This window comes from Bradyrhizobium sp. T-12 (genome assembly GCF_058314695.1).
On sequence record NZ_CM177756.1, the window covers coordinates 3109286 to 3219838 of the forward strand.

The following is a 110553-nucleotide window of genomic DNA, read 5'->3' on the forward strand; positions in this document are numbered from 1 at the left end:
GACGGCTATGTCGGTTACATGGAGCCGTACGCAACCTCGCATCACGCGCTCGATGAAGACGGCGAATTCCAGCAGGAGGTGCGGAACGCGGCGCGCGCGCTGGGCAATGCCGTCCATTTGGCAAGGAGCGGGCGCCTGCAGGAGCCCGGCGCCGGTCTCCAGGACCCGAACCCGAAATGACCGGTGCGCCCTTTGATTGCCTGATCGTGGGCGGGGGCCCTGCCGGACTGATGGCCGCGATCTATCTGGCGCGCTTCCGCCGCAGCGTCTGTGTCGTGGACGCGGGCGCGAGCCGGGCCGCGCTGATCCCGCGCAGCCACAACGTTCCCGGCTTCGTCCACGGCCTCTCAGGCACCGAGCTGATCGAGCGGATGTCGGCGCAACTGGAGGAGCTCGCCGTCGCGCGCGTGCAGGCCGAGGTCACAGCGTTGCGGCGGCACGGGGACGGTTTTGAAGCGAGCTGGAACGGCGACGCGCATGCCGCTTCCACCGTCATCCTGGCCAGCGGCATCGTCGACACCCATCCGCCGTTCGCGGAGTGGCGCGGCGCGGTCGCGGACGGGGTGCTGCGCTATTGTCCCGTCTGCGACGCCTTCGAGGCGAGGGGCCGTCGCATTGGCGTCGTCGGCCCGTTGCACCGCGCCGCCAGCAAGGCGCTGTTCCTGCGCGGCTATTCGCGCGACGTGACGCTGCTGGTGCCCGGGCAGGGTGACCAGAAGGGCGCAATCTCGGAGCTGCGCGATACCGGTGTCGAACTCGTGTTCGCGCCCGATCTGCATTTGCGGCGGAGGGGCGACGGCATCGAGGCCGTGTTCGCCGACGGCCGGACGATGCCATTCGACATGGTCTATCCCGCGATGGGGGCCGAGGTGCGTTCGCAACTCGCGGTGTCGCTGGGGGCCGAGCACGACACCGAGGGCTATCTGAAAGTTGACGCGCACCAGCGCACGTCGGTCCACGGCCTCTACGGCATCGGCGATGTCGTTACCGATCTGCATCAGATCTCTGTCGCCTTCGGCCACGCCGCCGTTGCCGCGTGCAACATCCACCACAGCCTGCCACGGCGTCTGGCATGACGGAACGAAGGGCGCGGCTTGGCCTTGAGTGAGAGGAACGCGCGAAGGACCCAATCCCATGCTGGAAGAGAAACTGAAGGACGCGATCATCGGCGAGTTGCAACGGCAGGCCGCCAACCGGCCGCAAGCGTTGCAGATCGATGGCGCCAAGGATGCGCAAGGCTCGGACGAGCTGACCGTCAACGGCAAGATCGATCTCGGCGCGCTGGTCATGGTGATCGCGGGATCGGTGGCGGGCGGGCCTTAAGCTGGCTCTTCAGCCGTATTCCTCGCCGATGCCGTATTCCCGGTAGATCTCCAGCGGATCGAGGTCGGGAAACAGGCGGCACTTGGCCTGGGCGAGGTGTAGGCTCACCGCCGCCGGCTCCTTGCCGCTCGAGAGCATCTTGCGGATGTCGTCCATATGCGCGTTCGGCCGGTGCTTGGGTTCGAGCTGCTCCAGCGCGACCAGGGCGGTCGCGAGGGCCTCGGTCAGAACCCACTCGTCGTGGCCGGTGATTCCCTTCTTCGGCATCGGCAGACCCCGGATGTGGCGGCAGGGCGATAGTCTATCGCGACTTCCGCCAAACCGCCATTGAGCCGTTGCGGGAGGCCGCGCCCTTGCATTATGGCAGCGCGTGGCTAAAAGGCGGCAAGTTGTGGGGCCGTGGTATCTTTGTTGAAATAATGTTGGCGTAGACGGACGCCTGCAGGGGTCGGCTGGCAGTTCCGGTCTGGGCCCTTGATCCTGCATTGGGCAGCACGATCCCGGTTGCCTCCTTCAAGGCTTGAGCCAGCATGGTTTTTCTCAGCTTCGTCTACCGCTTTCTCACCAATTTCGCGTTCATGGCGATGGTGTACTTCAGCCTGAACTTCATGGAGAAATATCCGAACCGGGCGATCCTGGCGATCCTGGTGCTGGTCTATGCCGCCATGCGCGCCGTCTCGACGCTGCGCGCGTTCTACTTCTACCAGAAGATCGAGAAGCTCGAGGCTGAGACGCGGCGCCTTCAGGGCCCGATCAACGACGGCGCCGGCGGGACGAACGCACGCAAGCAGGTCGTCGCCGACGTCGCGCGGCTGCGGCGCGACGGCGAGCTCAAGTCCTATATGGACCTGTTCTTCCTGGCGCTGATCGTGCTGCTCTGCGTCGCCGCCATCATGCGGCAGTGAACTAGGCGCGCTTCTTCAGACTGGCGACGCGGGTCGGGCGCGGCGTACCGTTCTTGACCTGCGCGGCGTGCTTGGGCGCGACCGGTGCCGCATGCGCGGCGTGCCGGGCCTGGGGCTTGGCTGTCTTGCTGGCCGTCTTGCCCTTTGCGACCTTGCCTCCGGCCGGCCTCTCCGCCGCCATCGCCATCCGCGTCGCGGCACGCCGCGACAAGGTCGTCGACAGCAGCACCTCGACCGAGCCTTCCGGAATCGCAAACAGCGCGCGGCCGGGCACGGGCAGGGTGGATGCGAGATCCATCTGCCCTTTGGTCCGGCGCGGCAGCAGCGATCGATGCGCGGCTTCCGCATTGAGGTCGGCGAGCGAGGGCGCCGGGAGCGTCCGCGTCTCCGTGAACACGAAGTGCGGCACGGCCGGCCAGCGCGCGATCGGCACCGTCTCGGTCGGCGGATGCAGCAGCCATTCCACCGGCGTGGTCGGCGTTGCCGGCCGGTCGGCGGTGGCCGGCACCACATGCACGATGCGATAGCCGCGCGCCTTGAGGTCGCGGATGATTTTCGGCAGCGCCGCCACGGTGCGGGCCTGGATGTCGTGCAGCAGCAGAATGCCCTTGCCCTTGGCCTCCAGCCGCTGGATCGCGAGCTGGTAGACGCGGTCGGACGAGACATGGCGCCAGTCGTCGGCCGGGAAGTCGGCGCTCCAGACCTGGATGCCGCGTGAGATCAAGTAATTCTCGACACCCTCGGCGCGCATCAGGCCGGGAATGCGGAAGAACGGGGCGAGCTTGGACGGGTCCGTCATCGCGGCCGAGGTCCACTCGATGCCGCCGTTGATCTCGGGCTCGAACTTCTCGAGCGGCATCCGGTCGAAGGTCAGCGGATGGTTCATGCTGTGGGTGCCGACGGTGTGCCCCGCCGCCACCAGCTTGCGCACGCCTTCCGGGTTCGCCTTGGCTTGGCTGCCGATGATGAAGAAGGTCGCCTTGATGCACTCGTCGTCGAGCATCTTGAGGACCTGGTTGGAATATTTCGGCAGCGGTCCGTCGTCGAAGGTCAGAACGACTTCGTGGTCCTTCAGCGGCAGCGTCTCGCGGTACTGCATGGTGCCGATGCGCGGGTGCTCGCGCGGATCGACCACGAGGGTGCGGGAGGTTCCGAGCGCGTCGGGATGGCCCGGACAGTCGGCCGCGAGCGCCGCCGGCGATCCGACGGTGAACAACCCGAGGCAAAGGACGATCCACGATCGCGTCCGCAATACAACGCTACTTCCGATCATGAACCCGGTCTGCCCTCATATGCGATTGCCGCCATAGTAGGTCGGAGACATCAGGAAACGGTTCAGGCGCCAGAGGCCCTTTCCGCCACAAGATCCCCGTCCATTTGCAGGGCGTAGCATGAACAGAGTGTTAATAGGCCTCAAATCACCCCATTTTGCGTGGGCGTGACATTCCGGCATCAGCGCGCATCGGCATTCTTCTGCGGCGGGGCTGACGGTACGATGTGGACGATCCGGTAGCCGTTCTCGCGCAGATAGCGCAGGAAGGCCGGCATGATCGCGGCGGTGCGGGCCTTGGGGTCGTGGAAGAGGACGATGCCCTTGCCGCTCGCGGCGAGGCGCTCCGTGACGAGCTTCAATTCCTGCTCCGGCGTCATCTCGTTCCAGTCGCTGGCCCACAGATCGGCCCCGAGCACGACGATGCCGCGCGATTGCAGCAGGTCGAGCTGGGCCGGCGTGCCCTCGAAATAGGGAAAGCGGAAGAACGGCGTCGATGGCGTCGTCGTCGCGGCCCCGTGCAGCGCCGTCTCGACGGCGGCGATGCCGCGGTCGATCTCGCTCCTGGCCTTGTCGAACGGGATCCGCGCCATGAACGGATGCGAGTAGGTGTGATGGCCGATGGTGTGGCCCTCGCGCGCGATGCGCTTGACCATGTCAGGCTGCTGGGAGGCGTGCAGGCCGATCAGGAAGAAGGTCGCGCGCACGCATTCCTGCGCCAGCGCCGCCAGCACCTTCGACGTCGTCGGCGGGTTCGGTCCGTCGTCGAAGGTCAGCACGACCTCGCGATCGGCCAGCGGCAGCGTCTGCGGAAAGCTCTTCAGGCCGACGCGCGGATATGTCTTGGCATCGACGCTCAGCACGCGCGAGGTGCCGAGCGCATCCTTGCGCGGGCACTCGGCGGCCTCCGTCGCGGCGATGCCGGCGAGTGCTGCGAGGGTCGCTGCCACCGCCATCGAGGTCCACCTCAGTCGAAGCATCTTTGTCATTGCGCTCGGAGTTGCCTTGTGGGTATTGCCTGAACCGTCAGCCCAGATCACCCGTTCCAACCTGTCAAACGGCGAGGCGCGCCATGGATGAACATATGGACGTGGCCGCACCCGTTGCGGATTCGGTACTCGACCACGTGCCGATGCGCAATGAAGACGGCGACATCAGGCACGAATTCGTCGAGGAGATCGCGCGTGCGATCGAGGCCGGCGACAGCGCCTCGCTGCGTGCCTGCGTCGCCGAGCTGCACGAGGCCGATCTCGGCGATCTCATCGGCGCGCTGGAGCCCGACGACCGCGTCCGCCTGGTCGAGCTCACCGGGGCCGACTTCGACTTCTCCGCGCTGAACGAGGTCGACGAGGCCGTCCGCGAGGAGATCCTGGAGGAACTGCCGCCGGAGACGGTCGCCGAGGGTGTCCGCGAGCTCGAATCCGACGATGCGGTCGAGCTGCTGGAGACGCTCGACCAGGCCGAGCAGGAGGAGATCCTCGAGAAGCTGCCGCTGAAGGAGCGCGTCGCGCTCGAGCGCAGCCTGCTGTACCCGGAGAATTCCGCGGGCCGCCGCATGCAGACCGAGTTCATCGCGGTGCCCCAGGATTTCACCGTGGGCCAGGCGATCGACTACATGCGCGAGACGCCGGATCTGCCCGACCGCTTCTACGAGATCTATGTCGTCGACAAGGACCAGCACTGGCAGGGCGCAGTCCCCCTCGACGTGCTGCTGCGCGCGCGCCGGCCGATCGCGCTGACCGAGCTGACCGACGAGGACCGCCGCCGCGTCTCCGTCCTGGAGGACCAGGAGGAGGTGGCGCGCATGTTCGGCAAGTACAATCTCGTCGCAGCCCCCGTGCTCGACACCCAGGATCGCCTGGTCGGCGTCATCACCGTCGACGACGTCGTCGACGTCATCGAGGAGGAGGCGGACGAGGACCTCAAGGCGCTCGGCGGCGTCACCAGCGACGAAGAGCTGTCGGACACCTTCCTGACCATCGCGCGCGGCCGCTTCAACTGGCTGCTGGTCAATCTCGCCACCGCCTTCCTCGCATCCTCCGTGCTCGGCCTGTTCGAGGGCCAGCTCGAGAAGATGGTCGCGCTCGCCGTGCTGGCCCCGATCGTGGCGAGCCAGGGCGGCAACGCCGCGACCCAGACCATGACGGTGGCGGTGCGGGCGCTGGCAACGCGCGAGCTCGGCGCCTCCAACGCCTGGCGCGTGGTGATGCGCGAGGGCCTGGTCGGCCTGATCAATGGTCTCGCCTTCGCGGTCATCACGGGCATCGCGGCGGTCGCCTGGTTCAAGATCCCGGGCCTCGGCATCGTCATCGGGCTTGCGATGGTCTGCAACCTCATCGCCGGCGCGCTCGGCGGCATCCTGATCCCGATGGCGCTGGAGCGCGTCAGGGCCGATCCGGCGGTGGCGTCGGGAACGTTCGTCACCACCGTTACCGACGTCGTCGGCTTCTTCTCGTTCCTCGGCATCGCGACGCTCTGGTTCGGGCTGAGGTAGGGCGTGTCCCGGGCGCGCTGCGGCGCGTAGCGCTGCGCAGAACCGGGGCCCAGAAGGCGGCATACTCCGGCGAGATGAGCCCCGGTTCTGCAGTGCATCGCGAAGGCGCGCTGCGCCGCGTCCGGGGCACGAGACCCATGCACGACCTTTTAATCCGAACTTAAGCGACCTGCCGCATCATCGCCCGCGCTTGGGGGAATAAGCATGCGTGTGCGATTGAAGGCGGACGGACGGATCGTCGAAGTGCGGGACGGGCAGGAGTTTCCGGTCCAACCGTCTGCGGTCGAGCCTACGGCCAATGCCGCGCCCGCCGAGGCTTCCTCGCTCGCGGTGCGTGATTTGCGCCGCCGCGCCTGCCTGACCCAGATGGAGTTCGCCGCCAAGCTCGGCGTTCCCGTCGAGACGATCCGCAATTGGGAGCAGGGCAAACGTGCTCCACGGGGACCGGCCCGCGCGCTGCTCGCAGTGATCGCGCACGCCCCGGATACGGTGTTCCAGGCGCTCGCCAAGGCCTGACGGACCAACCGGCTTCGACGCGAACCTCCCGTTAGCATTGCGCCAAATAACCCGCCGAACTGTTGCGGCCTCCGTTGGCAGCGTCATGGGCGGGGTCCATAATGCCGCCTGATGAGGTTTGGGGCTGACGCAACGGAAGAGGAGTCCTCATGCTGTTCGTCGAGGCCAATGGCGCGAGAATTCCGGCGATCGGGCTCGGGACCTGGGAGCTGAGCGGAAGGCCTGCCGCGCGCGTGGTCGAGCAGGCGCTGCGGCTCGGCTATCGCCACATCGACACCGCCCAGGTCTACGACAATGAACGCGAGGTCGGCGATGGCTTGCGCGCCTCTGGCGTGCGGCGTGACGAAATCTTGCTCACCACCAAGGTCTGGACCAACCATTTCGCGCCCCACGATCTCGAGCGCTCGGTCAAGGAGAGCCTGGCGCGAATGCGGCTTCCGAGCGTCGACCTGCTGCTGCTGCACTGGCCCAATTCGCACGTGCCGCTGGCCGAGACGCTTGGCGCGCTGTCGCATGCCAAGACGATGGGCCTGACCCGCCACATCGGCGTCTCCAATTTCACGGTGGCGCTGATCGAGCAGGCGGTGGCGCTATCGCCGGAGCCGCTCGTCTGCAACCAGGTCGAGTACCATCCCTATCTCGACCAGGCGAAGGTGCGTGCGGCCTGCGACAAGCATGGCCTCGCCCTCGTCGCCTACAGCCCGATCGCCAAGGGGCGCATCAAGACCGACCAGACGCTGGCCGAGATCGGGCGCAGCCACCACAAGTCGCCGGCGCAGGTCTGCCTGCGCTGGCTGATGCAACAGAATGTCGCTGCGATCCCGCGCACCTCGCGCATCGAGCGCCTCTCTGAAAACATCGAGATCTTCGATTTCGAGCTGTCGGACGACGAGATGAGCCAGATCGCCGCGCTCGCCAATCCGAAGGGCCGCCTGACCGACTTCGGCTTCGCCCCGAAATGGGATTGAGGGGCGACCGCGGTATGCTAACAGCAGGGCGGCAATCCAAGATCGGGCAATGGAACTGCGGACAATCATACGGACGGACGTTGCAGCGTCGGCGATCGCGCATCTGACGCTGGTGGCGCTGATCATCGTGATCAGCGAAGTCCATCCGTTTCGCAGCCAGCCGCCCGAAACCGTCACGGTAGACATCGTCACGCCGGAGCAGGTGAAAGAGGAGGAGGCCAAAGCGGAGGAGAAGGTCAAGGAAGAGGTCAAGGAGAAGCCCCCGGAGCCGCTCCCCGATCTGAAGCTGCCGAAGCTGGATATCACCGACAAGGAAAAGGCGCCCGCGGCGTCGAAGCCTGCGGCCCAGCAGCCGGCCGCATCGCCATCGCCATCACCGTCGCCTGAACCGCAACGGCCCGCGCAGCAACAGCCCCAGCAGCAACAACCGCAGCAGCAGCCTTCGCCAAAGCCGCGCGAGGCCAACGCGCAGCCGCAACAACAGTCGCCTGCGCAACAGCAGCCGCCGCAGCAACCCCAGCCTCAACCGCCGCCGCAGCCCGAGGCGATGCCGCAGCAGCAAGCCGCACCGCCGCCGGCCTATCAGGCGCCGCAGCCCGACGTCACCGTCAAGTATGGCGTCATGCTGGGACTGCCGCCTGAAATGCCGCCGCCGCTGCCGAAAGACGCCCCCAAGGACGATGGCGGCGACGCCAAGGATTCGATCGCAGCCAAGCTGCCGGCCGAAATCGTCGCCGCGCTTCGCAGCCATTTGCGCAGCTGTGCGAAAATGCCGGCCGGACTTAGCTCGACTGACAACATTCACATCAAGCTGCGCACGGTGTTTGCGACCGACGGCACGCTGGCCCGCGAGCCGATCCTGCTCGAAGCCCCGCCGTCCGCGAAAGGCGTGGCCCTCGTGAAGTCCGCGATGAGCGCTCTGCAGAACTGCCAGCCCTACAAGATGCTGCCTGCCAATCTCTACGAGGAATGGAAGGTGCTGGACCTGCCGTTCAGCCCACGGGATCTCGGAGGGTAGCTCTCGTAGCCCGGATGCAGCCAACGGGTCGGCGCGAAGCGCCGCCCGATGACAGGCTCCGCGTAATCCGCGACGGTGCAAAATGCTGGGTGAGCGGCCCCGGATTTCGCTGCGCTCCATCCGGGCTACGCGACCGTGCCTGTGTTGGCCCTTGTCAATCCGTCTCGCTAAAAACATTCCACTTTACCGAAATTCGGTTTTGGCGTATGTGTCGGCCATCCCGGCTCATCCAGGAGGGGCGATCTCGAGGTCGTCTTGATCGCGAGCCGGGCTTGCGGTGGACGCGGCAGCGTCGGCACGAGAGGTGCGGGCAGGGCGGGTAGTCCCTGTGAGCCCGCGGCCGCGTGCAGACGAACGGCGCTGCTAGGCTTCGTCTCGACTGTAAGTTTCGCAGCTCCGTCGACGGGGTTGGAAATACTGCGGCGACATGGCGGGCCGTGCGTACGGCAAAACCGTGTGGTCCTGGCCGTCGTTGCTACGGTCAAGCCCGTTCGAAGATGCGCGCGAGCCCAACCGGGTGGACGGCATCATCAATTCGAAGGGCGAGGGAGGCCAAAGGAAAGTTCGGCTCCCGGGAGAGCGCGGCATAAGCCGTCCGACCATCGCGCAGGGAAGGCCGAGTGATCGGCACCACCTGTATGCTGCTGTGCGGTTTTCTGCGTGCGCGTGCAATTCGCGCAGCGGACCGCGGGTGCGATGTCAGCACCCGGCCTTCCCTGTGCCCTCTTGGATTTGAGGGTGCGAAGATGAAGCAAAGCTCGGGCGAAATCAGCCGCGAGGACGAGAAGCCATGTCCGCGATTCAAGCTGCCTGCCACAAGCTCGGTCTCGTAGGCGTGCAAAGCGAAGCGTGCCCACGACTTTGCGTATCGTCGTCGGACACGTGGGCAGGGCGCTTTGCGCCTTCGCCCACCTTACGGCACCGCGCCGCGTCGCACAGCCGCTCTCAATGACCGCGCCTGATCCCCTCATCACCGTCCGCCTCCGGCGCCATCGCGGCCCAGGCGCTGGAGGCGAATTGCCGTCGCCAGGTCACGACCACCACGGCGGCGGTGGTGACGAACAGCACCCAGGGGCTGACGAACCAGCCGAGATAGCCGAGCGCGAAGAAGAAAGCGCGCTGGCCGCGGTTGAAATGGCGGCCGGCGGATTCGAACAGGCGCGAGGTGCGGATGACGTGGGCTTCCGCCTCCGGCGTGTCGCGCCGCTCCGCCGGCGGCATGCCGCCGAACAGGATTGCGACATAATTGAACAGGCGATAGGCCCAGGCGAACTTGAAAAAGGCGTAGACGCAGATCAGCACGAGGCCGACGCATTTCAGCTCCCACATGGCCGGCGAGGTGCTGAGGTCGATCGGCAGCTTGCTCAGGATCGTGATGGCGTCGTTGGTGGCATGCAGCAGCGCCAGCGCGCCCCCAAGCGCGAACAGGCTGGTCGAGGCGAAGAAGGCGGTGCCGTTCTGCAACGAGGCCATGATCTGCATGTCGACCATGCGGGTGTCGCGGTCGAGCAGGCGGCGGACCCAGACCTCGCGGTAGCGGTTCATGCGCGCCGACAGGCTGTCCCGGCCGTAAGCCGAATGTTCCAGCGTCAGGGCATAGACCAGCCATTCGACGATGAAGAAGCCGACCGCGGTGACGTCGACCCAATGCCTGCTCATCTGTCTCTCCTCGGAAGCCGCCACGATTGCCACGCATGACAGGAGGCGGCAACGATTGATTGGCGGCAGGCGATGGCGTTAAAAGCGGCTCGCTTCAAAGCGTCTCGGGAAGGACTGATGGCATGGCTGCGCTGAAACTCGCGATCGGCAACAAGAACTACTCGTCATGGTCGATGCGGCCCTGGCTCGCGCTGCGCGCCAACGACATCCCGTTCGTGGAGACGCTGATTCCGCTCTACACCGACAATCCCGCGGACAAGGAGCAGATCCTGTCCTTCAGCCGCGCCGGCAAGGTGCCGGTGCTGGTCGACGGCGACGTCACGGTGTGGGATTCGCTCGCCATCATCGAATACATCGCAGAGCGCTATCCGGAAGTGAAGTTGTGGCCCGACGATGTCGCCGCGCGCGCCCATGCCCGGTCGGTGTGCGCCGAGATGCATTCCGGCTTCGTGGCGCTGCGCAGCGAATGCGGCATGAACCTGCATCGGCCGGTGCGTGCGATCGCATTGTCGGCCGACGCAAAAGCCAACGTCGCGCGCATCGAGGAGATCTGGCGCGAGTGCCGTGCGCGTTACGGCGCGAAAGGTCCGTTCCTGTTCGGCCGTTTCGGCGCGGCGGACGCGATGTACGCGCCGGTCGTGCATCGCCTGCGCACCTACGCGATCGACGTCGCGCCGGACACCAAGGCCTATATGGAGACGATGATGGCGCTGCCGGCGTTCCAGGAATGGACCCGCGAGGGGCTCGCCGAAACGCTTCTCATTGCCAAGTTCGAGGACGCCTGATCGCCGGGTCTGCCCGAGGCCGCTGGCCGCTTGCCGGCCGGCGGTGATCGTGGTCCGGAAATTGACCTGGCCCCTGGATTGCCCGGGCTGCGACACCGGCTGCGACACGCCGCCTGAACGCGCGGCCCGGCGGTATCATCGGCCCATCGGTTCCATCTCTATCACTCTGAAAAGACTGCCAAATATGGGCGTTTGCCATGCTGGCATGGCACTGGCCAAAACCACAACCCGCGTGCTATACAGCGCCTGGGTTTCCGGCCGGCCGTCGTAGTGGGACCATGGGCGAGGCAGGCGTTGTTTGAGTGATGGAGAGGGTGTTGAAGCACAAATTCCCGATTGGAACGCGCGTATTGTTCACGGCCAGCAACGTCGCGCGTCCTGCTGCCAGCGGCTCGTACGAGGTCATCCGTCTGCTGCCGACCGAAGGCGACGACTGTCAGTATCGGATCAAGAGCTCGACCGAAGCTTTCGAACGCGTCGCCAAGGAAAGCCAGCTCGCGCTGTCCTGAAGTCCGATCGCGTTCCCGAAGGCCGACGCGTTTCGCGCATTGGTGCCATCAGGGAATAGTGTTCTGCCGCCGTCAAAAGGCCCGCTTCACCTTCACAAGGTGGCCGGGGGCAATTGCCGACTCGCGGTACTCGCTTGACCATTCGCTCTCTGCTCGCGTGAGGGGACGTCGCGCATGAACTGGGCATGGGCCACTTCGCTCGACCAAATCTGGCGCTCGCCGGCCTTTCCGATGTGGATGACGCTGGCCGCGGCAGGATTCTTCGGATTGATCCTGCTGATCACGCTGCTGCGCGCCGACAGGTCGGTCGCCAATGGCGCGCTGACCGTCATTACGCTGCTCTCCATCGCGATCGCAGGTGCTGCCACCGTGCGCGTCTATGGACCGGCGGGGTCGGACGGGCCGATCGAGGCGCGCACACAAGGTGCGGTCGTCGCCAACCTGCCGGCGCTGTCCTGCCTTGACGATCTCGCCGGCGATGCCGTGGCCATCGGCTGCGAGAAGGCGCTGTTCGGCTCGCCGGACGCGGTGGCTGCGTCGGTGTCCTACACAGCAGTCCGGATCGACCGGCTGATGGCGCTCGGCGATGCCGCGACCGCCGAGAAGAGCCTGACGGCCGACATGAAAACGCTGCGCAAGTCTCTGGAGCGCGATCGCTACGGCCTCGTGGCGCAGGTACTGGTCGTGCGCGACGGCTGCACCCAGTTCGACTGTGCCGCGTTCCGTGCGCTGACCGACCAGCAGCAGGTCGCGGCCAACATGGATTCCCATCTCTACGACGCGCTGGTCGCGCGCCATGCGCCGACCTGGAACGCGCCCGCGACGGCGACGGCGACGGCGGCGCTGCCACCGACTGCGGCGCTCGCGGGTCTGCCGCCTTCGGCGCCGACGGGCAGGCCGACCAATGCGGAGTTCCCGAGCGCCAACTCGACGCCGCCGGTGAGCATCATGAATCCGGAGCCCACGGCGACGACGCGGCAGGCGGCGCCGGCCGCGAACGCAGCAGTAGCGCCGGCCGCTTCGCGCGCACCGGCCCCGACCTCGGCACAGGCCTCGGCTCCTGCTGCGAAGAAGCCGCCGGCCCCGAAGGCTGCGCGTGCCCCCGCAGCACCGGTTCCGCTCGCGCCCCCGCCGGCGACTGCGGCGGCTCCCGCGGCTGCGGATAACGAGTAGATCGGCATTCCAAATGCGGCGTTGCCCGGCTAATGCTTGGGCATGCCGCTACATCTGATCAAGCTCGCCGTCGGCTGCGACTCCGTCAAGGAATTGAAGGAGTGGATCGCCGAACGGATGCAGACCGCCAAGAAGAAGGGTCTGCCGCAACACCACATCCACATCACCCGCATGGTCCCCAAGCGCGACGCCGAGATCCTCGCGGGCGGGTCGCTTTATTGGGTGATCAAGGGCGAGATCGCCGCGCGGGAAAAGATCATCGGCATCGAGCCGTTCCGCGACAAGGACGGTATCGGGCGCTGCCGCATCGTGATGCAGCCGAAGGTGGTCTCGGTCTCGCCGCGGCCGATGCGCCCGTTCCAGGGCTGGCGCTATCTCACCGAAGATTCCGTGCCGCCCGACCTCGGCAAGTCCGCCGCCGGCTCGATCGCGGCGATGCCGGAGCCGATGCGGCGCGAATTGCGCGATCTGGGGCTGCTCTAAACCGCGATGTTGTCGATCAGTCGCGTCGTGCCGAGCTTGGCTGCGACCAGGATCCGCAGCGCGCCGTCCTTGCGCGAGGTGACGGGCGCCAGCGTCTCGGCATGGCGGACCTCGTAATAGTCGAGAGCAAAGCCCGCCGCCTTGATCGTCTCCGCGCCGCGCGCCATCGCCGGCGCGATGGCTTCGCCCGCCTTGATCCGTCCGGCGCTGTCTTTCATGGCGCGGTAGAGCACGGTGGCGGTCTGCCGCTCCTCGGGCGAGAGGTAGACGTTGCGTGAGGACATCGCGAGCCCGTCGCGCTCGCGCACGGTGCGCGAGCCGATCACCTTGACGCCGAGGTCGAGGTCGCGCGCCATCTGCGTCACCACCCGCAACTGCTGAAAGTCCTTTTCGCCGAAGATCGCGAAGTCCGGCCGGACTTGCGTGAACAGCTTGCCGACCACGGTGGCAACGCCGCCGAAGAAATGCGGGCGGAAGCGATCCTCGAGGCCCGCGAGCGCCGGCCCTTCCGGTACGATTCGGGTGGCGAAGCCTTCCGGATACATCGCCTTGACGTCCGGATGCCAGACTATGTCGACGTCCTCGGCCGCGAGCTTGGCGATGTCGGCCTTCCAGGTGCGCGGATAGGCACCAAAATCCTCGGTCGGGGCGAACTGGGTCGGGTTGACGAAGATCGACACCACGACGCGGCTGGCACGCCGCTTGGCGAGGCGGACGAGAGACACATGCCCGTCATGGAGGGCTCCCATGGTCGGGACCAGCGCGATCGTGGCCTTTCGCTTGCGAAGATTGTCGACGGCGCGGCGCAAGGTCGGGACCGTGCGGGCGATCAGGGGGCTTGATGACATCAGGACTCGGCGGCGTTGGGAATCGGCGCGACGTGATCTGCGCCCGGGGCGACTAACCTTAACAAGCAGCGATCATGGACGCCATGCATCCGGATGCGGCACAGCATCCCGCGCAAGACCGCACGCGACATCGCGACATTGTGGGCTGGATCACAGACGAAGATTGGCACTGCTATTCATGATGAAGCACGGCGCAGTACGATTTGTATGACCTGTCACGCATTTCACTTGACCGCAGACGCGGCCAACTCGAAGATATTCATCAGGGGTGTTGAGGATCGCCATGCTTGTGCAGGCTAGCCAAGGCCAATCCGGCTCGGCGCATGTGGTCGTGCTCGGCAACGAGAAGGGCGGCTCCGGCAAGTCGACCACCGCCCTGCACATCGCTGTTGCGCTCCTGAAGGCCGGCCAGCGCGTCGCCACCATCGACCTCGACTGCCGTCAGCAGAGCTTCACCCACTACATCAACAACCGTTCCGCCTGGGCCCGCCGCACCAAGCTCGACCTGGAACTGCCGGTGCATCGCTGCATCAAGCTCGGCGAGACCATGCAGATCGCCGAGAACGAGAATTCCGAGTTCCAGCAGTTCATGGAGGCGGTCTCGGCGGTCGAGAGCAGCTTCGACTTCATCGTCATCGATACGCCGGGCACCGACAGCTATTTGATGCGGCTAGCGCATTCGATGGCCGACACGCTGGTCACGCCGATCAACGACAGCTTCCTCGACTTCGACGTGCTCGGCACCGTCGATCCCGCGAGCTACGCGGTGACCGGCGAGAGCCATTACGCCGAGATGGTGCGCGACGTCCGCCGCAAGCGCCGCCAGCTCGATGGTTCGACCACCGACTGGATCGTGGTGCGCAACCGCCTTTCGATGCTCGGCTCCCGCAACAAGCAGCTGGTCGCCGAGGGGCTGAAGGATCTGTCGCTGCGGCTCGGCTTCCGCTACGTCGACGGCTTCGCCGAACGCGTCGTCTATCGCGAATTTTTCCCGCGCGGCCTGACCGCCCTCGACGAGATCGACGAGGCCACGCTCGGCATGCGGCCCAATCTCGGCCATCTCACCGCACGGGAAGAGGTGACGAGCCTGCTGCGCCAGCTCAAGCTGCCGCTCGACGAGCGCGGCCGCCGCCGTGCGGCAAATCGCGCCGAGTGGTTCAACCAGGTCGACAAGCCGCTCGAAGTCCACGACATCCTGGGCGCCTGAGACGGTATGGCGCTACTTCCGGTCGATCTGACCGGGCGGTTGCTCCGGGAACCCCGGCCGCGTTCGGCCGTTTTCATCCTGCGTTTACCGCGAAATTGAACCCGATCGAGACCGGTTGCGTCGGATGGTGACATGCATCCTGGCGTAGCCGTGGAAGAAGGGGATGCCCAGAAAACGTGTGCGGCGCACAACGAAAGGGCTGCCGGTTCACAATATTTGGCCTTCCTGTCACGCGCCTGTGACATATATTAGCGAATAGGCGACCAGGGGCCGGAGAGCCCCGGAAGAACACGATTTTCAACAGGGATTCAGGCCGCAAGAGCCTGAGGCTGAGGACGAAAATGAAGCGTGGAATTGCCGTTCTGGTTTCGGTCAGTGCCCTCTGCGGCATCGCCTATTTCACGGCGAGCAAGTGGGCGATCAAGCACGAGACCATCACCTTCTACGACGCCTCGCGCGACAATCGTCCCGTGCCCGTCCAGATCGCGGTGCGCCGCGACAAGGAAATGCAGGCCAATGCCGGCATGATCACGCTGCCGGTCGCAGTGATCAATCACGGCAACACCGTCAAGAACACCGAATACGGATTCCTCGCCAACATCTTCGCTGCGCGCGGCTACATGGTCGTGAGCCCGCAGCACGATCTGCCGACAGATCCTCCGATGGTCACCAAGCCCGGCGAGCTCTATGTCGGCCGGCTGCCGCAGATCCTGCGCGGCGTTGCCAACATCCATCTCGCCATGCAGGAGATGAAGAAGATTCAGCCCAATGCCGACTACGCCCAGGTGACGATGGTCGGCCACTCCATGGGCGGCGACATCACGATGTATTTCGCCAAGCAATATCCGGACGAGGTCAAGAAGGTCGTCACGCTGGACAATCTGCGCGTGCCCTTCGTCACCGCCGGCAAGTTCAAGATCCTGTCGTTCCGCTCTCAGGATCCGCAGTTCAAGACCGATGCGGGCGTTCTGCCGACCGACGAGGAATGCGAGAAGGCGGGCATCCAGGTCGTGAAGACCGAATTCCAGCATAACGACATGCGCGACACTGGCCCGGATGTTGCCAAGAGCTCGATCCAGAGCATGCTCGACAAATTCCTGAGCGCGACCGACAGCGAGATCCGGCCCGTCGACACGCAATCGTCGCCGCCCAACATCCTCGAGCCCGGCCCGGTCGCGTTGATGGCGCCTGCCAAGAGCTGAAGCGTTAAGAGCTGAAGCGTTAAGAGCTGAAGCGTTAAGAGCTGAAGCGTTAACGGCTGACGTCAATCATCCGCCACGTTTTCAAAGCCTCCGCTGGCCTCCGCCTGCGGGGGCTTTGCACATTGACCCGACCGCTCGCGCTGACCACATTAGCCGTCCACGCAGGGTCAAGGGATGTCGGGCGAACCCATCAAGCCGCATCGCGGCAATGTCGCGGCGCAATCGGGCGGTGCGGTGCCGCAGGCGGGAACGTCGACCGCGGAGGACATCGCCGCGTTCGTTGCCAAGGCGCGGGCGCTGTCACCCCACGCGCCGGGCGCGAAGGGGCGGCTGATCTTCGCATTGGATGCGACGATGAGCCGGCAGCCCACCTGGGACATGGCCTGCGCGCTTCAGGCCGACATGTTTCGCGAGACCGCGACACTCGGCAGTCTCGATATCCGGCTCGTCTACTATCGCGGCCTGAACGAGTGCCGCGCCACGGGATGGATATCAGACAGCACCAGGCTCGCGGCCTTGATGAGCAAGATCGACTGCCGTGGCGGCGATACCCAGATCGGCAAGGTGCTGACGGAGGCACGACGCGAAGCGGTCGCATCGGGCGTGCGCGCCGTCGTCTTCGTCGGCGATGCCATGGAGGAGAAGGTCGACGAGCTCTGTGTCAAGGCCGGCGAGCTCGGCATGCTCAAGGTGCCCGTGTTCGTGTTTCAGGAAGGTCATGACGCGGTCGCCGAGCAGGCCTTTCGCGAGATCGCCCGCCTGACCGGCGGTGCCTGGTGCCGGTTCGATCCGGGCGCGGCCGCGCAGTTGCGCGAGCTGCTGCAGGCAGCCGCGGCCTATGCTGCCGGCGGTCGCGAGGCCTTGTTGAGATTGGCGAAGACCGCAAGCGGCGCGGCCAAGCTGATCGGCCAGATGAAATAGCGCTCACCCCGTCCTGGCTCGCGGCCGGCGTACGCCATGCATTTTGCCGCGAGGCCGACTATATTCCCGAGATGACTCTGATCGCCGGCGCTGTCGCCGTTATCACGCTCTATCTGCTGCTCCAGACGTTCCGCGCCGCCAACCCGGCGGTGCTGGCGCGTGCCATCAGGTTCGGTGGCGGCGTCCTGGCGCTGGCGATCGCAGCCTTCACGGGCTTGCGCGGCGAGCTGGTGGTGGCGATCCCGCTCGGGTTTTTCGGTGCCGGGCTGCTGGGCTGGACGCCGCTGGCAAACGCCGGATTCGGCAATATCGGTGGGTTGTTCGGCGGCGGTGGCGCTGCGCGCGCGTCAGGGCAGGCCTCACGCGTGCGCTCGCAATTCCTGGATATGCGGCTCGACCACGATACCGGCCAGCTTGGTGGGCAGATCGTCGCCGGGCCTCACGCCGGGCGCGATCTCGGCGAGTTCGACCTCCCGGGCCTGCTGGCCATGGTCCCGACCTTCGACGCCGAGAGCGTCGCCTTACTTGAAAGCTATCTGGACCGCCGGTTTCCCGCTTGGCGTCAGAACGCGCAGGGCGATGCGGCAGGGGGGCAGCGCCGCCCGGCGGCGAGCGGCAAAATGACGGCGGAGGAGGCCTACCAGATCCTTGGCCTGCAGCCGGGAGCGGGGCGTGACGACATCAGCCGGGCGCACAAGTCCCTGATGAAGAAACTCCATCCCGACCAGGGGGGCTCGAACTATCTCGCTGCCCGGGTAAACGAGGCCAAGGATACTCTGCTTCGTACGCATAACGGCTAACTCCGGCACCACGCCACAAACGCCCGTACCGTGTGAGCTCCGCTTGCTCCGTTTGCCGTCGCCCCGATGCCCGCCATTTCGGCGTGGTCGATCCCTTGAGCAAAGTTTTAACCGTAAATTCTTGACGAGAGGTTGTCGCGGAACAGCCTTGTCGAGACTGTGCCCGCATCGACACATCGCCAAAACGAAAATGCCCACGCAAGGCGCGGGCATTTCGTCTGGAACGGGGGGAGGAGATCAGTTGCGGACGGTGATGCAGGAGATCTCGGCGCGCTTCAGGGTGCGGCAGACCGCTTCGGCCTGGTCGCGCTCGAGGCCGGCGAAGCGGGCGCGGTAGAGCTTGCGATTGTCCTTGGCGACGACCTCGGTGAACGGGTCGGCCTTGCTGAGCAGGCCGCGGGCCGAGCTGCGCGCGGCGTCGATGCGCTGCTGGGCTTCGTTCTCGCTCTCGAGCGCGCCGACCTGGACGATCCAGCCGCTGTGGGTGACGGCGGGCTTGGTGGTGGCGCTCATCTGGACCGGCATCGGATCGGCGGAGGCGAGCTTCGGAGCGGCAGGGGCAGGGGTATGGGCGGGCGCGGCGGCCGTTGCGGCCGGCAGCACGCCGAGGATCCCGTTGCCGGTACCGAAGCCGGCCGGCTGCCGCGGCAGCTCGGTGCGGGCCATGTCTGCTTTCGGCGCTTCGGGATGGCTGGCGATCTCGGGCTTGTTGATGAGATCGGCCCGGGCGACCACGGCGCCTGAGGTTTCCGCGACCTCGGAACGGGACGGAATGGCGTTGGTGACCGGCGGGGCGACCTGGACCGGGGCGGGCGCGGCGGAGGCGACCTTCACGGCGCCGGCCTTGACCTGAACCGTCTTGACCCGGACCGGCTTCATCGGCTCGGACGAGCCGGGGATGAGGGAGAGCGGCTGGCTCGAGATCACGCCATTGGTGAGCGGCGCGGGCTCGATCTTGGATTCCGTCGGCCGAACCTCGGGCTTGCTGGCTTCCGGCTTGTGCGGTGCGGGCGGCACCGCGGCCGTCGCGGCGGCAAGCGTCGACAGGCGGGCAGCGAGACGAGACGGGGCAGACTCGGGAGCGGGGGCCGCAGCCTGGACCGGCGCAGCGGGCCGGACCGGTGCAGCATCCGAGGCGTCAGCAACATCGGTCGCGGTGTCGGCAGCGTTGCGCTCGGTGACCGCGACGACGGTGTGAGTGGTCGCGCCCTTTTCGAGATTTTCCGCGAGCAGGTTGCGCATGATGGCATCGCGCGAGCCGCCGCTGCGGCCGCCGAGCACGACGCCGATCAGATGGCGGTTGCCGCGGCGCATCGAGGTGACGAGGTTGAAGCCGGAGGCGCGGGTGTAGCCGGTCTTGATGCCGTCCACGCCCTCGACGCTGCCGAGCAGGTGATTGTGATTGCGGATCGACTGTCCACGCCAGTTGAAGGTGGAGGTCGCGAAATACCGATAATAGCGCGGAAAGCGCTCCTGGATGGCGCGGCCGAGCGTGGCCTGGTCGCGCGCTGTCGTGACCTGCTCGTCGTTGGGAAGGCCGTTCGCGTTGCGGTACACCGTCCTAGACATGCCGAGCGCGCGCGCCTTGCGCGTCATCATCTGGGCAAAGTCGTCCTCGTCGCCGGCGATCGCTTCCGCGATCACCACTGCTGCGTCGTTCGCGGAGCGGGTGACGAGACCCTTGATCGCGTCCTCGACGCGGATGGTCTGGCCGGCCCGCAGGTTCAGCTTGGTCGGATCCTGGTCGGCGGCGTGCTGGGACACCGGCATCTCGGTGTCGAGCTTCATTTTGCCGGACTCGAGGCGCTCGAACAGCAGATAGAGCGTCATGATCTTGGTCAGCGAAGCGGGGTGGCGGATCCCGTCGGGGCTCGTTGCCTGCAGCACCGAGCCGGAATTGCCGTCGACGATGATGGACGCGAATTTCGGGCTCGAGCTCTCGGACACATCGCGCTGCACCCGATGGTGCGCGTAGTGGCGGCGGTGGCGCCGAGCCTCGGCGGCATCGGTGGTGAAGATGACCGCGGTCGTGACCGTAAGAAGCCCAAAAACGCCAACCCGCGCCAAGCGCGAGGAAGACAAGTTTTTACGAAGCATGGAACCCCGTCCCCGTTTCTCAACTGATCACCGGCTCGTGAGGCGAAATTGTGCCCAATGGACCCGGGATCATTACCTGCTCAGGCTGCCCCTCCGCTGGTGTTCGCCGCGGGGGACGTTCGGCCTGAGCCGCTATTCTGGCTAAGGTGATGTTCTCAAACGGCTTTTGACCGCTTGCGGAAGCTGAACACGTCCGGGAATCAAGGTAGGGGGCCGCGGTTTCCAAAAGCTTAAGAAACCCTTGCGGGAAACCCCGGGAATTTCCGCGATTTGCACTGGTTTTTGTGCGTCGCACAAAGATTCTTGACTTATTTGTGCATTGCACTAATAATGGGCACAGTCAGGGAGCCGGGGCTTCCGACCAAAGCCAGGGAAAAGGATTCCGAAATGTTCAAGGTTGAAGACTTTCAGAACTACGGGAAAGAGCACTTCGAGCAGTACGTCGCCTCCGCGACCTCGGTGCAGCACGGCCTTCAGGCGATCGCCAGTGCCTATGGCGACTATACGAAGAAGTCGTTCGAAGACACCAAGTCCTTCGTCGAGAAGCTTTCCGGCGTGAAGTCGCTGGACAAGGCCGTCGAAGCACAGACCGATTTCGCCCGTTCCGCCTACGAGACCTTCGTTGCGGAATCGCAGAAGATCGCCGGCCTCTACAGCGACCTCGCCAAGCAGGCGTTCAAGCCGGTCGAGACCATCGTGTCGAAGTTCACCCCGGCCGCCCAGTAAACGTTTTTCAGGACATCCTGGAATCGAAAAGCCCGGCTGATCCAGCCGGGCTTTTTTGTGCGCGCGCTCAACCGGTCGGGTCAGCGTGCCACGCGCAGCTTGGACAGTGAGGTGCCGATGTCCTTGAACACCGAGACGGTCTGGCTGGCCGAGGTGACCAGATAGAATTTGTCGGTGCTGCTGGCGCAATATTGCAGCACGCTCGAGGTCGGATCGCTGCCGGTGTTCACCTGCACCGTGTAGATCGTGATGTTGTTGGGCTGGGCCTTGGCATTGTCGCACAGCTTCTTCTGCCGTGCGTCGATCTGCGCGGCGTTGTTGTACCAGCGGTTCTGCGTGTTGAGACCGTCGGACAGCAGCACGATCGCGTCCTTGTAGGTGTCCTTGGCCGGCGCGTTCATGGGATCTCCGGTCGACAGCGTCATCCACCCCCAGGCCAGGCCAATGCCCTGGTTGGTGTTGCCCGTGGGCTTCATGGCGTCGATGCGGCTCTTGAGCGCGGACCAGTCGTAGCTCAACGGCATGATCGGCTGCAGGTAGGACCAGCTGCTCGTGTTGCAGTAGGAGTACTGCTCGGCCGGGAAGAGCGTCCCCACATTGCCGTTCGTCGGCGTGGTGTTCTTGGTGTCGTAGTCCTGATCGCGATCGGCCACGCAACCGGTCCAGGTGTTGTGGTTGGCCGGCGTCCACTTCCAATTGTTGCAGTTGTTGGAGTTGCCCGACGCGCAGCTCCAGCTGCCGTTGGCGGCATCCCAATCGCTGAAATCGATCCAGCTCTTGTTGTAGTTGCTGGCGCCGACGTTGACGTCCTTGGCGAAGGGAACGATCGAGATGTAGACGTCGCCGGTATTCTTGGCGAGCGCGCTGAGTTGATCGACCAGATTCTTCGCGGCCGTCTGCATCGCCTCCATCTTGCCGTCGTTGGCCATCGAGCCGGTGTTGTCGAGCACCAGGGCTACGCGCATGCGGACGTTGCCCCAGGCGCTGGTGGACGTGGTGCCGACGTCGAGCGTCGGAAAGCCGGCGATCTTCATGAAGGTGGTCGTGTAGGTGCCGGTTCCGCTGAGCTGGATCGTTGAGCCCATGCTGGTGCTCGCCGTATAGGTGGCGGCCACGCTGACCGAGGGTAGGGCGGACGTCGCGGTAAACAGCGCGTTGAAATAGGCTTGCGCCTTCGTGCTGAGCTGCGAGGTGGTGATGGTGCCGGACGACAGATCCTTGGAAAGCATCAAAGCGGCGGAGTCGAGGGCCGCCTGCATGGACGTGCGGGCCTGGACGGCGCGGCTATAGTCGATTGCGGCACCGATGAAGCTGAGCACCGGGACCAGCGCGATCGCGAAGATCATGGCGATATTGCCTTGCTCGGCCGCTGCGAAGCGGGCGAACTGTCGACCAATCAGGCTGACGAGCGGCGAGCGAAACATGACGAGCCCCGAAATCGGTGGTTTTGCCCGATTTGGCGCCACGCCATTGAAGACCTGGTAAATCGCACCGTAGAAGACCGGGGTATCCCGGGCGAAACGTCGCAATCGTGTTAAATGTCCTGGTTCCTGGTCAACATGTTCTAAGCAGGAGGGGCATAAATTTTTGTCAAATCGGTCCGGATTGATTAACCTTGGCAGGATCGCCCGGACCGGGAATCGGGACTGCCGTGGCCGGACTTCCAGCGCGCTTGCGGCGGGCCGGAGGCAGGCCCATATTGCTGGCGAACGATCCGGCTTGGACCGGATTTGTCGGGAGCGGCGATCCAACACGGCGGCGCGCCTGCGCCAGGCTCCGAAGGGCGGGGTCGCGCGGCGACCGCCATTCGCTTCCGTGGGGAATTTGAACGCCTGAGCCATGCCGCAATTGACTTCCAGACTCGACCCGTCCGCGCCAGCCGCTGCCTACGCTCCTCGCATGAGCAATGACGAGAACCGTTCGGGTAACCCCTCCGGTCCGAACACATCGGTCATCACCAAGGTCAAGCCCAAGACCAAGCGACCGAACCTCTACCGCGTGCTGATCCTGAACGACGACTACACGCCGATGGAGTTCGTCGTCCACGTGCTGGAGAAGTTCTTCAACAAGGACATCGAGGCGGCCACCAAGATCATGCTGCACGTCCATCATCACGGCATCGGGGAGTGCGGCGTGTTCACCTACGAGATCGCCGAGACCAAGGTGACGCAGGTGATGGATTTCGCCCGCAAGCACCAGCATCCGCTGCAATGCGTGATGGAAAAGAAGTAAACGCCGTTCGCGTTCTCGAGCGTGGTTCTGTTCGCGTGGTGTGTGTGCTGGCAGCACGTCTTGCTGCATGATCCGGTGAACATCGGCACCGGCGTCAATCCTGCCCAAATGGGTAGTTCTGCCCAAATCGGAACGGGTTTTGCATCGAAAATACCGTGGGCGTGTCGCCGCCGAGTCGCGGAACCGGTCTTTCGCCGCGGTCTTGTATAACTATATGTGACAAAGGTTGTTGTTGCCTGACCGGGCGATCACGACCATGATGATGGGGGCCATAGAGGACGCGAATGCCGACTTTTTCCCAAAGCCTTGAACAATCCCTGCATCGTGCGCTGGCGATCGCAAACGAGCGTCATCACCAATACGCGACGCTCGAGCATCTCTTGCTCTCCCTGATCGACGACTCCGATGCTGCCGCCGTCATGCGCGCCTGCAGCGTCGATCTCGACAAGCTCCGCACGAGCCTCGTCAATTACCTTGAGACCGAATTCGAGAACCTGGTGACCGATGGCGCCGACGACGCCAAGCCGACCGCCGGTTTCCAGCGCGTGATCCAGCGCGCGGTGATCCACGTGCAATCCTCCGGTCGTGAAGAGGTGACCGGCGCCAACGTGCTGATCGCGATCTTCGCAGAGCGCGAGAGCCACGCCGCGTATTTCCTGCAGGAGCAGGACATGACGCGCTATGACGCCGTCAACTACATCAGCCACGGCATCGCGAAGCGGCCGGGCGTCTCCGAGGCGCGCCCCGTTCGCGGCGTCGACGAGGAGACCGAGGCCAAGGGCAACGAGGACGCCAAGAAGAAGGGCGAGGCGCTCGAGACCTATTGCGTCAACCTCAACAAGAAGGCGCGCGACGGCAAGATCGATCCGGTGATCGGACGCAATTCCGAAATCAACCGTGCGATCCAGGTGCTGTGCCGCCGGCAGAAGAACAACCCGTTGTTCGTCGGTGAAGCCGGCGTCGGCAAGACCGCGATCGCGGAGGGCCTCGCCAAGCGCATCGTCGACAGCGAAGTGCCGGAAGTGCTGGCTGCCGCCACGGTGTTCTCGCTCGACATGGGCACGCTGCTCGCGGGCACGCGCTATCGCGGCGACTTCGAGGAGCGCCTGAAGCAGGTGCTGAAGGAGCTCGAGGCGCACCCCAACGCCATCCTGTTCATCGACGAAATCCACACCGTGATCGGTGCGGGTGCGACGTCGGGCGGGGCGATGGATGCCTCTAACCTGCTGAAGCCCGCGCTCGCCTCCGGCACCATCCGCTGCATGGGCTCGACCACCTACAAGGAATATCGCCAGCACTTCGAGAAGGACCGCGCGCTGGTGCGGCGCTTCCAGAAGATCGACATCAACGAGCCGACGGTCGAGGACGCCATCGCGATCCTCAAGGGTCTCAAGCCCTATTTCGAGGACTATCACCGGCTGAAGTACACCAACGAGGCGATTGAGGCCGCGGTGCAGCTCTCCTCGCGCTACATCCACGACCGCAAGCTGCCGGACAAGGCGATCGACGTGATCGACGAGTCGGGCGCGGCGCAGATGCTGCTGGCCGAGAACAAGCGCAAGAAGACCATCGGCATCAAGGAGATCGAGACCACGATCGCCTCGATGGCGCGGATCCCGCCGAAGAGCGTGTCGAAGGACGATGCCGAGGTGCTCAAGCATCTCGAGACGACGCTGAAGCGCACCGTGTTCGGCCAGGACAAGGCGATCGAGTCGCTCGCCGCCTCGATCAAGCTGGCGCGCGCCGGCCTGCGCGAGCCGGAGAAGCCGATCGGCTGCTATTTGTTCTCAGGTCCGACCGGCGTCGGCAAGACCGAGGTCGCCAAGCAGCTCGCGGCGTCGCTCGGCGTCGAGCTGTTGCGCTTCGACATGTCCGAGTACATGGAGCGGCACACCGTGTCGCGCCTGATCGGCGCGCCTCCCGGCTATGTCGGCTTCGACCAGGGCGGCCTGCTCACCGACGGCGTCGACCAGCATCCGCATTGCGTGGTGCTGCTCGACGAAATCGAGAAGGCGCATCCCGACCTGTACAACGTGCTGCTCCAGATCATGGATCACGGCCGGCTCACCGACCACAACGGCAAGCAGGTCAACTTCCGCAACGTGATCCTGATCATGACCACGAACGCGGGTGCGTCCGATCTGGCCAAGCAGGCGTTCGGCTTCACGCGCTCGAAGCGGGAAGGCGACGACCACGAGGCGATCAACCGGCAGTTCGCGCCGGAATTCCGCAATCGCCTCGATGCCATCGTCTCGTTCGGCCATCTCAGCGTCGAGGTGATCGGCACCGTCGTCGAGAAGTTCGTGCTTCAGCTCGAAGCGCAACTCGGCGACCGCGACGTCACCATCGAGCTGTCGGAGCCGGCCAAGGCCTGGCTGGTCCAGCACGGTTACGACGAGCAGATGGGCGCGCGTCCCATGGCCCGCGTGATCCAGGAGCACATCAAGAAGCCGCTGGCCGACGAGGTGCTGTTCGGCAAGCTGAAGGGCGGCGGTCACGTCCGCGTCGTTCTGGTCAAGGACGAGGCCGACGAGACCAAGGAAAAGATCGGCTTCGAATTCGTCGAGGGCCCGGTCACGCCGAAGCAGGAGAAGCTGCCCGGCACCCGCAAGCGCCCGCCCGGCAAGTCCAAGCCGGGTGGCCCCGGCGGCTCGAAGGGGCCGACCTCCAAGGGCCCGCTGGTCAAGGCTTGATCACGAGCAATATGAATCGAAAGGCCGGCTGCGAAGCCGGCCTTTTTGTTTCTAAGGCGGAGCGTAGGCTCAGGTCCCGGCCTCTGGCGCGGCCGCTGGCGGACGCGGCTTCTTCGGCGCGGCTGGTCGCGCGCTACGGGGAGGGGCCGACGGCTGCATCGTCACGATGACCGGATTGGGCTTGTGATCGGTGGCTGCCCCGGTCGCGGCATCGACGCCCATGCCGATGAAACCACCGGCGAGGAGATTGCCGGCGAAGCCGGCGGCGCCCGTGCCCGACACCTCTTTGGTGAGCTGCACCGTCTGGGATTGATAGCCTTCCTTTTCGAAGGTGATCGTAATGTCGGCGCTACGCTTGGCGACGATGGCGCAAGGTGTTGTGCAGGTTGTCGGCACCTCAAGCCCGGTGACCACGGCTTCCACGCCTGACGGTGTCGATGAAATGCTGATGTTCTCGGTCGTGCCGCGCGTGACGGACGCGCAGCCGCCCAGCATGACGCTGAGCGCCATTATTCCCACTACACGCATGAAATGCCCCTAATTTCCCCGGCGCCTATCAAGCGCAACCGGAGCGCGAGGGCAAGAGGTCATTGGTCCGGATAGTTAAGCCACGCAGGGGTTGTGCACGGGAATGGCGGGTACCGGAAGGTGGACGCCGTCAATCGCCCCGCAAGCGCTGATCGTCCTGCACGCGGACGTGTTCGGCGCCGCGCGCGCCGGCCGGCGACAGCCGCAGCATGCTCAGGACCGCGCCGCAGAGTGCAAAGCCGACGCCGGCAAGCAGCGCCAGCCTGGTGCCCTCGACCGGATACCGTCCGAGCAGCAGCGCCACCAGCGCTGCGCCGGTGGTCTGGCCGAGCAGGCGCGCCGTGCCGAGCATGCCGCTGGCCCCACCGGCGCGCTCGCGCGGGGCGGCGGCGATCATGGTGCGGTTGTTGGGGGTCTGGAACAGGCCGAAGCCGGCGCCCGCCAGCGCCATGCGCCAGATCACGTCGAACGGCGTCGGGGCCGCGGGCAGGAGCGCGAGCGCGGCCAGGCCGCAGGCGAACAGCGTGAGCCCGATGCCGCCGAGCAGGCCGGCCGGATAGCGCTCGACCAGGCGGCCGGCGAGCGGCGCCGCGAACGCCACCGCGATCGGCCATGGCGTGATCAGGAGGCCCATATGCACGGCCGAATAGCCGAAGCGGCTCTGGAGGTAGAAGGGGATCGCGACGAAGGCGAGCATCTGCCCGCAGAACGAGGCGATCGAGGTGGCAATCGACAGCGCGAACACCGGGATGCGCAGCAGATCGATCGGCAGCAGCGGCGAGGTCATGTGGGTTTCGCGCCAGATCAGCAGCGCGCCGGCGAGAAGAGCGATGGCGAACTGGATCAGGCACGTGATTGCTGCCTCGCCATGACCGACGCTGTCGACCGCGGCGATGCCGACACCAAAGGTGATCGCGGACAGCCCCGCGCTCTGCCAGTCGAAGGAGCGATCGGCGGGCTTGGTGTGCGGCAGGCTGCGCAGGCCCAGCAACAGCGTCACCGCGCCGAGCGGCACGTTGATGGCGAACAGCCAAGGCCAGCTTCCGACCGCCAGGATGCCCGCGGCGAGCGTCGGGCCGATTGCAGCCGAAAAAGCGACGACAAGCGCGTTGAGCCCGATGCCGCGGCCAAGCTGGCTGCGTGGATAGGTAAAGCGCACCAGCGCCGAATTGACGCTCATGATGCCGGCGGCGCCAAAGCCCTGGATGATGCGCGCGACAGTCAGCAGCGGCAGCGTATGCGCCAGCGCGCACAAGGCGGACGCCAGCGTGAACAGCACCAGCCCGACCAGATAGACGCGGCGATAGCCGACGATCTCGCCGAGCGAGGCCAGCGGCAGCAGCGAGATCGTGATCGCGAGCTGGTAGCCGTTGACGATCCAGATCGAGAAGGCCGGACTGGCGTCGAGGTCGGCCGCGATCGTCGGCAGCGCGACATTGGCGATGGCGCTGTCGACGACGGCCATGATGATGCCGAGCGCGATCGTCAGCACCGCCTGATTGCGCTGCGGCTGCGGCAGGCCGTCGGCGTGCTCGATGGGGGCGGACGACATGATGGAGGCGCGGTTGATTCGAGCCGTGATTCATCTCCGAATAGGAAATTGCCGGATCGACGGCAACCCGTCAGGATACCGCCAGTTCCCGTAACGGCGCGGCAAACATGGCTCTGTACGGCCTCCGCGGGCTTACCAGCGAGCTGTCGACTTTCCGAAGATGTACAGCGCGACGAGGCCGAACGTGACGGCCGTCGAGGCAATGAGCACGGCGCGATCCCAGTCGATCCGCTGCCGCTCGGCGCGGTTGAAATTGAGGACCATGAACAGGGCCTTCATGGCAAATCGGCGCATCGGCGGCCTCGCGAGGGCCGCAGAATGCCACGGCCGACGCAAGCGGGCTTGATGCAGCTCAAGCGTCCTACACGGCCGGCGGATTGCGGTCGGTGAAGGTCGTGCGCTGGTGCCAGTAGGGATAGGGCAGCGTCACCTTGCTCGCCGCATCGAGCTTTGCGATCTGGTCCTTGGTCAGGGACCAGCCGACCGCGCCGAGATTTTCGCGAAGCTGCGTCTCGTTGCGCGCGCCGATGATCAGCGTCGAGACGGTCGGGCGCTGCAGCAGCCAGTTCAGCGCGATCTGTGACACGCTCTTGCCCGTTTCCTTCGTGACCTCGTCGATGGCGTCGACGACACGATAAACATGCTCGTCCGGCACCGGCGGGCCGAACTCGGCGGTCTTGGGCAGGCGGCTCACTTCGGGCTTCGGCTGGCCCCGGCGGATCTTGCCGGTGAGGCGGCCCCACCCGAGCGGCGACCAGACCACGGCGCCGAGCCCCTGGTCGAGGCCGAGCGGCATCAGCTCCCATTCGTAGTCGCGCCCGATCAATGAATAATAGGTCTGGTTGGCGACGTAGCGCGGAAAGCCGTGCTTGTCGGCAAGTGCGAGCGACTTCATCAGGTGCCAGCCCGAGAAATTGGAAACGCCGACATAGCGGATCTTGCCGGCGCGCACGAGCACGTCGAGCGTCGAGAGCACCTCCTCGGGCGGCGTGAAGGCGTCGAAGCCGTGAAGCTGAAAGAGATCGATGTAGTCGGTGCCGAGCCGACGCAGCGAAGCGTCGATGGCGGTGAGCAGATGCTGCCGTGACGAGCCGATGTCGTTGGGACCATCGCCGAAGCGGAAAGTGGCCTTGGTCGAGATCAGCACCTTGTCACGGCGGCCCTTGATGGCTTCGCCGAGCACGCGCTCGGATTCGCCGAGCGAATAGACATTCGCTGTGTCGAACATCGACACGCCGGCCTCGAGGCAGATGTCGAGCAGGCGCCGCGCTTCGGTCGCGTCCGTCGTTCCCCACGCAGCGAGGCGGCCGACGCCGCCGAAGGTGCCGGTGCCAAGGCTCAAGGCGGGCACCATGAGGCCTGATCGGCCCAAGCGTCGGTATTCCATCGATATGCTCCTCGGCTGGCTGCTGATTGATCGATGCGGCCTTGCACCGAGGTTAGCGCAAGCGGGCGGCTTGTCCTATCACGGACGCACATGGCGGCCTTGCTCGGGAGCGGCCTAGTCGTGCTGAAGCATGTCGGCGAATGCGGCATCGACGATGCGTGGGCCGGTGATCCCGGCCGGTGGCCGCGCCTCGCTTGCCGCTGCGACAGTCGCATTGCAGGCGAGGGCGTCGTTGCGCGCCTGCCGCGGCAGCAGTGTCAAGCCGAAGGCCACCACGACCAGCACCGCGAGCCGGATCGCGATCACGCTCAGCAGCAGCTCCGATCCGCTCATCGTGGCGTGCATCCTCATACGGACAGCCTGAGCCACACAGACTGACAAGACAATCTGGATTTGGCGAGCGCAGCCTTCGCTCAAGGCGAAGGCTCGCGAAGATGGCAGCTCAATGCCGCAACTGGCTTTGCCGGAAGTCGCGCGGCGACATGCCAAAGTGCTCGCGGAAGACGCGGCCGAAATGCGAGAGGTCGTTGAAGCCCCAGGCGAAGGCGATCTCGCTGATATGGCGATGGACGAGCATGGGCGAGGTGAGGTCGCGCCGGCACTGGGCGAGTCGTTCGGCGAGGACGAAGCGTTGGAACGAGGTGTCTTCGTCGGCGAGAAGGTCGTTCACGTAGCGCGGCGACATGCCGAGCGCGGCCGCGGTCTCCGACAATGAAAGGTCGGGATCTGCGAGATGGGCGCGGATATGCGCCTTGAGCCGGTAGATCAGCGCGGAGCGGTGGGTCGAGGACGGCAGCGACGTCCTGCCCAGCCGCTCGCTCAGCGCCATCGCGAGCAGATCGACGGCCTGCTCCGACAACGCGGCGGCGTTGTCGGACGCGAGGCGGTCGGCGTTCTGGCAAAGCCGGAAGATGAAATCATAAGCGAGCCGCTCGAGCGGTGCCTCGGTGCCGAACGTCATCGCGGTCAGCGTTTCGGTGCCACTGATCCGGCGCTGCAGCATCTCGCGCGGCACCTTGAAGATGGTCTGCGTGAAGGGATCGTTGAACTTCAGCTCATAGGGACGCGTGGTGTCGTAGAGTGCAAACTCGCCGGGATGAATCACGGTTTCGCGACCGTCCTGCACCACGCCGCCGTCGCCGCGATGGCCGAGCGCCATCAGGACGAAATCCTGATCCGAGCGCGCAATGCGGGAGGGCGTGCGGAACACATGCTGGCGATCGGAGCAGACCTCTGAGCACACCGCCTTGCCGAGCGACGCCTGCGTGACCGAGGCGCTGCCGAGATCGGACTTGCAGTCGAGCCCGACGAACACGTCGCAGACGATGTCCTGCCAGAGGGCGAGCCGCCGATAGCCCGGGCTGCCGTCCGTCGTGAACTGGATTGCCATCTGGACAGCCTCCCTTTCGCATCCAGCAAGATCGCGGGGCTCCAGCCTGTTCGGAGGCAAATCCCGTACCGGCCGGCGGTCCCTTCCCAGTCGAGTTTTTGTTCCGCCGTGGTCGAGCGCCCGGTCGCCAAGCTTGGCCCAATAGACTGCATCGGAGACGGTTTCCGATCAACCGGCAAGGGAGGCGGCAATGGGCATCGAACATCCGAAATACAAGGTCGCGGTGGTGCAGGCGGCGCCGGCCTGGCTCGATCTCGACGCCTCGATCGACAAATCGGTCGCCCTGATCAGGGAGGCCGCCGAGAAGGGCGCCAAGCTGATCGCCTTTCCCGAGGCTTTCATCCCCGGTTACCCCTGGCATATCTGGATGGACTCGCCGGCCTGGGCGATCGGCCGCGGCTTCGTGCAGCGCTATTTCGACAATTCACTGGCCTATGACAGCCCGCAGGCCGAACGCTTGCGCGATGCCGTACGCAAGGCAAAGCTCACCGCCGTGATCGGCCTGTCCGAGCGCGACGGCGGCAGCCTCTATCTGGCGCAATGGCTGATCGGGCCCGATGGCGAGACCATCGCCAAGCGGCGCAAGCTGCGGCCGACCCACGCCGAGCGTACCGTCTATGGCGAGGGCGACGGCAGCGATCTCGGGGTCCATGCGCGGCCCGACATCGGCCGTCTCGGTGCGCTGTGCTGCTGGGAGCATCTGCAGCCGCTGTCGAAATACGCGATGTATGCCCAGAACGAGCAGGTGCATGTTGCGGCCTGGCCCAGCTTCTCGCTCTACGATCCCTTTGCCCCGGCGCTGGGGGCCGAGGTCAACAACGCCGCCTCGCGCGTCTACGCGGTGGAGGGCTCCTGCTTCGTCCTGGCGCCCTGCGCGACGGTCTCGCAGGCGATGATCGACGAGCTCTGCGACCGGCCGGACAAGCACGCGCTGCTCCATGCCGGCGGCGGCTTTGCCGCGATCTACGGCCCTGACGGCAGCCAGATCGGCGACAAGCTGGCGCCGGACCAGGAGGGGCTGCTGATCGCCGAGATCGATCTCGGCGCCATCGGCATCGCCAAGAACGCGGCGGACCCGGCCGGGCATTACTCGCGCCCCGACGTGACGCGGCTGCTGCTCAACAGGAAGCGATATCAGCGCGTCGAGCAGTTCGCGTTGCCGGCCGATACCGTTGAGCCCGCGGACATTGCCGCGGCGGCGAGCTGATCACGGCGATCGAGGGGAGGGCATGATTATGGAATCCGCAATTCCCGCACATCTCGAAACCACGCGCACGCGCCACAAGCGCGTGCCTGACGATTACCAGCCGCCATATCCGTCCTTCGTGGCACGCTACAAGCCGGCCGTGAGCCGCGTCGTGATGGCATATTTCGGCGTGCAGTCTCGCGGCACGGCGCCCGTGGCCGCAACGGAGGCGCTTGCCGACATCGCGGGGCGGTTTGCGGCGGAAGACGGGCCCTCGCATTGGGACCGCGCGCACTATGTCGATCAGGCCGGGTATGAGACCATCGTCTCGGTGGGCTACTGGGACGACCTCGCGCGCTTCGACGCCTGGTTCGAACCGGCGCGCGAGGCCTGGACCGGACAGCAGCGCGAGCGCATCGGCACATTCATCGAGGTGTTGCGCCCCTCGGTCGAGCGGCACGAGACGCTCTTCTCCTCGCCCGACCGGCCCGAGGGTGTCGCGGTGGTTGCCGAGGGCATGAGCGGCGAGGTGCAGGAGCACGCCTATTGGGGTGGCATGCGTGATCGCATTCCGCTCTCGCAGGTCGATCCGATGTCGCCGGGCGGCCTTCCCGAGCTGATCCGCGACGGCGGGCGGCTACGCGTAAAGGCGCACGACAATCTCTGCCTGATCCGTTCGGGACAGGACTGGAGCGATACCGAAGCGTCGGAACGCAAGCTCTACCTTGACGACGTCGAACCGGTGCTGCGCGAGGGCATGGATTTCCTGCGCGACGATGGAATTGCGATCGGCTGCTATGCCAACCGCTACATGCGCGTGCTCTCGGCCGAAGGAAGCATGAGCGAAAAGTCCTACGGCCAGAGCTGGTGGAAGAGTCTGGCGGCGCTCGAACGCTGGGCGGAGTCGCATCCGACTCACGTGAAGATCTTCGGCGCGGCGATGAAATATCTGTCGACGCTCGGGCCGTCAGCAAAATTGCGGCTCTATCACGAGGTCACGGTAGCGGCTGCGGACGAGCAGTTCTTCGAATATCTGAACTGCCACGCGAAGACCGGTATGCTGGCGGCGGTCGAGACCGTCGTCGCCTAGGCGACGCAATGGCCGAGCAGTTCGGGATGCGCGGCGCAGATGTGATGCGCGCCGGCGTCCTTGAGCTCGGCCTCGCTACCATAACCATAGAGCACGCCGATCGCGGTCATGCCGTTGGTGCGGGCGCCAATGACGTCGTGGCTGCGGTCGCCAATCATGATGGCGTTGGCGGGATCGATCCTGGTCTCGTCCAGCGCATAACGGAGCAGGTCGCGCTTGTCGACGCGCGTGCCGTCGAGCTCGGAGCCGAACACGTACTCGAAGTAGGGCTTCAGGCCGAAATGATCGACGATGCGCCTCGCGTAGACTGCGGGCTTGCTGGTGGCGACAAACATGCGCTGGTTGGTCGCGGCGATCGTCGTCAAGGTATCCACGATGCCGGCATAGGCTTCGTTCTCGAACAGGCCGATATCGGAAAAGCGCTCGCGATAGAGCAGCAGGGCGCGGTCAGCGAGCTCGTCGGTTCCGGTCAGCTTCTTCAGGCTGGCATGCAGCGGCGGCCCGATGCACCAGGTCAGCTCGTCCTCGCTCGGCACCGCGACGTCCAGCCGTTCCAGCGCGTACTGGATCGAGCGGGTAATCCCGGGCTTCGGGTTCGTGAGCGTGCCGTCGAGATCGAAGAAGATTGTCGCCATGCCGCCGGGGTCCATGGTTGATGCTGCCCCGTTGCTAGTGGGATCGGCTTTCAAGTCAAGAGCGGATGCGTCATTGCTGCCGGGCCCATTCGGCGATCGCGGCGGCGTCCGCGCCGGTCTTCGCCTCCCAGTCGGCGACCGTGGCCGTTGCCGCCTTCCGGAGCGCGGCGAGGAGGGATTGCGGCGCCGGCTCGGCGATGGTGACGCCGTTGTCGCGCATGCGCGCATAATTCTCGGAAGTGCGGTGGGCCAATAGCGCGAACTGGCTTTGCTCGGTCTCGGCGGCTGCGGCCAGCACCTCGCGCTGCATCGGCTCGGGCAGTTCGGCAAAGGCGTCGCTGCGGACGAACGCGATCGAGACCGGCATCGCGTAATTGATGGCCGTGAAGTGCGGCAGGAAGTCCCAGAGCTTGCGCCCCGCGCCGCCGTCGCCGGAGGTGAGGAACGCGTTCAGGCGATGCTCCTTCAGCCCCGCGAGAGCGGCGTCCATCGGCAGGAACTGTGCATTGGCGCCGGCCGCGCGCATGACCGCGCTGGAATTGGCGTCATAGGCCCGCAAATTGAGCGTCGGCAGGTCGTCGGCGCCCTGGAGCGCGCGCTCCGACCACAGGCCCGTGGCGGGCCAGATCGTCAGATAGAGCAATTTGAGGCCGCGCGCCGCCAGCGCTTTCTCGTAGAGCGGACGTGCCCGCAAATTGGTGGCGCGGGCAAGCTCGACCGATTGCACGAGGAACGGCAGGGTGGACAATCCGAGCACCGGGTCGATGCCGGAGAGCGCGCCCGCGAACGCATCGCCGCCGGCGATCCGGCCATCGAGCGCGGCGCGCGGCATCTCGCCCGAATTGATCTTGAGCTTGTTGTCGAAGTTGTTGGCCGCGGTCACGAAACCGTGGGTGCGTTCGAAAACGCGGCTGGCAAAGGTCGCAAGCCCGATCCCGGAGATGTTATTCTCAGGGTATTCCGTGGTCATTTGCCAGGTGACTTTGGCGGCCACCTCGGCGAGGGCCGGCGCGACATTCAGGACCAGCGCGATCCAGGCGAAGGCGACAATGCAGCGGATCCGTTTGGCGGGGGAGCGCATTGGAAGAGGCAGGTCAGGCAGCATCAATTGGCGACTCGTCGAACCATGGCACGATGCCACAGCATGGCAGATCATCTTGTCGCATGCCGCGCCCGCGTGCGCCACCGCCATGCCTGCCCGCAATGGGTGCAGATTGCAGGGAGGATCGTCACCATGCTGCTCGTCGCAGCGTCACAGGTTGCGGCGTCGGACAGCTCACCCGACAAGACTGACGCTGCCGTTCCGGGCGTCGCAGAGCCCGCGAAGCCGCCGGAGAAGTCAGACGCGCGCGAGAGCGATACGCGGGAGTCGATCTGCCTGATCGTGGAGGCGGCCGCGCGCGATGCCAATCTGCCGCTGGAATTCTTCGCCCGGGTGATCTGGCAGGAGAGCCGTTTCCAGGCCGACGCGGTCGGCCCCACAACGCGCAGCGGCGAGCAGGCGCAGGGCATCGCGCAGTTCATGCCGGGCACCGCGAGCGAGCGCGGGCTGCTCAATCCCTTCAATCCGGTGCAGGCGCTGCCGAAGTCGGCGGAGTTCTTGAGCGAGCTGCGCAGTCAGTTCGGCAATCTCGGCCTTGCCGCAGCGGCCTACAATGCCGGCCCGCGCCGGGTGCAGGAATGGCTCGCCGGCACCGGTGCAATGCCCGAGCAGACCCGCAACTACGTCTACGCCATCACGGGCACGAGCGTCGATGCCTGGGCTAAGGCAGGGGCGACCGGCAAGGGACCGCCCAGCTCACCGCCGACGAGCTGCCGCGATCTGATGGCGCTGCTCAAGCGTGCGCCGAATGCCTTCGTCGCCGAGCTCGAGCAGCATGTCGAGCTTGCGGCCGCGAAGGCCTGGGGCGTCCAGCTCGCCGCCGGCTTCGACCGCAACAGGGCGCTGGCGATGTATTCCCGTGCCGTCACGCGTCTCAGTTCGGTGATCGGCGAGCGCGATCCGAGCCTGTTGTCGTCGGTGATGCGCAGCCGCGGCACGCGCGCGTTCTATCAGGTGCGGATCGGTGCGGATACGCGCAGTGAGGCGGATGATCTGTGTAGCCGGATCCGCAAGGCGGGCGGGGCCTGCTTCGTGCTGAAGAACAAGGGTGTCGCGGGGTAACTCCGCTCGTCATTCCGGAGCGCGCCCCGGAACGACGGCGGTGGGTGTCGGAACAGCGCATGCCAGCCCCGCCGTGCCCTTCCTTGACGCGAGCCGTCGTCTTGCCCGTTATGCAGGCTCGATTCCGCAACCCGGCCAGACTTCCGTGGCGCTCCCTCCGCTCGATTCACCGCAATGGAATAGCCCCTGGCTCGCCTTCGGCTGGGGCCTGCGCTCGATCACGCAGACGATCCTCACCCTCGTGCTGTTCGCGACCTATCTGGGCATCGGCGCGCTGGCCCATGACACCCATTTCAGCCTGCTCTGGGCGCTGTGCTCGACGCTGTTCGTCTGGGCGGGGCCGGCGCAGATCATCCTGATCACCACGCTCGGCTCTGGCGCCACTATCATCCAGTCGGCGATCGCGGTGACCGTCAGCGCGATCCGCTTGTTTCCAATGGTCGTCTCGGTGCTGCCGCTGATGCGCACGCCGACCACCAAGCGGCGCGAGCTGGTGTTTGCCGCACATCTCACGGCTGTGACGCTGTGGGTCGAATGCCATCGTTTCCTGCCGCTTGTGCCGCGCGAGCGGCGGATCGCCTTCGTCAACGGACTTGGCTTCGGTCTGGTCTCGGTGTGCCTCACCGCCAACACGGTCGGCTATTTTCTTGCTGCAAACCTGACGCAGACGCTTGGCGCGGCGATCCTGTTGCTGACACCTCTGTCGTTCCTGTTCTCGACCGCGCGCAACAGTCGCGAGGCCGCCGACGTCGTCGCGCTGGCGCTTGGGGTTCTGCTCTATCCGCTCGCCGCGAAGATGAACTCCGGCCTCGACATTCTCGTCAGCGGGCTCGTCGCCGGCACCATCGCCTACGGCGTGCATTGGTGGCGGGAGGTGCGCGCATGAGCTACGCGCAGCTCATCGGCGACTGGCAGGCGCTCGTCGTGCTGTTCGTCGCCGGCGTCGTTCCCAACCAGATCTGGCGCATGCTGGGCCTGTGGTTTGGCGGCGGCATCGACGAGGGCTCCGAGCTGCTGGTCTGGGTGCGGGCGGTCGCCACCGCGATCCTCGCCGGCGTCATCGCGCAGATCGTGGTCGAACCGCCGGGCGCGCTCGCCGGCGTGCCTGATGTCCTGCGCTATGGCGCGGTGGCCGCCGGCCTCGTCGCCTTCCTGCTGACGCGCCGCTCGATCTTCGCGGGCGTCGTGACCGGTGAAGTCTTCATGCTGGCCGGCACGTGGTGGTTGGGCTAAAACTGCCGGCGAACAGCCAAGGAACAGGAAATATGGTTCGCGAACAGGAGCTCCGCGAGGGCGAGGTCGCCATCGAGCTGCCACCGACGCAGGATGCCGGTCTCGTCTTCATCGGCCGTATCCGCACGCCCTGGACATCGCGGCTGGAGACGCCGCGGCAGGGGCGTCAGGACGGCCCGATCTGCCGCCTCGAGATCTTCGAGCCGTTCGTGCCGGCCATCAAGGGCGTCGATTTCTACAGCAACCTCGAAGTGCTCTACTGGCTCGACCAGTCGCGCCGCGACATCATCCTGCAGAGCCCGAAGAACAACGAGAAGACCCGCGGCACCTTTTCGCTGCGCTCACCGGTGCGGCCGAATCCGATCGGCACGTCGATCGTGAAGCTGGTCGGTATCGAGGGCAACACGATCCTGGTGCGCGGTCTCGATTGCATCGACAACACGCCGCTGATCGACATCAAGCCGGATCGGTGCGAATTCACGCCGCTGGCGGCGCCGCAGAAGGGTGATTTCGAGACGGAGTAGGCTGTCATTCCGGGCTCGCGACTTCGTCGCGTCCAGCAATGACGATCAGTCCTTCAACGCCGCGATCAGCTTGGCGGCGTGCTCTTCCAGCACCTTGTTCTCTTCCTTGCGGCTGGCGGGCGGCAGCATCGCGACGCCGTCATGGCGCGGCATCACGTGCATGTGGAGGTGAAACACCACCTGGCCGCCGGCGGGTTCGTTGAATTGCTGCACGGTGATGCCGTCGGCGTTGAAGGCCTTCATCGCCGCCGCTGCGATCCTATGCGCACCGCGGGCGACATGGGCGTAGTCGTCCGGCTTGATGTCGAGGATGTTGCGGGCAGGGGCCTTCGGGATCACCAGCGTGTGGCCGGGGACGCGCGGCATGATGTCGAGGAAGGCAAAGACGTGCTCGTCCTCGTACACCTTGTAGCAGGGCAGCTCGCCGCGCAGGATCTTTGCGAAGATATTGTTGGTGTCGTAGGTGGTCATGGCGGCGGCTCCTCGAACAATTTGCGCTTACTGTCACCAGCCAAGGTGAACCGTCAAGGCGCCTCGTCGATGCCCTTGCGGAACGGGCCGAGCTCGGCAAGCTCGCGGCCGGCCTCGGCGACATAGGCGCGCTCGCGCTTGAGGTAATCGTCGATCGCGCGGCGCAGGCCGGGATCGGCGATGAAGTGGGCGGAGTGGGTGGTGCGCGGCAGGTAGCCGCGCGCGATCTTGTGCTCGCCTTGCGCGCCGGCCTCGACATGCGTGAGGCCGCGCTGGATGGCGAAGTCGATCGCCTGATAATAGCATACCTCGAAATGCAGGAACGGATGATGCTCGACCGCGCCCCAGTTGCGGCCGAACAGCGTGTCCGAGCCGATGAAGTTGATCGCGCCGGCGATCCAGCGTTCGTTGCGGCGGGCCATCACCAGCAGCACGTCCTCTGCCATGGTCTCGCCGATCAACGAGAAGAATTCCCGCGTGAGATAAGGCCGGCCCCATTTGCGCGAGCCGGTCTCCATGTAGAACATGAAAAACGCGTCCCAGGCATCCTCGGTGATGTCTTTGCCCGTGAGCCAGTGGATCGTGACGCCCGAGGCGAGCGCATCGCGCCGCTCGCGCTTGATCGACTTGCGGTGGCGAGAGTTCAGCGTCGCCAGGAAGGCGTCGAAGTTCGCAAAGCCCTCATTGTGCCAGTGGAACTGCTGGTCGGTCCGCTGCAGGAAGCCGTGCTCGGCGAGCAGCTTCCACTCGGCCTCGCGCGCGAAGGTGACATGGACGGAGGAGGCCTTGCTGACGCCGCACAGCGCTATGAGGCCACTCGCCAGCGCGTCCATGATGCGCTCGCGGTCGACGCCGTCGCGGACCAGCAGCCGCGGGCCCGTCGCCGGGGTGAAGGGAACCGAGACCTGGAGCTTCGGATAATAGCGTCCGCCGGCGCGCTCATAGGCGTCGGCCCAGCCGCGGTCGAAGACGTACTCGCCTTGGGAATGCGATTTCAGATAGCAGGGCACAACACCGGCGACGCGGCCATCGATCTTGGCCACGAGATGCCGCGGGCCCCAGCCGGTGCGGATCGTCGCCGAACCTGATTTTTCGACGGCGGAGAGAAATGCGTGGGAGACGAAGGGGTTATAGGCGGGTTTTAAGAGATCGAGGGAATCGCCTGGGAGAGCGGATGAGGTTCCGTTGCCAGCCCCATGGCACCGTCCGGCGGGATTGGCGCAGGCGTCCCAATCCTCCGGTGACACGTGGTCAATCGACGGTACTGCCTCGAGCGTGATTTCGGATGATGCCATCGACCTCCAAGATCGTGCATTGCAGCAGCGACTTCAAGGGGGTGGGGAGGCACGCTATCGCTGCAGAGCCGGGCCCATCTCTCCGCGCTCGCATGCCGGCCCCTTGGATCCCGGCTCTGCGCAGCAACGCTACGCGTCGCCGCTTGTCCGGACCACGCGCAAGGCCTACGGCACGAACCCCTCGAAAATCATCTGGTCCGCATACTGTCCGACCCGGGTCCGTTGCTCGCCGGTCCGCACCGTCCATCCCAACAGGGCGCAGCCGAAGACGTTGCGGGCGATCCAAGGGGCGGGGGCCGGGAGGTCATCGACCCGGAAGGCCACGAAATGGGGCTGGGTCCGAAATCCGTGGCGTAGATAGAGCATGCTGTCGCGCTGCTCCCGGGTCAGCTTGGCCCAGTAGTCGTCCTCATAGGTCCGCTGCGCGACGATGCCGCGCGGGCGGGAGGGCAGCAGCTCGCGCAGCGCCTGCACCTGATCGGGATCGAAGGACATGCCGACGGCTGGCCCGTCATAGGATTCCAGCACCTCGGCCATCCGTTTCACCAGCTTGCGGTCGCCGCCAAAATGGCTCTTCACCTCGATCACCAGCGGCACGCGGCCGGCGACGAGGGCGCAGAGGTCGGGCAGCGACATCATGCGCTCGTCCGTACCCCTGAACTTGACGGCCTTCAGCTCCGCGGCGGTCTTCGACACGACCTCGCCGGTGGCCTCGGTGAGGCGGCCGAGCGCATGGTCGTGATGCACCATGGCCTCGCCGTCGGCGGAGAGCTGGATGTCGACCTCGATCGAGAAATTGCCCGCGATCGCAGCTTGCACCGCGCCCGGCATATTCTCGACGATGCCGCGGGAGATGTCGTGCAGGCCGCGATGGGCGACCGGCCGGGCCGTCAGCCAATCAGGAGCGCGCATGTTCCGTCAGGCGACCTCGAACACGCCATCGACCTCGACCGCCGCATCGGCGGGCAGCGAGGCGACGCCGACGGTGGTGCGGGCATGGCGGCCCTTGTCACCGAAGGCCGCGACCATCAGGTCGGAGGCGCCGTTGAGCACCTTCGGCCCGTCCAGGAAGTCCGGCGCCGAGTTGATGAAGCCGCCGAGACGCACCACGCGCACCACCTTGTCGAGATCGCCGAGCGCCGCCTTGACCTGGGCCAGCAGGTTCACCGCACAGCCGCGTGCGGCCGCCGCGCCGTCCTCGATGGAGACGCCGGCACCCAGCTTGCCCTTTGCGATCAGCTTGCCGGCGGGATCGAAACAGACCTGACCGGAGACGAACAGCAGATTGCCGGTGCGCACGAACGGGACGTAATTGGCGACGGGGGTGGGGGCTTCGTGCAGCTTGATGCCCTGTTCCGCCAGCTTCTGCTCGACCGTGCCCGCCATGTCCGACCTCGTTGTCCAAAATCATTCGCCCCGGCGCGTCCGCAAGGTGGCCGGGCGCGCCCTGTTTCGCCCATCGGGCCGCTACATGCAAGCAACCCGCAAGAAGATGCTTTGGCCCGCGGCGAGGCGGTAGGTTCAACGCCAGGGCCGCAACTTTACGTGAAACGGCCTCAGTTGCGACGCAATGGAACGGTCAGTAAAATGTCGAATCTGCGCTTCCCAGGACGCGTCCCCAAGGAATAGACATGGTGCACCTTTTCCGGACTTCGCTCGGTGTGATGGCGCTCGCGGCGGCCAGTTTCGGCCTTGGCGACCGCGCGCAGGCCGCCAACGGTCCGTTTCTGGCGCATCAGGCCCTCTATGATCTGAGCCTGGTGAAATCGCGCTCCAATTCGGTCAACAGCGCCCGTGGCCGCATCCTCTACAATTTCACCGGAAGCTCGTGCGAGGGCTACACCTCCGAATTCCGCCAGGTCTCCGAGCTCGACAGCGGCGAGGGCAAGGTCACGCTCAGCGACCTCCGCTCCAATTCCTGGGAGGACGCCGCGGGCAAGAGCTATCGCTTCAAGATCGAGACGCGGATGAACGAGGCGGACGCCGGCCGCGTCGACGGCTCGGCCGAGCGCGACGGCGACCATATCAACGTCAAGCTGAAGCTGCCGGCGCCGAAGAGCTTTACCCTCGACGGCAAGATCGTGTTTCCGACCGAGCAGATCCAGCGCATCATCGCCGCCGCCAAGGACGGCAAATCGCTGCTCGAGCTGTCCGTCTATGACGGCTCCGACGATGGCCAGAAGGTCTACAACACGCTGACCGTGATCGGCCAGCCGATCCCTGCCGACCGCGCCACCTCCGCCGATCCCTCGACGTCGGACGAGCACATGAAGTCGCTGCAGCGCTGGCCCGTCACCGTCAGCTATTTCGACCGCGACGCCCAGCAGAAAGAGGGCGAGCAGACGCCGGTCTATGCGATGTCGTTCGAGCTCTACGAGAACGGCGTCTCGCGCCAGCTCATGCTCGACTACAACGACTTCGTCATTTCCGGCGCGATGGGCAAGTTCGACGTCAAGGACAGCAAGCCCTGCAATTGACGGGCTCTCCGCGCGAGCGGTGGCCGAAGGGCGGGCAAGGCGTAGGGGGCAGAGGCGCGCGCTTCGCGGGCCGTGCCCACCGCTTTTCAGCAGTGGGCAAAATCGTGGGCACGCTTCGCTCTGTCCGTGCGAGATCAATCTTCGCAGTGGCAGACTAGCTCTCGTCATACTCTCCCGCTACGCTCCCTCCCAAGCACAAACCTCAGGGAGGCAACCTCATGCCCAAGCTCGACCATCTCCGCCCCAGCGGCCTGCATCACAATCCCGCTTACTCCCACGTCGTCACCGCCTCGGGCGCGCGCACCATCTACATCTCGGGGCAGGTCTCGGTGGACGAGGAGGGGCGGATCGTCGGCGAGGGGGATATCGCCGCGCAGACGACGCAGGTGATGCAGAATCTCGGCCATGCGCTGAAGGCAGCCGGCGCGAGCTATTCCAACATCGTCAAGATCACGACCTTCGTCGTGAACTACAAGCCGGAGCTGCGCCCGATCATCGGCAAGGCCCGCTCGGCCTTCTTCGAAGGCATGGAGCCGCCGGCGTCCACGCTTCTCGGCGTCACCGCGCTCGCCGCGCCGGAATGGCTGATCGAGATCGAGGCGATTGCGGTCGCGGATTGATTTCCATCCGGGCTACGAACGCTGCACTTTGGACAAGTCCCGTAGGACAGCCATCGCTTCGTCTGCTCTGTCAATGGGCACAAAGAGATGGTCATGATGAAACGCCGACACGGCATTGACGCTGATGCCGGCTTCGGCGAGGCGCGCCGTGATGGCCGCGAGGAATCCCACCGCATCGAGCGCGGAGTGAACCGCCAGAGTGATCAGGCGCGAGACGAAGGCGTAGCGCAGTCCTGCGCGCTCGGCGTCCTCGCGAGAGATGACCAACGTGGTGCCTTCCTGCTCGCGAAAGGTGAGTAGCGGGTTGACCTCGGCGGGGATGCGCTCGTCGAGCGGAATCGTGCAGAACACGAAGGTGCCCGGCCGCAACTGCGGCCTCATGTCCCGCAGCAGCACCTGGATATCGCGTTCACCGGCCATCACTCCTGCGCCTTCTCCGGGCCCTCATAGGCGATGCCTCGGATCACCGCGGCGCTGCCGAATTTCTTGCGTAGGCTGTCCACCGCGCGCTCGGCGTGGGCGGCGCGGCGGTCGAGCATGTCGGTGTCGTCGGCGGGCGAGCCGTCGCGCAGCGCGCTGACGCCGGCCCCCATCAGGCGGAAGGCGGTGCCGTCGATCTCTTTCGCTAGCATCTCGCGGCAGATCGCAAAGATCTTCGCGGCGAGCTGGGTCGGGGCTGCGATCGACTGCGAGCGCGTGCGCTGGCGGAAATCGGCGGTCTTCAGCTTCAGCGTAACGGTCGAGCCGGCGAGCTCGCTGCTCTTGAGCCGCGACGAGGTCTTCTCGCACAGCCGCCACAGGATCTTTTCCAGCGTCGCGAAATCGCGGATGTCGGTCTCGAAGGTGGTTTCGCTCGAGATGGTCTTGGCGCCGCGGTCAGGCTCGACACGGCGGTCGTCGATGCCGCGTGCGAGCCGCCACAGCCTGCGGCCGTCGCTCGGAAACTGCCGCATCATCTCGATCTCGTCGGCCTTCTGCAAATCGGCGATAATGCGAAATCCGCGCTGGACCAGGCGCTCCTGCGTGGCGGGCCCGACGCCGAAGATGAAGCCGACCGGCTTGTCCGCCAGCATCAGCCGCGCTTCCTCCTGATCGAGCGCGGCAAAGCCGCGCGGCTTGTCGAGGTCGGAGGCGATCTTGGCCAGGAATTTGTTGCAGGACAGGCCGACCGAGACGGAGATGCCGATGTCGCGCTCGACGTCGCGGGCAAAGCGCGCCAGCACCTTTGCCGGGATCATGCCGTGCACGCGCTCGGTACCGGAGAGGTCGAGGAAGGCCTCGTCGATCGAGAGCGGCTCGACCAGCGGCGTCAGGGCCTGCATGGCCTGGCGCACCTCGCGGCCAACGCGGACGTATTTCGTCATGTCGGGCGGGATGACGATCGCATGCGGGCAGGCTTCCAAGGCCTTGAACATCGGCATCGCCGAGCGCACGCCATAGGTGCGCGCGATGTAGCAGGCGGCCGAGACCACGCCGCGCTTGCCACCGCCGATGATGACGGGCTTGTCGGCAATATCGGGGTTATCCCGTTTCTCGACCGTGGCGTAGAAGGCGTCGCAGTCGATATGCGCGATGGTCAGCGTGGACAGCGTCCGGTGGCGGACGAGGCGAGGGGAACCGCAGGCCGCGCAGCGCCGAACGGCCGTATCCAGGTCGGCCAGACAATCCCGGCAGAAGCAGCGGGGCCCGGCCGGGACGGGGGTGCTCACGGCACATCGCGCTCCCAGGAGGGGTCGCCGAGCGCATCGCCCAGGACCTGCCGCGCTGCGGCGACGTTGGTCGGGTGCAGTTCCGCGGAGCTGGCAAAAGCCTTCACTGTGGCATCGTCCCGCATCACGAAATCGAGCACGCTGAGCAGGAAATTGGGGTCGGCGGCGGCATTGCGAAGGGTCTCCGGTCCGACTCCTGTCTCGGCCAGGAACAGGCCCAGCCGCTCGGGCTCGCTGGCAACGAAGGACAGCGCCTGAATCGCAACGATTTCAGCGACTTCGCGGGGGTTGTGAACAGGCTTTTTCAAGGGGACGGTTTGCCTTTCCGTTAACTTTCGGTGTCTACTTTGCATCATGCCCGAGTCTCGCCTCTGAGTCTTCCGACCCCCAGACAAGCAACTGGAAACCACATCGCAGAAAGTCGATCCTCGGGTTTAACGAAACTCAAGCGAATCTGAGGCTAGTTTGAATCCAGTTTTCGAAACGCCGGCGAGCGGCGTCTGAGGCGTCACATGCATCGGTCCTTCGGACCAATCAGGAGGGCGGGATGGCTAAGACCGTCCTGATCGTGGAAGACAACGAGCTCAACATGAAGCTCTTCCGCGACCTGTTGGAGGCGCACGGCTATCAGACCTCCGGCACCAGCAACGGCTACGAGGCGCTCGACCTCGTTCGCAAGATGCGGCCCGACCTCGTGCTGATGGATATCCAGTTGCCGCAGGTCTCCGGCCTCGAGGTGACGCGCTGGATCAAGGACGATCCGGAGCTGCGTTCCATTCCCGTCGTCGCGGTCACGGCGTTCGCGATGAAGGGCGACGAAGAACGCATCCGCGAGGGCGGCTGCGAGGCCTATTTGTCCAAGCCGATCTCGGTCGGCAAATTCATCGAGACGGTCCGGCGTTTCATCGGATAGGAAGTGAGTTCACAGTGTCTGCGCGTATCCTGGTCGTCGATGACGTCCCTGCCAACGTCAAGCTGCTCGAGGCCCGCCTTTCCGCCGAATATTTCGACGTGATGACCGCCGCGAACGGCACCGAGGCGCTCGCGATCTGCGCCCGTGCCGAATGCGACATCATCCTGCTCGACGTGATGATGCCTGACATGGACGGCTTCGAGGTCTGTCGCCGCCTCAAGACCGATCCGGCCACGCATCACATTCCCGTCGTCATGGTGACGGCGCTCGACAGTCCGTCCGACCGCAACCGCGGGCTCGAGGCCGGCGCCGATGATTTCCTCACAAAACCCGTCTCCGACGTCGTCCTGATCGCGCGCGTGCGTTCGCTGACGCGGCTGAAGATGATGACCGATGAGCTGCGCATGCGCGCCATCACCTCGCTCGAGATCGGCATGCAGGCGCCCGAGCGCAGTGCCGTGGCCGACACCGGCAAGGGCGGCCGCATCCTGCTGGTCGACGATCGCGAGTCCTCCTACGAGCGGCTGGCGACGATCCTCGCGGCCGAGCACACCATCGATGTCGAGCCGAACCCGACGGAGGCGCTGTTCCACGCGGCCGAGGGCAATTACGATCTCCTGATCGTCTCGCTCGACCTCAACAATTTCGACGGCCTCAGGCTGTGCAGCCAGGCGCGCTCGCTGGAGCGCACGCGGCATGTGCCGATCCTGGCCATCGCGGACCCCGAGAACTCGACGCGGCTGCTCCGCGGCCTCGAGATCGGCGTCAACGACTATCTGCTGCGTCCCATCGACAAGACCGAGCTGCTGGCGCGCGCCCGCACCCAGATCCGCCGCCGCCGCTACACTGATCATCTGCGCGACAACGTGCAGAACTCGATCGAGATGGCGATCACCGACGCGCTCACCGGCCTGCACAATCGCCGCTACATGGAGAGCCATCTGGCAACACTGGCCGAGCAGGCCGCAACGCGCGGCAAGCCGCTGGCGCTGATGATCCTGGACATCGACTTCTTCAAGTCGATCAACGACAATTACGGCCACGACGCCGGCGACGACGTGCTGCGCGAATTCGCGGTGCGGGTGCGCAAGTCGATCAGGGGCATCGATCTCGCCTGCCGCTACGGCGGCGAGGAATTCGTCATCGTGATGCCGGAGACCGATCTCCACGTCGCCGGCATGGTCGCCGAGCGCCTGCGCCGCTCGATCGCGGGCGAGCCGTTCGCGATCCACAAGGGCGCCAAGCGCATCGAGGTCACGATCTCGATCGGCCTCACCACGCTGGAGCAGAAGGGCGAGGCGGTCGCCGACGTTCTCAAGCGAGCCGATACCGCGCTGTATCGGGCCAAGCACGACGGCCGCAACCGCGTGGTGTCGCAGGCGGCGTGAGCGCCGTCCGCGGCAAAATATGCGAAAACAACCCCATGCACAGTAGCCGACGCTAGCTAAATCAATGGCTTGCGCGGACAGCTGACGTCGACTACGGCGACCCGCGCAACTGGGTCGGTGAGGCGCCAAAGCGGCGACGGAAGGCCTGGTTGAAATACGAGATGTCGTTGAAGCCGCAGGCGTAGGCGATCTCGCTCACCTTGAGCCGGCCGTGCTGGCGCGAGGCGAGCGCCGCCCTTGCGCTTTGGAGGCGCAATTCCAGCACGCGCTCGGTGAAGCTCGCACCGGTCTCCTGCAGGAGAACCTGGATGTACCGGGGCGACAATCCGATCTTCTGCGCCAGGCTGCGCGGCGAGAACGCCGGATTGGTGAAGCTCGCCCTGATCTCGGCAAGGATCTCGCGCAGCCGCGCCGCGCGCAAGCCCCGCAGGCTGGCGACCTCGGCAGCATCGCGGCTGGCGCCCAAGGTGAGCGCGAGTAGATCGAGTACGGTCGTGCCGATGTGCCGGTCCAGATCGGGATCGTGCCCGACCTCGTCTGGGTCGAGCACGCTCTCCAGATAGCGCTTGAGATGACGCAGTGCCGGCTGGCCGGGATCGAGCGGCCTTGCCATGAGATCGTCGGCACGAGGAACGAGCTGCAGCAGACGGTCTCGGGCGATCGTCACGGTCGCCCATTCGCCCGGCGCCTCGACCATCATCTCGGCGGCCGCGCCGTTGGTCCCGAGGAACGCGCCGCCGGGGCCGGCCGCAGCATCCCGGCCGAACTGTGACAATTGTACTCGTGCCGTCCCGCGATTGAGCAGCAGGCAAAAAGCATCGTCAGGGCCACGCGCGATGGCGCTTGCCGACCGGACAAACCGTTTCAGCGTTCCATCGAACAACGCGACCCGCACATCGGAAAATTGCGCAAACTGAAATTGAGCCCGGAAGGCGCAGTCCTCGAAACGCGAATAGTCGACGCAGCAAGTCAGCGCCTCGAATTGCTCATGCCATTGCGCGAACCGCGCCGCGTCGCCGAGGCGCGCAGGAAGCTGGTCCGAGGTGAAACTGATCCGGTTCATCCTGACCTCGCGCGGTTCGGTCGCCCAGATGGCAGGGCCGCATGCACAACCAAAGTGACATCGCCTGTTTAGCGCGGCAATTTGGGTTTGAGGACAAGAAATTCCGGGCGCGCCGATGAATGCGCCGCAGCTAAAGTTCGCTGCGCTGGAGCGAAACCCGACGGCGGCTGCGAACAAGGCAAAGACGCGAAAGACCGCCTGCGCGTCAGCGTCCCTTCGCGGGCTTCCGGGCGCCATCCCCCACATCCACCCCTGCATTCCGCAGCAGCACCTTCGCCGCTTCCTTCGCCGCCCGGGCCATCGCCGGATCGTCGCGCACGAGATCCTGGGCAATGGAGCCGTCGACCAGGAGCACGAGCTGCGTTGCGAGCGCGTCCGCTTCCGTCACGCCGAGCTCGGTCAGGCGGTCGCGAAACCAGAGGCGGCGGCTTTCCTTGAAGGCCACTGCGATCTTCTTCACGGCGCGGTCCGCGGGCCCGAGCTCGGCGACCGCATTCACGAACGGGCAGCCGCGAAAATCCCTGGCCGCAAAACGCCGCTCCAGCGAATCGAAGGTGGCGAGGATCTGCTCGGCCGGCGGCTTGTCGGAAGGCGAAGCGTGCACGAAGCGGCGCTCCAGATAGGCCGTGATCAGCGCGTCCTTGGAGGGGAAGTGGTTGTAGAGTGTGCGCTTGGAGATGCCGATCTCCGCCGCGATGGTGTCGACGCCGACCGCGCGAATGCCTCGCAGATAGAACAGCTTGTCGGCGGTCTGAAGGATCCGCTCTTTCATCGTCTGTGGGGCGGGCGGGGGAGCCATGCAGCAGAAAAGGTCCTGTTCGCTTGACAGCACCTGCCAATCATAGCCTAAGTACACAGGTCTGTGTAACCAAAATCAACGGCAAAAGCAGACGGCGGCGATTGCGCCGTGCCCAAAGGGAGACGAAAATGCCCCTGCTGCAGGTCCTGCGTCCGACATTGCCCATCCTGATCGGCGCCTCGATCATGCTGACGCTGAGCATGGGGCTGCGGCAGTCGCTCGGCATCTTCATGCAGCCGCTGACGCATGACATCCACATCTCGATCTCGGACTTCACGCTGGCGCTGGCGGTGCAGAACCTCGCCTGGGGCTTTCTTCAGCCGCTCGCCGGCGCGATGACGGTGCGCTACGGCTTCCGCCCGATCATGATCGCGGGCTCGCTGATGTACATCGTCGGACTCATTCTGATGGCGACCGCGAACGGCCTCGTCAGCATCATGATTGGCGCCGGAGTCCTGATCGGGACGTCGCTGGCCTGCACCGCGGCTGCGATCGCGATGTCGGTGGCGGCCCGCGCGGTGCCTGCTACTGTGCGCTCCACCGTGCTCGGCATCGTCTCCGGCGCGGGCTCCCTCGGCGCGCTCTTGTCGGCGCCGATCGGGCAGATGCTCAACGAGGGTTTTGGCTGGCGCGCAGGGCTCGCCGGCTTCGTCGTCATGTCGGTCCTGATGATCCCCGCGGCGTGGTATGCCGGCCGCGTCGATCAGGTCCCGCTGCCCAAGCCCGCCGCCGACGACATCGGTGATGCCAGTGCGGCGGCGGTGACGAAGGCAGCGTTCGGCAACGCCTCCTTCGTGGTGATGACGTGCGCCTATCTCGTCTGCGGCATGCAGCTGGTGTTCCTCACCACGCATCTGCCGTCATATCTCGCCATCTGCGGCCTCGATCCGATGCTGAGCGCGCAGACGCTCGGCATGATCGGCGGCTTCAACGTGCTGGGCTCGCTGTTCTTCGGGTGGGCCGGCCAGCGCTGGAACAAGCTGGCGCTCTTGGGCGGCATCTACATCCTGCGCTCGCTGGCGCTCGCCTGGTACTTCATGCTGCCGGCGACCCCGTTCTCGACGCTGCTGTTCGGCGCCATCATGGGCTTCCTCTGGATGGGCGTCGGCCCGCTGGTCGCGGGCGCGGTCGCCGAGATGTTCGGCCTGCGCTGGCAGGCGATGATCCAGGGTCTTGCCTTCATGAGCCACCAGATCGGCAGCTTCCTCGGCGCCTACGGAGGCGGCGTGCTCTACGACGCGCTCGGCTCCTACACCATGGCCTGGCGCATCGGCGTCGCGCTCGGCCTTGCCGGCGGCATCGTCCAGGTGGCATTCGCGCTGGTCAGGCCGTCACAGCCGCCGGCGCCGGTGTTGCGGACGGCGTAGATAGCGGCGTGAAAACGCCATTGTCAGCTTGCGAGCTTTGAGCGGACGCCGCGTTGCTTGGCCGTGATGGGCCGCTTGTGACCCGGATCGGACTTAGGTCATGTCCATATCTCGGAAGCGGGACCCCTATTCAATCACTCGGTCCGCCATCAGAAGCACTTGCTCAGGGACAGTCAATCCCAATGCTTTTGCCGTCCGGAGATTGATCACGAACTCAAATTTGGTCGGCTGCTCAACCGGCAAGTCCGCTGGATTCGCGCCCTTTAGAATGCGGTCCACGTAGCCGGCTGCAAGTAGGAAGAGAGCCTTGAGGTCCGGCCCATAAGCCATCAATCCGCCCCGATCCGGGTAAGTGTTGACCTGGAATACCGTGGGCAGCCGATACTTCAGAGCAATTGATGGCAAGGCATCGCGCGGTGGGTCTGCAAGTACATAAACCACATCGCAATCCGCCGCTTTCATGTCTGCGAACGCCTTTTCAAGGTCTTCCGGGTTCGGCGCAACGAAGCGCTGCACCGAAATGCCGATGACCACTGCTGCCTTCGTTGCACTTTGTGCCATCGCCGGGTGCACCGGGTTATTTGAGGTGAGTACGCCGATTTTCTGTACCTTGGGAAAGAGCAGGCGAATAATGTCCAGCGTCTTGGTCGTGAGATCTGCGAACATATTCGCTGTGCCGGTTATGTTGCCTCCGGGCCTCGTGAAACTTTTGACGAAGCCTGAACCGACAGGATCGGTGGCTGGCGACATAACAATCGGAATCGTCGAAGTCGCCCTTTGTGCCGCCGCAATCGCAGGTGTCGCTTCAGCGATGATAACGTCCGGCTTCAGTGCGATGAGCTCCGAGACTAGACCGGGCAGCAGAGAGTAGTGACCTTTCGCCTCGCGCAGATCAATGATTAGGTCGCTTCCTTCCCGGTACCCCATCAACTTGAAGGCTTCTCTGAACCATCCGATAATTCGCTCGCCGGAGCCAGAGGTAACCAACCCGATGCGCCGCGGTCGCAATGAATCGGCATCTGCAACAGCAGCGATAGTAATCGAACAGGCCGTCGTAAGCACCGCGCGACGCGTTACTATTCGACTCACGAGCTTCTCCTGATGTCGAGAGTGGAGCGCGATTGCAGTTGTTTCCGTCGCTTTTCAGCCAAATTGTTGTTCGTTTCTTTGTGCCCGGGGCAGGATCTCAGTTTGGAGTCCTGCAATGTTAAAGCAAGTATTTTTTGCGTATCTCCTTGTTGTCATCAGCCCAATCTGCTCGGAAGCGGGACCTTACCGCATCAGCCAAGCGCCCGAATGCAATGTCATCATGCCATGTGACTTGTCGTCCACGCAGACGCGCGGTGAACGAATTTCACCCCATCCACTGCAGGCGTATCGCCCAAAACAACTTTAGCCACGGCCGAGAGCACAAGGGCGTTGCCTGCTGGTGCTCACAACCGGATTGTCGCCGGTCGGCCGACCGGCTGCCCTTCTTCGTTTTGTGGTTGTGGCCCGGCGCTGCGAGTGTTTGGTCGTGTGGTGCCTGAACTAAACCTCGCAGCCAACTGGCTACGCTTTCCGCGTACCTCGCCCGCGCTCGGCATGGTCGCGGCGCGACGCGGGCACGTGTTCGTTTTAGAACAGCATCTCGGAGGCGACATTTGGACGGCCTTTGACGCAACTCAGGCGGCCACGTCACGAGGATGCACCCGCGATCATTGCGCGGCTATACGGTTGTCAATCCTCACGCTGCGGGCTGAAACAGGGTGCACAACAGTTGGCCTAAAGGTCAGCTTCTGGCCCATCGACGACCATTCGGTGCGGTCGGCCGACCGCCACTTTTTGACCCCATGCGACCCGACACACCGTCGAGTATGCTCTTCAATGGTCTGTCACGGAACGGCGCCAACATGGTAGTCTATGCCTCCCATGAGCGCGGTCCTTGAGGAGGGACTTATGCGACGGCGGGAGTTCATCGGACGTTTCGGCCTTATTGGCTCAGCCGCATCAATACTGTTTGGTCAAGGCTCAAGCGCGCAGTCTGCGCCGAAACGTCCGATCATTGCGTGGGCGGGAGCTCCTCCCGCAGGTGCGCCCGAAGGCGCAAACGTGCCTCAATTCATACTGGACCTAGTATTTGGCAATTTTGTTAAAGGTCTTTTGGAGTTCGGTTACGAGCAAGGTCGAAACGTTGACGTCATAAAGCGATTTGACATGTTTGCTGACCGAGTAGCAACCATGGAAGAGATGGTGGCTCTGGTCAAACCAGATATCATCGTCGCGCCCGCGACGTTGCAAGCTGTCGAGGCCCGAAAGGCGACATCGACGATACCGATTGTCTGTGGCGCTCTCGCGGACGCGGTTCATCTGGGCTTGATTGCCAGCGAAGCTCGCCCTGGAGGAAACGTAACGGGCATTGAGCCCTACATTGCGGGATTGCCGACGAAGCAAATTGAACTCGTGCGAGAAATCGCGCCGATGGCGCGGCGTGTTGGACTGCTTACCAACATGAACGACCCCAAGGGCCCGCCCCAAGTTGGGGACTTGAGGGCAGCTTGCCAAAGTTTGGGCTTCAGCGTGGTCGAAACCGATGCCAGTACGGCGAACGACATTCCGGGTGCGCTCGCTGCGCTGGCGAACGAAAAGGTCGATGTCGTCGTTGTCATTCAGACTAATCTGTTGCTTGTCCGATGCGAGCAGATCGCCGCCATTGCCCTTGAAAAGCGGCTGCCGACCGTCTTCGGATATCGCGAGCACGTTATCCACGGCGGCCTCGTCAGCTATGGAGTTGACTTGCGCTGGTGTTATCGTCGCATCGGTTATTTTGTAGACAAGATTCTCAGGGGTGTTCGACCCGGTGACCTTCCCATCGAATTTCCCACCAAATTTTGGTTGGCAGCCAATCTCAAGACAGCAAAGACGCTCGGCGTGACCGTACCGACCGGCCTTCTCGCCCGCGCCGACGAGGTGATTGAGTAAATGCTGCGTTGCCGAGTCTGGTGTTGGCCCTTAGCTTCCGTTGGCGTGGTGCAGTTATGTGTCGCCTCACAGGGGGAGACCGGGCGTTTGCATCCGGGCGCAAAACCGACGTGAATGACCCGTAGCGGACTCTTTGCGTCTTCGCCTCTGGGCCACCGCTTGGACATCCTGCGTTGGTCGATACGACTCGAATGCACTCGCTAAACTTTACTAGACCAGAAATCGCGTATAGGTTGATCACGTCCAATACTTAGCGGGATTTTGGTTGTGCGTGTGCTGTGGTCGTCGGTCTTGATAGCACTGATTGTCGCAGAAATTCTCCTCTTCGCAGCCCAGCCCGATTGCGGCGAAAGGCATGTGCCTGTTCCTGGATTGTCCGGATGGCATTGTAGGCTGAAAGGCGATGGTCCAAGACCCTAAGGTCTTGATCGGCTGTCGAAGACGGAACAAACGTCCGCGACGGTGACCAACTCCGTACGGCTGTGGCTCGTTTGAGAACTTGCGATGAGCACTGAAGATGTCCGCTCATAGGGTCCGACCAGAAGCTAACGCGCCCAGACTAAATCGACGCGATTGACCCGAAGCGGACTAACGCTGCTTCACTAATATTGGGCACCCTAACGCCGCATTCGCCTGGGAGATGTCAGATTGAGCGATTTGGCGACAGAATTGGATCCCTTCATTGCGAAGGTCTTGCAGCATTGGGCTGTACCGGGAATGTCCGTTGCGGTCGTCCGCCGAGATGGTCCTGTTCTCGTTAGAGCCTACGGCGTGCGCTGTGTCGAGACGTCCATTTCTGCCGATGCCGACACCGCTTTTGGAATTGGCTCCTGTTCAAAAGCCTTCACATCCGCATTGGCTGCTGTGCTGGTGGACGCCGGTGCGATTGACTGGGACGATCCCATCCGGAAATATCTGCCTTCATTTGAGCTCTATGATCCTTGGATAAGTGATCACGTGACGTTGCGTGATTTGCTTGCCAATCGGACCGGACTGTCGCGTGCTAGTGCCGGGGAATACGGCTCCGACCTCAGCCGAGCGGAGATATTGTTTAATGCCCGCCACATTCAACCGGTAGCCGGATTTCGCGATCAATTTACCTATTCCAATATCGGCTACGCTGCTGCGGCTGAGGCAATGGCCCTTTCTGTGGGGCATCCATTTGACCGCATCTTAAACGACTATCTCTTGACCCCACTCGGACTGCGGCCCGGTAATATGTCACGTGCGGACGACAATGTTGCCGCTCCCCACTATCAAATCGAAGGCAAGGTTCGGGCTGTCCCTGCCATGTTCGTGGACAATCTGCTTGGAGCAATCGGTCAGACAATGAGTGCTCGTGAGGCAGCAACGTGGCTGCGCTTTCATCTCGCGGAAGGAAAATCATCCGCCGTCGGCTCGTCTCGGCAAATAAAAGAGACGCATCTGCTGCAAACTGCGCGCAGGGATCAAACGCTCAATGATGGTTATGGTCTTGGCTGGCACGTTCGCAACCGGCGCATTCAGCACGACGGCAGCATTCGCGGATTTCGAGCCAACATTTGGTGCGATTTGGCAGGCGGCCTGGCAATATTTGTAGCGACCAATCTCGGTTCAGGTTTCGCTCACTTCGCGGTTACCAATCGAATAATACAGCTAATGCGTGGTGAGACCGTAACGGACTGGATTACCCATTTCGATGAGGTCTTGCGGAAGGAATTCATTGACCGGGTTACAAGCTTCAATGAGGAAAAGCGCAAGGAACCGGTCTCTACATCTCGTTGGTCTCAGGAAGAGTTTGTCGGTACTTATAGACACGAAGGATTTGGCTTGCTCCACATCGAACCAAAAGACAACCATCTGTGGTTTCGCATTGATGGATTGTCCGGCTTTGACGGTCCGTTGATGCGCTTTTCGAGTTTGGGGTTTGAATATCAGGGTGAGCGAGATGCCATGGCTTTGGCTCGCATGGCATTTGCAAGCCCACCACAGGGTGACCGCGCGCGGCTTCGGTTTCAGAGCGACGGCCACACGATCCAAGGCCTGACGTGGGACGATTGGTTTGGCAGCGCGAGATTTGTACGAAGTTAGCTCCCAATCGTCGTATGTCCGGTCCTGGGCCCATCGCTGACATCAAGTGGGACTCCGTTGACGTCGTCTTCCGCGCGTAAAGCGGACGCGACAGTTCCAGGAGATAGTCGCTCTCGTGCTCTGGGCGTAGCGAGGTACCCCTTAGGATGTTGCGGCCTTCACCTTCATGGAGACGGGCAGCGGAAAGCGCAGCCCCCGTGCCCAAGCCGGGCGACGCGATGCGGGCTGCTTCTGCGGCAGCTTGCCGAAACGCGCGAGGGCTTGCATCAGCGCAGCCCGGATGGCCGGCTCGATCTTCGCGCAGATGAACCAGCAGACCAGCCCAAGCAGGCCGAGCGCGATCCAGAGTGCCGAGGTGGCATCGAAGCCTGCGTCGATCAGGGCACGAATGATCGCCGCGCCGATGACGTTGTGGGTGAGATAGAGCGGGTAGGTGATCAGTCCCAGCGTTCGCAAATAGGCCGGTGCTTCGGGTGCTGCGGCGCCCGCAGAGCGCCTGTTTCTCCTCGCGGCAAGGGCAATGAGGAGCACGGCAAGGGCCCAGACCATGATCGGCACGAGAGCCGATTGATCGGCGATGGCGGGGATCGAGGTCAGGAAGAAGGAAGCGAAGACGTAGATCTCCGCGGCGCCCGAGAGACAGGTGACGACAACGGCGAACTGCTCCAGCGCCGTCAATTCCCTGTTCGCGGAGATGAACAGCCAAATCCCCAGCGCAAAGAAGCAGCCATGGCTCAACAGGAAGGCCGCGCACGGCACCCGAAACATCAGGATGACCAGATAGGGCAGGTCGGACGGCGTCGTGCAGGACGCGACCAGCAGCGCGACGGCATTGAAGATCGCGCTGTAGATGGTGAGGCCGAAGGCCAGGTGCCGCAGCATGATCTTCCTCGTGCGCATCGCGCAGAACACGAGCCCATAGAACGCCGTCTCGGCGGCCAGCGTCCAATAGACCTCGTCGAGCCACTGGCCCGTGACGCCCTTGGGCACCATCAGCATGGCGTGGATGTAGGGCAGGATGAGCTCGGAGGCCGGACCAGTGCCGAACAGCAGCAGGACGAGGAAGGTCGCGGTGGCGCACACCCACACCGCCGGATAGAGCCTGAGCGCGCGGCCGAGCAGAAACGCGCCCGGTGAAGATGTGCTCGCGGAATTCGCAATGACGAAACCGGAGATCACGAAAAAGATCTCGACGCCGACCCAGCCGAACCACGTGAAGGCCGCGGCGGAGGGGTAGATCACGTCGGCGGCGACGGTGCGCTCGAAGCCGGGGACACCGATCGACGTCCAGGCCCAGGACCAGAACATCTGGTGGAAAATGGCAACGCCGAGCGCGGCGGCGAAGCGCAGCGGATCCAGCAGGGGCAAATGGCTCTTCACGGCAATCGACCGGATTCATGCGACGATGACGCAGGAGATAGTGAATCCGGTCAGGGTGCTCTGCGAGGTGGGTCACACATGCTCCAGCGCGCCGACTGTGCAGATCTCAGTGTGGGAGTAGATGTCCTCAGCTTTCGAGTCCCGGAGGCAGCGCAGCGTCACTTCCAACGAAGCGCTGCAGAGCCGGGGCCCATGTCTCCATGGTGCCGTGTTGGCTTCTGGGTCTCGGCTCTGCGCAGCAGCGTTGCACGCTGCAGCGCGTCCGGGACACGAGATGACACAAAATAAAACGGGGCCCGAAAGGGCCCCGCAAAACTCCTCGACGCTTAAGCCGATCTTACTTGATCTTGGCTTCGCGGAATTCGACGTGCTTGCGCGCGACCGGATCGTACTTCTTCTTGACCAGCTTGTCGGTCATGGTGCGCGAATTCTTCTTGGCGACGTAGTAGAAGCCGGTGTCGGCCGAGGACACGAGCTTGACCTTGATGGTGACCGCTTTGGCCATGTTCAGAACCTCAGGAATGAAGGGAATCTGGAGCCGGCCAAACGGCCCGCGTTGGCCGGCAACCTAGCCAGAAACCGCCTGATGTCAAGGTTTTAGGGGTCGAAAACTGCCCGAAACGGGCCCTTTACCCCTCGAAGAACCGGTTTTTCGGCCTGGGCAGGCCGAAATTCTCCCTCAAAGTGGGCCCTTCATACTCTTTCCGGAAAATCCCGCGCCGCTGCAGCTCCGGGACCACCTTGTCGACGAAATCGTCGAGGCCGGCGGGCAGGAACGGGAACATGATGTTGAAGCCGTCGGAGCCGCGCCCGACCAGCCATTCCTCCATCTGGTCGGCGATGGTTTTGGCGGTGCCGACAAAGGACAGCCCGCCATAGCCGCCGACGCGCTGGGCGAGCTGGCGCACGGTGAGCTTGTCGCGCCTGGCGAGGTCGACCATGCGCTGGCGGCCGCTCTTGCTGGCATTGGTTTCCGGAATCTCCGGCAGCTGTCCGTCCGGATCGAAGCCGGAGGCGTCGGTGCCGAGGATGACGGAGAGCGAGGCGATGGCGCTGTCGTAATGCACGCGGCTGTCGAGCAAGGCGCGCTTTTCCTTGGCCTCATCGACGCTGTCGCCGACCACGACGAAAGCGCCGGGCAGGATCTTGAGATGCTCGGGGTCGCGGCCGATCTTCTCCATGCGGCCCTTGATGTCGGCGTAGAGCTTTTGCCCGTCGGCGAGACTGCCGCCGCCGGTGAAGACAGCTTCCGCCGTTTCGGCCGCGAGCTGCTTGCCGTCTTCGGAGGCGCCGGCCTGAACGATCACGGGCCAGCCCTGCACGGGGCGGGCGATGTTGAGGGGACCGCGCACCTTCAGATATTTGCCGTGGTGGTCGAGCGTGTGCATCTTGGCGGGATCGAAGAACAGGCCGCTCTCGACGTCGCGCACGAAGGCATCGTCGGCGAAGGAATCCCACAGGCCCGTGACGACATCGTAGAACTCGCGGGCGCGCTTGTAGCGCTCGGCGTGCTCCATGTGATCGTCGAGGCCGAAATTCAACGCCGCGTCCGGGTTCGACGTCGTGACGATATTCCAGCCGGCGCGCCCGCCGCTGAGATGGTCGAGCGAGGCAAAGCGGCGCGCGACGTGATAGGGCTCGTCGAAGGTGGTCGAACCCGTCGCGATCAGGCCGATCCGCTCGGTGACCGCGGAGAGCGCCGACAGCAGCGTGAACGGCTCGAACGAGGTCACGGTGTGGCTGCGCTTCAGCGCATTGACCGGCATGTTCAACACGGCGAGGTGATCGGCCATGAAGAAGGCGTCGAACTTGCCGGCCTCGAGCTTCTGGATCAGGGTCTTGATGTGGCCGAAATTGAAATTGGCGTCGGGCCAGGCCCCGGGATAGCGCCAGGCGCCCGTGTGAATGCTGATCGGGCGCATGAACGCGCCAAGCTTGAGTTGCCGTTGTGCCATCGCCCGGTGTCCTTCTTCATTGTCGTTCGGAAAGACATAGGCACGCGCGGGAACTCCGCCATTGGCGGGAGCGGGAAGATTATTTTGTTTTTTGCAGCTCTCTCAGCACGTCATTCCGGGGCGCGCCGGCATGGCGCGAACGAGGGTGCGCGATTGCGCACCCAATGGGTCGCGGAGACGATGGATGAATGGATTCCGGGCTCGTGCTACGCGCGCTCCGGAATGACGAGAGGAGAGAGGCGCGCCCCGTAGTACAGCCTCAGCCCAAAATGTCCTTTTGCATCTTGCCGCCGTAGAAATGGAAGAACGGCACCGGCGCGTCGTGGCGGAGCGGGCCGGTGGCAAGACGGGTGTCGAGCTCGTTGAGCACGTTGCGCGTCATCGGATGCAGATCGGCCAGCGGCTTCGAGCCGAGCTCGACCCAGACCAATTCGACCAGCTCGGCATCGGCGTGGATGACGCCGTCGACGCGATGGGTGATCGCGGAGGCGTCCGCGGTGAAGAAGCGCGTGTCGAAGCGCTTGACGCGGCCGGGCGGGGTGATCGCACGGGCGATCAGGAACAGGCTGGAGGGATCGGGCAGCAGGCCGGCATCGGCGAATGGCTTCCAGGGACCGTCGAGCTTCGTTAGCTTGGCCTCGGTCTTGCGGCCGAGGCAGAGACCGGTCTCCTCGCAGGCTTCGCGGATCGCGGCAATCGCCAGCGACTTCGCGCGCGAGGCCGGCGTCTTCGGGCTGCCCTTGGCGAGATTGGCTTCCAGCTCGGCGGTGATCGGCGCGGCGCAGGGCACGCGATAATCGGCCTTGTCGACGCGTCCACCCGGGAAGACGAATTTCCCGGGCATGAACACTACCTTGTCGTGGCGTTTGCCGACCAGCACCTTCGGAATGGCGCCGCTGCGATCGACCAGGATCAGGGTCGCCGCATCCCGGGGGCGGAAATAGGGATGATGGTCCGCTTCCTTTTCCTCGTGGACCTTTGCCTTGTCCGCGACTTGCGCAATATCCGTCATGTCCTCACCCGAACTCTTCTTGCTTATTTGGCCTATACCGGCGGAATACCATCGGGAGGGCTCTCGTCAAACCCGTGCATACGCAGAGCCCATTGCAAGCCGACCACAGCTCCCTTCACCGGCTGCAGCAGCGCGAGCGAGGCGACGAAAGTGAAGGGCAGATAGGCCGCGAAGCTGATCCAGACCGGCGTGGTGTAATTGGTCTCGATCCACAAAACGGCCGGCACCACGATGTGGCCGACGATGACGATGACGAGATAGGCGGGCAGGTCATCGGCGCGGTGCGGCGTGAAATCGAGGCCGCATTTGGCGCAATTGTCTGCCGTCTTCAGGAAGGCGCGGAACAGCTTGCCTTCGCCGCAGCGCGGGCAGCGGCCGCGAAAGCCGCGCTTCATCGCCGCAAAGACATCGCGCTTCTCGACGAGGCCGCTCTCGCGCGTCCAGATTTTTGAGACCGTGCTCATCGTCACCATGCTTTGCCCTTCTTGCCCTTGGGTTTTCCCTTGGGTTTCCCCTTGTTCTTCTTCCCCTTGCCGGATTTTGGCTTCGACGGCTTGCGTTTTTTATCCGGGCTGCGTCCGGGATGGGCCTTGAACGAGGGGCGGCGTTGTGGACCAGGTCGCCTGCGGTCGCGCGGGTTCGTCTCACTGGAGGATGACAGCAGCTCGAAGCGCAGCGCGCCCGCAATGGGGGCGGCTTCGATCAGGCGGACATCGACGACGTCGCCCAGCTGATACATGGTGCCGCTGCGCGTGCCGATCAGCGCATGGCGGCTCTCGTCATAGTTGAAATATTCCGTGCCGAGGGATCGGATCGGGATCAATCCGTCGGCGCCGGTCTCGGCGAGCTTGACGAACAGGCCGGCGCGGGTGACGCCGGAGACGCGGCCCTGGAACCTGGCGCCGATGCGGTCGGCGAGGTGATGGGCGATCAGGCGGTCGACGGTCTCGCGCTCCGCCTTCATCGCGCGCCGCTCGGTCACCGAGATGTGGGCCGCGACCTCGCTCAGGGTTTCCGGCGTCTCGCTGTCGGGCAGGGCGCCTTCGCCGAGGCCGAGCGCGCGGACCAGCGCGCGGTGCACCACGAGGTCGGCATAGCGGCGGATCGGCGAGGTGAAATGCGCGTAGCGGCGCAAATTCAGGCCGAAGTGCCCGTAGTTCTCGGAAGAATATTCAGCCTGTGCCTGGGCGCGCAGCACCACCTCGCTGACCAGCGGGTAATAGTCATGGCCTTCGAGCTGGGCCAGCACGCGGTTGAACGTGGTGGGCCGCAGCGCGCCCGCTTTGGCGAAGGGAACGTCCAGGGTCTCCAGGAATTCCGCGAGGGCGTGGACCTTCTCCAGCGTCGGCTCGTCATGCACGCGGTAGATCAGCGGGAGCGACTTCTTCTCCAGCATCTCGGCTGCCGCGACGTTGGCGAGGATCATGAACTCCTCGATCAGCTTGTGCGCATCGAGACGCTCCGGCACCACGACGCGGTCGACCGTGCCGTCGCTCTTCAGCAGGATCTTGCGCTCGGGCAGATCGAGATTGAGCGGATCGCGCTCGTCGCGCGCGCGCTTGGCGCAGGCATAGGCGGCGTAGAGCGGCCTCAATATCGGATCGAGCAGGGGGCCGGTGGTGTCGTCGGGCCGTCCGTCGATCGCGGCCTGCGCCTGTGCGTAGCTCAGCTTCGCCGCCGAGCGCATCAGGATGCGGTGGAAGCTATGCGAGCGCTTGCGGCCGTCGGGCCCGAGCACCATGCGCACCGCGAGCGCGCCGCGTGGCTCGCCCGGCACCAGCGAGCAGAGATTGTTCGAGATCCGCTCGGGCAGCATCGGTACGACGCGGTCGGGGAAATAGACCGAGTTGCCGCGGTCGAGCGCGTCGCGGTCGAGCGCCGAGCCCGGTCGCACGTAGAAGCTGACATCGGCAATGGCGACGTTGACGATGAAGCCGCCTTTGTTGTTGGGATCGTCGTCTGCTTGCGCGTGCACCGCGTCGTCATGATCCTTCGCATCCGGGGGATCGATGGTGACGAGCGGCACGTCGCGCCAGTCCTCGCGTCCTTTCAGGTTCGCAGGCTCGGCGGCTTCCGCTTCGCGCTCCGCGGCGGAGGAGAATTGCAAGGGAATGTCGTGGGCGTAGATCGCGATCAGGCTGATTGCCTTCTCGGATTTGACCGAGCCGAGCTTTTCTTTGACCCGGCCGGAGGCGAGGCCGAAGCTGCGGGTGCGCACGATGTCGACGCTCACGAGGTCGCCATCCTGCGCGCCGTGGGTATCGGCTGCGGCGATGTTCAGCTCGCGGTCGGCGGCCTTCTTATCGACGGGGACGAGCCGCCCGCCGCCTTCGGGCAGGCTGCGGAAGACGCCGAGGATGCGGGACTTGGTCTTGTCGAAGACCTTGATGATGTGGCCGCGATAGGCCGGGCCTTCGGTCTCGTCCGAGCGCTCGACGCGCAGCAGCACGCGGTCGCGGACGCCGGCTGCGGTGCCGGGCTTGGGCCGGCGTGGCATCTCGATGAGGATCTTTGGCGGCTCGCCGCTCTCGACCTCGTCCCATTCGGTGGGGGAGGCGATCAGCTCGCCGTCACTGTCACGGCCGGTGATGTCGGCGACCAGCGTCGGCGGCAGCGTGTCCGGCTCGGACACCTTGTGGCGCTTCTTCTTGATTGTGCCGTCGTCGGCGAGCTCGCGCAGCATGCGCTTGAGCGCGATGCGATCGGCGTTCTTCAGGCCGAACTCGCGTGCAATGTCGCGGGTGCCGACGTTTCCTTGGTTTGCCTTGATGAAGGCGACGATGGCTGCCCTGTCGGGAAAGCCATGGTCATTCTTGCGTTTCACTTAACCTCTAATTGGTGCCGGCACTCTTCTTGGCCGGAGCCTTGGCAGCGGCCTTGGTCGGCGACGTCTTTGCGGTCGACGACACGGCGGCGCGCGCCTTGCTGGTGGATTCGGTTTTCGATTTGGCCGCCTTCTTCGCGGCCGGTTTCTTTGGCTTGGGCGGGGTGTCCTCGCCATCCGCAGCCTTCGCTGCGGTCTTCTTGGTCTTGGCCGGCTTGGCGGCCTTCTTGGCCTTCGCTTTTCCGCCGCCCTTGGCCGCGCGCTCGTCGATCAGTGCGATCGCCTGGGCGAGCGTGACGGTGTCCTTTTCGAACTCGGCCGGGATCGTCGCGTTGACGCCGCCCGCGGTGACGTAGGCGCCGTAGCGGCCGCTCTTCACGGTGACGGTGCCGAGGCTCGGATGATCGCCGATCGCCTTGCCGGGATCGGCGCCGAAGCGCCGGCTCGGGCCCTTGGCGACCTTCTCTGCGATGAGTGTGACCGCGCGGTTGAGGCCGATGTCGAACACCTCGTCGCCGCTCTCGAGGCTGGCATAGGTCTTCTCGTGCTTCACGAACGGCCCGAAGCGGCCGAGGCCCGCCGTGATCGGCTGACCTGTCTCCGGATGCTTTCCGATTTCGCGCGGCAGCGACAAGAGCTTCAGCGCAAGCTCGAGCTCGACATCGCCGGGCGAGGTGCCCTTCGGGATGCCGGCGCGCTTGGGTTTCTCGCCTTCCTCGTAGTCCTTCTGCTCGCCGAGCTGGATGTAGGGGCCGAAGCGGCCGGCCTTCACCCAGACATCGCGCCCCGTATCGGGATCCTGGCCGAGCGAACGGTCGGCGGTCTGCTCGCTGTCGGCGGCGAGCTGACGGGTGTAGCGGCATTCCGGATAGTTCGAGCAGCCGACGAAGGCGCCGAACTTGCCGGCCTTCAGGTTGAGCCGGCCGGTGCCGCAGCTCGGGCACTGCCTGATGTCGCCGCCATCCGCGCGGGGCGGATAGATGTGCTGGCCCAACATGTCGTCGAGCACGTCCAGCACCTGCGCGACGCGCAGCTCCTTGATGTCATCGACGGCGCCGATGAATCCGGTCCAGAAATCCTTCAGCACCTGCTGCCAGGAGATCTCGTTGTTGGAGATGCGGTCGAGCTGCTCTTCGAGCGAGGCCGTGAAATCGTACTCGACGTAGCGGGCAAAGAAGCTTTCGAGGAAGGCGACCACGACGCGGCCCTTGTCCTCGCCGTGCAGACGCTTCTTCTCCAGCTTGACGTAGCCGCGGTCCTTCAGGACCTGGAGGATCGAGGCGTAGGTCGAGGGCCGGCCGATGCCGAGCTCTTCCATGCGCTTGACCAGCGAGGCCTCGGAGAAGCGAGGCGGCGGCTCGGTGAAATGCTGGGTGACGGAGAGCGACTGCCGCTTCAAGGCGTCGTTCGGGCTCATCGCGGGCAGGCGGCGGGAGTCCTCGTCCTCCTCGTCGTCGCGGCCCTCCTGGTAGAGCGCGAGGAAGCCGTCGAACTTGACGACCTGGCCGGTGGCGCGCAGCTCCAGCGTGCGGGAGCCGGCCTTCGCGGCGATGTCGACGGTGGTGCGCTCGAGCTCGGCCGATTCCATCTGGCTCGCGATGGTGCGCTTCCAGATCAGTTCATAGAGCCGCGCCTGGTCGGCATCGAGCTTGCGGCTCATGCTGTCGGGGCGGCGCGACATGTCGGTCGGGCGGATCGCTTCGTGCGCCTCCTGGGCGTTCTTGGCCTTGGCCTGGTACTGCCGGGGGGCGTCCGGCACGTAGGCGTTGCCGTAATCCTCGCCGATCACCTTGCGCGCCTGGGTGATCGCCTCGGGGGCGATCTGCACGCCGTCGGTACGCATATAAGTAATGAGTCCTGTGGTCTCGCCGCCGATGTCGATGCCCTCATAGAGGCGCTGGGCGATCCGCATCGTGTGCGCCGGCGCAAAGCCGTATTTGCGGCTGGCCTCCTGCTGCAGCGTCGAGGTGGTGAACGGCGCCTGCGGATTGCGCCGGGCGGGCTTCGCATCGACCGCGGTGACTGCGTAGCTGGCCGCTTCCAGCGCCTTCTTGAAGTCTTCGGCTTCCGCGCCGGTGCCGATGTCGAGGCGCTGGATCTTCTTGCCGTCGGCGCCGACGAGGCGGGCCTCGAAGGCATCGCCGCGCGGGGTGAGCAGGGTCGCGATCAGCGACCAATATTCACGTGCGACGAACTTCTCGATCTCGAGCTCGCGGTCGCAGACGAGGCGCAGCGCCACCGACTGCACGCGACCGGCGGAGCGGGCGCCCGGCAGCTTGCGCCACAGCACGGGGGAGAGGGTGAAGCCGACCAGATAGTCCAGCGCTCGGCGCGCCATGTAGGCGTCGACCAGCGCGCCGTCGATCTCGCGCGGATGCTTCATCGCGTCCGTGACGGCCTGCTTGGTGATGGCGTTGAACACCACGCGCTCGATCTTCTGATCTTTCAGCGCGCGCTTCTCCTTCATCACCTCCAGCACGTGCCAGGAGATGGCCTCGCCCTCGCGATCAGGGTCGGTCGCCAGAATCAGACGGTCGGCGCCCTTCAGGGACTTTGCGATATCGTTGAGCCGGCTAGCCGCCTTGGGGTCGACCTCCCAGATCATCTTGAAATTGGCGTCGGGATCGACGGAACCGTTCTTCGCCGGCAGGTCGCGGACATGGCCGAACGAGGCCAGAACCTCATAGGACGAGCCCAAATACTTGTTGATCGTCTTGGCTTTCGCCGGCGACTCCACAATGACGATATTCATGTAGTTCCAGTAACTTACGGGAAAATTTGGGGCCGAAAACGAAAGGACTCGGGTCGGCCGTTTCGCCCCGAACATGGGTGGTGAGTCCGTTCCTGTCAAATCGAAGGGTGTTGAACGCCGGCTGGATGGGAAAAGTTTCATATCGAGAAAGTTGCAAAATACCACCTTGGAGTTGCGGCCGCTATCGGCGTATTCTCATTCGGGGCATGGATTCGGGTGGGGTCTGGTGACTAGGCCGGGAAAGAAACGGGCGCGCGCCGCATCAGGCGCGCCGGGAGGCTCGCGTCACGAGGAACCGGGCGAAGGCGGGGCCGATGAGGCGGTGGCCTTCATTGCTGAGCAGACGGCTGCCCTGCGCAAGCTCGCCGAGCGCCACAAGCTGCACGTGTTACATTATTTATTGGGCATGACGCAGCTGGAAGCCGACGAGCATTTGAGGCTGCGGAGCAAGCGCAAGCTGTCGTGAGGGTGGGCTCAGCGGAAGTTCGGAAACGTGCGCAGCGCAGCGTCGTGTCCTGATGCTCTGAGGGGGCCTACCAGGCGCGATGACATGCGGTTGGTCAGGCGAACATCCCGATTCGGCGCCCAAAATGCATGCCTAGAGCAATTCGGGCTGTGGTAGATTTGGCTTTCGCGAAACTGAGGTTTGCGGAGATGTCGATCAAACCGCTTCCGTTCGTGGCAACGGATTTGGCGCGAGCCCGCCATATCCTGAGGTCGTGGGGCTCCCTCAGGCGGCTCACGGCTGACGAGACCGATATTGTCGTACGCATGATTGCGCAGGGCTTCGCAGAGGGCAGAAAGCACGGCTTCGAGCTGGCCCTCGCCGAAGGGCCGATGCAAAGCAGCCTTGTGTCGGCGAGATGACGGACGCGCTCGACGCCAATTCGTAGATGCGACTGACACAATCCAGCAGGCGAAGCGGTGCGGGTGCGTGCTCGCATGCGCACGGCCATTGCGGAGTAGTCGTGGAGACAAGCATGTTCAGGGTGAAACGCGTTGTGCCACTGTTCGCGGTGATCGTCCTGGGGGCGCCGGCCGTCGGCCGCGACGACGGCCGTTACGCCAGCTCACCGCTCAAGTCGTGGTTCGAGAGTTTGCATAGCGAATTCGGACAGTGCTGCACAAATGCCGACGGATACATCGTTTCCGATCCGGATTGGGACACCGATGGCGTGCATTATCGCGTTCGCATCGACAATGAATGGGTGGATGTACCTGAAGCTGCCGTCGTCAAGCAGCCAAATCGTGCCGGCTGGACCATGGTGTGGAAGCATTACCTCGACGGGCACCCGAAAGTGCGGTGCTTTCTGCCAGGAAGCATGAGCTGATGTCGGGCTCCACATGTGCCGCGCCTGGAGCCGCACGGGCTCGCAACAACATGAGGCACCATTTGGGATCATGACGCCGAGCGCCGTCGCGGTGCCGGCCGCGGCTTCAGCGTGGTGTCGGCGGGGCTGAGCAGCCGCCCATCCTCGGCGTGCATTTCCAGCTTCTTCACCGGGCGCCCTTTCTCGCGATCCACCAAAATCGTCGCGATCTCCTCAGGGTGGTCGTCGAACTCTTCGCTCCATTGCCGCAGCGCCACCAGGATCGGGAAGGTGCCGCGGCCCTTCGGCGTCAGCACATATTCCTGATACGCGCTGCCGTCGGAGGCGGGGGCGGTGGCCAGAATGCCGTGGTCGACCAGCGAACGCAGCCGCACCGACAAGATGTTCTTGGCCATGCCGAGCTTGTTCTGAAACTCGCCGAAGCGGCGCAGGCCGAACAGCGCCTCGCGGATGATCAGCAGCGACCACCAATCGCCGATCGCCTCCAGCGAGCGCGCGATCGGGCAGGCATCGCCCTCGAAGCTCGTTCGTTTCACCATCGTTCCCGGTCCTGTCGCGTTCGCACGAACGCCGATCACGCGCTTGTGTGGTTGCATCATAAAACCATAGGCCCTAGATGGCAATCTGGTTTTATGATGCAACCACTGGAGGCGAATGTGAGACTGACGAACAAGACGGCCCTGATCACCGGCGGCAATAGCGGCATCGGCCTTGCGACCGCAAAACTGTTCGTGGCCGAGGGCGCCAAGGTGGTGATCACCGGGCGCAACACGGAGACGCTGGAGGTCGCTGCGAAGGAGCTCGGGCCGAACGCGCTCGCGCTCGCCGCCGATGCCACCGACATCGCCGCGACCGAAGCTGCGATCAAGCAGGGCTCCGAAAAGTTCGGCAAGTTCGACATCGTGTTCGCCAATGCCGGCATCGCCGGCGGCACGCCGCTGGGGTCGGCCACGCTCGACGTCTTCGAGAAGGTCATCAGCACCAACCTGACCGGCGTGTTCTTCACGGTGCAGTCGGCGCTGCCCTATCTCAACGACAACGCCTCGATCATCCTCAACGGCTCGGTGATCTCGGTGCTCGGCATTCCCGGCTATTCGGCCTATGGCGCCGCCAAGGCTGGCGTGCGGGCGATGGCGCGGATCATGGCGTCGGAGCTGTCGCCGCGCGGCATTCGCGTCAACGTGGTCGCGCCTGGTGCGATTCGCACCCCGATCTGGGGACCCGCGACCTCGACGCCGGAAGCCGAGAAGGCGTTCGAGAAGCGGATTGCGCTGACGACGCCGCTCGGGCGCATTGGTGAAACGGATCACGTCGCGAAGACGGTGCTGTTCCTCGCCTCGGACGATTCTGCACATGTGCAGGGCCAGGAGATCTTCGTCGACGGCGGCGCGGTGGCATCGCCGAGCGGCGCGCCGATCTATCGCGGCTGATCAAGTGAAGTGAAAATTGAATCGGTCGGCGCGACCGCCGCGGTTGCGCCGACCGGTGCCTGCATCTCCATAGCTGTATTTTCGTGAACCTTGCGTGAGGCGTTGAACCTTCGCGTGGTCTACCAAGACATTTTTACGGGCAGGGGTCACAAGACTCATTTTCAGGGAGCCCGTGATGCCAAAGGCAGCTCGCATTTTTCCGTCGATTTCAACACCGCGTATTTACACCGAAGATTCCACAGTTTCCGCCGGTCGTTCCGGCGCTTCCGAGTTGATCGGAGTGGCTCTTTTCGCCGGCATCGGCCTGTTCATATCGCTCGTCGCCGTCATCCTGGGAATTCAGGGCGCCTGGTTTTAGCTTCGCCGACAAGTCAGCCGCCGCCGGAGTCCGGCAGCGGCTGGTGTCGATGTGAATCTTACGCGGCGCGCAGGCTGGTGGCCGCCTGAAGCGCGCTGGCGATCGACTTCTCGCGATGCTCCGGTCCGACCTGGATGCCGTCGGCGATAATGAATTCGGGAGTCTGGATGCCCATGAAGCCGAAGACGCCGCGCAAGTAGCTTTCAAGGTGCTCCAGCGCCGCAGCGGGCGAGCCCGCGCCATAATAGCCGCCCCTCGAGATCGCGACGATCACGCGCTTGGCGCCGGCGAGGCCCTGCGGCCCGTTCGCGTCATATTTGAACGTCTTCCCCGCAACGAGAACGCGGTCGATCCAGACCTTGAGCTGGCTGGGGATTGTAAAATTGTACATGGGCGCGCCGATCACGACGATGTCGGCCGCGAGGAACTCGTCCAGCGCCGCCGCGCTCGCGGCAAGGTCGGGGCCGAGTTCCGCCGGTGCGGGCGCGCCTTGCGCAGCCGCCAAATGCGAGCCGGAGAGGTGAGCCAGCGGGGTCTGGGTCAGGTCGCGATAGACCACTTCCAGCGAGGGCGTCGCCTGGCGCAGCCGGTCGACGATGGCGGCGGAGACCTGCCGGGAGACCGAGTGAGGGCCGAGGACGCTGGAGTCAAGATGGAGGAGTTTCATTTGGGATCACCCTGGTATAAGTTTGTAACCAGAGCTACATGAGTGACTATAAAAATCCCCGCAAGAACGCACTTTTTTGAGCCATGGGCACATCTTTGGAACCGACATACACGGAATTGCCTGCCCCGCAGGCACCTCATCCGGATCATGCCGACTGCCGCGGCGTGGCCTCGGTGCTCGCGCGCGTCGGGGACAAATGGAGTGTGTTCGTCATCATGAACCTGAGCGACGGGCCGAAGCGCTTCAACGAGCTCAAGCGCATGATCAGCGGCATCTCGCAGCGGATGCTGACCCTGACGCTCCGCGGGCTGGAGCGTGACGGCCTCGTCACGCGCACGATCTTCCCGACCATTCCGCCGCGCGTGGACTACGAGCTGACCGATCTCGGCCGCGGCCTGCAGCAGCCGGTGAAGGCGCTCGGACAGTGGGCCATGGACCATCTGATGCAGATCGAGGCTGCACGGACGCGGTTCGATAAGCGCAACGACAGCTAGAGCAGGGACACCAATCCGCCGCCGTGGCGTTCGAGCTTTCCGGCGAGCTCGAGCTCCAGCAGCACCGTGCGCACGATCGCGGGCGAGGCGCCGGACATCCGCACGAGATCGTCGATCGAGATTGGCGCCGGGCCGAGCAGGCCTGTGATCTGGTCGCGGTCGTGGCCTTGCGGATCGCTCTCGAACGGCTCGCTGTCCGGCTCGCCCGCAGGGATCATCAGCGGCCGCTCCATGATCGGCTGCACTGCATTGATGATGTCGGCAGCTTCGGTGACCAGCGTCGCGCCCTGCTTGATCAGATCGTTGGCGCCGGCAGCGCGCGGATCGAGCGGCGAGCCTGGCACCGCGAACACCTCGCGGCCCTGTTCGGCGGCCATGCGCGCGGTGATCAGCGAGCCCGAGCGGTGCGCCGCCTCCACCACGACCACGCCGAGCGAAGCGCCCGAGATCAGCCGGTTGCGGCGAGGGAAATCACGGGCGCGCGGCTCATGGCCGAGCGGCATCTCGGAGATCGCAGCGCCCGCGTGATCGAGAATTGCCGTGAGCAGATCGCCATGCTCGGGCGGATAGATGCAGTCATGTCCACCTGCGAGCACGGCGATGGTGCCGCTCGCGACGCTGGCGCGGTGTGCGGCCTGGTCGACGCCGCGCGCCAGCCCGGAGATGACGACGAAGCCGGCCTCGCCGAGCTCATGCGCCAGGAGACCTGCGAATTTCAACCCGGCGCCGGAGGCGTTGCGCGAACCGACGATCGCGATCATCGGACGCATCAGGCTCTTGCTGTCGCCGCGCACCGCGAGCAGCGGCGGCGCATCGTCGATCATCGCCAGCCGTGAGGGATAACCGTCCTCGCCAGGCGCAAGCCAGGCGATGCCGAATTTGCGGCTTGCGGCAAGCTCGGCCCTGGCTTCATCTGCGCTGCAGATGCGCCCAGACCGCTGCGCGCCGCCGCGTCGCGCCAGATCAGGCAGCCGCTCCAATGCCGCGCGCGCCGTGCCGAAATGATCGACCAGCGAACCGAAGGTACGCGGGCCCACATTGTCGGAGCGGATCAGCCGCAGGCGGTCGATCCGCTCGGCCTCGGTCAGCTCTACGCTCGGATTGATGGCGTCCACGGCGTCTCCTTGTGGGGGCAGCATGGAACAACCTGAGGGCGTTACGCAACAGCGACGTGCGCTTGCGCGGCCTCATCGCGATGCTAAAAGCGATGCCAATAAGAAGGGTTTTGCCATGATCTCACTCGCCGACCTGCAGCGCCGCATTGAAGCCGGCGAGTTGTCGCCCGATGCCGCGATCGCCCAATCGCATGCGGCGATCGAGGCCAAGGAGAAGGACGTCCGCGCCTTCGTCCGTCACGACAAGGCTGCGAAGGCGCAAGGCTCGGGCCCGCTGCGCGGCATCGCGGTTGGCATCAAGGACATCATCGACACCGCCGACATGCCGACCGAGATGGGCTCGGAGATCTATCGCGGCTGGCAGCCGCGCGCCGATGCGGCCGTCGTGATGATGCTGAAGCGGGCGGGCGCCACCATCATCGGCAAGACCACGACCACGGCATTTGCCTCGCGCGATCCGACCCCAACGCTCAATCCGCACAATCCCGGCCATTCGCCGGGCGGCTCGTCCTCGGGCTCGGCGGCCGCCGTCGGCGCCGGCATGATCCCGCTGGCGCTGGGCACCCAGACCGGCGGCTCGGTGATCCGGCCCGCGGCCTATTGCGGGACCGCCGCGATCAAGCCCTCGTTCCGTATGCTGCCGACGGTGGGCGTGAAGTGTTATTCGTGGGCACTCGACACGGTCGGCCTGTTCGGCGCGCGTGCGGAGGATCTTGCGCGCGGACTCCTGGCGATGACAGGCCGTACCGAATTCTCCGGCATCGTTCCGGCGAAGGCACCGCGCATCGGCGTGGTCAGGCAGGAGTTTGCAGGCAGCGTCGAGCCGGCGGCCGAAGAGGGCTTGCTGGCCGCGGTCAAGGCGGCGGAGCGCGCCGGTGCCAGCGTGCAGGCCATCGACCTGCCCGGGGCGGTGCAGGAGGCCTGGCGCATCCACCCCATCGTCCAGGATTTCGAGGCGCATCGCGCGCTGGCTTGGGAGTTTTCCGAGCGTCACGACGAGATCGCGCCGATGCTGCGGGCGAGCCTCGATGCGACGGCCCATCTGACGCCGAAAGAATATGACGAGGCCCGCCGGATCAGCCGTCGGGGCCGCCGCGAACTCGGCGAATTGTTCGAGGGCATCGATGTGCTCCTGACCTATTCGGCGCCGGGCACCGCGCCGGCCAAAGCGCTCGCGACCACAGGCGATCCCCGCTACAACCGGCTCTGGACCTTGATGGGCAATCCTTGCGTCAACGTGCCGGTGCTGAAGGCGGGTGGCCTGCCGATCGGTGTGCAGGTGATCGCACGCTTTGGCAACGACGCGCGCGCGCTCGCGACGGCGTGGTTCCTGGAGGAAGCGCTGGCGAAGTCAGGTTAGCGCGGGCTCGGGAGCGGCGAGGGTCTGTGCAGACGCGGAAGGCGGCGCGGCGGTCTTGGCATCTTGCCCGAGCCAGCGCTCGGCGGCTGCGCGGCCGCTCCGGTACAGCAGCCGGATGAAGCCGCGGCCGAGATCGGTCGATGAGCGCTGCGCCAGGCCGTCAATGGAGTCTTCGGCCGCGATGCGGGTGAGCCGCAGCGACGATGCCGCGTGCGATTGGGCCCATGTGATCGCCGCAATCTCGGCATTGAGCGCAGCGTTGGCCGCGATCTGGTCGAGCCGGCGGTCGATCGCGGCGAGGGTGATCGGCACATAGCTGTCGCGCGCCGGCGTGACCTGGACGAGCAGGACGTCGGACGTCGTCGTCTCCTGCGCGAGGCGCAGCAGGGGCGGATTGCCGCCGAAGCCGCCGTCCCAATAGGCCTCGCCGTCGATCTCGACGGCGCAGTGAACCAGCGGCGGACAGGTCGAGGCCAGCGCGACGTCGGCGGTCACAGCGTCGTTGCGGAAGATCTGCTGCTGTCCGTCGCGGATCCGCGTCGCTGCGATCAGGAGTCTTGGTGCGTTCGGATCGCTCAGCGCCGCGAAATTGATGTCGCGCGACAGTGCCTGCCTGAGCGGATCGAGATCGACCGGATCGAACTGGCCGGAGCGCAGCGTCGGACCAAACGCGACCGAGCTTCCCGCCGGCGAGAAACCGCCGACCAGCATCAGCGAGCGGAACGAGGCCTCGTGCATCAAGCGGAGCCAGAACCGGCTCAGCCGGCTGCGCGCGGCTTCACGGCCGCCTTCGGCAAGACCGGAGGCGAGGAGGAGTGCATTGATGGCCCCGGCGCTGGCGCCGCTGATCGTGTCGATCTCGATCGGCTCTTCCAGCAGCCGCTCCAGCACGCCCCAGGTGAAGGCGGCAAAGGTGCCGCCGCCCTGCAGGGCCAGCGAGAGTCTTCGCGGCGGCCATTGACCGGGGCGCGTCTGCTCAACTCGCGCAGCGGTCGTTACGACCTCCATCGGCGCAGGCGCCGGCACAACGGGGGCGGGCGCCGAAACGGACGCGGGCTTTGGCGGTGGAGGCGGCGGCGCGGGCGCATCGGACCAGATGGAGGTCGCCGACAGCAGCCGGCTTGCCGCAGTGCCCTGCGAACCACCGTCATCCCGCGTGCCGTCAATCTTCTCGCTCATTCTGAGCAACCGCGTAACGCCATTTGCCCTGTCAGGATGACAGGCGTGGAACCTGTACGCCACTGCCTGCCGCGAGTCAGCGGCGAGTTGCGAACAGGATTTGACATATAATGCAGAGAGGGGCTTCGGTATCCGTAGATGCCCTGGCTGTCGTCGGCGCGACTACGCCTTCTCGCCGATCCGGCTTTCCTTGCCCGCTTGCAGCCGCTTGATGTTCTCGCGATGCGCGTAGAACATCAGCAGCGTCAGCACCGCGAACAATGCTGCGAGTGCGAGGTGCCCGAACCACCACAGGAAGATCGGCGTGATGAACGCCGCCACCAGTGCCGACAGCGACGAGTAGCGGGTAGTGAAGGCGGTCGCGAGCCAGAGCAGGCAGAACACCACCATGCCGGGCCAGAACAGGCCGAGCAGGACGCCGATATAGGTCGCGACGCCCTTGCCGCCCTTGAACTGGAGCCAGACCGGGAAGAGATGGCCGAGGAAGGCACCGAGCCCGGCCACCATGGCGGCATTGGGCCCTGCGAGGTAGCCGGCGATCACCACGGCGGCGGTGCCCTTGAGCGCATCGAGCAACAGGGTGCCGGCGGCAAGGCCCTTGCTCCCGGTGCGCAGCACATTGGTGGCGCCGATGCTGCCAGAGCCGATCGAGCGGATATCCTGCGTGCCGGCGAGCCGGGTCAGGACCAGGCCGAACGGAATCGAGCCGAGCAGATAGCCGATGACGAAGGCCACCGGCAGGAAGGCTTCAAGCCCCATGACGGAAGCTCCAAAGGCTGGATTTCAGGTCAGACATGCTCGTACACCGTGCGGCCGCCGACAATGGTGCGCACCACGCGGCCTGTAAAGCGGGCCTCGTCGAACGGGGTGTTCTTGCAGGGCGATTTGAGGTCGGCGGGATCGACCACCCAGGGCACGTCGGGGTCGATCACGATGACGTCGGCCGGGCTGCCGGCGCGCAGGGTTCCGCCAGGCAGGCCGAGCAGCTCGGCCGGGCGGGTCGACATCGCGCGGATCAGCGTCTTCAGGTCCATCTCGCCATTGTGCACGAGGCGCAGGCCCGCCGGCAGCATGGTCTCGAGGCCGACGGCGCCCGGGGCCGCTTCGGCGAACGGCAGGCGCTTGACCTCGACGTCCTGCGGATTGTGGTCGGACATGATGACGTCGAGCAGGCCGGAGGCCACCGCGGCCACCAGCGCGCTGCGGTGGTCCTCGCTGCGCAGCGGGGGCGACAGCTTCAGGAAGGAACGGTAGGGGCCGATGTCGTTCTCGTTCAGCGCCAGATGGTTGATCGAGACCGAGGCGCTGACGGCGAGCCCGGAATCGCGGGCGCGCTGCAGGATGTCGAGGGAGTCGATGCAGCTCAGCGAGGCCGCGTGATAGCGGCCGCCGGTCAGGGCGACGAGGCGCATGTCGCGTTCGAGGATGACGGCTTCGGCGGCACTCGGGATGCCCATCAGGCCGAGGCGCGATGCGAACTCGCCTTCGTTCATCACGCCTTCGCCGACGAGATCGGGGTCCTCGGTGAAGTGCACGATCAGCGCGTCGAAATCGCGCGCATAGGTCAGCGCGCGACGCATCACCTGCGCATTGGTCACGCTTCTGGTGGTATCGCTGAAGGCGATCGCGCCTGCGGCCTTGAGCAGGCCGAACTCGGTCATCTCCTGGCCGTGCATGCCCTTGGTGAGGGCGGCCATCGGCTGGATGTTGACGATCGCGGTGTCGCGGGCGCGGCGCATCACGAAATCGACCGTCGCCGAATTGTCGATCACCGGCGAGGTGTCGGGCTGGCAGATGATGGTGGTGATGCCGCCGGTCGCGGCGGCCTGGCTGGCGGTGGCAAAGGTCTCGCGATGGCTGAAGCCAGGTTCGCCGACGAAGGCGCGCATGTCGACGAGGCCGGGCGCGACGATCTTGCCGGAGCAGTTGACGATGTCGGTGCCCTCGGGGACGCCGGCCGCGCCAATGCCGCGGCGGGTCTCGCGGATGGTGCCGTCGGCAATCAGGACGTCGCCGACACCGTCGAAATCCCTGGAGGGATCGACGACGCGGGCGTTGGCGAGCAGGATGGGGCGGCGATCGGTCAACATCGGCATCACGCGTTCGGCAGGTTACGGGCGAGCGCTTCCAGCACCGCCATGCGCACGGCGACGCCCATCTCCACCTGTTCGCGGATCAGGGACTGCGCGCCGTCGGCCACGATCGAGTCGATCTCGACGCCGCGGTTCATGGGGCCGGGATGCATCACGAGGGCGTCCGGCTTGGCGTAGGCGAGCTTCTTCTGGTCGAGTCCGAAATAATGGAAATATTCGGATGACGACGGCACGAAGGAGCCGTTCATGCGCTCGCGCTGCAGCCGCAGCATCATGACGATGTCGGCGCCGTTGAGACCCTCGCGCATGTCGCGCGCGACCTCGACGCCCATCCGCTCGATGCCGGGCGGCAGCAGCGTGGAGGGGCCGACGACGCGGACGCGGGCGCCCATGGTGTTGAGCAGGATGATGTTGGAGCGGGCGACGCGCGAATGCAGCACGTCGCCGCAGATCGCGACCACGAGCCCCTCGATGCGGCCCTTATTGCGGCGGATGGTGAGCGCGTCGAGCAGCGCCTGGGTCGGATGCTCATGCGCGCCGTCGCCGGCATTGATCACGGAACCGTCAACCTTGCGCGCCAGCAGTTCCACCGCGCCGGAGGCGTGATGGCGCATCACCAGGATGTCCGGGTGCATGGCGTTCAGCGTCATCGCGGTGTCGATCAGCGTCTCGCCCTTCTTGATGGACGAGGAGGCGACCGACATGTTCATGACGTCCGCGCCGAGCCGCTTGCCCGCGAGCTCGAACGAGGACTGGGTCCGGGTGGAGGCCTCGAAGAAGAGGTTCACCTGCGTCCGTCCCCGCAGGACGGTGCGCTTCTTGTCAACCTGGCGGTTGAGCTCGACATATTCTTCGGACAGGTCGAGCAGGCCGGTGATGTCGGCCGCGGAGAGGCCCTCGATGCCCAGCAAATGCCGGTGGCCGAGGACGAAGGTCGATTTCGATGTCATTAAAACGAGAGCTATAGGCGTGGACGGCGGGGTGAGCAAGGGCCAATGCCGGGGCGGGGAGTTATCCCCTGATCTGTCGGTTTGTCCTCTCCGTCATGCCCGGGCTTGTCCCGGGCATCCACGTTCTTGCACTGTGGCCGCAGAAAGGTCGTGGATGGCCGGGACAAGCCCGGCCATGACGTGTGGATGGATATTGTGAAATCAGTTCGAATTGCGATCGTCGTTGTCTTTGCTGCCTCATCCGCCCACGCCCAATCGCTCCCCGGCGATTTCGTTTATTTGCGCGACATCGACCCCAGCATCATCCAGGACATCCGCTACGCCACATCCAACAATTTCGTCGGCCGTCCGCTCGCCGGCTACAATGCGGGTGAATGCGTGGTGAAGCGCGAAGTCGGGCTGCGGCTGAAGGCGGTGCAGCAGGAGCTCACCGCGCAAAATCTCTCGCTCAAGATGTTCGACTGCTACCGGCCGGCGCGGGCCTCGCTCGACATGGTCAAGTGGTCTCAGAACGGTCACGAGACCGCCGCCGGGCGGCGCTACAATCCGAAGATCCCGAAGACCGAGCTGTTCCGCCTCGGCTACATCGCCAGCCGCTCGCAGCATTCCACCGGTGCGGCGCTCGATTTGACCTTGGTCGATCTGAAAGCTGACAACTCCGCCAAATACGACCCATCAAGGACCTATGCCGATTGCACCGCGCCGGTCGAAGCGCGCGCCCCCGAAGGCAGTGTCGACATGGGGACCGGCTACGACTGTACCGACACGAAGGGCCATACTGCGGCACCATCGATCACGCCGGAGCAGCGCAGCTGGCGCAAGCGGCTGGTGGCTGCGATGGCCAGGCAAGGCTTTGTGAACTATTCGAAAGAGTGGTGGCATTTTTCCCTGCCGGGGGCCGGTGGAGCGGCCTATGATTTCCCGATCCAGCCGCGGCGGAACTGATTCCGCGCCGAGGAACCTGATGACGCAGCCGAGCTTTGCGACCCACGAGGTCTTCAATCAGTCACCGCCGTTCGAGGAAATCGACCTGTTCACGGTGGACCGGCCGCTGGTCGATGCGGTGAAGGCCAATGGCGGTGCGGCGGCGGAGCGCGAGCTCTCTGCATTCGGCAAGCAATGGGGCTCGGCGGCGATGGCCGATCGCGGTCGCCTCGCAAACGAGAACACGCCGAAGCTGCGCACTTTCGACGCAAAAGGCAATCGCCGCGACCAGGTCGAGTTTCACCCGGCCTATCACGAGCTCATGGCGCACAGCGCGCATGCCGGCGTGCACAATTCGACATGGACGGCGGACGGAAAGCCCGCGGGCGATGCCGCTGAAGTCATTCGTGCGGCCAAATTCTACATGGCCGCGCAGGTCGAGACCGGCCATCTCTGCCCGATCACGATGACGCGCGCCTCGGTCGGTGCGCTGGCGATGCAGCCGGATCTGCTGGCGCGCGTGATGCCGGTGCTGTCGAGCAGGAGTTACGACCCGAGCTTTGCACCGTGGTGGCAGAAGCGCGGCATGACGCTCGGCATGGGCATGACCGAGAAGCAGGGCGGCACCGACGTGCGCTCCAACATGACGCGCGCGGTGCGCGAGGGCGATGCCTATCGCATCACCGGCCATAAATGGTTCATGTCGGCGCCGATGTGCGATGCCTTCCTGGTGCTGGCGCAGGCCGAGCAGGGGCTGACCTGCTTCTTCATGCCGCGCTTTGCACCCGACGGTTCCGTGAATGCGATCCAGTTCCAGCGGCTGAAGGAGAAGCTCGGCAACCGCTCCAATGCGTCGTCCGAAGTCGAATTCGTCGGCGCCTATGCGCAAGCGGTTGGCGAGGAGGGCAAGGGCATCCGGACCATCATCCAGATGGTGCAGCTGACGCGGCAGGATTGCGCGATCGCCTCCGTCGGCCTGATGCGCTCGGGGCTGGCGCACGCGCTACATCACGCCCGTCACCGCAGCGTGTTCCAGAAGCATCTGGCCGATCAGCCCCTGATGCAGGCCGTGCTGTCGGACATGGCGCTGCATGTCGAGGCGAGCACGGCGCTGATCATGCGACTCTGCCGCGCCTTCGACCGCACGCCGCACGATGCGGCGGAGGCGGCCTATATGCGGCTGCTCACGCCGGCGATCAAATACTGGACTTGCAAGAGCGCGCCGCCGTTCCTCTATGAGGCCATGGAGTGCCTCGGCGGCAATGGCTATGTCGAGGACGGCATTCTGGCGCGGCACTACAGGGAGTCGCCGGTCAACGCGATCTGGGAAGGCTCGGGCAACGTGATGTGCCTCGACGTGCTCCGCGCACTCTCGCGCGAGCCGGAGGCGGCGACGGCCGTGCTGCAATCGTTGGCGGCCGAGACGAAGGGTTTGCCGGGGGCGGGGGATGCGGTCGGCTTCATCGGCAAGACCTTCCGCCGCGCCGATGGCGAACGCATGGCGCGGCTTGCCGTCGAGAAGCTCGCTCTGCTGGCCGCGGCTGCGGCGCTGAACGGCGTGTCGCCGCGCCATGCCGAATTGTTCGCGGCGACGCGGCTCGCCACTAACCACGCCAGCATGTACGGCGCGGTCGAGCTGGAGAGCGCCGAGGTCCGCGCGCTGCTGGATCGGGCGCTGCCGTGAGTCTTCCAAACGAAAGCGTCTTGATGGACTCCCTCGATCCCGACCGTCCCCCGCTGACCGTGGCGCCAGCGACGCCACGCGTCTGGAAGTTCTGGGGCACGGCCCTGTGGGGCCTCTTCATCTTCGTCGCGATGTTCGTCGGACAGATCGGCGCCGTCGTCCTGCTGGTGGCGCAGCGTGGTCTGCCCATGGACTTCGCCTCGCTCCAGCTCGTCGGCCACGAGCCCCAGACGCTTGCGCTCTCGGTCGTCATGGGCCTGCCGGCGACGCTTCTGGCAGTGTGGCTCGCCATCGCCATCAAGAAGGCTTCCTTCATCGATTATCTCGCCCTGCACTGGCCGTCCTGGAAGCAGCTCCTGTTCGGCGCTGTCGGCCTCATCCTGATCGTGGTGGTCTGGGAGACGATGTCGCGCGCGCTCGGCCGCGAGGCGACGCCGGGCTTCATGACCGATCTGCTGAAATCCGGCCGCGACAAGGGCGCGGCGCTGTTGCTTCTGTTCGCCTTCAGCGTGGCCGCCCCGATGTCCGAAGAGATCCTGGCGCGCGGCTTCCTCTATCGCGGCTGGTCGGCGAGCTTCCTGCGGGTGCCGGGCGCGATCCTGCTGTCGTCCCTGGCGTGGACCATCGTTCATCTGCAATACGACATGTACTTCCTCGCCGAAGTCTTCACCATCGGTCTGTGGTTCGGCTACATGCGCTATCGCGCGAATTCGCTCTGGCTCACCATCGTGCTGCACGCGCTGAACAATCTGACCGCGGTGGTGCTGACGATGTGGCTGGGGAGTTAGGCCGCCAGCGCGATCGCGATCGGCATCGTGATCGCGGCCAAGATCGTCTGCAGCGTGATGATCTGCGCCAGCAGCGGCGCGTCGCCGCCCATCTGGCGTGCCAGGACATAGGCGCTCGACGAGGTCGGCACCGCCGAGCAGATCGCGACGATCGCCAGGCTTTCGCCCGACAGTCCGAACCAGACGGCGAGAGCGAGGGCGATTGCCGGCATCAGCACCAGCTTGAAGACGACGCCCAGCGCAGCGCCGACGCTCGGCCGCAGCAGGCCTTCGAGATGCAGGCCGGCGCCGGTGACGAGCAGGCCGATCGCGAGCGAGGAGCGGCTGAGCGGGTCGGCCACCTCATGCCAGAGCTTTGGCAGCGGCAAATGGGTAACATTGATGAAGAGCCCGATCGCGCAGGCCCAGATCAGGGGATTGCGAACCACCGTCATGACGATGGTGCGGCCGGATTGCTTTTCGGGCGCTGCGTAATGGGCGAGCACGGCGACGCTGAACACGTTGACGAGCGGGATGATGGCGACCATGGCGACCGAAGCGAGCGCCAGTCCGACATCGCCGAACATGTTGGCGCAGACGGACAGTCCCACGAAGGTCTGCCAGCGGGTCGCGCCCTGGAAGATCGAGGTGAAGGCGGGGCCGTCGATCCCGAGCCGCGCCAGGGCAGGGCGGAGCGCGAGGCAGAGCAGCGACATTGCCAGCGCCGACAGCAGCAGCGCGCCGCCAACGCCGGCGACCGGCACTTTGGAGAGATCGGCTTTCACCAGCGTCTGGATCAGCAGCATCGGAAACAGCACGAAATAGGTCAGCCGCTCCAGCCCGTGCCATTGCGTGTCGAGCCGCATCAGGCTGCGCTTCAGCACGACGCCGAGTACGATGAGGATGAAGACCGGCAGCAGCGCCGCGATGACGACGGCCATCGGTCAGGCGGTCCTTGGACCGAGATTGACGAGACGGTCAAGCGCACCTTGCAGGATGAAGATTGCGGCGTGCTCGTCGATCACCTCGGCACGCTTGGCGCGGCTGACGTCCATGCCGATCAGCTCGCGCTCGACCGCCGCGGTCGAGAGGCGCTCGTCCCACAGGCCGATGGGGAGGGCGGTCAGACCGGCAAGATTGCGGGCGAAGGCGCGGGTGGATTGCGCGCGCGGGCCCTCGCTGCCGTCCATGTTGATGGGAAGGCCGAGCACGAAACCAACCACCCTGCGCTCCGCCGCAATCGACAGCAGCCGGGCGGCGTCCTGCTTGAATTGTTTGCGCTGGATCGTCTCGACGCCGGTCGCAAGCCGCCGATCCGGGTCGGACACGGCAACGCCGATGGTCTTGGTGCCCAAATCGAGCCCGACCAGCGCGCCGCGCGCGGGCCAGTGGGTTGCAGCGTCGACGAGTGGCAGGATAAGAGCCGGCATGTGTAGCGCATATCACGCGTTGCGCCGCGGAGTGAACCCGGAACAATGGATGCGCTGACATTATTCGGCCTGTTCGCCGTCACGGCGATGCTGGTCACTTACGCCATGGAAGACCGCAGCCATTGGTTCGTGCTGCTGTTCGCCGCGTCCTGCGCGCTCGGCTCGGCCTACGGCTTTCTTCAGGGAGCCTGGCCGTTCGGTCTCGTCGAAGCGATCTGGTCCGTCGTGGCGTTGCGGCGATGGCACCTCAGGCCGCGATGACCTCCTCGTCGGTCTTCAGGCAAGCGGCAAAGCCGCTCAGCGCGCTGGCTTGATGTCCGGCGCTTCGTTGGACGAAGAGCGTCTCGACGCGCGCATGCGCGGCGCTGAGCGTGTGGATCGAGACGTTGCCGTTCATGGCGCTGCGTTCGACCACCGCACGCGGCAGCAATGTCACGCCCATGTCGGCGGCGACGCATCCGATCATGCCGTCGAGCGTGCCGAGCTCGAAGCGCGCGGCCGAAGGCCAGCCGTAATCGACGAAGATCTGCTCGAGCCGTTGGCGATAGGTGCAGCCGGTGCGGAACACCAATGCGGTCGGGCCGGATTCCGGCGTGCCGGCGCGCAGCTCGGCGAGCGAAGCCCAGCGCCGCGCGCTGACCAGCACCAGCTCCTCGCGAAAAGCGCTCGTTGCGGTGAGGTCGGCATGCGCGATGGGGCCCGCGACAAAAGCGCCGTCGAGCGCGCCTTCGAGCACGGCTGCGACCAAATCGGCCGTGGGGGCGGTGCGCAAGGAGAGCCGCACGGCGGGAAAGCGGCGATGAAAATCGGCGAGCAGGGGCGGCAGCCGCACCGCTGCAGTCGTTTCCATCGAGCCGATTGCAAGTGGTCCCTTGGGTTCGCCATCGTCGCGCGCGGCAAGCACGGCCTCGTGCGACAGCGCAGCCATCCGCTCTGCATAGGGCAGGAGGCGCTTGCCGGCGCCGGTGAGTGTCATGCCCCGGCTATGGCGTTCGAACAGCGGGGTGCCGATCTCCGCCTCCAGTGCCTTGACGCGCTGGGTGACGTTGGATTGCACGGTATTCAGCTCCTGCGCGGCGCGGGTGATACCGCCGGTGCGGGCCACAATCGCGAAGGTCTGGAGATCGCTTAGTTCCATGGCCCGTTTCTCTTTTGAGATGGCAGCGTTCTGTAGAATTCAATTTTGAAGAATGATATTTGCGCCTAGTCTTCCTGTCCAGAGTGGGAGGACGCATGCCGATTGCCACGCCGCTGACGGAGCTTCTCGGGATCAGGCATCCGATCCTGTCGGCTCCCATGGATACGATCGCGGGCAGTCGGCTGACCCGCGCCGTCAGCGAGGCTGGCGGCTTCGGCATCCTGGGTGGTGGATACGGCGACCCCGTCCGGCTTCGGACGGAAGCCGCAGAGCTGAAGGGCTTTGCGCCGTTCGGGATCGGCTTAATCACCTGGAGCCTGGCCAAGCAGCCCGAGCTGCTCGACATCGCGCTCGACGCTGGTCCTCAGGCCATCATGCTGTCATTCGGCGATCCCGCGCCGTTCGCGCCGCGCATTGCGGCGAGCGGTGCCCGGTTGATCTGCCAGGTGCAGAGCGAGGACATGGCCAGGCAGGCGCTCGATGCCGGCGCGGATATCCTGATCGCACAGGGGACGGAGGCGGGCGGCCATGGCGCATCGCGCACCACGGTCGACATCGTGCCTGCGATCGTCGATCTCGCGGCCGGACGGGTGCCCGTCGTCGCGGCCGGCGGGATCGCCGACGGAAGGGGCCTCGCCGCCATGATGATGCTGGGCGCATCCGCCGTGCTGATCGGCACGCGTTTCTATGCGAGCGTGGAGGCCAATGGCGCGCAGGAGGCCAAGGAACGCATTCGCATGGCGACCGGCAACGACACGGTGCGCGGCGTCGTCGTTGACTGGTCGCGAGGCCTGTTCTGGCCAGCCCCGTTCACGGCACGAACGCTGGTCAACGATCACATCAGGCGCTGGACCGGCCGCGAGGTCGAGCTGATGCAGCGCGTAGATGAGGTCGCTGTGGAATATGCGGCGGCAAAAGCCGCGGGTAATTTCGAGGTTGCCGCAGTCTTTGCCGGCGAGGCAGTCGGGCTGATCCATGATATCCCGCCTGCCGCCGAGATCGTCGAACGGATTGCGACCGAAGCGGAGCAACTGCTGGAAGGAAGACGCAATTCGAGTGCCTTTCCTTCTCCCCTTGTGGGAGAAGGTGGCGCGCAGCGCCGGATGAGGGGTTCTATCCGCGGAGAATAAAGTCCAATCCGAGAAGTTTGCTTCCGCGGATGCAAACCCCTCACCCGTCTCGCCGCTATGCGGCGAGCCACCCTCTCCCACAAGGGGAGAGGGTCAGAACGAGAGAGCAAACCCATGTGGCCTGACCGTCGATTGATCGACCTCTTCAAGACTGAATTTCCCATCGTGCTGGCGCCGATGGCCGGTGTGATGGATGCGGAGCTGGTGATTGCGGCGGCGCAGGGCGGCGCGCTGGGCTCTTTGCCTTGCGCGATGCTGTCGCCGGAGAAGATCCGGGAGCAGGTCGCCACCATCCGCAAGGGCGTGACGGCGCCTGTCAATCTGAACTTCTTCTGCCACACGCCGGTCGAACTCACGCAAGAGGCGGAGGCGCGCTGGAAGCAGCGCCTTGCAGACTACTACCGGCAACACGGCCTCGACCCGGCAGCGCCGGTCAATGCGGCCAACCGGGCACCGTTCGATGAGGCGATGTGCGCGGTTGTGGAAGAGCTGAAGCCGGAAGTCGTCAGCTTCCATTTTGGTCTGCCGGAGAAGGCGCTGCTCGACCGGGTCAGAGCGGCCGGATGTCTCGTGATTGCGTCGGCCACGACGGTGAAGGAGGCCGTCTGGCTCGATCAACGCGGTGTCGATGCCGTGATCGCGCAAGGCGCGGAGGCCGGCGGCCATCGCGGCATGTTCCTGACCGACAAGATCGCGGAGCAACCCGGCAATCTTGCGTTGGTGCCGCAGATCGTCGACGCCGTGAAGGTGCCCGTCATTGCCGCCGGCGGCATCGCGGACGGACGCGGCATCGCCGCGGCCTTCGCGCTCGGTGCCTCCGGCGTGCAGATCGGCAGCGCGTACCTGCGCTGTCCGGAATCCAAGGTGACCGCGGCGGGGCGCGCCGCATTGGCCGAAGGACGCGACGATTCCACCGTCATCACCAATGTCATGACGGGGCGGCCGGCGCGCGGCGTCCAGAATCGGCTGATGCGCGAAGCGGGCCCGATCTCGGCGGATGCGCCGCCGTTCCCCCACGCCGCGACGGCTCTGGCACCGCTCAAGGCGGCAGCCGAGAAGCAGGGCCGCCCGGATTTCACCAATCTCTGGGCTGGACAGGCGATCGCCATGGGCCGGGAGCTTCCCGCGGCCGAATTGACCCGGGATATCGCCAAATCGGCGCTGGCCCGCATGAAAGCGCTGGCCGGCTAAGCCCGCCGGCCGGTTGCGGCGCAAAAGCGGCCTCTGCTATACGGCACATAGGTTTTGCCGTGAGAGGCCTTATATAATGTCCGTCGACGCCGCTACCGTCCGCCGCATCGCGCATCTGGCGCGCATTGCGGTTTCCGAGGACGAGGTTCCGCATCTGCAGGGCGAGCTCAACGCCATGCTCGCCTTCGTCGAGCAGCTCTCGGAAGTCAATGTCGAGGGTGTGGAGCCCATGACCTCGGTCACCCCGATGCAGATGAAGAAGCGGCAGGACGTGGTCGATGACGGCGGGATTGCCGACGAAATCGTTGCCAACGCGCCCGCGACCGAGGGGCACTTCTTCTTGGTGCCGAAGGTGGTTGAATAATTCTCAGGACCAAGTCCGATGTGTCTGCTTTGCGACGATGAGAAGGCCTATCAGGCCTACATGAATTACCTCGACAAGATGGAGCGGCAGGGCAAGGCTGCCGACCCCAATGTCGCCGTCAATGCCGTGCTCGACGAGATCGAGGCGGCCGCGAACGCCGCCGCCAAGAAAGACGACCCGGCCAACGACAAGACCCTGTCTCCGTTCTTCTGCAGCCCGATCAATAAATGACCGATTTGACATCACTGACGCTCGCCGAGGCCCGCAAGGGTCTCGCCGACAAGACTTTCACGTCCCTCGAGCTGACCGACGCGCATCTGAACGCGATCGAAGCCGCGCGCGTGCTCAACGCCTTCGTGATGGAGACGCCGGACCAGGCGCGCAGCATGGCGAAGGCCGCAGACCAGAAGATCGCCAAGGGCGACGTCGGCCCGCTCGCCGGCATCCCGCTCGGCATCAAGGATCTGTTCGCGACCAAGGGCGTGCGCACCACGGCGTGCTCGAAGATTCTCGGCAATTTCGTGCCAACCTATGAGTCCACGGTGACCTCGCAGCTCTGGCGCGACGGCGCCGTGATGCTCGGCAAGCTCAACAATGACGAGTTCGCGATGGGCTCGGCCAACGAGACCTCGTGCTTCGGTCCCGTCGGCAATCCCTGGCGGCGCGAGGGCAGCAACACCACGCTGGTGCCCGGCGGCTCGTCCGGCGGCTCGGCCTCGGCCGTGGCGGCGCTCTTGTGCATGGGCGCGACCGCGACCGACACCGGCGGCTCGATCCGTCAGCCGGCGGCATTCACCGCGACCGTCGGCATCAAGCCGACCTATGGCCGCTGCTCGCGCTGGGGCATCGTCGCCTTTGCCTCCTCGCTCGACCAGGCAGGTCCCATCGCGCGCAGCGTGCGCGATGCTGCGATGCTGCTCCGCTCGATGGCCGGCCACGATCCGAAGGACACGACCTCGGTCGACATTGCCGTGCCGGATTACGAGGCCGCGATCGGCAGGTCCGTGAAGGGCATGAAGATCGGCATTCCCAAGGAATATCGCCTCGACGGCATGCCGGCCGAGATCGAGAAGCTCTGGACCGAGGGCGCGGCGTGGCTGAAGGCCGCCGGCGCGGAACTCGTCGAGGTGTCGCTGCCGCACACCAAATACGCCCTGCCGGCCTATTACATCGTGGCGCCGGCGGAGGCGTCCTCCAACCTCGCGCGCTATGACGGTGTTCGCTATGGCCTGCGCGAGCAGGGCAAGAACATCATCGAGCTCTACGAGAACACCCGCGCGGAAGGGTTTGGCGCGGAAGTGCGCCGCCGCGTCATGATCGGCACCTATGTGCTCTCGGCCGGCTATTACGACGCCTATTATTTGCGCGCCCAGAAGGTACGCACGCTGATCAAGAAGGACTTCGAGGATTGCTTCGCCAAGGGCGTCGACGCGATCCTCACCCCCGCAACGCCGTCGGCCGCCTTCGGCATCGGCGAGAAGGGCGGCGCCGATCCGGTCGAGATGTATCTCAACGACATCTTCACGGTGACCGTGAACATGGCGGGCCTGCCCGGCATCGCCGTTCCCGCCGGCAAGGACGCGCAAGGCCTGCCGCTCGGCCTGCAATTGATCGGCCGTCCCTTCGACGAGGAGACGCTGTTCTCGCTCGGCGAGGTGATCGAGCAGGCCGCCGGCCGCTTCACGCCGACGAGGTGGTGGTGAATGTCGCTGGCTTCATCGCGAGCCTCGACGGCGCGGCGCCTGCGCCGGATCTGAACGCGCCGCTTAGAGGTCTCTGGTGGGCCGCCAAGGGCGACTGGGACCAGGCCCACAAGATCGTTCAGGACGACCAGGGGCGCGACGCCGCCTGGGTGCACGCTTACTTGCACCGCGTCGAAGGCGATCTCGGCAATGCCGGCTATTGGTACCGCCAGGCCGGACGGCCGACGGCAAAGGATTCGTTGGAGGCGGAGTGGGAGCGGATCGCCACCACGCTGCTCGCTTGATCCGCGCCTTTGTCGCGCGGCCGCGCTATCTCAGCGTCCCTTTCGGCAACAGATATTCGTGAACATGCGGACAGACATTGCCGAGGTTGCACCGCTCGGCCTTGATGAGCGGCTCCAACTGGGCAATCAGCGCCTTGGCATTGAACACTTTCGGCGGCGCCGCCTCGACAGGCGCCGGCAGGAAATGCACGTCCGCCTCGATGCCGGGCTTGGGCGCTACCGCCCCACCGCCCGTGTAGATGAAAACGGCACCGCGCGCGAGCCGGATCGGCTCATCCGACCGGCTGGCGAGATCGCCGCGATCCCAGACCCTGAAATCAGCCGTCTCCTGCGGCGATACCGGAATGTAGGTGCGCAACGATGGCACGGCGCTGGCAAGACGCGGGCCTGTCCGATCCTCCGCCGGCGGCCGGCGCATCACAAAATGAATGTCGGAGAGGACCTCAAAACCGGCGAAGCCCTTTTCGAGCGCCAATTGGGCAGCTCGGTAGAGCCAATAGACTTGAACGCTCTCCCGGGTGGTATAGCCATTGCCCTGGAAGCTCACGCGGTAGACGTCAGGCCTCAATTCCTTGACGTCCGATCCTCCGGTGATGCTCTGTTGCTGGTAAGGTGTCGAACACGACACGAGAACGGCGGTCGCAGCCGCCAGCATCGTAACGCGAAAAAACATGCATTGCCCCCTGCGCACAACTTGTACGGCGCACCGGGACCTCGCGTCAATGTCTGCGTGGGCGGTCGCAAGCCCGGACGGGGAGCAGGTGCCGCGCTGGCCATTCCATCATCGACGCGCCACGTTCTCCAGCTTGACTGGCACCATCCGTTGCGCGAAGCCCAGCTATCCCAGATATGACCTTATCCGGACATCGAAGCTCATGAGCGCACCTGCCGCACCCCACAAACTTCTCAAAGGCGCAACCGGCGACTGGGAGATGGTCATCGGCATCGAGATCCACGCCCAGGTGACCTCGAACGCAAAATTGTTCTCGGGCGCGTCGACCGCGTTCGGCGGAGAGCCGAATAGCCAGGTGTCGCTGGTGGATGTCGCGATGCCGGGCATGCTGCCCGTCATCAACGAGGAATGTGTCAGACAGGCTGTCCGGAGCGGGCTCGGCCTCAACGCGAAGATCAATCTGCGTTCGGTGTTCGACCGAAAGAACTATTTCTATCCCGACCTGCCGCAGGGCTACCAGATCAGCCAGTACGCCTCGCCGATCGTGGGTGCGGGCGAGGTGATCGTCGATCTCGACGGCGGCAAGACCACCACCATCGGTATCGAGCGGCTGCATCTGGAGCAGGATCCCGGCAAGATGCTGCACGACCGGTCGCCGTCGCTCTCCTACATCGATTTCAACCGTTGCGGCGTGGCGCTGATGGAGATTGTCTCGAAACCGGACATCCGCGACGCCGAGCAGGCCAAGGCCTATGTGACCAAGCTGCGCTCGATCATGCGCTACCTCGGCACCTGCGACGGCGACATGGAGAAGGGATCCTTGCGCGCCGACGTCAATGTGTCCGTGCGCAAGCCCGGCGCGCCGCTCGGCACCCGCTGCGAGATCAAAAACATGAACTCGATCACCTTCATCGGCCAGGCGATCGAGTATGAAGCGCGCCGCCAGATCGAGATCCTGGAGGATGGTGGGCAGATCGAGCAGGAGACGCGCCGGTTCGACCCCAACAAGGGCGAGACGCGCTCGATGCGGTCGAAGGAAGAGGCGCATGACTACCGCTACTTCCCCGATCCCGATCTGTTGCCGCTGGAGTTCTCGCAAAGCTATGTCGATGAGCTGAAGGCCGAGCTGCCCGAGCTGCCGGACCAGAAGAAGACGCGCTTCGTCGCCGATCTCGGCCTGTCGGCCTATGATGCGAGCGTGCTGGTCGCCGAGCGTGAGAGCGCGGTGTTCTACGAGACCGTGCTGGACAGGCTCGGCAACCGCGCGCGCGACGGCAAGATGGCGGCGAACTGGGTGATCAACGAGCTGTTCGGCCGTCTCAACAAGGAAGGCCGGGATATTACGGGCTCTCCGGTGAGCGCCGAGCAACTGGCTGCGATCGTCGACCTGATCGGCGAGGGCACGATCTCCGGAAAGATCGCCAAGGATCTGTTCGAGATCGTCTGGCAGGAAGGCGGCGATCCCCGCGCGCTGGTCGAAAGTCGCGGCATGAAGCAGGTCACGGACCTTTCGGCGATCGAAAAGGTTGTCGACGACATCATCGCGGCCAATCCCGACAAGGCCGCGCAGGTCAAGGACAAGCCGCAGTCGCTCGGCTGGTTCGTCGGCCAGGTGATGAAAGCTTCGGGCGGCAAAGCCAACCCGCAAAGCGTCAACGACCTGCTCAAGTCCAAGCTCGGCGTCTGATCTCACGCGCGCGAGCGAGGTGACGGACGCGCTTCGTCACCTCGCTTCCGCTCTCGATGCGATGCTCGCGCGCATCCTCGGCGGCAAACTTCATCCCGATCAGCTGCGATGTGACGACCGAATCGCCGTCACGCGATTCGCGCAAAACGGCGCCTCGCACGCGCTTCGACGGGCGCTCGCGCCGTTAATCATGAAAATATTTTCGTTGCCAAAAGTCGCGACTCAGAGTCCGCGAAGCGCCTTCGCGAGGTGGTCGCGCGATTGGCGATGCATGTCGTCGCGATGATCGTGCGCGATGCGCGCCTACAGAAAAATACTTGCTGCATAGTGTTTTTCTGCAATCGCATATGCCGCGAACATCGATGTTGCGAGCACTCTCTGCAGTCGATCGCGCGCGTCGTGCAGTGCGCTTGCATCGCGCTCGCCAAGCGCACGCGCGTTGCGTCGTCAACACTTCTTTAAGCGAGACGCTGTTTTTTTCGTCGTGTTGGTGTATTCGGGATGAGTGCATTCGATCCCCGACTGCACGCAGCGATTAAAGCCATCTCACACATCGGAGGGCAACATGGCCAAGAAAGCGAAGAAGGCGAAGAAGGCGAAGAGCGCAGTGAAGAAGACTGCGAAGAAGACCCGCAAGGTCGCCAAGAAGAAGAAGTAACTTCGACTTCTGAATTTGCCGGCTCTAGCAGCCGGCACGTCATCAGCGCCTCCTGGAGGATCTGATCGACGATAGAGGGTGTCGGCGAGACATCAGGTCAACGGTCGGACCGTTCTCGTTGCGGTCCGGCAGAAGAAACGAGTTTTCTTCGTTCGGTGCGGCTCTCCGCAAGGAGCTCCGCAATTTCACAAGCGGCCTTCGGGCCATCGTGGAATCTGGTCCTGACGTGTTCGCCGACGCCCTCGTTCTCTTGAGGCCGGGGTATTGCCGGCAATCCTTTCCCAGATATTGCTGATCTGACCACGGCGCGATCGCGCTGTGCATGGCTGCGCCGCCTTGAGGCAGGCGCGGGCCGCCGATCGATCGCGCGCTGCTTGCGTGCCGCTTCTCCTCCAAGGCCTGTATCGTCGCCCGGCTCCGACCAGATCCGGTCCGCCGCACTCTCTCCTGGGACATTGCTGTCTCTGGAATACCCGGCCGCCGCCTTCGCTGAAGCGTCGGCGTCCCAAGACCGCGGCGAAGCCTTGGTGGGCCTGCGTCGCCGGTGACGACAGCGAGGATGGACGCCCACATCACGCGCACGACAGCGCGCGATGGTTATCGATGTCCCAAAATCCTGCGGTAAACAGAATCTGACGAATCGCAGAAGTGCTTGCAAATCAGGGATTTCTTGAAATCCCCGCGTCGGTGCCGCGCGGGCGCGTTTACGTCTGCTTCATCGCGATACTTAAACTGCCATTCAAATTTGCCCGCCATCATCGCCTCCAACAAGCCGGCAAACGGCAACAAGATTTGGACAACCAGACTTGGGGATGAGTTGAACAGTGCAAGATCCCGGGAAGGGTCATGCACATCAGAGTTGGACGGGAGCCGCGCTCGGGGGAACGAGGCGGCATAAGAACAAAGGGGATGCGTTATGTTTCAGGGTACTTTCGATCTGGAGACGGCAACGCCGATCGACACGAGCACGCTGTCGGACCTGCTGTTCGAGCGCGGCATCTATTGGGCGAGCGGCCGCTCCGGCCTCGTCGATCTCGTCGCCGCGCATAAATGGTTCAACCTCGCCGCGCTGAAGGGCCGCAAGGACGCCGTAGCGCTGCGCCAGGAGGTTGCCGGGCAGATGTCGGAAGCCGAGATCTCGGTCGCACAGCGCGAGGCGAGGGCGTGGGTTTCCACCCACTGAATCCAAAATCGCATCCACACCCGTGTTCGCACGGGTGGGCCTGGTTGCGTTGAATCAAGTTTTTCCGTCGTGCCGCCACATAAGACCCGGGCGGCATGAACGACCCCGACACCAATGGACGATGGCTGCCGATTCAGATCGCTCCCGATGAGTGCGAGCTGGAACTCGGCCGCCTGCACAAGACGGGAATTCTGCCCTGGTCGTTTCCGTGCCGGCGCAGGTCCGGCGTCTGGTTCAACGTCTGGGCCGACGAGGCCGTGCTGATCTCGCCCTCGCATTGGCGGATCTGGCGGTTCCACCGCTAGATTCGGACTCACACATATGAGGTCAGGCGAATCGACTCTGCGCGCAGCCGCGCCGATTCTCGCGGGTGATTCTTGCGCGGTGATTCCTGCGCCAGGCTTTCGCTTCGGCCTCGCAATCGCTTTCAGGTGAAAGAACGCCCAGATCCTGATCGATTCTGCCGCTGGGTGGCGGAGAGGGAGGGATTCGAACCCTCGATACAGCTTGAGACCGTATGACGCTTTAGCAAAGCGTTGCCTTCAGCCACTCGGCCACCTCTCCGGTGCGAGCCTTATGCATCTAATTGCTTGGGCCGGTCAATTTGGAAGCGTGTGTTTTCGCTCGAATATTCCCAGCGAATTTCGAAACAAGACGGGTTTGCGCCCCTGGGCGGCAGCGTCACGTTGCGAGAATAGGTGCAGAGCTGGCGCCTCGGCCGCATTCCGAAAGACGATTCCGCCGATCAGAATGGCGTGCGCGCGTAAGATATTGAATTGATTAAAGCAATTGGAGCCGGGGGCAGGGAGGGCCTGTCGAGTGCCGAATCCCTTGGTCGTCGCTGACCCGAGCTGGCCCTGATCCCGATATCGCTGCGCCATCCCCAGCGAGCCACACATATATAGAGCCGCCGCATATAGAGGCGCCGCGGCTCGGGTGCCCTCGGATTGCTGTGAGCGTCGCGAGCGGATGACCAGTCGCCCCGGCTCGTGTTTCGCCTTTGAGTCTCAGCCGTGAGTCTCGGTCCGATTCTGCGATTCGAGTTCGGCCAGAGCCGCGACAGCGCGGTGCCTGGCCTCCGTTGCCTCAGGTGAGGAGTTTTGGCGGCGAATGGAACCGTTTCAAAAATCAAAGCAAAAACAATATGTTGCGAGGGCGCTGCGATCACATCTGCGTGTTATTTGTGCAACACCCGTCGGAAAACAAGCTTCGTGGGCCCGTTTCGAAGCGTTCTCTTGTTGTGTGTGCAAGGACGTTCGGTAATTGTGACTGAGCGACGGAGGGGGGCATCCCGAGGTCGTCCCGTTTAGGTCATTCGCTTAAGTCCCTCGCGTTCATGCGGGTGTGTCCGAAGGCGCGAAGGGGGCCAAGGCGGTGATTTAGAGGGGGTTGGGGAATTGGCCGTCCGGTCAGTGACCTTCCCTGAAGAGCAACTTGGAGGTTTAACATGAAGTTGGTTAAGAGCCTTTTGCTCGGCTCAGCGGCGGGTCTGATCGCCGTGGGCGGAGCGCAGGCAGCCGATCTCCCCGTGAAGGCCAAGGCGGTCGAATACGTGAAGATCTGCTCGCTGTACGGCGCGGGTTTCTACTACATCCCGGGCACCGACACCTGCATCAAGCTGGGTGGTTATCTGCGCGCTGAAGTCGCGCTGAACACCAACTCGAGCTTCAGCGGTCAGCTGACGTCGAACAACGGCGCGCGCAACCGTCTGACGAACTACTACACCATGCGCGCTCGTGAAGATCTCAACATCGACACGCGCACCGCGACCGAGTACGGCGTCGTCCGTACCTTCTTCGACGGCGTGTTCTCCTGGACCACCGGCAACTACGCCGGCACGGGCAGCGCGACCGGTGCCACCGCCTACAGCGGCACGCTGGCGCTCAACACCTCCGGCGCCACCCCGGCGCTCGTTGGGTCGTCGATCAACGGCACCGACGGCAACACCTCGGGCGGTTCGCTCGGCGTGTACTATGCCTTCATCCAGTTCGCCGGCTTCACCATGGGTAAGGCCGTGTCGCAGTTCGACGCGCCCTGGACCAACTATCCCGGCAACAACTTCGACAGCCTCGTCGGCGGTTCCGGCACGGTCACTGGTGTCAACCAGTTCACCTACACCGCTGACTTCGGTCAGGGCGTGACGGCTTCGTTCTCGGCTGAAGACGCGACGGCCTACTATCAGGCCGGCAACCTGAACATGACCGGCGCTTCGGCGGCTGGCATGATCGGCGGCTCCTATGGCTCCAACGCCATCGGCGGCTCGCGTTCGCCGAACCTCGTCGGTATGGTCCGTGTCGACCAGGCTTGGGGTCTCTTCCAGGCGTCGGTCGCTGCGCATGACAACCACGTTGCCTACTACGGCGCCAACGAAGTCACCGGTCACCCCGATGACAAGTGGGGCTGGGCAGTTCAGCTCGCTCTGTCGATCAAGAACATCCCGACTGGTGCGGGTGACGTGATCAACATTTCGGGCGTCTACACCGACGGCGCGTCCCGCTACAACTTCCAGAACCTGGCGGGCGGCAGCTACTCGATGTTCGGCAACTCGGGCGTTGCCTACCAGAGCGTCGGCTTCGCCATCGCTCCGGACACCGTGTTCGTCACCGGCTCCTCGCAGGAGACTGTGAAGACCTGGGGCTTCCGTGGTGCCTACACCCACAACTGGGATCCCTACTGGAACACCGCGCTGTACGGTGCCTACGCTCAGGCGCAGTTCGGCTCGCTCGCCAAGACCACGCTTTGCGGCGCTGGCGGTGCAGGCGGCGTGTTCGGTGGCCTCGCCGGTGTCACCGGTTGTAACCCTGACTTCGCTGTGGCGCAGGTCGGTGTGATCACCCGCTGGACCCCGGTCAAGAACCTCACGTTCTCGGCTGACCTGAACTGGACCCACCTCGACCAGAAGTACTCCGGTACGGTTGGTTACGCTGGTGCCGGCACGACGGCCAAGCCGGCCGCTGTGTACGAGCTGAAGGATCAGGACACCATCACCCTGCTCCTCCGCGCTCAGCGCAACTGGTAAGTTCGGTCTAACGACCTGACAGAGAACCCCGGCGGGAAACCGCCGGGGTTTTTCTTTGCCGCGGCCTTTGATCTCGCACTTCGCGCAATGGGCCAGGTTGGTGTGTCGTTCTCCGTTGATCGGGCGTCGGTGCGGTCTGACGGAAGTCGTTGCGGGAGAGGGGATCTCCACGCATGTTCCCGACCGAGGCGCGCAAGGGAGAACGGCCGTTGGCCAGCCGGACCGTGCCAACGCCTCGCCGCCGAAAGAGGGAGCGCTGAGCCGATGAGAGAACGGGGGGCATTGCAAACCGCACCGGCCTGATCTGGCCTTTGCAGCGGCCGCGTCTTCATCTTGGCGCAGGCGGGGCTATGGCGAGCTTGCCGCTCTGACGGCGGCTGGCGCAGCGCTCAGGGAGCGCGTCGAGCAAGGCCGCAATAAGGAGCGCCTTCGATCGCTGGGTATGGTTCGGCGACTGAGGTTCTGCCAGGGCAGCGAGCGCCACCCAGGCTCGCGGCAGCAAATCGAAGAGTGCGGCTCGCTACTCGACGCTGCCGGCGCCGCGGCGCAAATCGGCTTCGATCTGCAAGCGCGTGCCGCCGCCGAAGCGGGCGCGGTAGACCTGAAGGTTCTCCATGATCCGCTGCACGTAGTTGCGCGTCTCGGAGAACGGAATCAGCTCGACCCAATCCACCGCGTCCACCTTGGGGTCGCGAGGATCGCCGTAGCGGTCGATCCATTTCTTCACGCTGCCGCGGCCGGCATTGTAGGCGGCAAAGGTCATGATGTAGGAGCCGCGGTAATCCTCGAGCAGTCCGCCGAGCTCGGCCGAGCCGAGCGTGGCGTTATAGACCGAATCGTTCTTCAGCCGGCCGAGATCGTAGGTCGCGCCATGCCGCTTGCAGACATAGCGCGCGGCATCCGGCGTCACCTGCATCAGCCCGTAGGCCTGCGCCGGCGACACCACGCGAGGGTTGAATGCGCTTTCCTGCCGCGCGATCGCATAGACGATGCTGCGCTCGACCTCGGGGCCGATCGGCGTGAATTGCGGAATGCCGTTGACGGGATACGCGTAGAAGTCGAACGGCAGGCCGCGATTGAGCGCGGCCTTGCCGACCAGCAGCATGCCGCGCGCGTCATTGTAGCGCTGGGCGAGCTCGCCGAGGCCGGCAAGCGCCTCGGGATCGCCGTTCTCGCCCATGTCGGCGAGCAGGGGCACCGCGAGTTCGCGCTCGTCGAGCTCGTAGAGCAGGTGCGCAGCGCGCACGATCTCCAGACGTTCGGCGCCGCGCCCGCGCGGCTGGCTGTTGAGCTCGATCTGCGGCAGGCCGAGCTTGGCCCGGGCGAGCTGGCCGTAATAGCTGGTCGATTGTTCGGCGGCCCGAGCATAGGCGTTGCGCGCCTCCTGCTGGCGTCCGGCCGCTTCCGCGGCGCGGCCCTGCCAGTAGCCGGCACGCGCCAGCGCGGTCGGATTGACGCTGCCGACGCCGATGCGGGCGAAATGCTGGGTGGCCGCCGCGGGATCATTGAGGAAGCGCAGCGCGATCCACCCGGCGGTGAACTCCTGCTCGGTCTTGTAGATGTCGCGCGAGGGCAGCGCGGCATCGCGCGCGATCAGATAGGCGCTGCGGAATTCCTCGGTGTCGATCATCTTGCGCGCCAGGAGGCGCCGCTCGATCCACCATTCGTCGAGATTGTGGAGCCGGCCCGGATCCTTCGGCGCGGACAGCATGAGCTGGGCCGCTTCCGCAAACTTCTCCTCGCGGCGCAGGAGCTGGATCTTGCTGAAGATGAAGCCGGGATCGCTGTGCAGCTCGCGCGGCACCGCGTCGAGCAGCGCGCGCGCGTTGGGCGCTTTCTTGACGGCGGCGATGCGGGCCTTGGCGAGCGCGACGTAGCCGGCGCCGAGGCGCTTTGCAGCGCGCATCGCGGCCTCGTTCTCGCTGCCGTAGAGCAGGGTGTCCATCCGCGCCTTCTGGTCGCCCGGCGTCAGCAGGGCACCAAACTGGTCGAGCGCGTTGTTCTCGGTGTCCTCCGACATCGGATCGCTGCGCCAGGCCTCACGCACCAGCCGCTCGGCGTTGGCGCGGTCGCCGCGCGCCAGCATCGCCTTGGCGAGCGTGAAGCGGCCCTTGGCGGAGATCGGAGACTCGGTCTCGAACCACGACCACGCCACGGAATCGTCGCGCCTGTCGTCCCACATCGCCGCTTCGAGGCGCCGGCGCAGGAAGGTCTGTGACGGCCAGCTCGGATTGGCGGAGAGGAAGGCGCGGTAGCGCTCCACGGTCGCGCCATTGTCCTCGCTGCGCAGGATGATCCATTCCGCGAGTTTTCGCGCGACGGGATCCGAGATCGACGCCGCGGCATTGGTGGCGTCACCCGCCTTGCGCTTGCGCACCAGCTCGATGACGCTCTCCAGCGTCTCCTTGTCGCCCTGCGACGTCGACGATGTCGCTGCGACCGCGGCCGGGACGACCGGCTTGCGCGGCGCGGCATGCTGGCGCGTCGCAGGAGCCAGCACGGGAGCTGCGGCGGGTTTCGGCGCAGGGGCGGACGGTCTGACCGTGGCCGTCACGGCCGGCGCGGGGGCCGCTTTCGGATGCGCAGCGGTGGCGGCCGGGTGTGATTTCGGCGCAGGTGCCGCGGCGGCAGGTTTGGGCTTGTCTTTCGCGGCGTCTTTTCCGGCGCTCTTGCCAGTATCCTTGCCAGCGCCCTTGCCAGAGTCCTTGCCGGCATCCTTGGCCGGTTTCTTCGCAACGTCCTTGGCCGGGGGGGCGGCCGCACCCTTGCTCGCGCCCATACTCGCACCCTTGGCGGTATCCTTCGCGACGTCCTTGCCGGGGCCTTTGCTGGTTCCCTTGGACGAACCCTTCGCGACATCCGTGGCCGCAGGCTTGGCGGCCTCCGCAGGCGTCTCATTGGACTTGTCATTTGACTTGGCGAGGGCAGTGCAGCCGACAGACAGCCCTGCCATCAGGGACACGACCAGGCCGGTGGACCGCCAAGCGGCACGAGGGAATGAGGTCACGGGTATTATCGCCCCGAATCAGTCAAGTGGCTCAAGATCTAGCTGTATTTGATTGAATATGCGGACAAAATACCAACAGCCGCTTACCTCGGGCCGATTTGCACCACCACCGCGGCAAAATCGCGGCCTAAACGGTGCGTCACACGGAAGCGGGTCTTTTACCGGCGGGATAGACCCGATATGAATGGCGCTTGCTCGAGAGATAGCCGCGTACGGAGGAAGTCCATGGCAGCCAAGACGAAATTCCGGGGGTCGTTCACCGCCTTGGTCACGCCGTTCAAGAACGGGTCGCTGGACGAGGCGGCGTTCCGCTCGCTGGTCAACTGGCAGATTTCCGAAGGCACCAACGGCCTGGTCCCGGTCGGCACCACCGGCGAGAGCCCGACGCTCAGCCATGACGAGCACAAGAAGGTCGTCGAATGGTGCATCGCTGAAGCCAAGGGCCGCGTGCCCGTGATCGCGGGGGCGGGCTCCAACTCGACCAAGGAGGCGATCGAGCTCTCCCAGCACGCCGAGAAGGCGGGCGCGGACGCCGTGCTGGTGGTGACGCCCTACTACAACAAGCCGACCCAGGAAGGCATGTACCAGCACTTCAAGGCGATCAACGACGCGATCGGAATTCCGATCATCATCTACAACATCCCGCCGCGCTCGGTGATCGACATGTCGGTCGACACCATGAAGCGGCTGTGGGAGCTGAAGAACATCGCCGGCGTCAAGGACGCCACCGCCAGCATGGTCCGGGTGTCGCAGCAGCGCGCGGCGATGGGCGAGGACTTCAACCAGCTCTCGGGCGAGGATGCGACCATCCTCGGTTACATGGCCCATGGCGGCCACGGCTGCATCTCGGTGACCTCGAACGTCGCGCCGCGCTTGTGCTCGGAGTTCCAGGCCGCCTGGGCGAGGGGCGACCACGCCACCGCGCTGAAGCTGCACGACAAGCTGATGCCGCTGCACAACAACCTCTTCATCGAGAGCAACCCGGCGCCGATCAAGTACGCGATGTCGCTGCTCGGCAAGCTGGACGAGACGCTGCGGTTGCCGATGGTGCCGGTCACCGAGCCGACACGCGTTGCGGTGCGCAGCGCCATGGTGCACGCTGGCCTGATCAACTGACGCGCCAGCATATCGGGGAGCCCGTCCATGAGCGTTGACGAAAAGGGCAGGCGGATGCTCACGGAGTTCCGCGAATTCGCCATGAAGGGCAACGTCGTCGATCTCGCGGTCGGCGTCATCATCGGTGCGGCCTTCGGCGCCATCGTCACATCGCTGGTCGGCGACATCATCATGCCGATCATCGGCGCCGCGACCGGCGGCCTCGACTTCTCGAACTACTTCGTCCCCTTGTCGAAGACGGTCACCGCCACCAACTTGGCGGATGCGAAAAAGCAAGGCGCTGTCCTTGCTTACGGCAGCTTCCTGACGCTCACGATCAACTTCATCATCGTCGCTTTCGTGTTGTTCCTGGTGATCCGTGCCATGAACACGCTAAAGCGCAAGGAGGAGGCGGCACCCGCCGCGCCGGCGAAGCCGTCGGCCGAGGTCGAGCTGCTGACCGAGATTCGCGACCTCCTCAAGAAGTGACGCGCGCGCTTCATCCGAACTGTTAGCTTTGCTGCGCATCTCGACCGGGTTTGTTCTCTCATGGCCGATAAAAACGAACGTCCAATCAAGGTCATGGCGGAGAATCGCAAGGCCCGCTTCAACTACGCGATCGAGGATACGATCGAGGCGGGGATTGCGCTGACCGGAACCGAGGTCAAGTCCATCCGCAACGGCAAGAGCACGATCGCGGAATCCTACGCCGATTCCAAGGACGGTGAGATCTGGCTGATCAACGCCACCATTCCGGAATATCTGCAAGGAAACCGCTTCAATCACGAGCCAAAGCGGCCGCGAAAACTGCTGCTGCACCGCCGGCAGATCAACAAGCTGATGGGCGCCGTCGACCGCGAGGGCATGACGCTGATCCCGCTCAAGCTCTATTTCAACGAGCGAGGCCGCGCCAAATTGCAGCTGGCAGTTGCAAAGGGCAAGAAGCTGCACGACAAGCGCGAGACCGAGAAGAAGCGTGACTGGAGCCGGGAGAAGGGGCGCCTGATGCGGGCGAGGGGTTGACGAGATGACTCAGCGGAACCTGCTCGAGGTCGATTGGAGCCAGATTCCCCCACCCGTCGATGACGGCGCGACCGCGCATCTCACAGGCTTGGTGTTGCCTCCAATCAGCCTGCTCGCGACCAACGACACCTCGGTCACCCTGTCGGCACTGCGCGGCCGGACTGTGGTGTTCGCCTATCCGCGTACCGGCGAGCCCGGCAAGATCGCGCTGGTGGACGATTGGGACATGATCCCCGGTGCGCGCGGTTGCACGCCGCAGACCTGTGCGTTTCGCGATCTGTACGCCGAGCTGAAGGCCGCCGGTGCCGCCCACGTGTTCGGCCTCTCCACCCAGAGCAACGAATACCAGACCGAGATGGCCTCACGGCTGCATCTGCCGTTTCCTGTGCTGTCCGACGACAAGCTGGCGCTCACGCACGCGCTGAAGCTGCCGACGATGGAGGTCGCGGGGCTGACGCTGATCAAGCGCCTCGCGCTCGTTATCGACGACGCCAGAATCACGCACGTGTTCTATCCCGTGTTTCCGCCCGACCGGAACGCCGGCGACGTGCTGGACTGGCTGAAGGCCCATTCGGCCGAAGCCTGAACCAAGGCGCTAGTCGAGGTCTGCCTTCACCTTCGCGAACACCGACCGGAACATGTCCGGCGTCAGCACGCCGGTGTTCGTGTTGTAGCGCGAGCAGTGATAGCTGTCGTAGAGCTTGAAGGCGCCGGCCTGATGCACGGCCCCATGGCCGAAGGGGGCTTGGGAGGCCTTCAGCTTCAGCGGCTTGAGCACGCTGTCGTGCGCAATTCGCCCGAGCGCGATGATCGCGCGCAGCTTCGGCATCGCCTCGAGGTTGGCGACCAGAAATTGCCGGCAGGTGTTGATCTCGACCGGCAGCGGCTTGTTCTGCGGCGGCACGCAATGCACGGCGTTGGCGATCCGGCAGTCGACCAGCTTCAGGCCGTCATCGGGACGCGCCTGATAGGTCCCCTCGGCGAACCCGTATTCGAGCAGTGTGGCGTAGAGCAGGTCGCCGGCATAATCGCCGGTGAACGGCCGTCCCGTGCGGTTGGCGCCCTGCATCCCTGGCGCGAGGCCGACGATCAAAAGGCGCGCCTTGATGTCGCCGAAGGGCGCAACCGGCGCATTGTGCCACAAGGGCTCGCGAGCGCGGTTGGCCTCGCGAAAGGCCACCAGGCGCGGACAAAGCGGACAATCACGGTCGGGAACGACGGTGGGAGGCTGGCGGCCTGGCCGGGCCGCCTCACTCCTCGAAGTCGTCATCGCCCCTCGGCGCCATCGTGGTTGCGCGCTGGAGGAATTGCGGGGCGTGGTGGCGAGCCTCGCGCTCACCGCGGTCGCGCGGGGCGGGGCGTTCGGACGGATCACGGCCGAGCTTGGACTGCAGCTCGACGAGGTCGGTGAAGACGTCGGCCTGGCGGCGCAGCTCGTCGGCGATCATCGGCGGCTGGCTGGCGATGGTGGAGATCACCGTGACCCGTACGCCGCGGCGCTGCACGGCCTCGACCAGGGAGCGGAAGTCGCCGTCGCCGGAGAACAGCACCATCTGGTCGATGTGCTCGGCGAGCTCCATGGCGTCCACGGCGAGCTCGATATCCATGTTGCCCTTGACCTTGCGGCGGCCGGAGGCGTCGATGAATTCCTTCGTCGCCTTGGTGACGACGGTGTAGCCGTTGTAGTCCAGCCAGTCGATCAACGGGCGGATCGAGGAGTATTCCTGATCCTCGATGATGGCGGTGTAGTAGAACGCCCGGAGCAGCGTCCCGCGGCCCTGAAACTCCTTCAGAAGGCGCTTGTAATCGATGTCGAAGCCGAGAGTCTTGGCTGTCGCGTAGAGATTGGCCCCATCGATGAAGAGCGCGATCTTGTTGGTAGGAGAAGGTGACATTCAGTTGCTCGCGTAGTGTTCGTGATTGATCGTTTTATTATTGGCGCGGCGACAGCAGGCCGCGCATTTCTAGAGTGCCGCTCAGACCCGTCGAAACCGCAAATCCGGAGAAGTCGGGGCAATCAAGGTATAGTTATGGCGGACTTGCATACACCCGGCGCCGCCCTCGATGGCAGCCCGGGAAACCACCCATCCCAGCCCCAATGTGGGGGTAGCAGAGCCGTTTGGCGAGGCCAAATCACAAATTGGCCTTGCGAAACCGGCCCGGCCCCTATAACTAGCCCCAATCATCCACATATTTCGTCCCACCCACAACGGAGCGACAGTCCATGGCTCGCGTCACCGTAGAAGATTGTATCGACAAGGTCGACAACCGGTTTGACCTGGTCCTGCTGGCCGCCCACCGTGCCCGCATGATTTCGTCCGGTTCACAACTAACGGTTGACCGCGATAACGACAAGAACCCTGTTGTGTCTTTGCGCGAAATTGCCGACACGACCATTTCGCCGGAAGACCTCCGCGAGGAGCTGGTGCACTCGCTCCAGAAGTTCGTCGAGGTCGACGAGCCCGAGCCGGATACGGTGCCGCTGATCGGTTCCGCGGGTGCGAGCGTCGATGCCGACGATACCGAAGTCGCCGTCGAGCGCATGACCGAAGAGGAGCTCCTGAAGGGTCTCGAAGGCCTTGCGCCACCCGAGGAGCAGCCCGAGGAAGACGAGTAAATCGTCCGTCGTGATCCTCGATGTCCTGTGATTTTATCGAAGGCCCGAACCATTGTTCGGGCCTTTGCTTTTGTTGACGTTTTCGTGGTTACCATAGCGTTGTGGTTGGCGATGCGTCCTGTCACCGAATTGATCGGACACACGCGCGATCGGAGCTAAGATGTATGCAACGGGCCGGCCCAGGCTCGTTTGAAGGCAGGACGGCATGGTATATCGGCGCCGCAGATCCACGCAGATGCAGGCCGCAACCGAATCGGTTGCCGTGGCCCCGACTGCGCCGGTCGCCCGCCCGGCCAAGCCCCGCGCGCGCATGATGCGTCAATATGACCTCGTCGAGCGCGTCAGGTCCTACAATCCCAACACCAACGAAGACCTGCTCAACCGCGCCTATGTCTACGCGATGAAGGCGCATGGTTCGCAAACCCGCGCCTCGGGCGATCCGTATTTCTCGCACCCGCTCGAAGTGGCGGCGATTCTCACCGATCTGAAGCTCGACGACGCCACCATCGTGGCCGCGCTGCTGCACGACACGATCGAGGACACCGAGGCGACGCGGGCCGAGATCGACCAGATCTTCGGGCCGGAGATCGGTGCGCTGGTCGAGGGCCTGACCAAGCTGAAGCGGCTGGAGCTGGTCTCGCGGGAGGCCAAGCAGGCCGAGAATCTACGCAAATTGCTGCTGGCCATCGCCGACGATGTCCGCGTGCTTCTGGTCAAGCTCGCCGATCGTCTGCACAACATGCGCACGCTGGACTTCGTGCCGACGGAATCGCGCCGGCGCATCGCCGAGGAGACGCTCGACATCTACGCGCCGCTGGCCGGGCGCATGGGCATGCAGGAAATGCGCGAGGAGCTGGAGGATCTGTCCTTCCGCACCCTCGATCCCGAAGCCTATTCGGTGGTGATGCAGCGCCTCGACGCGCTCGCCGAACGCAACCGCAATCTGATCGGCGAGATCGAGGACCAGCTCTCCAACAATCTGCGCCACAGGGGCCTGGGGGCGCGGGTCTACGGCCGCCGCAAGAAGCCATTCTCGATCTGGACCAAGATGGAGCGCAAGTCGGTCGGCTTCGAGCAATTGTCCGACATCTTCGGCTTTCGCCTCGTCGTCAACGACATCGAGGCCTGCTATCGCGCGCTGGGCATCGTCCACACCACCTGGCCGGTCGTGCCGGGTCGTTTCAAGGACTACATCTCGACGCCGAAGCAGAACGACTACCGCTCGATCCACACCACGGTGATCGGCCCCGGCAACCAGCGCGTCGAGCTGCAGATCCGGACCGAGGCGATGGACCAGATCGCCGAGCGCGGCATCGCCGCGCACGTCTTCTACAAGGAGGGCGTGGGATCGCCGACCGAATTCCTCAAGCGCGAGTCCAATGCGTTCGCCTGGCTGCGCCACACCATCGGCATCCTCTCGGAGAGCGCCAATCCCGAGGAATTCCTCGAGCACACCAAGCTCGAGCTGTTCCACGACCAGGTGTTCTGCTTCACGCCGAAGGGCAAGCTGATCGCGCTGCCGCGCCATGCCAACGTGATCGACTTCGCCTATGCCGTGCACACCGACGTCGGCAACAGCGCGGTCGGCTGCAAGATCAACGGCCAGTTCGCGCCGCTGTCCTCGGAGCTGCAGAACGGCGACGAGGTCGAGGTGCTGACTTCGGAAGCGCAATCGGCGCCGCCCTCGGCCTGGGAGACGCTTGCGGTCACCGGCAAGGCGCGTGCCGCGATCCGCCGCGCCACGCGGACCGCGGTGCGCGATCAATATGCCGGTCTCGGCCGCCGCATCGTGGAGCGCCTGTTCGAGCGCGCCAAGATTGAATATGCCGACGACAAGCTCAAGGGCGCGCTGCCGCGGCTGGCGCGGACCTCGATCGAGGACGTGATGGCGGCCGTGGGGCGCGGCGAGATCAAGGCCTCCCACGTCGCACGTGCGATGTATCCCGACTACAAGGAGGAGCGCATTGCGCGCTACGGCGTCAAGAAGGGGCTTGCCGCCAAGCTCAAGGAGAAGTCGTCGGAGTCCCCGCGCAGCCCGGTCGCGATTCCGATCCGCGGCATCAACTCCGACTTGCCGATCAAGTTCGCGCCGAACGGCGGCGCCGTGCCGGGCGATCGCATCGTCGGCATCGTCACGCCGGGCGAGGGCATCACGATCTACCCGATCCAGGCGCCGGCCCTGAAGGATTTCGAGGAGGAGCCGGAGCGCTGGCTCGACGTCCGCTGGGACATCGAGGACTCCGCGCCGCAGCGCTTCCCGGCCCGCATCAGGGTCGAGAACGTCAACGAGCCCGGCGCGCTGGCGCAGATCGCGACCGTGATCGCCGAGCACGACGGCAACATCGACAATATCAGCATGCAGCGCCGCTCGCCTGATTTCACGGAGACGACGATCGATCTCGAAGTCTACGATCTCAAGCATTTGAGCGCGATCCTGGCCCAGCTGCGCGCGAAGGCGGTCGTCGCCAAAGTCGAACGTGTTAATGGATAGGCGCATATCGCATGCGCCGGTCTCTCTGATTTCGTGAGTTCTGAAATGCCCGCATCGAAGCTTCGCCTCGGCGTCAATATCGATCACGTCGCAACCGTGCGTAACGCGCGCGGCGGCCGCCATCCCGATCCGGTGCGGGCGGCGCTGCTGGCGATCGAGGCCGGCGCCGACGGCATCACCGCCCATTTGCGCGAGGATCGCCGGCACATCCGCGACGAGGACATGGCGCGGTTGAAGGCCGAGATCTCCAAGCCGCTCAATTTCGAGATGGCGGCGACCGACGACATGATGCGGATCTCGCTCGCCACCAGGCCGCACGCGGTCTGCCTGGTGCCGGAGCGCCGGCAGGAGGTGACCACCGAAGGCGGGCTGGACGTGGTCGGCCAGCACAACGCGCTCGCGCCCTATATCGCGCGGCTGAACGATGCCGGCATTCGCGTCTCGCTGTTCATCGCCGCCGACCCCGCCCAGATCGAGATGGCGGCGAAGCTGCGTGCGCCCGTGATCGAGATCCACACCGGCGCCTGGTGCGACGCCGTGACCGACGGCCACACCGCCAAGGCCGAGGCCGAATGGCAGCGGATCGTGGCGGGCGTGAAGCTCGCGAAGGCCGCCGGCCTCGAGGTCCATGCCGGGCACGGGCTCGACTATGCGACGGCGGAGATGATCGCAGGCTTGCCTGAGATCATGGAGCTCAACATCGGCTATTACATGATCGGCGAGGCGCTGTTCGTCGGTCTTGCCGAGACCGTCCGCAGCATGCGCGCGGCGATGGACCGCGGACGGAGCCGGGCGTGATCATCGGCATCGGCTCCGACCTCATCGACATCACCCGCGTCGCGAAGGTGATTGAGCGGCACGGCGAGCGCTTCCTCGACCGCATCTTCACCGCGGCGGAGCGGGCCAAGGCGGAGCGCCGCGCCAAGAACGAGAAGATGGTGGTGGCGACCTACGCCAAGCGCTTCGCCGCCAAGGAGGCCTGCTCCAAGGCGCTCGGCACCGGGATCCGGCGCGGGGTGTGGTGGCGCGATATGGGGGTGGTCAACCTGCCGGGCGGACGGCCGACCATGCAGCTGACCGGCGGCGCCCTGGCCCGGCTCCAGGCCCTGACGCCTGATGGCTTCGAGGCGCGGATCGACGTGTCGATCACCGACGACTGGCCGCTGGCGCAGGCCTTCGTCATCATTTCCGCCGTGCCGCTGCCGAAACCTTGACGGGGCGCCGGGATTTTTGTGATTTTCGTTACGAATCAACGCCTTACCCAATTTTGATGCGATCCTTGATTGCGTGGCCTCCGACAACCGTCTAAAAGTCCGCGGACGCAAATCAGCCTGGGCGAATTCGGCTTTACGCCGGAATTGGCCCTCACTATCAGAATCAGGACAATCTCCTTGCGCCGCGAACCGGTGGGCCGTTCGCGGGAGGAGGGCGCTCTGTGATCGCCGGCCGGAATTGAGAGAGCAATGAGCGTGACTTCGGGAACGAAAACTGAAAGCGGCGTCGGCGAAACGATCCGGGTCGTGATCCACGCTCTCCTGATCGCGCTGGTGATCCGCACTTTCCTGTTCCAGCCCTTCAACATCCCGTCCGGCTCGATGAAGGCGACGCTGCTGGTCGGCGACTATCTGTTCGTCTCGAAATATTCCTACGGCTATAGCCACTATTCGATCCCGCTTTCACCGAACCTGTTCTCCGGGCGGATCTGGGGCTCGGACCCGCAGCGCGGCGACATCGTCGTGTTTCGCCTGCCGAAGGACGATTCCACCGATTACATCAAGCGCGTGATCGGTCTTCCCGGCGACCGCATCCAGATGCGGGACGGGCTGCTCTACATCAACGACACGCCGGTCGAGCGGCAGCGGATGAGCGAATATGTCGGCGAGGAGCCCTGCGGCTCGGAAGGCGGCGGCATCTCCCGGGTGAAACGCTGGAAGGAAACGCTGCCGAACGGCGTGTCCTATGAGACGCTCGACTGCGCCGACAACGGCTACGTCGACAACACCAATGTCTACACCGTGCCGTCGGGCCATTTCTTCATGATGGGCGACAACCGCGACAACTCCACCGATAGCCGCTTTCTCGGCCAGGTCGGCTATGTGCCGCAGGAGAATCTGATCGGTCGCGCCCAGATGATCTTCTTCTCCATCGCCGAAGGCGAGCATGCCTGGATGTTCTGGCGCTGGCCGTGGGCAGTACGCTGGAATCGCTTCTTCAAAATCGTCCGATGAAAGACGAAGCCAAGGACATCCCGATCCAACCGACCGAGGCGCAAGCCGCTCCTGAGAGCGAAGCTGCACCGAAGACGCCTGCCAAGAAGAAGCGCGCGCGAAGCAGCAAGGCCAAGGGCACCGATGCGAACGCGGCGCTCGAGGCCCGCATCGGCCACAGCTTCAGCGACCCGAACATGCTGATGCAGGCGATCACGCACGTCTCGGCGCTGAAGTCCGGGCGCAAGCGCGGTGACAGCTACCAGCGGCTGGAATTCCTCGGCGACCACGTGCTCGGGCTCGTCGTCTCCGACATGCTCTATCATGCCTTCCCGAACGCCGACGAGGGCGAGCTCTCCAAGCGCCTTGCCGAGCTGGTGCGCAAGGAAAGCTGCGCCGACGTCGCCAAGTCGCTCGGCCTGCTCGACGACATCAAGCTCGGCTCGGTCGGCTCCAGCGCCGATGCGCGCCTGCGCAAATCCATCCTCGGCGACATCTGCGAGGCCGTGATCGGCGCCGTCTTCCTCGACGGCGGCTACGCGGCGGCGTCCGAGTTCGTCAAACGCAACTGGACCGAGCGCATGCACAAGCCGCGCCGTCCGTTGCGCGATCCCAAGACCGTGCTGCAGGAATGGGCGCAAGGCAAGGGGCTGCCGACGCCGGTTTACCGCGAGGTCGAGCGCACCGGCCCGCATCACGATCCGCAATTCCGCGTCGCGGTGGATCTGCCGGGGCTCGCGCCGGCGGAGGGCATCGGCGGCAGCAAGCGCGCAGCGGAGAAGGTGGCAGCTTCAGTGATGATCGCGCGTGAAGGTGTTGGCGGCGGCAATGACGGTTGAAGCAAGCGGCGAGACGCCGACGGCAACGCGCTGCGGCTTCGTTGCGCTGATCGGCGCGCCCAATGTCGGCAAGTCCACGCTGGTCAATGCGCTGGTCGGCGCCAAGGTCACGATCGTCTCGCGCAAGGTGCAGACCACGCGCGCGCTGATCCGCGGCATCGTGATCGAGAACAATGCGCAGATCATCCTGGTCGACACGCCCGGCATCTTCCTGCCCAAGCGCCGGCTCGACCGCGCCATGGTCTCGACCGCCTGGAGCGGGGCGCATGATGCCGATCTCGTCTGCGTGCTGCTCGACGCCAAGACCGGGATCGACGAGGAGGCCGAGGCGATCCTCACCAAGGCGGCGAGCGTCAATCACGAGAAGATTCTGGTCATCAACAAGGTCGACCTGGTCCAGCGCGAGAAGCTGCTGGCGCTGGCGCAGGCCGCCAACGAGCGCATGAAGTTCGCGCGGACCTTCATGATCGCGGCGATCTCGGGCGACGGCGTCGACGACATCCGCAAGACGCTCGCGGAAATGGTGCCGCCGGGGCCGTATCTCTATCCCGAGGACCAGATGTCGGACGCGCCGATGCGGCAGCTGGCGGCCGAGATCACGCGCGAAAAGATCTATCAGAAGCTGCACCAGGAGCTGCCCTACCAGTCCACGGTCGAGACCGACAAGTGGGAGGAGCGCAAGGACAAGTCGGTGCGGATCGAGCAAACGATCTTCGTGGAGCGCGAAAGCCAACGCAAGATCGTGCTCGGCAAGGGCGGCGCCACCATCAAGTCGATCGGCGCGGACTCGCGGAAAGAGCTGATGCAGATCCTGGACGTACCGGTGCATCTGTTCCTGTTCGTCAAGGTGCGCGAGAACTGGGGCGACGATCCCGATCGCTACCGCGAGATGGGCCTGGACTTCCCGAAAGAATAACCAAGAAACGATCGGTATCCGATGAGCGTGCCCAGCAACATCAGGCGCTTCGAAGCGCTGCTCTATGCATCGTTGATGCTGGACGCCCTGTCGGTGGCGGTGCAGGACCGCACGCCGAGCGCCGAGATGACCGAGCGGATGATTACCACGCAGACCTTGCTCGCCGGTGGCATGATCCTGCTCCTCGTCTATTTCGTCAGGCTGGCGGCGCATCATCGCAAGAACTGGCCGCGCTTTGTGCTGGCGGCGGCGCTGGTGCTGTCGGTGATCTCGCTCGGCCAGATCATCGGCGAGAAGGGCCTGGAGCTCGACAGCGCCATCGAGATCGTGTCCTGCGTGCTGACGACGATGGGCCTGTATTTCTCCTTCAGCGGCGACGCGCAGGGCTGGTTCAACGCGTGAGGTCTTGCGCGGTGCCGTAGGGCGGATTGGCGGAGCGTAATCCGCCGTTTGATGTGCACGAGCTATTGGCGGATTACGCCTTCGGCCAATCCGCCCTACGATTAACGGGCGAAATCCGCTACACTCGATCCCATGGAATGGACCGACGAAGGCATCGTCTTGGGCGTGCGGCGGCATGGCGAATCCAGCGCCATCGTGGAGCTGCTCACGCGCGCGCATGGCCGGCATCTCGGTCTGGTGCGGGGCGGTGCCGGCTCGCGGATGCGGCCGCTGTTGCAGCCGGGGAACAGCGTCAGCGCGGTGTGGCGGGCGCGGCTCGACGAGCATCTCGGCACTTACGCGATCGAGGGACTGAAGCTGCGCGCGGCCACGTTGCTGGGATCCTCCCATGGGGTCTACGGCGTCACGCATCTCGCCTCGATTGCGCGGCTGCTGCCGGAGCGCGACCCGCACGAGGAGATCTTTGCGCTGCTCGAGCATTCGCTGGATGATTTCGACGACATCGGCGGTGCCGCCGTGCACCTGATCCATTTCGAGCTGGCGATGCTCGCCGAGCTCGGCTTCGGACTGGCGCTGGAGAATTGCGCGGTGACCGGCGAGACCACGGACCTCATCTATGTCTCGCCGAAGTCCGGCGGGGCGGTGTCGCGCGGGGCGGGCGAGCCGTGGCGGGATCGGCTGTTGCGGCTGCCCCCGTTCCTGCGCCATGGCGAAACTGCCAGCGACCTGACCGACCAGGATCTCCAGGACGGCTTTCGGCTCACCGGCCTGTTCCTGCTCCGCCATGTGCTTGAGCCGCGCGGGCAGGGCCATTCCGATGCGCGCGCCGGCTTCATCAATGCGCTGACCCGGCAACAGGCGAGGGCAACGATTCCCGCGCCATGAGTGAAACGGGACTCTGCAATCTCCCTCAAACATGCAGTTCCAGGGAACGAAATCCAGGCGAGCGGAATTGGCCTTCGGGTTCCACAACGGGGACAGCCTAAATGTTGATCAAGGGATTCGCCTTGTCCGCGGCGCTGCTCGCGTTCGCGCCTGATGCAATGGCCGGCGAGCCGCAACCCGGCGTGTTTCGCCGGGCATCCTGCACCGTCGTCCGGTACTATGTGGCCAAATATTCCGCTGCCGCTGCAGAGACATGGGCGCGGTCGAAGGGGGCCACGGAGGCCGAAATCGAGGCCGCCCGGCGTTGCCTGACCAATATGCCGGCCCCTGTCCCGGACAAGACGCAGACCGTGACAGCCGGCTGGGCCGGCCACTAGGCGGGCCAGGGGAACAATCCATCCTTGCCCGATTCCCTTCCACGGTTTAACCGGGCGGCATGGGAAAACGAATCGTTCCGCCGGAAGAACCGGCCGAAATTCACGAGGTCCGGCTGCAGGAAGCGCTGGAAGAGCGCTATCTCGCCTATGCGCTCTCCACCATCATGCACCGCGCGCTGCCCGACGCGCGCGACGGCCTGAAGCCGGTCCACCGCCGCATCCTCTACGGCATGCGCCTGCTCAGGCTCGACCCCGGCACCGCTTTCAAGAAATCCGCGAAGATCGTCGGCGACGTGATGGGCTCGTTCCATCCGCACGGCGACCAGGCGATCTACGACGCCATGGTGCGCCTCGCGCAGGATTTCTCCTCGCGCTACCCGCTGGTCGACGGCCAGGGCAATTTCGGCAATATCGACGGCGATAATCCGGCCGCCTATCGCTACACCGAAGCGCGCATGACCGACGTCGCGCGGCTTCTGCTCGAGGGCATCGACGAGGACGGCGTCGAATTCCGCGCCAATTACGACGGCCAGTCGAAGGAGCCGGTCGTGCTCCCCGGCGGCTTCCCGAACCTGCTCGCCAACGGCGCGCAGGGCATCGCGGTCGGCATGGCGACCTCGATCCCGCCGCACAACGCCGCCGAGCTCTGCGAGGCCGCGCTGCATCTGATCGAGAAGCCCGACGCGAAATCCAGGGCCCTGATGAAGTGGGTGAAGGGCCCAGACTTCCCGACCGGCGGCATCTGCGTCGACTCCAAGCAGGCCATCGCCGAGGCCTACACCACCGGCCGTGGCTCGTTCCGCGTTCGCGCGCGCTGGTCGCAAGAGGAGGGCGCGCGCGGCACCTGGGTCGTCGTCGTCACCGAGATCCCGTTCCTGGTGCAGAAGTCGCGGCTGATCGAGAAGGTCGCGGAGCTGCTCGACCAGAAGAAGCTGCCGCTGGTCGGCGACATCAGGGACGAGTCGGCCGAAGACGTCCGCATCGTGATCGAGCCGAAGTCGAAGAACGTCGATCCCGCGCTGATGATGGAATCGCTGTTCCGGCTCACCGAGCTCGAAAACAAGATTCCGCTGAACCTCAACGTGCTGATCAAGGGCCGAGTCCCCAAGGTGGTGGGACTTGCGGAGTGCCTGCGCGAATGGCTCGACCATCTGCGCGATGTCCTGATCCGCCGCAGCAATTATCGCAAGGCGCAGATCGAGCACCGGCTCGAAGTGCTCGGCGGCTTCCTGATCGCCTATCTGAACATCGACAAGGTGATCAAGATCATCCGCACCGAGGATGAGCCGAAGCCGGCCTTGATGAAGG

General features: G+C 64.9%; 114 protein-coding genes and 1 tRNA gene (2 of these 115 only partly in view). 68 read left to right on the forward strand and 47 right to left on the reverse strand.

Features of this window, described 5'->3' with window-relative positions; translation table 11 throughout:
• The 3 genes in view from AC0WRY_RS14525 to AC0WRY_RS14535 are tightly spaced (at most 58 nt apart) and all read left to right on the forward strand, a layout consistent with a single transcriptional unit that may run on beyond the window.
• Positions 1–180 carry the final stretch of a flavodoxin family protein gene (locus tag AC0WRY_RS14525; RefSeq protein WP_194407629.1) on the forward strand. It extends 897 nt beyond the left edge of the window, so the window shows 180 of its 1077 coding nt (coding positions 898–1077); its start codon lies beyond the left edge, outside the window; its stop codon occupies positions 178–180.
• A complete protein-coding gene (locus AC0WRY_RS14530) occupies positions 177–1076 on the forward strand; it encodes an NAD(P)/FAD-dependent oxidoreductase (RefSeq protein ID WP_194407630.1) in 900 nt (299 codons plus the stop codon). Before AC0WRY_RS14525 ends, AC0WRY_RS14530 begins: the two co-directional genes overlap by 4 nt.
• A gap of 58 nt (positions 1077–1134) precedes the next feature.
• On the forward strand, positions 1135–1323 hold the full coding sequence (locus AC0WRY_RS14535; protein WP_194407631.1) for a hypothetical protein: 189 nt from the start codon (positions 1135–1137) through the stop codon (positions 1321–1323).
• Positions 1324–1332: 9 nt separating this feature from the next.
• On the opposite strand, the gene AC0WRY_RS14540 is transcribed toward AC0WRY_RS14535, so the two are convergent.
• Positions 1333–1590 carry a hypothetical protein gene (locus AC0WRY_RS14540; RefSeq protein WP_194407632.1) on the reverse strand — a complete coding sequence of 86 codons (258 nt, stop codon included), beginning with the start codon at positions 1588–1590 and terminating at the stop codon, positions 1333–1335.
• A 263-nt stretch (positions 1591–1853) separates the two neighbouring features.
• Between AC0WRY_RS14540 and AC0WRY_RS14545 the strand changes: the two genes are divergently transcribed.
• Complete coding sequence (locus tag AC0WRY_RS14545; protein ID WP_194407633.1) at positions 1854–2228, forward strand: hypothetical protein; 375 nt, start codon at positions 1854–1856, stop codon at positions 2226–2228.
• A 1-nt stretch (position 2229) separates the two neighbouring features.
• On the opposite strand, the gene AC0WRY_RS14550 is transcribed toward AC0WRY_RS14545, so the two are convergent.
• Together AC0WRY_RS14550 and AC0WRY_RS14555 are read right to left on the reverse strand one after the other, a co-directional pair.
• The gene (locus AC0WRY_RS14550; protein WP_194407634.1) at positions 2230–3501 is read right to left on the reverse strand and encodes a polysaccharide deacetylase family protein; all 1272 of its coding nucleotides are present in this window, start codon (positions 3499–3501) and stop codon (positions 2230–2232) included.
• A gap of 179 nt (positions 3502–3680) precedes the next feature.
• On the reverse strand, positions 3681–4454 hold the full coding sequence (locus AC0WRY_RS14555) for a polysaccharide deacetylase family protein (protein ID WP_194408265.1): 774 nt from the start codon (positions 4452–4454) through the stop codon (positions 3681–3683).
• 116 nt (positions 4455–4570) lie between these two features.
• On the opposite strand from AC0WRY_RS14555, the gene mgtE reads away from it, so the two are divergent.
• The 4 genes from mgtE (at position 4571) to AC0WRY_RS14575 (ending at position 8494) form a co-directional block, all read left to right on the forward strand.
• Positions 4571–5992, forward strand: a complete 1422-nt coding sequence (gene mgtE, locus AC0WRY_RS14560) for a magnesium transporter (RefSeq protein ID WP_194407635.1) — start codon at positions 4571–4573, stop codon at positions 5990–5992.
• 198 nt (positions 5993–6190) lie between these two features.
• Positions 6191–6508, forward strand: coding sequence for a helix-turn-helix domain-containing protein (locus AC0WRY_RS14565; RefSeq protein WP_194408266.1), 318 nt, complete (start codon positions 6191–6193; stop codon positions 6506–6508).
• Between the two features lie 149 nt (positions 6509–6657).
• The gene (locus AC0WRY_RS14570; protein WP_194407636.1) at positions 6658–7476 is read left to right on the forward strand and encodes an aldo/keto reductase; all 819 of its coding nucleotides are present in this window, start codon (positions 6658–6660) and stop codon (positions 7474–7476) included.
• 49 nt (positions 7477–7525) lie between these two features.
• Positions 7526–8494 (forward strand): hypothetical protein, encoded by a 969-nt coding sequence (locus AC0WRY_RS14575; protein WP_194407637.1) that lies wholly within the window; start codon positions 7526–7528, stop codon positions 8492–8494.
• Positions 8495–9439: 945 nt separating this feature from the next.
• On the opposite strand, the gene AC0WRY_RS14580 is transcribed toward AC0WRY_RS14575, so the two are convergent.
• Positions 9440–10153 carry a DUF599 domain-containing protein gene (locus AC0WRY_RS14580; protein WP_194407638.1) on the reverse strand — a complete coding sequence of 238 codons (714 nt, stop codon included), beginning with the start codon at positions 10151–10153 and terminating at the stop codon, positions 9440–9442.
• Positions 10154–10275: 122 nt separating this feature from the next.
• Between AC0WRY_RS14580 and AC0WRY_RS14585 the strand changes: the two genes are divergently transcribed.
• The 4 genes from AC0WRY_RS14585 to AC0WRY_RS14600 all read left to right on the forward strand — a co-directional run bounded on the left by AC0WRY_RS14585 (position 10276) and on the right by AC0WRY_RS14600 (position 13103).
• Complete coding sequence (locus tag AC0WRY_RS14585) at positions 10276–10938, forward strand: glutathione S-transferase family protein (RefSeq protein ID WP_194407639.1); 663 nt, start codon at positions 10276–10278, stop codon at positions 10936–10938.
• 305 nt (positions 10939–11243) lie between these two features.
• Complete coding sequence (locus tag AC0WRY_RS14590; RefSeq protein ID WP_148773938.1) at positions 11244–11447, forward strand: hypothetical protein; 204 nt, start codon at positions 11244–11246, stop codon at positions 11445–11447.
• 174 nt (positions 11448–11621) lie between these two features.
• Positions 11622–12620: a hypothetical protein gene (locus AC0WRY_RS14595; protein WP_194407640.1), complete on the forward strand. Its 999-nt coding sequence runs from the start codon at positions 11622–11624 to the stop codon at positions 12618–12620.
• Positions 12621–12662: 42 nt separating this feature from the next.
• On the forward strand, positions 12663–13103 hold the full coding sequence (locus AC0WRY_RS14600) for a DUF1489 family protein (protein ID WP_194407641.1): 441 nt from the start codon (positions 12663–12665) through the stop codon (positions 13101–13103).
• On the opposite strand, the gene panC is transcribed toward AC0WRY_RS14600, so the two are convergent.
• Positions 13100–13951 carry a pantoate--beta-alanine ligase gene (gene panC / locus AC0WRY_RS14605; RefSeq protein ID WP_194407642.1) on the reverse strand — a complete coding sequence of 284 codons (852 nt, stop codon included), beginning with the start codon at positions 13949–13951 and terminating at the stop codon, positions 13100–13102. The genes AC0WRY_RS14600 and panC overlap by 4 nt on opposite strands.
• A gap of 283 nt (positions 13952–14234) precedes the next feature.
• Between panC and AC0WRY_RS14610 the strand changes: the two genes are divergently transcribed.
• From AC0WRY_RS14610 to AC0WRY_RS14625, 4 genes are all read left to right on the forward strand, one after another.
• Entirely contained in the window at positions 14235–15158 is a 924-nt protein-coding gene (locus AC0WRY_RS14610; protein ID WP_194407643.1) for a division plane positioning ATPase MipZ, read from the forward strand.
• A gap of 341 nt (positions 15159–15499) precedes the next feature.
• Complete coding sequence (locus tag AC0WRY_RS14615; protein ID WP_194407644.1) at positions 15500–16360, forward strand: alpha/beta fold hydrolase; 861 nt, start codon at positions 15500–15502, stop codon at positions 16358–16360.
• Between the two features lie 174 nt (positions 16361–16534).
• Positions 16535–17281: a vWA domain-containing protein gene (locus tag AC0WRY_RS14620; RefSeq protein WP_194407645.1), complete on the forward strand. Its 747-nt coding sequence runs from the start codon at positions 16535–16537 to the stop codon at positions 17279–17281.
• 71 nt (positions 17282–17352) lie between these two features.
• Positions 17353–18081 (forward strand): DnaJ domain-containing protein, encoded by a 729-nt coding sequence (locus AC0WRY_RS14625; RefSeq protein ID WP_194407646.1) that lies wholly within the window; start codon positions 17353–17355, stop codon positions 18079–18081.
• A 237-nt stretch (positions 18082–18318) separates the two neighbouring features.
• On the opposite strand, the gene AC0WRY_RS14630 is transcribed toward AC0WRY_RS14625, so the two are convergent.
• Positions 18319–20178, reverse strand: coding sequence for a D-alanyl-D-alanine carboxypeptidase (locus AC0WRY_RS14630; protein ID WP_194407647.1), 1860 nt, complete (start codon positions 20176–20178; stop codon positions 18319–18321).
• 387 nt (positions 20179–20565) lie between these two features.
• On the opposite strand from AC0WRY_RS14630, the gene AC0WRY_RS14635 reads away from it, so the two are divergent.
• Positions 20566–20904: a phasin family protein gene (locus tag AC0WRY_RS14635; RefSeq protein WP_194407648.1), complete on the forward strand. Its 339-nt coding sequence runs from the start codon at positions 20566–20568 to the stop codon at positions 20902–20904.
• Between the two features lie 80 nt (positions 20905–20984).
• On the opposite strand, the gene AC0WRY_RS14640 is transcribed toward AC0WRY_RS14635, so the two are convergent.
• Entirely contained in the window at positions 20985–22328 is a 1344-nt protein-coding gene (locus AC0WRY_RS14640) for a vWA domain-containing protein (protein WP_491123273.1), read from the reverse strand.
• Positions 22329–22803: 475 nt separating this feature from the next.
• Between AC0WRY_RS14640 and clpS the strand changes: the two genes are divergently transcribed.
• On the forward strand, positions 22804–23136 hold the full coding sequence (gene clpS, locus AC0WRY_RS14645; RefSeq protein WP_026202494.1) for an ATP-dependent Clp protease adapter ClpS: 333 nt from the start codon (positions 22804–22806) through the stop codon (positions 23134–23136).
• Between the two features lie 284 nt (positions 23137–23420).
• On the forward strand, positions 23421–25829 hold the full coding sequence (gene clpA, locus AC0WRY_RS14650; RefSeq protein WP_194407650.1) for an ATP-dependent Clp protease ATP-binding subunit ClpA: 2409 nt from the start codon (positions 23421–23423) through the stop codon (positions 25827–25829).
• Positions 25830–25898: 69 nt separating this feature from the next.
• On the opposite strand, the gene AC0WRY_RS14655 is transcribed toward clpA, so the two are convergent.
• The 6 genes from AC0WRY_RS14655 to AC0WRY_RS14680 form a co-directional block, all read right to left on the reverse strand.
• Positions 25899–26357, reverse strand: coding sequence for a peptidase associated/transthyretin-like domain-containing protein (locus AC0WRY_RS14655; RefSeq protein ID WP_194407651.1), 459 nt, complete (start codon positions 26355–26357; stop codon positions 25899–25901).
• Between the two features lie 130 nt (positions 26358–26487).
• Positions 26488–27909, reverse strand: coding sequence for an MFS transporter (locus AC0WRY_RS14660; RefSeq protein WP_491123274.1), 1422 nt, complete (start codon positions 27907–27909; stop codon positions 26488–26490).
• A 132-nt stretch (positions 27910–28041) separates the two neighbouring features.
• On the reverse strand, positions 28042–28203 hold the full coding sequence (locus AC0WRY_RS14665; RefSeq protein ID WP_194407653.1) for a hypothetical protein: 162 nt from the start codon (positions 28201–28203) through the stop codon (positions 28042–28044).
• Between the two features lie 67 nt (positions 28204–28270).
• Positions 28271–29296, reverse strand: a complete 1026-nt coding sequence (locus AC0WRY_RS14670) for an aldo/keto reductase (protein ID WP_194407654.1) — start codon at positions 29294–29296, stop codon at positions 28271–28273.
• A 114-nt stretch (positions 29297–29410) separates the two neighbouring features.
• Positions 29411–29629 carry a hypothetical protein gene (locus tag AC0WRY_RS14675; RefSeq protein WP_491123275.1) on the reverse strand — a complete coding sequence of 73 codons (219 nt, stop codon included), beginning with the start codon at positions 29627–29629 and terminating at the stop codon, positions 29411–29413.
• Between the two features lie 109 nt (positions 29630–29738).
• Complete coding sequence (locus AC0WRY_RS14680) at positions 29739–30686, reverse strand: AraC-like ligand-binding domain-containing protein (RefSeq protein ID WP_491123276.1); 948 nt, start codon at positions 30684–30686, stop codon at positions 29739–29741.
• A 190-nt stretch (positions 30687–30876) separates the two neighbouring features.
• Between AC0WRY_RS14680 and AC0WRY_RS14685 the strand changes: the two genes are divergently transcribed.
• Positions 30877–31893 (forward strand): carbon-nitrogen hydrolase family protein, encoded by a 1017-nt coding sequence (locus AC0WRY_RS14685; protein ID WP_491123277.1) that lies wholly within the window; start codon positions 30877–30879, stop codon positions 31891–31893.
• 28 nt (positions 31894–31921) lie between these two features.
• Positions 31922–32962, forward strand: a complete 1041-nt coding sequence (locus tag AC0WRY_RS14690) for a phenylacetaldoxime dehydratase family protein (protein WP_491123278.1) — start codon at positions 31922–31924, stop codon at positions 32960–32962.
• Here AC0WRY_RS14690 and AC0WRY_RS14695 read toward each other — a convergent pair.
• Together AC0WRY_RS14695 and AC0WRY_RS14700 are read right to left on the reverse strand one after the other, a co-directional pair.
• Positions 32959–33597, reverse strand: coding sequence for an HAD family hydrolase (locus AC0WRY_RS14695; RefSeq protein ID WP_285812296.1), 639 nt, complete (start codon positions 33595–33597; stop codon positions 32959–32961). The two genes, AC0WRY_RS14690 and AC0WRY_RS14695, sit on opposite strands and share 4 nt — an antisense overlap.
• 70 nt (positions 33598–33667) lie before the next feature.
• Positions 33668–34702 (reverse strand): TRAP transporter substrate-binding protein, encoded by a 1035-nt coding sequence (locus tag AC0WRY_RS14700; protein WP_491123279.1) that lies wholly within the window; start codon positions 34700–34702, stop codon positions 33668–33670.
• Positions 34703–34831: 129 nt separating this feature from the next.
• Here AC0WRY_RS14700 and AC0WRY_RS14705 point away from each other — a divergent pair, with 129 nt between their 5' ends.
• The 4 genes from AC0WRY_RS14705 to tsaA all read left to right on the forward strand — a co-directional run bounded on the left by AC0WRY_RS14705 (position 34832) and on the right by tsaA (position 37518).
• Positions 34832–35761 (forward strand): lytic transglycosylase domain-containing protein, encoded by a 930-nt coding sequence (locus AC0WRY_RS14705; protein WP_491123470.1) that lies wholly within the window; start codon positions 34832–34834, stop codon positions 35759–35761.
• Positions 35762–35906: 145 nt separating this feature from the next.
• Positions 35907–36647 carry an AzlC family ABC transporter permease gene (locus AC0WRY_RS14710; protein ID WP_491123280.1) on the forward strand — a complete coding sequence of 247 codons (741 nt, stop codon included), beginning with the start codon at positions 35907–35909 and terminating at the stop codon, positions 36645–36647.
• Positions 36644–36994 carry an AzlD domain-containing protein gene (locus tag AC0WRY_RS14715; protein WP_194407662.1) on the forward strand — a complete coding sequence of 117 codons (351 nt, stop codon included), beginning with the start codon at positions 36644–36646 and terminating at the stop codon, positions 36992–36994. Before AC0WRY_RS14710 ends, AC0WRY_RS14715 begins: the two co-directional genes overlap by 4 nt.
• Positions 36995–37026: 32 nt before the next feature.
• Positions 37027–37518, forward strand: a complete 492-nt coding sequence (tsaA, locus tag AC0WRY_RS14720; RefSeq protein WP_194407663.1) for a tRNA (N6-threonylcarbamoyladenosine(37)-N6)-methyltransferase TrmO — start codon at positions 37027–37029, stop codon at positions 37516–37518.
• Positions 37519–37563: 45 nt separating this feature from the next.
• On the opposite strand, the gene AC0WRY_RS14725 is transcribed toward tsaA, so the two are convergent.
• The 4 genes from AC0WRY_RS14725 to AC0WRY_RS14740 form a co-directional block, all read right to left on the reverse strand.
• Positions 37564–37989: an HIT family protein gene (locus AC0WRY_RS14725; RefSeq protein ID WP_491123281.1), complete on the reverse strand. Its 426-nt coding sequence runs from the start codon at positions 37987–37989 to the stop codon at positions 37564–37566.
• A 53-nt stretch (positions 37990–38042) separates the two neighbouring features.
• Positions 38043–39284 carry a GNAT family N-acetyltransferase gene (locus AC0WRY_RS14730; RefSeq protein ID WP_194407665.1) on the reverse strand — a complete coding sequence of 414 codons (1242 nt, stop codon included), beginning with the start codon at positions 39282–39284 and terminating at the stop codon, positions 38043–38045.
• 165 nt (positions 39285–39449) lie between these two features.
• Positions 39450–40196: a glycerophosphodiester phosphodiesterase gene (locus AC0WRY_RS14735; RefSeq protein ID WP_491123282.1), complete on the reverse strand. Its 747-nt coding sequence runs from the start codon at positions 40194–40196 to the stop codon at positions 39450–39452.
• A 6-nt stretch (positions 40197–40202) separates the two neighbouring features.
• Positions 40203–40670 (reverse strand): RidA family protein, encoded by a 468-nt coding sequence (locus tag AC0WRY_RS14740; protein WP_018321130.1) that lies wholly within the window; start codon positions 40668–40670, stop codon positions 40203–40205.
• Positions 40671–40915: 245 nt separating this feature from the next.
• Here AC0WRY_RS14740 and AC0WRY_RS14745 point away from each other — a divergent pair, with 245 nt between their 5' ends.
• Together AC0WRY_RS14745 and AC0WRY_RS14750 are read left to right on the forward strand one after the other, a co-directional pair.
• Complete coding sequence (locus tag AC0WRY_RS14745) at positions 40916–41761, forward strand: cell envelope integrity EipB family protein (protein ID WP_491123283.1); 846 nt, start codon at positions 40916–40918, stop codon at positions 41759–41761.
• Between the two features lie 218 nt (positions 41762–41979).
• A complete protein-coding gene (locus AC0WRY_RS14750) occupies positions 41980–42381 on the forward strand; it encodes a RidA family protein (protein WP_128920555.1) in 402 nt (133 codons plus the stop codon).
• A 12-nt stretch (positions 42382–42393) separates the two neighbouring features.
• Here AC0WRY_RS14750 and AC0WRY_RS14755 read toward each other — a convergent pair whose 3' ends face one another.
• From AC0WRY_RS14755 to AC0WRY_RS14765, 3 genes are read right to left on the reverse strand one after another with little or no spacing between them, the layout of a single operon-like run.
• Entirely contained in the window at positions 42394–42801 is a 408-nt protein-coding gene (locus AC0WRY_RS14755; protein ID WP_491123284.1) for an ACT domain-containing protein, read from the reverse strand.
• The gene (locus tag AC0WRY_RS14760) at positions 42801–44090 is read right to left on the reverse strand and encodes a DNA polymerase IV (RefSeq protein ID WP_194407669.1); all 1290 of its coding nucleotides are present in this window, start codon (positions 44088–44090) and stop codon (positions 42801–42803) included. The genes AC0WRY_RS14755 and AC0WRY_RS14760 overlap by 1 nt, the downstream gene beginning before the upstream one ends.
• Positions 44087–44398 (reverse strand): DUF3572 domain-containing protein, encoded by a 312-nt coding sequence (locus AC0WRY_RS14765; RefSeq protein WP_211417476.1) that lies wholly within the window; start codon positions 44396–44398, stop codon positions 44087–44089. The genes AC0WRY_RS14760 and AC0WRY_RS14765 overlap by 4 nt, the downstream gene beginning before the upstream one ends.
• 239 nt (positions 44399–44637) lie before the next feature.
• On the opposite strand from AC0WRY_RS14765, the gene AC0WRY_RS14770 reads away from it, so the two are divergent.
• Both AC0WRY_RS14770 and AC0WRY_RS14775 read left to right on the forward strand, forming a co-directional pair.
• A complete protein-coding gene (locus AC0WRY_RS14770; protein ID WP_008130064.1) occupies positions 44638–45003 on the forward strand; it encodes a response regulator in 366 nt (121 codons plus the stop codon).
• A gap of 14 nt (positions 45004–45017) precedes the next feature.
• A complete protein-coding gene (locus tag AC0WRY_RS14775) occupies positions 45018–46391 on the forward strand; it encodes a PleD family two-component system response regulator (protein WP_194407672.1) in 1374 nt (457 codons plus the stop codon).
• 91 nt (positions 46392–46482) lie between these two features.
• On the opposite strand, the gene AC0WRY_RS14780 is transcribed toward AC0WRY_RS14775, so the two are convergent.
• Complete coding sequence (locus tag AC0WRY_RS14780) at positions 46483–47454, reverse strand: AraC family transcriptional regulator (protein WP_491123285.1); 972 nt, start codon at positions 47452–47454, stop codon at positions 46483–46485.
• Between the two features lie 205 nt (positions 47455–47659).
• A complete protein-coding gene (locus AC0WRY_RS14785) occupies positions 47660–48253 on the reverse strand; it encodes a TetR/AcrR family transcriptional regulator (protein ID WP_491123286.1) in 594 nt (197 codons plus the stop codon).
• A 128-nt stretch (positions 48254–48381) separates the two neighbouring features.
• Between AC0WRY_RS14785 and AC0WRY_RS14790 the strand changes: the two genes are divergently transcribed.
• The gene (locus AC0WRY_RS14790; protein WP_491123287.1) at positions 48382–49620 is read left to right on the forward strand and encodes an MFS transporter; all 1239 of its coding nucleotides are present in this window, start codon (positions 48382–48384) and stop codon (positions 49618–49620) included.
• Positions 49621–49746: 126 nt separating this feature from the next.
• Here AC0WRY_RS14790 and AC0WRY_RS14795 read toward each other — a convergent pair whose 3' ends face one another.
• Positions 49747–50709: an ABC transporter substrate-binding protein gene (locus AC0WRY_RS14795; protein WP_259206211.1), complete on the reverse strand. Its 963-nt coding sequence runs from the start codon at positions 50707–50709 to the stop codon at positions 49747–49749.
• Between the two features lie 849 nt (positions 50710–51558).
• Here AC0WRY_RS14795 and AC0WRY_RS14800 point away from each other — a divergent pair.
• Together AC0WRY_RS14800 and AC0WRY_RS14805 are read left to right on the forward strand one after the other, a co-directional pair.
• On the forward strand, positions 51559–52581 hold the full coding sequence (locus AC0WRY_RS14800) for an ABC transporter substrate-binding protein (protein WP_491123288.1): 1023 nt from the start codon (positions 51559–51561) through the stop codon (positions 52579–52581).
• A 648-nt stretch (positions 52582–53229) separates the two neighbouring features.
• On the forward strand, positions 53230–54651 hold the full coding sequence (locus AC0WRY_RS14805; protein WP_194407678.1) for a serine hydrolase: 1422 nt from the start codon (positions 53230–53232) through the stop codon (positions 54649–54651).
• Positions 54652–54792: 141 nt separating this feature from the next.
• Here the strand turns inward: AC0WRY_RS14805 and AC0WRY_RS14810 are convergent, their stop codons facing one another.
• The 7 genes from AC0WRY_RS14810 to topA all read right to left on the reverse strand — a co-directional run bounded on the left by AC0WRY_RS14810 (position 54793) and on the right by topA (position 64574).
• A complete protein-coding gene (locus AC0WRY_RS14810) occupies positions 54793–56031 on the reverse strand; it encodes an acyltransferase family protein (RefSeq protein WP_491123289.1) in 1239 nt (412 codons plus the stop codon).
• Between the two features lie 337 nt (positions 56032–56368).
• Positions 56369–56536 (reverse strand): 50S ribosomal protein L33, encoded by a 168-nt coding sequence (gene rpmG, locus AC0WRY_RS14815; protein ID WP_007603295.1) that lies wholly within the window; start codon positions 56534–56536, stop codon positions 56369–56371.
• Positions 56537–56660: 124 nt separating this feature from the next.
• Complete coding sequence (locus tag AC0WRY_RS14820) at positions 56661–57986, reverse strand: LLM class flavin-dependent oxidoreductase (RefSeq protein ID WP_194407680.1); 1326 nt, start codon at positions 57984–57986, stop codon at positions 56661–56663.
• 259 nt (positions 57987–58245) lie between these two features.
• The gene (locus tag AC0WRY_RS14825) at positions 58246–58998 is read right to left on the reverse strand and encodes an NUDIX hydrolase (RefSeq protein WP_194407681.1); all 753 of its coding nucleotides are present in this window, start codon (positions 58996–58998) and stop codon (positions 58246–58248) included.
• Positions 58999–59030: 32 nt separating this feature from the next.
• Complete coding sequence (locus tag AC0WRY_RS14830) at positions 59031–59471, reverse strand: DUF983 domain-containing protein (protein ID WP_491123290.1); 441 nt, start codon at positions 59469–59471, stop codon at positions 59031–59033.
• Positions 59465–61822 (reverse strand): ribonuclease R, encoded by a 2358-nt coding sequence (rnr, locus tag AC0WRY_RS14835; protein ID WP_491123291.1) that lies wholly within the window; start codon positions 61820–61822, stop codon positions 59465–59467. Before rnr ends, AC0WRY_RS14830 begins: the two co-directional genes overlap by 7 nt.
• Positions 61823–61829: 7 nt before the next feature.
• Entirely contained in the window at positions 61830–64574 is a 2745-nt protein-coding gene (gene topA, locus AC0WRY_RS14840) for a type I DNA topoisomerase (RefSeq protein ID WP_491123292.1), read from the reverse strand.
• Between the two features lie 73 nt (positions 64575–64647).
• Here topA and AC0WRY_RS14845 point away from each other — a divergent pair, with 73 nt between their 5' ends.
• The 3 genes from AC0WRY_RS14845 (at position 64648) to AC0WRY_RS14855 (ending at position 65905) form a co-directional block, all read left to right on the forward strand.
• On the forward strand, positions 64648–65040 hold the full coding sequence (locus tag AC0WRY_RS14845) for a hypothetical protein (protein WP_491123293.1): 393 nt from the start codon (positions 64648–64650) through the stop codon (positions 65038–65040).
• 188 nt (positions 65041–65228) lie between these two features.
• A complete protein-coding gene (locus AC0WRY_RS14850) occupies positions 65229–65441 on the forward strand; it encodes a hypothetical protein (protein WP_491123294.1) in 213 nt (70 codons plus the stop codon).
• 113 nt (positions 65442–65554) lie between these two features.
• Positions 65555–65905 carry a hypothetical protein gene (locus AC0WRY_RS14855; protein ID WP_063194916.1) on the forward strand — a complete coding sequence of 117 codons (351 nt, stop codon included), beginning with the start codon at positions 65555–65557 and terminating at the stop codon, positions 65903–65905.
• 68 nt (positions 65906–65973) lie between these two features.
• Here AC0WRY_RS14855 and AC0WRY_RS14860 read toward each other — a convergent pair whose 3' ends face one another.
• Positions 65974–66444 (reverse strand): winged helix-turn-helix transcriptional regulator, encoded by a 471-nt coding sequence (locus tag AC0WRY_RS14860; RefSeq protein WP_491123295.1) that lies wholly within the window; start codon positions 66442–66444, stop codon positions 65974–65976.
• 117 nt (positions 66445–66561) lie between these two features.
• Between AC0WRY_RS14860 and AC0WRY_RS14865 the strand changes: the two genes are divergently transcribed.
• Positions 66562–67335: an SDR family oxidoreductase gene (locus AC0WRY_RS14865; RefSeq protein WP_491123296.1), complete on the forward strand. Its 774-nt coding sequence runs from the start codon at positions 66562–66564 to the stop codon at positions 67333–67335.
• 175 nt (positions 67336–67510) lie between these two features.
• Positions 67511–67693 carry a hypothetical protein gene (locus tag AC0WRY_RS14870; RefSeq protein WP_194407689.1) on the forward strand — a complete coding sequence of 61 codons (183 nt, stop codon included), beginning with the start codon at positions 67511–67513 and terminating at the stop codon, positions 67691–67693.
• Positions 67694–67751: 58 nt separating this feature from the next.
• Here AC0WRY_RS14870 and AC0WRY_RS14875 read toward each other — a convergent pair whose 3' ends face one another.
• The gene (locus tag AC0WRY_RS14875; RefSeq protein WP_491123297.1) at positions 67752–68360 is read right to left on the reverse strand and encodes an FMN-dependent NADH-azoreductase; all 609 of its coding nucleotides are present in this window, start codon (positions 68358–68360) and stop codon (positions 67752–67754) included.
• An 83-nt stretch (positions 68361–68443) separates the two neighbouring features.
• Between AC0WRY_RS14875 and AC0WRY_RS14880 the strand changes: the two genes are divergently transcribed.
• Positions 68444–68854: a winged helix-turn-helix transcriptional regulator gene (locus AC0WRY_RS14880; RefSeq protein ID WP_491123298.1), complete on the forward strand. Its 411-nt coding sequence runs from the start codon at positions 68444–68446 to the stop codon at positions 68852–68854.
• On the opposite strand, the gene dprA is transcribed toward AC0WRY_RS14880, so the two are convergent.
• Entirely contained in the window at positions 68851–69993 is a 1143-nt protein-coding gene (dprA, locus tag AC0WRY_RS14885) for a DNA-processing protein DprA (RefSeq protein WP_194407692.1), read from the reverse strand. The genes AC0WRY_RS14880 and dprA overlap by 4 nt on opposite strands.
• 91 nt (positions 69994–70084) lie before the next feature.
• Between dprA and AC0WRY_RS14890 the strand changes: the two genes are divergently transcribed.
• Positions 70085–71329 (forward strand): amidase, encoded by a 1245-nt coding sequence (locus AC0WRY_RS14890; RefSeq protein ID WP_194407693.1) that lies wholly within the window; start codon positions 70085–70087, stop codon positions 71327–71329.
• Here the strand turns inward: AC0WRY_RS14890 and AC0WRY_RS14895 are convergent.
• The 4 genes from AC0WRY_RS14895 to AC0WRY_RS14910 form a co-directional block, all read right to left on the reverse strand.
• Positions 71321–72508 carry a patatin-like phospholipase family protein gene (locus AC0WRY_RS14895; protein WP_491123299.1) on the reverse strand — a complete coding sequence of 396 codons (1188 nt, stop codon included), beginning with the start codon at positions 72506–72508 and terminating at the stop codon, positions 71321–71323. The two genes, AC0WRY_RS14890 and AC0WRY_RS14895, sit on opposite strands and share 9 nt — an antisense overlap.
• 162 nt (positions 72509–72670) lie before the next feature.
• A complete protein-coding gene (plsY, locus tag AC0WRY_RS14900) occupies positions 72671–73267 on the reverse strand; it encodes a glycerol-3-phosphate 1-O-acyltransferase PlsY (RefSeq protein ID WP_491123300.1) in 597 nt (198 codons plus the stop codon).
• A gap of 29 nt (positions 73268–73296) precedes the next feature.
• On the reverse strand, positions 73297–74598 hold the full coding sequence (locus tag AC0WRY_RS14905) for a dihydroorotase (RefSeq protein WP_491123471.1): 1302 nt from the start codon (positions 74596–74598) through the stop codon (positions 73297–73299).
• Positions 74599–74603: 5 nt separating this feature from the next.
• On the reverse strand, positions 74604–75551 hold the full coding sequence (locus tag AC0WRY_RS14910) for an aspartate carbamoyltransferase catalytic subunit (protein WP_194407696.1): 948 nt from the start codon (positions 75549–75551) through the stop codon (positions 74604–74606).
• A 186-nt stretch (positions 75552–75737) separates the two neighbouring features.
• On the opposite strand from AC0WRY_RS14910, the gene AC0WRY_RS14915 reads away from it, so the two are divergent.
• From AC0WRY_RS14915 to AC0WRY_RS14925, 3 genes are read left to right on the forward strand one after another with little or no spacing between them, the layout of a single operon-like run.
• The gene (locus AC0WRY_RS14915) at positions 75738–76496 is read left to right on the forward strand and encodes a M15 family metallopeptidase (RefSeq protein WP_194407697.1); all 759 of its coding nucleotides are present in this window, start codon (positions 75738–75740) and stop codon (positions 76494–76496) included.
• Positions 76497–76515: 19 nt separating this feature from the next.
• Positions 76516–78159, forward strand: a complete 1644-nt coding sequence (locus tag AC0WRY_RS14920) for an isovaleryl-CoA dehydrogenase (RefSeq protein WP_194407698.1) — start codon at positions 76516–76518, stop codon at positions 78157–78159.
• Positions 78160–78182: 23 nt separating this feature from the next.
• The gene (locus tag AC0WRY_RS14925; protein WP_194408269.1) at positions 78183–78947 is read left to right on the forward strand and encodes a CPBP family intramembrane glutamic endopeptidase; all 765 of its coding nucleotides are present in this window, start codon (positions 78183–78185) and stop codon (positions 78945–78947) included.
• Here AC0WRY_RS14925 and AC0WRY_RS14930 read toward each other — a convergent pair.
• Together AC0WRY_RS14930 and ruvX are read right to left on the reverse strand one after the other, a co-directional pair.
• Positions 78944–79867, reverse strand: a complete 924-nt coding sequence (locus AC0WRY_RS14930; protein ID WP_194407699.1) for an AEC family transporter — start codon at positions 79865–79867, stop codon at positions 78944–78946. The two genes, AC0WRY_RS14925 and AC0WRY_RS14930, sit on opposite strands and share 4 nt — an antisense overlap.
• Before the next feature lie 3 nt (positions 79868–79870).
• The gene (gene ruvX / locus AC0WRY_RS14935) at positions 79871–80356 is read right to left on the reverse strand and encodes a Holliday junction resolvase RuvX (RefSeq protein ID WP_194407700.1); all 486 of its coding nucleotides are present in this window, start codon (positions 80354–80356) and stop codon (positions 79871–79873) included.
• A gap of 45 nt (positions 80357–80401) precedes the next feature.
• On the opposite strand from ruvX, the gene AC0WRY_RS14940 reads away from it, so the two are divergent.
• Entirely contained in the window at positions 80402–80617 is a 216-nt protein-coding gene (locus tag AC0WRY_RS14940; protein ID WP_194407701.1) for a hypothetical protein, read from the forward strand.
• Here AC0WRY_RS14940 and AC0WRY_RS14945 read toward each other — a convergent pair.
• Positions 80604–81494, reverse strand: a complete 891-nt coding sequence (locus tag AC0WRY_RS14945) for a LysR family transcriptional regulator (protein ID WP_194407702.1) — start codon at positions 81492–81494, stop codon at positions 80604–80606. The two genes, AC0WRY_RS14940 and AC0WRY_RS14945, sit on opposite strands and share 14 nt — an antisense overlap.
• A 95-nt stretch (positions 81495–81589) precedes the next feature.
• Here AC0WRY_RS14945 and AC0WRY_RS14950 point away from each other — a divergent pair, with 95 nt between their 5' ends.
• The 6 genes from AC0WRY_RS14950 (at position 81590) to AC0WRY_RS14975 (ending at position 86166) form a co-directional block, all read left to right on the forward strand.
• Positions 81590–82624 carry an NAD(P)H-dependent flavin oxidoreductase gene (locus AC0WRY_RS14950; RefSeq protein WP_194407703.1) on the forward strand — a complete coding sequence of 345 codons (1035 nt, stop codon included), beginning with the start codon at positions 81590–81592 and terminating at the stop codon, positions 82622–82624.
• Between the two features lie 114 nt (positions 82625–82738).
• Positions 82739–83815, forward strand: a complete 1077-nt coding sequence (locus tag AC0WRY_RS14955; RefSeq protein WP_194407704.1) for an NAD(P)H-dependent flavin oxidoreductase — start codon at positions 82739–82741, stop codon at positions 83813–83815.
• Between the two features lie 76 nt (positions 83816–83891).
• On the forward strand, positions 83892–84179 hold the full coding sequence (gene gatC / locus AC0WRY_RS14960) for an Asp-tRNA(Asn)/Glu-tRNA(Gln) amidotransferase subunit GatC (protein ID WP_194407705.1): 288 nt from the start codon (positions 83892–83894) through the stop codon (positions 84177–84179).
• Between the two features lie 18 nt (positions 84180–84197).
• Positions 84198–84410 carry a hypothetical protein gene (locus AC0WRY_RS14965; protein WP_018321091.1) on the forward strand — a complete coding sequence of 71 codons (213 nt, stop codon included), beginning with the start codon at positions 84198–84200 and terminating at the stop codon, positions 84408–84410.
• Positions 84407–85882, forward strand: a complete 1476-nt coding sequence (gatA, locus tag AC0WRY_RS14970) for an Asp-tRNA(Asn)/Glu-tRNA(Gln) amidotransferase subunit GatA (protein ID WP_194407706.1) — start codon at positions 84407–84409, stop codon at positions 85880–85882. Before AC0WRY_RS14965 ends, gatA begins: the two co-directional genes overlap by 4 nt.
• Complete coding sequence (locus AC0WRY_RS14975; RefSeq protein ID WP_194407707.1) at positions 85873–86166, forward strand: hypothetical protein; 294 nt, start codon at positions 85873–85875, stop codon at positions 86164–86166. Before gatA ends, AC0WRY_RS14975 begins: the two co-directional genes overlap by 10 nt.
• Positions 86167–86191: 25 nt before the next feature.
• Here the strand turns inward: AC0WRY_RS14975 and AC0WRY_RS14980 are convergent, their stop codons facing one another.
• Positions 86192–86839: a CC0125/CC1285 family lipoprotein gene (locus AC0WRY_RS14980; protein WP_491123301.1), complete on the reverse strand. Its 648-nt coding sequence runs from the start codon at positions 86837–86839 to the stop codon at positions 86192–86194.
• A gap of 202 nt (positions 86840–87041) precedes the next feature.
• Between AC0WRY_RS14980 and gatB the strand changes: the two genes are divergently transcribed.
• The 3 genes from gatB (at position 87042) to AC0WRY_RS14995 (ending at position 90672) form a co-directional block, all read left to right on the forward strand.
• A complete protein-coding gene (gatB, locus tag AC0WRY_RS14985) occupies positions 87042–88526 on the forward strand; it encodes an Asp-tRNA(Asn)/Glu-tRNA(Gln) amidotransferase subunit GatB (RefSeq protein WP_491123302.1) in 1485 nt (494 codons plus the stop codon).
• Between the two features lie 1574 nt (positions 88527–90100).
• Positions 90101–90367 (forward strand): hypothetical protein, encoded by a 267-nt coding sequence (locus AC0WRY_RS14990; protein ID WP_194407710.1) that lies wholly within the window; start codon positions 90101–90103, stop codon positions 90365–90367.
• A 95-nt stretch (positions 90368–90462) separates the two neighbouring features.
• Positions 90463–90672, forward strand: coding sequence for a hypothetical protein (locus tag AC0WRY_RS14995; RefSeq protein WP_194407711.1), 210 nt, complete (start codon positions 90463–90465; stop codon positions 90670–90672).
• A 166-nt stretch (positions 90673–90838) separates the two neighbouring features.
• Here AC0WRY_RS14995 and AC0WRY_RS15000 read toward each other — a convergent pair.
• Positions 90839–90931, reverse strand: a tRNA-Ser gene (locus AC0WRY_RS15000).
• An 883-nt stretch (positions 90932–91814) separates the two neighbouring features.
• Between AC0WRY_RS15000 and AC0WRY_RS15005 the strand changes: the two genes are divergently transcribed.
• Complete coding sequence (locus tag AC0WRY_RS15005) at positions 91815–93386, forward strand: porin (protein ID WP_491123303.1); 1572 nt, start codon at positions 91815–91817, stop codon at positions 93384–93386.
• Between the two features lie 520 nt (positions 93387–93906).
• Here the strand turns inward: AC0WRY_RS15005 and AC0WRY_RS15010 are convergent.
• Complete coding sequence (locus AC0WRY_RS15010) at positions 93907–96339, reverse strand: lytic transglycosylase domain-containing protein (RefSeq protein ID WP_491123304.1); 2433 nt, start codon at positions 96337–96339, stop codon at positions 93907–93909.
• 279 nt (positions 96340–96618) lie between these two features.
• On the opposite strand from AC0WRY_RS15010, the gene dapA reads away from it, so the two are divergent.
• The 4 genes from dapA to AC0WRY_RS15030 are packed head-to-tail and all read left to right on the forward strand — an operon-like array spanning position 96619 to position 99097.
• A complete protein-coding gene (gene dapA / locus AC0WRY_RS15015; protein ID WP_194407714.1) occupies positions 96619–97509 on the forward strand; it encodes a 4-hydroxy-tetrahydrodipicolinate synthase in 891 nt (296 codons plus the stop codon).
• A gap of 54 nt (positions 97510–97563) precedes the next feature.
• Entirely contained in the window at positions 97564–97977 is a 414-nt protein-coding gene (gene mscL, locus AC0WRY_RS15020) for a large conductance mechanosensitive channel protein MscL (protein WP_194408270.1), read from the forward strand.
• Between the two features lie 60 nt (positions 97978–98037).
• On the forward strand, positions 98038–98511 hold the full coding sequence (gene smpB, locus AC0WRY_RS15025; RefSeq protein ID WP_027530006.1) for an SsrA-binding protein SmpB: 474 nt from the start codon (positions 98038–98040) through the stop codon (positions 98509–98511).
• A 4-nt stretch (positions 98512–98515) separates the two neighbouring features.
• The gene (locus AC0WRY_RS15030; RefSeq protein WP_194407715.1) at positions 98516–99097 is read left to right on the forward strand and encodes a peroxiredoxin; all 582 of its coding nucleotides are present in this window, start codon (positions 98516–98518) and stop codon (positions 99095–99097) included.
• Positions 99098–99106: 9 nt separating this feature from the next.
• On the opposite strand, the gene AC0WRY_RS15035 is transcribed toward AC0WRY_RS15030, so the two are convergent.
• Both AC0WRY_RS15035 and AC0WRY_RS15040 read right to left on the reverse strand, forming a co-directional pair.
• Positions 99107–99781, reverse strand: coding sequence for a uracil-DNA glycosylase (locus AC0WRY_RS15035; protein ID WP_211416710.1), 675 nt, complete (start codon positions 99779–99781; stop codon positions 99107–99109).
• Complete coding sequence (locus AC0WRY_RS15040) at positions 99762–100406, reverse strand: LabA-like NYN domain-containing protein (protein ID WP_028135957.1); 645 nt, start codon at positions 100404–100406, stop codon at positions 99762–99764. The genes AC0WRY_RS15035 and AC0WRY_RS15040 overlap by 20 nt, the downstream gene beginning before the upstream one ends.
• Positions 100407–100735: 329 nt before the next feature.
• Between AC0WRY_RS15040 and rpoZ the strand changes: the two genes are divergently transcribed.
• From rpoZ to parC, 11 genes are all read left to right on the forward strand, one after another.
• Positions 100736–101128, forward strand: a complete 393-nt coding sequence (gene rpoZ, locus AC0WRY_RS15045) for a DNA-directed RNA polymerase subunit omega (RefSeq protein ID WP_008133017.1) — start codon at positions 100736–100738, stop codon at positions 101126–101128.
• Between the two features lie 205 nt (positions 101129–101333).
• The gene (locus AC0WRY_RS15050) at positions 101334–103619 is read left to right on the forward strand and encodes a RelA/SpoT family protein (protein WP_211416711.1); all 2286 of its coding nucleotides are present in this window, start codon (positions 101334–101336) and stop codon (positions 103617–103619) included.
• 45 nt (positions 103620–103664) lie between these two features.
• Positions 103665–104417 carry a pyridoxine 5'-phosphate synthase gene (locus AC0WRY_RS15055; protein ID WP_491123305.1) on the forward strand — a complete coding sequence of 251 codons (753 nt, stop codon included), beginning with the start codon at positions 103665–103667 and terminating at the stop codon, positions 104415–104417.
• A complete protein-coding gene (acpS, locus tag AC0WRY_RS15060; protein WP_194407719.1) occupies positions 104414–104833 on the forward strand; it encodes a holo-ACP synthase in 420 nt (139 codons plus the stop codon). Before AC0WRY_RS15055 ends, acpS begins: the two co-directional genes overlap by 4 nt.
• Positions 104834–105082: 249 nt before the next feature.
• Positions 105083–105847: a signal peptidase I gene (lepB, locus tag AC0WRY_RS15065; protein ID WP_211416714.1), complete on the forward strand. Its 765-nt coding sequence runs from the start codon at positions 105083–105085 to the stop codon at positions 105845–105847.
• On the forward strand, positions 105844–106665 hold the full coding sequence (rnc, locus tag AC0WRY_RS15070; protein WP_194407721.1) for a ribonuclease III: 822 nt from the start codon (positions 105844–105846) through the stop codon (positions 106663–106665). Before lepB ends, rnc begins: the two co-directional genes overlap by 4 nt.
• Positions 106655–107581, forward strand: a complete 927-nt coding sequence (gene era / locus AC0WRY_RS15075; RefSeq protein WP_491123306.1) for a GTPase Era — start codon at positions 106655–106657, stop codon at positions 107579–107581. Before rnc ends, era begins: the two co-directional genes overlap by 11 nt.
• Before the next feature lie 21 nt (positions 107582–107602).
• Positions 107603–107983: a hypothetical protein gene (locus AC0WRY_RS15080; protein WP_194407723.1), complete on the forward strand. Its 381-nt coding sequence runs from the start codon at positions 107603–107605 to the stop codon at positions 107981–107983.
• 132 nt (positions 107984–108115) lie between these two features.
• On the forward strand, positions 108116–108868 hold the full coding sequence (recO, locus tag AC0WRY_RS15085) for a DNA repair protein RecO (protein WP_194407724.1): 753 nt from the start codon (positions 108116–108118) through the stop codon (positions 108866–108868).
• A gap of 101 nt (positions 108869–108969) precedes the next feature.
• The gene (locus tag AC0WRY_RS15090) at positions 108970–109245 is read left to right on the forward strand and encodes a hypothetical protein (protein ID WP_194407725.1); all 276 of its coding nucleotides are present in this window, start codon (positions 108970–108972) and stop codon (positions 109243–109245) included.
• A gap of 59 nt (positions 109246–109304) precedes the next feature.
• Positions 109305–110553: the 5' portion of a DNA topoisomerase IV subunit A gene (parC, locus tag AC0WRY_RS15095; RefSeq protein WP_194407726.1), read on the forward strand. The gene runs 1010 nt beyond the window's last position; the window shows 1249 of its 2259 coding nt (coding positions 1–1249); it begins with the start codon at positions 109305–109307; its stop codon lies off the right edge, out of view.

Bases quoted from the DNA above. Each gene is read 5' to 3' on its own strand.
- AC0WRY_RS14530 (WP_194407630.1), top strand. From the start codon at position 177: ATGACCGGTGCGCCCTTTGATTGCCTGATCGTGGGCGGGGGCCCTGCC.
- AC0WRY_RS14535 (WP_194407631.1), top strand. From the start codon at position 1,135: ATGCTGGAAGAGAAACTGAAGGACGCGATCATCGGCGAGTTGCAACGG.
- AC0WRY_RS14540 (WP_194407632.1), bottom strand. From the start codon at position 1,590: ATGCCGAAGAAGGGAATCACCGGCCACGACGAGTGGGTTCTGACCGAG.
- AC0WRY_RS14545 (WP_194407633.1), top strand. From the start codon at position 1,854: ATGGTTTTTCTCAGCTTCGTCTACCGCTTTCTCACCAATTTCGCGTTC.
- AC0WRY_RS14550 (WP_194407634.1), bottom strand. From the start codon at position 3,501: ATGATCGGAAGTAGCGTTGTATTGCGGACGCGATCGTGGATCGTCCTT.
- AC0WRY_RS14555 (WP_194408265.1), bottom strand. From the start codon at position 4,454: ATGGCGGTGGCAGCGACCCTCGCAGCACTCGCCGGCATCGCCGCGACG.
- mgtE (WP_194407635.1), top strand. From the start codon at position 4,571: ATGGATGAACATATGGACGTGGCCGCACCCGTTGCGGATTCGGTACTC.
- AC0WRY_RS14570 (WP_194407636.1), top strand. From the start codon at position 6,658: ATGCTGTTCGTCGAGGCCAATGGCGCGAGAATTCCGGCGATCGGGCTC.
- AC0WRY_RS14575 (WP_194407637.1), top strand. From the start codon at position 7,526: ATGGAACTGCGGACAATCATACGGACGGACGTTGCAGCGTCGGCGATC.
- AC0WRY_RS14580 (WP_194407638.1), bottom strand. From the start codon at position 10,153: ATGAGCAGGCATTGGGTCGACGTCACCGCGGTCGGCTTCTTCATCGTC.
- AC0WRY_RS14585 (WP_194407639.1), top strand. From the start codon at position 10,276: ATGGCTGCGCTGAAACTCGCGATCGGCAACAAGAACTACTCGTCATGG.
- AC0WRY_RS14590 (WP_148773938.1), top strand. From the start codon at position 11,244: ATGGAGAGGGTGTTGAAGCACAAATTCCCGATTGGAACGCGCGTATTG.
- AC0WRY_RS14595 (WP_194407640.1), top strand. From the start codon at position 11,622: ATGAACTGGGCATGGGCCACTTCGCTCGACCAAATCTGGCGCTCGCCG.
- AC0WRY_RS14600 (WP_194407641.1), top strand. From the start codon at position 12,663: ATGCCGCTACATCTGATCAAGCTCGCCGTCGGCTGCGACTCCGTCAAG.
- panC (WP_194407642.1), bottom strand. From the start codon at position 13,951: ATGTCATCAAGCCCCCTGATCGCCCGCACGGTCCCGACCTTGCGCCGC.
- AC0WRY_RS14610 (WP_194407643.1), top strand. From the start codon at position 14,235: ATGCTTGTGCAGGCTAGCCAAGGCCAATCCGGCTCGGCGCATGTGGTC.
- AC0WRY_RS14615 (WP_194407644.1), top strand. From the start codon at position 15,500: ATGAAGCGTGGAATTGCCGTTCTGGTTTCGGTCAGTGCCCTCTGCGGC.
- AC0WRY_RS14620 (WP_194407645.1), top strand. From the start codon at position 16,535: ATGTCGGGCGAACCCATCAAGCCGCATCGCGGCAATGTCGCGGCGCAA.
- AC0WRY_RS14625 (WP_194407646.1), top strand. From the start codon at position 17,353: ATGACTCTGATCGCCGGCGCTGTCGCCGTTATCACGCTCTATCTGCTG.
- AC0WRY_RS14630 (WP_194407647.1), bottom strand. From the start codon at position 20,178: ATGCTTCGTAAAAACTTGTCTTCCTCGCGCTTGGCGCGGGTTGGCGTT.
- AC0WRY_RS14635 (WP_194407648.1), top strand. From the start codon at position 20,566: ATGTTCAAGGTTGAAGACTTTCAGAACTACGGGAAAGAGCACTTCGAG.
- AC0WRY_RS14640 (WP_491123273.1), bottom strand. From the start codon at position 22,328: ATGTTTCGCTCGCCGCTCGTCAGCCTGATTGGTCGACAGTTCGCCCGC.
- clpS (WP_026202494.1), top strand. From the start codon at position 22,804: ATGAGCAATGACGAGAACCGTTCGGGTAACCCCTCCGGTCCGAACACA.
- clpA (WP_194407650.1), top strand. From the start codon at position 23,421: ATGCCGACTTTTTCCCAAAGCCTTGAACAATCCCTGCATCGTGCGCTG.
- AC0WRY_RS14655 (WP_194407651.1), bottom strand. From the start codon at position 26,357: ATGCGTGTAGTGGGAATAATGGCGCTCAGCGTCATGCTGGGCGGCTGC.
- AC0WRY_RS14660 (WP_491123274.1), bottom strand. From the start codon at position 27,909: ATGTCGTCCGCCCCCATCGAGCACGCCGACGGCCTGCCGCAGCCGCAG.
- AC0WRY_RS14665 (WP_194407653.1), bottom strand. From the start codon at position 28,203: ATGCGCCGATTTGCCATGAAGGCCCTGTTCATGGTCCTCAATTTCAAC.
- AC0WRY_RS14670 (WP_194407654.1), bottom strand. From the start codon at position 29,296: ATGGAATACCGACGCTTGGGCCGATCAGGCCTCATGGTGCCCGCCTTG.
- AC0WRY_RS14675 (WP_491123275.1), bottom strand. From the start codon at position 29,629: ATGAGCGGATCGGAGCTGCTGCTGAGCGTGATCGCGATCCGGCTCGCG.
- AC0WRY_RS14680 (WP_491123276.1), bottom strand. From the start codon at position 30,686: ATGGCAATCCAGTTCACGACGGACGGCAGCCCGGGCTATCGGCGGCTC.
- AC0WRY_RS14685 (WP_491123277.1), top strand. From the start codon at position 30,877: ATGGGCATCGAACATCCGAAATACAAGGTCGCGGTGGTGCAGGCGGCG.
- AC0WRY_RS14690 (WP_491123278.1), top strand. From the start codon at position 31,922: ATGGAATCCGCAATTCCCGCACATCTCGAAACCACGCGCACGCGCCAC.
- AC0WRY_RS14695 (WP_285812296.1), bottom strand. From the start codon at position 33,597: ATGGCGACAATCTTCTTCGATCTCGACGGCACGCTCACGAACCCGAAG.
- AC0WRY_RS14700 (WP_491123279.1), bottom strand. From the start codon at position 34,702: ATGCTGCCTGACCTGCCTCTTCCAATGCGCTCCCCCGCCAAACGGATC.
- AC0WRY_RS14705 (WP_491123470.1), top strand. From the start codon at position 34,832: ATGCTGCTCGTCGCAGCGTCACAGGTTGCGGCGTCGGACAGCTCACCC.
- AC0WRY_RS14715 (WP_194407662.1), top strand. From the start codon at position 36,644: ATGAGCTACGCGCAGCTCATCGGCGACTGGCAGGCGCTCGTCGTGCTG.
- tsaA (WP_194407663.1), top strand. From the start codon at position 37,027: ATGGTTCGCGAACAGGAGCTCCGCGAGGGCGAGGTCGCCATCGAGCTG.
- AC0WRY_RS14725 (WP_491123281.1), bottom strand. From the start codon at position 37,989: ATGACCACCTACGACACCAACAATATCTTCGCAAAGATCCTGCGCGGC.
- AC0WRY_RS14730 (WP_194407665.1), bottom strand. From the start codon at position 39,284: ATGGCATCATCCGAAATCACGCTCGAGGCAGTACCGTCGATTGACCAC.
- AC0WRY_RS14735 (WP_491123282.1), bottom strand. From the start codon at position 40,196: ATGCGCGCTCCTGATTGGCTGACGGCCCGGCCGGTCGCCCATCGCGGC.
- AC0WRY_RS14740 (WP_018321130.1), bottom strand. From the start codon at position 40,670: ATGGCGGGCACGGTCGAGCAGAAGCTGGCGGAACAGGGCATCAAGCTG.
- AC0WRY_RS14745 (WP_491123283.1), top strand. From the start codon at position 40,916: ATGGTGCACCTTTTCCGGACTTCGCTCGGTGTGATGGCGCTCGCGGCG.
- AC0WRY_RS14750 (WP_128920555.1), top strand. From the start codon at position 41,980: ATGCCCAAGCTCGACCATCTCCGCCCCAGCGGCCTGCATCACAATCCC.
- AC0WRY_RS14755 (WP_491123284.1), bottom strand. From the start codon at position 42,801: ATGGCCGGTGAACGCGATATCCAGGTGCTGCTGCGGGACATGAGGCCG.
- AC0WRY_RS14770 (WP_008130064.1), top strand. From the start codon at position 44,638: ATGGCTAAGACCGTCCTGATCGTGGAAGACAACGAGCTCAACATGAAG.
- AC0WRY_RS14780 (WP_491123285.1), bottom strand. From the start codon at position 47,454: ATGAACCGGATCAGTTTCACCTCGGACCAGCTTCCTGCGCGCCTCGGC.
- AC0WRY_RS14785 (WP_491123286.1), bottom strand. From the start codon at position 48,253: ATGGCTCCCCCGCCCGCCCCACAGACGATGAAAGAGCGGATCCTTCAG.
- AC0WRY_RS14790 (WP_491123287.1), top strand. From the start codon at position 48,382: ATGCCCCTGCTGCAGGTCCTGCGTCCGACATTGCCCATCCTGATCGGC.
- AC0WRY_RS14800 (WP_491123288.1), top strand. From the start codon at position 51,559: ATGCGACGGCGGGAGTTCATCGGACGTTTCGGCCTTATTGGCTCAGCC.
- rpmG (WP_007603295.1), bottom strand. From the start codon at position 56,536: ATGGCCAAAGCGGTCACCATCAAGGTCAAGCTCGTGTCCTCGGCCGAC.
- AC0WRY_RS14820 (WP_194407680.1), bottom strand. From the start codon at position 57,986: ATGGCACAACGGCAACTCAAGCTTGGCGCGTTCATGCGCCCGATCAGC.
- AC0WRY_RS14825 (WP_194407681.1), bottom strand. From the start codon at position 58,998: ATGACGGATATTGCGCAAGTCGCGGACAAGGCAAAGGTCCACGAGGAA.
- AC0WRY_RS14830 (WP_491123290.1), bottom strand. From the start codon at position 59,471: ATGGTGACGATGAGCACGGTCTCAAAAATCTGGACGCGCGAGAGCGGC.
- topA (WP_491123292.1), bottom strand. From the start codon at position 64,574: ATGAATATCGTCATTGTGGAGTCGCCGGCGAAAGCCAAGACGATCAAC.
- AC0WRY_RS14845 (WP_491123293.1), top strand. From the start codon at position 64,648: ATGGGTGGTGAGTCCGTTCCTGTCAAATCGAAGGGTGTTGAACGCCGG.
- AC0WRY_RS14850 (WP_491123294.1), top strand. From the start codon at position 65,229: ATGTCGATCAAACCGCTTCCGTTCGTGGCAACGGATTTGGCGCGAGCC.
- AC0WRY_RS14855 (WP_063194916.1), top strand. From the start codon at position 65,555: ATGTTCAGGGTGAAACGCGTTGTGCCACTGTTCGCGGTGATCGTCCTG.
- AC0WRY_RS14860 (WP_491123295.1), bottom strand. From the start codon at position 66,444: ATGGTGAAACGAACGAGCTTCGAGGGCGATGCCTGCCCGATCGCGCGC.
- AC0WRY_RS14870 (WP_194407689.1), top strand. From the start codon at position 67,511: ATGCCAAAGGCAGCTCGCATTTTTCCGTCGATTTCAACACCGCGTATT.
- AC0WRY_RS14875 (WP_491123297.1), bottom strand. From the start codon at position 68,360: ATGAAACTCCTCCATCTTGACTCCAGCGTCCTCGGCCCTCACTCGGTC.
- AC0WRY_RS14880 (WP_491123298.1), top strand. From the start codon at position 68,444: ATGGGCACATCTTTGGAACCGACATACACGGAATTGCCTGCCCCGCAG.
- dprA (WP_194407692.1), bottom strand. From the start codon at position 69,993: ATGCTGCCCCCACAAGGAGACGCCGTGGACGCCATCAATCCGAGCGTA.
- AC0WRY_RS14890 (WP_194407693.1), top strand. From the start codon at position 70,085: ATGATCTCACTCGCCGACCTGCAGCGCCGCATTGAAGCCGGCGAGTTG.
- AC0WRY_RS14895 (WP_491123299.1), bottom strand. From the start codon at position 72,508: ATGAGCGAGAAGATTGACGGCACGCGGGATGACGGTGGTTCGCAGGGC.
- plsY (WP_491123300.1), bottom strand. From the start codon at position 73,267: ATGGGGCTTGAAGCCTTCCTGCCGGTGGCCTTCGTCATCGGCTATCTG.
- AC0WRY_RS14905 (WP_491123471.1), bottom strand. From the start codon at position 74,598: ATGTTGACCGATCGCCGCCCCATCCTGCTCGCCAACGCCCGCGTCGTC.
- AC0WRY_RS14910 (WP_194407696.1), bottom strand. From the start codon at position 75,551: ATGACATCGAAATCGACCTTCGTCCTCGGCCACCGGCATTTGCTGGGC.
- AC0WRY_RS14915 (WP_194407697.1), top strand. From the start codon at position 75,738: ATGGATATTGTGAAATCAGTTCGAATTGCGATCGTCGTTGTCTTTGCT.
- AC0WRY_RS14920 (WP_194407698.1), top strand. From the start codon at position 76,516: ATGACGCAGCCGAGCTTTGCGACCCACGAGGTCTTCAATCAGTCACCG.
- AC0WRY_RS14925 (WP_194408269.1), top strand. From the start codon at position 78,183: ATGGACTCCCTCGATCCCGACCGTCCCCCGCTGACCGTGGCGCCAGCG.
- AC0WRY_RS14930 (WP_194407699.1), bottom strand. From the start codon at position 79,867: ATGGCCGTCGTCATCGCGGCGCTGCTGCCGGTCTTCATCCTCATCGTA.
- ruvX (WP_194407700.1), bottom strand. From the start codon at position 80,356: ATGCCGGCTCTTATCCTGCCACTCGTCGACGCTGCAACCCACTGGCCC.
- AC0WRY_RS14940 (WP_194407701.1), top strand. From the start codon at position 80,402: ATGGATGCGCTGACATTATTCGGCCTGTTCGCCGTCACGGCGATGCTG.
- AC0WRY_RS14945 (WP_194407702.1), bottom strand. From the start codon at position 81,494: ATGGAACTAAGCGATCTCCAGACCTTCGCGATTGTGGCCCGCACCGGC.
- AC0WRY_RS14950 (WP_194407703.1), top strand. From the start codon at position 81,590: ATGCCGATTGCCACGCCGCTGACGGAGCTTCTCGGGATCAGGCATCCG.
- AC0WRY_RS14955 (WP_194407704.1), top strand. From the start codon at position 82,739: ATGTGGCCTGACCGTCGATTGATCGACCTCTTCAAGACTGAATTTCCC.
- gatC (WP_194407705.1), top strand. From the start codon at position 83,892: ATGTCCGTCGACGCCGCTACCGTCCGCCGCATCGCGCATCTGGCGCGC.
- AC0WRY_RS14965 (WP_018321091.1), top strand. From the start codon at position 84,198: ATGTGTCTGCTTTGCGACGATGAGAAGGCCTATCAGGCCTACATGAAT.
- gatA (WP_194407706.1), top strand. From the start codon at position 84,407: ATGACCGATTTGACATCACTGACGCTCGCCGAGGCCCGCAAGGGTCTC.
- AC0WRY_RS14980 (WP_491123301.1), bottom strand. From the start codon at position 86,839: ATGTTTTTTCGCGTTACGATGCTGGCGGCTGCGACCGCCGTTCTCGTG.
- gatB (WP_491123302.1), top strand. From the start codon at position 87,042: ATGAGCGCACCTGCCGCACCCCACAAACTTCTCAAAGGCGCAACCGGC.
- AC0WRY_RS14990 (WP_194407710.1), top strand. From the start codon at position 90,101: ATGTTTCAGGGTACTTTCGATCTGGAGACGGCAACGCCGATCGACACG.
- AC0WRY_RS14995 (WP_194407711.1), top strand. From the start codon at position 90,463: ATGAACGACCCCGACACCAATGGACGATGGCTGCCGATTCAGATCGCT.
- AC0WRY_RS15005 (WP_491123303.1), top strand. From the start codon at position 91,815: ATGAAGTTGGTTAAGAGCCTTTTGCTCGGCTCAGCGGCGGGTCTGATC.
- AC0WRY_RS15010 (WP_491123304.1), bottom strand. From the start codon at position 96,339: ATGGCAGGGCTGTCTGTCGGCTGCACTGCCCTCGCCAAGTCAAATGAC.
- dapA (WP_194407714.1), top strand. From the start codon at position 96,619: ATGGCAGCCAAGACGAAATTCCGGGGGTCGTTCACCGCCTTGGTCACG.
- mscL (WP_194408270.1), top strand. From the start codon at position 97,564: ATGCTCACGGAGTTCCGCGAATTCGCCATGAAGGGCAACGTCGTCGAT.
- smpB (WP_027530006.1), top strand. From the start codon at position 98,038: ATGGCCGATAAAAACGAACGTCCAATCAAGGTCATGGCGGAGAATCGC.
- AC0WRY_RS15030 (WP_194407715.1), top strand. From the start codon at position 98,516: ATGACTCAGCGGAACCTGCTCGAGGTCGATTGGAGCCAGATTCCCCCA.
- AC0WRY_RS15035 (WP_211416710.1), bottom strand. From the start codon at position 99,781: ATGACGACTTCGAGGAGTGAGGCGGCCCGGCCAGGCCGCCAGCCTCCC.
- AC0WRY_RS15040 (WP_028135957.1), bottom strand. From the start codon at position 100,406: ATGTCACCTTCTCCTACCAACAAGATCGCGCTCTTCATCGATGGGGCC.
- rpoZ (WP_008133017.1), top strand. From the start codon at position 100,736: ATGGCTCGCGTCACCGTAGAAGATTGTATCGACAAGGTCGACAACCGG.
- AC0WRY_RS15050 (WP_211416711.1), top strand. From the start codon at position 101,334: ATGGTATATCGGCGCCGCAGATCCACGCAGATGCAGGCCGCAACCGAA.
- AC0WRY_RS15055 (WP_491123305.1), top strand. From the start codon at position 103,665: ATGCCCGCATCGAAGCTTCGCCTCGGCGTCAATATCGATCACGTCGCA.
- lepB (WP_211416714.1), top strand. From the start codon at position 105,083: ATGAGCGTGACTTCGGGAACGAAAACTGAAAGCGGCGTCGGCGAAACG.
- rnc (WP_194407721.1), top strand. From the start codon at position 105,844: ATGAAAGACGAAGCCAAGGACATCCCGATCCAACCGACCGAGGCGCAA.
- era (WP_491123306.1), top strand. From the start codon at position 106,655: ATGACGGTTGAAGCAAGCGGCGAGACGCCGACGGCAACGCGCTGCGGC.
- AC0WRY_RS15080 (WP_194407723.1), top strand. From the start codon at position 107,603: ATGAGCGTGCCCAGCAACATCAGGCGCTTCGAAGCGCTGCTCTATGCA.
- recO (WP_194407724.1), top strand. From the start codon at position 108,116: ATGGAATGGACCGACGAAGGCATCGTCTTGGGCGTGCGGCGGCATGGC.
- AC0WRY_RS15090 (WP_194407725.1), top strand. From the start codon at position 108,970: ATGTTGATCAAGGGATTCGCCTTGTCCGCGGCGCTGCTCGCGTTCGCG.